The organism is Bacillus sp. FSL R5-0709 (assembly GCF_038004785.1).
GTDB lineage: Bacteria > Bacillota > Bacilli > Bacillales > Bacillaceae_G > Bacillus_A > Bacillus_A mycoides.
Genome location: NZ_JBBORT010000001.1, coordinates 3,019,657 through 3,134,999, shown reverse-complemented (window position 1 = coordinate 3,134,999; position 115,343 = coordinate 3,019,657). Strand labels below are relative to the sequence as shown.

The following is a 115,343-nucleotide window of genomic DNA, read 5'->3' as shown; positions in this document are numbered from 1 at the left end:
CAAGCATGCCCGTGGATATGTCCAACCAGACGGAGTAAGTGAGCTAAAAGACGTTACTTATTATAACCCAAGTGCAGGTAGCTCAGCTGGAGATATGATTTCTACTGCTGACGACTTAAATAAATTCTTCTCTTACTTGCTCGGGGGTAAATTACTGAAAGAACAGCAACTAAAACAAATGCTTACTACAGTTCCTACAGGAAAAGAAGGAATCGATGGATATGGTCTTGGAATCTATGAAACTAAGCTTCCAAACGATGTCTCGATATGGGGACACACAGGTGGCATTCTAGGGTTTACTACTCTTGTTGGAGGTAAACTTGGAGGCAAGCATACGTTGGTCGTCAATTGGAATAGTTTGGGTAGAGCTGACAGTCCTAATCCTTTTAAAAATATTTTACTTGCTGAATTTGGTAAGTAGGTAAAAAGGAAAAACGGATAAATTTTGTCATATTTTTTATAGTTAAACAAATAAGTGATGAATTCGATTACTTATCTAAGGAGGCAATTCTCTCATGAAAAATAAACTATCTGGGGTGTTAGCCGCTACATTAGCGCTAACGATGATCCTACCAACAGGGGCGATAGCATCTTCAAGCAGTAAGACTCCGGTTGTAGCTAACCAAGAAGTTGCTAACCAAGAACTGGAGAAGATTGCGGCAGAGAAGGCTGCGCTACTCACGAAGTCCTATGGGACGACTAGCGTGCAGTATGCGCTAATTGATAATGGTAAACTTATTTTGTCGGGTCAGACAGGCAAGAACGATATGGAAGGAAAACAGCGGCTGAACAAAGATACTCTATATGGGATTGGTTCAGTCAGTAAAATGTATGCAACAGCGGCTGTAATGAAATTGGTCGACGAAGGAAAAGTCGATTTGGATGCTCCTGTTGTCCACTATGTTCCTGATTTCAAGATGAAAGACGAGCGGTACAAACGCATTACGCCACGTATGCTGTTAAACCACTCCTCCGGCTTGCAAGGTTCCACGTTAAGTAATGCATTTTTATTTAACGATAATGATACCTATGCCCATGATGTCTTGATGCGGCAATTGTCCAACCAAAGCTTGAAGGCGGATCCTGGCGCGTTCTCGGTATACTGCAACGACGGCTTTACGCTGGCCGAGATTTTGGTGGAAAGAGTCAGCGGTATGAGCTTTACCGAATTTATACATCAACGGTTTACAGAACCCTTACAGCTGAATCATACGAAAACGCCGCAGGACAAATGGGAAGACGATAAGCGGGCTGGACTCTATTTTCCGGCGTACCAAGGGAAGCTTCCCATTGAATCGGTGAATGTGATTGGTTCGGGAGGGATCTCTTCCACGGCAGAAGATATGGTACGATTCTCACAATTATTTATGGGACAGGGAAAAGGGATCCTCTCTGATAAGGCAGTCAAGGCGATGGAGCAAGAGGAATATAAAAAAGGAATGTGGCCGGGGGATGGAGGTAATATTTTCAACTATGGTCTTGGCTGGGATAGTGTGAAACTATACCCATTCAGTGAATATGGGATAAAAAGCATGGCTAAGGGCGGCGATACAACACTGCAACATGCTATACTGGTCGTGCTTCCGGAACAGAAGATGGCAGTGGCTGTGTTGTCATCCGGCGGCCAAAGCTCTACAAATCAACTACTGGCAACTGAATTACTGCTCGCCGCGCTTAAAGAGAAGGGCACAATTAAGGACATCAAGCCAAACAAATCCTTTGGCAAGCCGGTCAAGGCCAAGATGCCTCAAGACGTGACGAAGAAAGCGGGCTTTTACGGCAATAGCGAAAGTCATTTCAAAATAGAAATTACGAAGAATGGAGAACTGTTCTTACCATCTAATCGAGAAGAAAAATATGTATATACTGCGAATGGAAGCTTTATTAATGAGAAGGGTACTTCCAAGCTCAACTTCGTCACTGAGAAGAATGGAAGCACTTATTTGAAGGTGAGCACATATAAATCGACGCCAGGCTTAGGGCAAAATGTGATGACTCACTATTTAGCCGAGAAACTAGAAGACAACGTGCTATCGAAGAAAACCGCTGCCGCATGGGCGAAGCGGGAAGGCGTCAAGTTCTATCTCGTGAACGAGAAATTTAGTTCTATTGAATATCTCGTTCAACCGAAACTTATTACCACACAAATTACTCGCAAGGAAGGCCTGGAGGGCTATTGGGACGGCAGAAAAATTACAGGTCCGAACACCGCGGCGCATCAGCTCCAGATCCCCGTGATGAATGGCCGTGATACGACGGAAACTCATTTCTATACAGAAGGCGGCAGTGAATATATGGAGATGGCCGGATTGTTATATGTAAGTGGATCCAACGTAAAACCGCTTGATGCAGGCCAATCATCCAAAGTTACGCTACAAGCAAATGGGCATGCGAAATGGTTTACGATCCCACAAGCGACAGCAGGGAAAACGATGAGCGTGACGTTGTCATCGAAGAGTTCATTCGCGGTGTATGATGAGAAGGGAGTATGCGTCAATTTTACCGTTGTGAGCGGCAATAACAAAGTAAAATTGCCGAAAAACGGATCGGTTGTATTTGCTGGCGCGCCGAACTCGGAATTTGCAATCACGTTGAACTAGCTACGATTCAAGATGGACTTCAACAAAACCAGTAAGACACAGAAAAGGTGTTTTGCTGGTTTTGTTTGTATTTACGCATTATCTTTACCGAAGAGGCTTTCCACGAATAATATCACGCTCAAACTCTGCAAGAACAGCTATCATACCAACTTTTTAGCTGTTAAGAAACTTTGCAACAGAACCAGACATGTACTCCTTCATCACTAAAAACAGCCAGTTTTGATTTTAAATTTTTTTATTTATTGACTATGAAGTAACCACATAGTTTATAGTATGAACATTATTCCTTATAGGAGGCAATATAATTAGATGGATAGCTATAAGTTAACTAAAAGTGATGTAATTAAGATTTTTAATACTACGAAAGAAATACTTCGATTCTATGAAGAAAAAGGATTAGTTCAGCCAAAGGTAGGTAAAAATAACTATAGATTGTATGGAAATGAAGACCTACAAAGAATTAGCCAAATCTTCTTTTGTAAAGATATGGGTTTTTCAATTGAAGAAATTGATTTAGTAATAAATAAGAGAAATATAATAAACAATATGAATACCAGGATTTAGTACTTTTGCTGGAGGTATACTTGGAGGTAAGCATACGTTGGCCGTCAGTTTGAACAGTTTGGGTAGAGCTGACAGTCCTAATCCTTTTAAAAATATTTTACTTGCTGAATTTGGTAAGTAGGTAAAAAGGAAAAACGGATAAATTTTGAGGTTTTTGGAACTTTGACGGTAATCCAGCGCTATTAAGCTAATAAAATAAAATCCTCCCTAAAATAAAAAAATACGCTATTCTTTCTGTAGAATCATAGGAAAGGATGGCGTGTTTTCATTTTGAGCAAGATTTTGCTTTTCCAGCCTGAGAGAAATGTGGTGGGAACATATACAGAATGAATTTAAAATATAATGGGGAGGGAATTTATGAATATAATAAAAGATTGTAATTTTTATCTGGTTAAAGTTATCTCAAATGAAGAAATAGGACCCAATCATGAGTCCTATTTCTTCATTTGCAGGTATTGGTGGTTATATACTATGATTCTGTGTCTCTGTATTTATCAATAAACTTTTAGACATAACAGTTCTGCAATGTCACCTTATCCTTAAAAACCTTCAATTAATCCTTTTTTAATCCCTTTTACGACTGCTCCAACTCTTGAATCTACACCCAGTTTTCTAATAATTGAAGAAATGTGATATTCTACAGTTCTTTTACTGATTGAAAGGTCCGTACTAATCTCATAATTTGTTTTATCTTTTGAGATTAAGAGTAATATTCTTTGTTCAGCAGAAGTTAGTGCTTCAATATTATTTCCCATAATCTGATTCTTAGAAAATAGTATATATCCCATGTGACTTTGACGAATTGCGTTAGCTAGGTCAAATGCTGATCTTTCTTTCGTAATGTATGCACTTGCTCCAGCTTCAAAGGCCGCATTATAATATTCTTCATGATCATATCCTGATAGAATTACAACCTTTACATCCGGAAATTTTGACAATAAATCTTTTGTAAGTTCAATACCATTATACTGCTTCATCCTGATGTCTGTAACAATTACATCAGGACGGGTATCTTCCACAGTTTTAATTAATATGGAAGGATCGTGAACGGTATTAATCACCTCAATATCTTCCTCAGATTCTAGTAGTCTTTGGATGCCTAGCATAACCAACAAATGGTCATCCACTAGTAGTGTATGTATACTCATTATTTTCCTCCCAATTTACTGGTATGGTAAATGTGACTAATGTTCCATGTTCTTTTTCAGAAGATATTCTCAAATTTCCGTTCAACTCGGAAATTTGACGCTGGATGGTCATTAGACCAAGGTGGTTGCTTGTACTAAATTCAGAAAAACTGTTCGGAACACAAAAGCCTATGCCGTCATCTTCTACAGTACAAACATAGCAGCCTCTTTCTTCTATGATATGTATTTGAACATTATTCCCCTTGGAGTGCTTAATAGCATTATTCAGTAGCTCTTTTATAATACGATAAATCTGTATTTCGAGATTTTTCGAGAGAATTTTTAATTTGCAATTAAATTGTATATGAATGAGAATGCGATAATTTAATTCGAACTCGCGTTTTAGTGTGTGTAAACTTGCTTCTAAACCTAAATCTTCTACGATAATAGGGTGAAGATTATGACACATTTTTCTAATGCTATAGATAATATCTTCAAGTTGCTCATCCATTGAATTTAATATGTCTATAGAAAAGTTTCTTTTGGTCTGAAGCATTCTTATTTCGTTTAATTGCAAAATAAGAATTTGAAGAATTTCATCATGTAAGAAAATCGAAAGCCTTTTCCTTTCATTCTCTAGAGATTGAATAATCTGATAGTTAAATTGTTTCCAGTTTTGAGCTTTTACCTTTGCTTTTCGAATTTCTTTTTTATTACTATTGAGGGTATTAACACTTAATAGTAAATTTGCCGAGTTTATTACAACCTCTTCAAGTTCATTAATTTCTTGAGGTTTAAATAATGTATAATCATTTTTTTCACCAATAATAATAGCTCCCTGCATGCCTTGGTAAATGAGTATTGGAAAACAAATTAAGTGGTATTTTTCAAACTGAATATGAATAGGAGTAGTACCTTCCTTTAGTAAGTAATTCTGTTCAAGTTGATTCAATTGGTTAAACAGCTCAAATTTATCCATATCCTGAAAAATACCTGTCTCATATAATGAATGATAAATACTATTTGAATTCCATATTATGGAAACGCCGTTAATGTTAAACATCTGGTTAATAAGCTGTCCGACTAATTTTGCAAGTTCTTTAGCATGTTTTTCCTTCGAGAGTGTTTGAAAAAGCTCAATCTTATGTAAACCTAATTGTGCATCCTTTTTTATGTTTAAATACCTAAATAATGAGAGAATAAGTTTATATATATATACAGAGAGTACAACAGATAATACACTTAAGCCGCATAGTATAAATATTTCTTTTTGTGACAAATCTATGAATTGCTCAACCGAAAAATTTAAAAATAAGAAATTGAGCAAGTAAAAGAGTAAGTTTGTTAGCCATTTAGAAATTCTAATCTCAAATTCGATAACTTCTTGCTTTATTAATAAATAAGAAATAGTTAAAGGAAATATAATAATACTAGGTAAACAATATGTAAATGGAATTTTAGATTCCCCAAAAAGTAGACCGGGAATCAGATTAAGTAGAACAATAGGTAAAAAACTAAGAATAATACCAAAAATCAGAATATATAATTGACTTTTCACCTTAAGGTTATTTTCTCGTAAATGTAATGAAACAAGAAAAACACAGATGCTAATACTCAGAAATAGGTTAGTAATTAGTAAAACTTTAAATAAAAAGCTAAAATTATTGTTAGACATATATCCAAAACAACAAAAAATTATATAAATAATTGTCAATCCTGTTGAAATTACAAATGATACAAGGTTGAATATTTTTACATATTTTGGTTTGGTAGATACAGGGAAATTAGAGAAAAAACTTATTAAGAGATAAGAAAGTATAAAAATACTACTCACCTCTATAGCTTTAAAAATATTTATATCATAGCTAGATAATAAGGATGTTAAAATAGCTATCCCAAAGACTGATGTTAGAGAAAAGAATTTTTTTGCTACAATAGATTGTCTTTTTTTTAAAAAGCTAATTAATCCTATAGTAAAAAAAATAAGACTAATAACGCTGATCATATAAAAATGACTAATTAATAAAGAGTTAACGCTTTCTTTAAAATTACTAGAGTGAAAATAGTAAGTATTTATTAAAAGTATTAATAAATATAAAATGCTTAAAGGTATACAGAACCAAATATTACGCATAGGAGTGACCTCTGCCCATAACCATCATTTGAAAATAAGTCATTTCGTCTTTAGAAAGAACAAAATGCATTTCTAAGAGTGCAAATGCTTTTCTATAATATAGTTGAGATAGGATACGACAATAGTGAAGTGCTCCAGATTGTTCTATGTAATCCCGGACTAATGCCCGAACTTCAGGTGACGAAGATATTTGTTCATCCGTTAAATTTTCAAAAAAATTATCCTGTGTTTTGCAACTATATTCATAAGCTTTTAAAAAAGGAAGATAAGCCTTTAAGTCCTGAAGGTCATTTTTATTATCTGTCATGGCATCATTAGCATCATTTCTTAGCTGACCAGCTATCCCTATATAAGATGTAATTTCTTTTAAAATTCTATTTTCAGGATTAATAGTTCGAAAGATAATTTCTGTGAGTAGACCGGATTTCTTTTCAATAAGTTTCATATATTCTTCTTCACTTAAAATTATTTTTTTATCTATTGAAAAACAAAATTGGATATCTTTCCATTCTCCACAACACGAATGTATCAATTGTTGGAGAAGATCTCGTGTTGCAGTATCTTTTGTCTTATAAGTTAAGTATATCAGTCCTTGCATAAGTAAATATTGAGAAACTAACAAAAAACGAGGATATTCGTTTTTAAAATATAATGGATCTAATACGTCTCCATCACACAAATCATCTATTATATCCGCTGATAAAAAGATAAATTCAACCCCCATTGCCTTATCTAATTCTCTTTTTGTTATTGGTTGTCGTTTGGTCAAAAAAGAAAGAGCTAGATATAGCTCTCCCCACGAGAAGCCAGAATATTCAGGATTTAAAACCTTTCCTTTATGAGAAAGACATTTCTGAATAAGTAGAAGTATTTCAGATTCATCACTTTGATTACGGTAGGAGATATGGTAATCAATATGATTGATTAAACAATCTTTAAACCCACTGATTTCCACCATCAATTTTCACCCGGAAATCCTTTGCATACTCATCTAATACAATTCGCTCTTCAACTGATAGTGTCTCCAATGAAGGACATAATTCATAAGTTTCAAAGGTAAGTTTGTTTTTTTTCATCTCCATTAAAAATTCCCATATTGCTTTATTCATAAAAATAACCCTCTTTCCAAATATTCTGTATTTTAGTTCTATATAAAAAAAATACAATAAAAATGGGATATTTTCAATATAGTCCTTAAATTTTTAATACTTAATTTACATATATTTTTTTTATTATGCGTGAATTTACAATATAAACTTGCGGAATATACGGATTCTACTAGGATATTTATCTGATAAATTAGACACATAAGACATAACGTCTTAATAAAAATTTTAGGGGGAAAAGAAAATGATTAACGAAAAAAACCTTTTTGATTTGGATGTTCAAGTAACAACAGCTTCAGGTGATGTAGATCCACAAATTACAAGTATTTCAGCTTGTACGCCTGGTTGTGGTAACACAGGTTCATTCAATAGCTTCTGTTGCTAATTGCTACATAAGACATAACGTCTTAATAAAAATTTTAGGGGGAAAAGAAAATGATTAACGAAAAAACCTTTTTGATTTGGATGTTCAAGTAACAACAGCTTCAGGTGATGTAGATCCACAAATTACAAGTATTTCAGCTTGTACGCCTGGTTGTGGAAACACAGGTTCATTCAATAGCTTCTGTTGCTAATTGCTACATAAGACATATTGTCTTAAAAAAACTTTAGGGGGAAAAGAAAATGATTAACGAAAAAAACCTTTTTGATTTGGATGTTCAAGTAACAACAGCTTCAGGTGATGTAGATCCACAAATTACAAGTATTTCAGCTTGTACGCCTGGTTGTGGAAACACAGGTTCATTCAATAGCTTCTGTTGCTAATTGCTACATAAGACATATTGTCTTAAAAAAACTTTAGGGGGAAAAGAAAATGATTAACGAAAAAAACCTTTTTGATTTGGATGTTCAAGTAACAACAGCTTCAGGTGATGTAGATCCACAAATTACAAGTATTTCAGCTTGTACGCCTGGCTGTGGAAACACAGGTTCATTCAATAGCTTCTGTTGCTAATTGAATGCCAAAAAAGAGGGAACACAGATGTGTCCCTCTTTTTCTCCTATTATAATATTTGATTAGAACAGAAGGGAAGATTCCAAATGATTACAGAAAAAAGGAAGACTATTCATACATCAAATAAAACCGCATGTAATAATATATTTGAACCTCTACCATTTTTTATGATTAGATCCCCGTTTTTACCATTTAACGCACTATATCAAATTAAGGATCAAGAATTATTGATTGAAAAATTAAGGGAATATGCAGAAATGGATTACATTAAGGAAGCCATTGCCATTGCAAGTCCTTCATTGCTTGAATCTCTTAAATATATACATGGTGATTTAAGTAATAGGAAAACACAACAAGTAATATCTTCTGTATTACGATATATGTTAAGAATGACAACACGCCCAACACCTTTTGGAGCTTTTTCCGGGGTAGCATCCGGAGAGTTTAAAGAAAAATCTTTACTTGAAATGAGCCATTTTGAACAATTTAAGAAAAGAACTCGGCCTGATATGGAATGGTTATTGGGAGTGGTTTCATCACTTGAAAAAAATCCTTGTATTCTCCAATTTTTAATGGTTAGTAAAAATCATGCTACTTATCGTGTCGGAAACCGCCTATATTTACCTTTTTCAACTGAATGTGGACAACTTCGTAAGAAAGATATGGAGAAAAAAGAAAATATTTCAATTACATATAGTGAAGTTGTTAAGAAAGTTTTAGATTTAGCTGAAACACATATTACAGTGAAAGAGCTTCTCCAAAAGTTGAATAATGACTATCCAGGCACAGATATAAAGGTAATGGAAAACTTTATTCTCCAGTTGGTAGAGCAAGAATACCTTATAACTGAGCTAAGACCGCCACTTACATATGACTCCCCATTTGATTATGTGATTGACAAGTTAAAAGTAAGAGTTGGTGAAGATCAAATATGGGAAGATTTACTGAAGGTAAAAGATTTAATACTTGTTTATGACCAATTACAGCTTGGAAAGGGGCTTTCTATATACAACGATCTTATCCTATTAATGAAGGGGATTTATGAAGTTTCAACGCCTCTTCAAGTAGATTTCGCTTTAAATATGCATGATTTAGCTATAGGAAAAAACGTAGCAAATGATGTTAGTAAAGCAGCTCAAGTGTTATGGAGCATAGCCGATAGCGGAGTTGGATTTCCTCATCTCCAAAAATATCATATTGAATTTTTAGAAAAATACGGAACAACTAGGGAAGTTCCATTGGTAGAACTTTTAAGTGAGGAATTAGGGCTTGGAGCACCCGCGACATATAAAAATCCAAAAGGAAATAGGGATGGAGAAAATTTTACGCCGCCTTTAGATGAAGAACGTAATGTCCAATTATCATATATGCTTATTGAAGCTATTCATAATCAGCAAAAAGAAATTGAAATTACTGATGAAATAATTAGCAGAATTGGAATAGAAAAAGATACTCGATACGCTCCAGATTCATTTGAAGTATATGGAGAATTGTATGCTACTTCGCAAGAGGAATTAGACAATGGAAAGTATAATTTATGCCTAAGCCCAAATCCAGGATCTCATGCAGCAGGAAGCACATTTGGTCGATTTTTAGATATCTTAGATCCAAATGTTAGACGTGAAATTCAGCAACAAGAAGCGGAGATTGACCATCAATTTAATAATGATATCGTTATGGTAGAGGGAAGTTTTCTTCCGGCAACTGGCCGTTCAGCGAATGTGGCAATTGGAAAAACTACAAGAGAAGTAACTGTAACTCTTGGAACAAATGGAGATGAAGATACTTTGCAAATTCCAATTGATGATATTGTCGTTGGAGCATCATTAGAAAACTTTTATCTGAAATCTAAAAAATTTGGGAAAAGAATTAAAGTGGTAGCTGGTAATGTACTAAATTACCAAAGTGGCCCTAATATTTATCGCTTTATGAGAGAAGTTTCCCTAAATGATTTAGACCACTGGAGAACATTCAATTGGGGTAATATGACATCTTCACCTTATTATCCAAGGATTCGTTACAAAAATATCATTCTGTCTCCTGCAATTTGGAAGTTAAATAGAGAAACTATTGGTATGAAAAATAAACCTAAAAGTGATGATGAATTTTTAATCCTATTTGAAAAATGGAGAGTGAAATGGGCTGTTCCACGCTATGTATTTATGACGTATAGTGACAATAGGATTTTAATTGATCTTGAAAATATTCTTCATCTTCGAGAATTAAAGAATGAACTTTTTAAGCAGGGTAGATTACAGTTGAGAGAATCATTACATGACATCAATAAAAATTGCCTTAGCAGCCCGCTGGGTAGTCATGCAATGGAAGTTGTATTTCCGTTGAAAAAAATGAACGATGTCGCTAAAAGGAAGAGTTTAGGAGCTATTGAAGACGGAAAAAAAGAGATGGTTAGTGAGAAAATGATTTATCGTTTGCCCGGAAGTGAATGGCTATATGTTAAGCTCTATGTTCCACAAGCAAGAGAGAATGAATTTATTTCAAAATATATGACATCATTTGCTAATAATATTGTACAAAATGGTTTGGCTCAATCATGGTTCTTCATGCGATATCGTGATCCAGATGCTCATATTCGTTTGCGATTTTATGGAGATCCCAAGAAGTTGAATGCATCTGTTCTTACTCATTTAAGGGATTGGGCAAATAATTTAATGAACTCTGGATTTATTCATAAAATGACGATTGATACGTATGAACGAGAAATAGAGCGATATGGTGGTCCGTATCTGATAGAATTGGCCGAGAATTTCTTCCATTACGATAGTAGGTCAGTAACAATGCTTCTTAATGTGATCGGACAACAAGCTGAACTGCCAGTACATGCACTGGCATCCTTAAACATAATTGAGATTATGGAGAATTTTGGTTTAACTTATGAACAACAATTGGAAACTATTGAAAGAAATACAGATAAATATGAATTCATGGATGAATTTAGACCAATGAGAAAATTATTAAATAACATTGGAAATCCTGAAGGTGATTGGAATAATTTACGTAATTACAATTCATCAATTGGACTAGAGATTTATAAAAGTCTATTAGTTCGGAGAGAATCATTAAAAGAATATTTTTCCAGTATTCAACAATATAAAAATGAAGACAAGCTCTGGAATAAACAACAAACAATTATGGGAGCAATTATTCATATGCATTGTAATCGACTATTGGGAGCTAATCGGGAACTAGAAAAAAAAGCACTTGCCTTTACGCGGCATATCTTATCAAGCCAGCGATATTGGAGGAATCAGAATGAAACAGATACTCAATCACACACCTGAAGATGAGAAACTATCATTTTCAAATATTTTAAAGTCTTTTCATTATTGGCCTGGTTTATTTAAACTTTTATGGGAAACGCACAGAGGATATTTCTTCTGTGTGCTTACCTTAAATTTTGTAAATGGATTATTACCTGCAGCATTGATTTTGACAATCCAATACCTTGTTAATACAGTACAAAACATCTACCAGAATGGGTACAAGGATGATTATTTTACTCATGTTTTACCGTTTTTTATAGCCTTTGCACTAGTTACAATTTTAACGGGTGTTACAGGATCAGTTTTGGAAACATATAAACAGCTTTACCGAAATCTTCTTTCTAATAAAATCAATGTAAAATTAATAGAAAAAGCAAAAAGATTACCTTATTCCAGTTTCGAGAACCCAGAAATTTACAACAAACTTCAAAGGGCGCGCCAAGATTCCACATATAAACCATTTGCTATTTTTGAAGAACTTATGGGGATTATAAAAAGTGGAATAACTGTGATTTCTATTTCTGGTATCTTAATGATTTGGAACTGGCAGTTTACCCTAATTTTAATTCTATTACCACTAATCTCTTCCTGGTCAATCATGAAAATTGGAAAAGAAATTTTTTTAATTAGTCATAAGCGTGCCGAAGAAACAAGAAAACAATTTTACTACTACTATTTGCTAACGACAGACATCACAGTAAAAGAAGTGAAATTATTTGGATTGGGCAATTTACTTCTAAAAAATTATTCAAATATGTTCAATCGATTTTATCTGCAAGATAGACGTCTGCTTTTAAAAAAGATGAGGATTGACCTGTTTTTTCAATTAATCAGCGTGGCTTTTGTAATGTTTGTGCAGTTTATGGTGGTTATGGATGCTGTAACAGGGATTATTGCTATTGGAAGTCTTATCGCTTATTTTCAAGCTGTAAATACTACACAAAAAACATCTAATGAATTAATGTATATGATTTTTAATATGCACCAAAACAATCTTTATATGACTCAACTATTCTCATTTTTGGACGTTCCTGAAGAAAGGGATGTTTCAAATAATGGAGACAATACTTATTTAGATAGCATCTCTTTTGAGGAAAAAGGTATTCGATTTATAAATGTCTCTTTTAAGTATCCTGGTCAAAAAGAGTATACATTAAAAAAAGTGAATTTTCACATAAAACCAGGTGAAACATTGGCTCTTGTCGGATCTAATGGTTCGGGTAAATCTACGATTGTAAAGTTAATTACAAAACTTTATACGGACTTTGAAGGGATTATTCTATTAGATGGAAAACCCATTCATCAATACAGTACAAACGAATGGCAGGATAAGATTAGTGCTATTTTCCAAGACTTTGTTAGATATGAACTAGATGTTAAAGATAATATTGGCTATGGTGACTATAAAAAAGCCGATCAAGTAATGGCTATACAAGCTGCTGCTAAAAAATCTGGAGCATTAAAGATGATTAATAGTTTGCCTAACCAAATGGATACACAACTTGGGAAAACTTTTGCGAACGGAATTCAGTTATCTGGAGGGCAATGGCAAAGAATCGCCATTTCAAGAGCATACATGAGGGATGCGAGCCTATATATTCTAGATGAACCTACTGCCGCATTAGATCCAGAAGCAGAAGAAGAGGTTTTTAGAGATTTTAAAGAAATTACAAAGAATTGTATGGGGCTCTTTATATCCCATCGGTATTCAACTGTAAGGCATGCTACAAAAATTATGGTCCTCGATAAAGGTAGAGTCGTGGAACTAGGTACTCATAATGAACTATTAAAGATAAAAGGAATATACGCAAGACTATTTGAGTTACAAGCTAAAAATTTTATAGATTATTCCAAAATTCAAGTGAATGTTTAATTAGAGAGGAGAAAAATATGCAATTAACTACAGAAAAAAAGTCATTTTGGTTACAGGGAATTAGTATTGAAAAAAGAAATAAAGCATTAAAGTTAGTTCGTGATATAGCAGAGCAATTAAAGGATCCGATGTATGTAGAAAAAATTGTTATGGAGCCTGATAATATACCAAATGGAGGAACACTTCATCCATGGGACCCCATTACTTTATCCCATGGTTATCCAGGTACTATAATGTTATTTGCAGAATTAGATCGACAGTTTCCAAAAGAGGGATGGGATCTTATTGCACATAGTCACTTGGTAGAAATACAAAAGGCAATAGAAAAACAAGGTGTGAATAGTATTTCTATGTTTGGCGGTGTTTCTGGTATTGCGTATGCGACATCGTATGCTTCGCGTAACTATGAAAGATATCATATATTTTTACAAAAGTTAAATGAATTTGTACTTTCGCAGTTACATCTTGTATTGAACTACGGGAAAGAAGAATGTGGTGTTCATCCATTTATGTACGATACAATCCAAGGTGCTACTGGAGTAGGGCGTTATTTACTGCAAAATATTCAACTTGAATCAAATTTGGAAGCACTCAAACAAATTCTCAATTGTTTTATTAATATGTCTAATGACATTGAGGTGAATGGAGAAGTTCTACCTGGTTGGTACGTACCGTACACCAATCAGTTTTTGGAAACAGATAAGATACTATTTCCGGATGGGAATTTCAATTGCGGCCATGCTCATGGAATGCCTGGCCCACTTTCCTTGATGGCGTTGGCTATCGAACAAGGAATTGAAGTTCCTGGACAAAAGCAAGCGATTCGTAAAATGATAGATTGGCTAATAAAATGGCAAGATGAAGGTTCGTGGCCTGCGAGGCTTAGTTTTAAAGAAGTGGTCAATGACCAATCATACCACGTGTATCCGAAGCGAAAAGGCTGGTGCTATGGAAATCCAGGAGTAGCAAGAGCTCTCTATCTGGCTGGGAGATCCTTGAAGGATCAGAAGGCCATGAAAATTGCATTAAGTTCTTATCAAGATACACTTTTGCAAAGTGAGGAAGAATGGGATTTATCTTCTCCAACATTTTGTCATGGAAGAGCGGGATTATTACAAATGTCTATTAGGATGGCAAAAGATGAAGATGGGGAAATATCGATGCAATCCATTACAAAATTAATAGATTATGTAATGGATGCATATGATCCTCAAGCACCATTTGGCTTTAAAGACTTACAATCCAATGAGCAGACTTCAAACGAGCTAAACAAGGTAGGACTATTGGAAGGTGTAAGTGGTGTACTTTTAACATTATTAAGTCTAAGCGCAGTAGAGGAACCATGGTGGGACGGAGTATTTCTAATTTCCTAATCAAGAATTGAGAGGATGTTACAGTATGAACCAAATGAATCAATTGCTTAATTCTAAGAAAATATTAGTAGGAGTAAGCGGCTCTATTGCAGTAGCTGGAATTTTTCAATATTTAGCTATATTGAAAGCGAATTTTAGTGAAGTAAAGGTTATCATGACAAAAAGTGCAATAAAACTTATCCCTGCAGAAACCGTGAAATTATATTGTAATGAGGTATTTATCGATGAGGAACTTACCCTAAGTGGTAAACCAGGTCATGTGGAATTGGCTAGATGGGCAGACTTACTAATGGTATTACCAGCTACAGGAAATACTATTTCAAAAGTAGCTCATGGTTTAGCTGATGATTTATTAAGTACAGTCATTCTTGCTCATGATAAACCAGTTCTCTTTTTTCCTAATATGAACAAATTAATGTGGGAGAAAAAAGTAGTTCAGAATAATGTTAAACTTTTAAAAGAATATGATCATATAGTGATTCCGCCTTTGAAAACAACAGCTTTTGAAATTGCGACTATGTCTTTGAAACCGAACTATGTTTTACCTAATAATCAAGAAGTATTGCATATACTCTTTAAGGAATTCGAGAAAAGAAAGTCAGTAACTGTACATGAAACGGTTGAAATGCACTAAAACTCACATTTTTGTGAGTTTTTTTCTTTTCTTTATTCTTTTCTTTATTTTTTTTCTTTTCTTTATTTTTTTTTAATATTTGTCTTCTATATTAGTCCATAAGGAGGGATTTTATATGAATAATGAAATAGTTTTAGAAGCAAATCACTTAACAAAAACTGTAGGTGGCAAGACAATAGTAAATGATTTTTCAACTAAAATATATAAAGGAGATATTTGTGGTTTTCTGGGGCCGAATGGGGCAGGAAAAACAACTGTTATGCGTATGTTTACAGGATTAATTCGCCCGACAAAAGGAGTCATAAAAATAAGTGGTCAAGATGTAAATCAAAATAGACAACAGGCTTTGATGAATATGGGCGCAATTATCGAATCACCAATATTCTTCCCGTATATGACGGGTAGAAAAATGCTACAAAATTTAGCGAGATTATACCCTGCTCTTTCTCGAAAAGAACAATTGGAACAAGTAGAAGCAATACTATCTATTGTAAGGTTAACTGACGATGCAGATGTGAAAATTAAAAATTATTCATTAGGAATGAGACAGCGACTCGGGATTGCACAAGCTCTTCTAGGTGATCCAGATGTTATTTTATTAGATGAGCCAGCCAATGGTCTGGATCCTATGGGCATGAGAGAGCTAAGGGAATTAATTCTTGAACTTCGTGAAAAGAAAAATTTAACCTTTTTTATTTCAAGCCATTTACTAGATGAAATTCAGCAAATGTGTGACCGCCTTGTCATAATTAGAAATGGAAAGCTTATCACCCAAGGAAGGAAAGAAGAGTTAATTACAGATCCAACAAAAAGGTTGGAAGATGTGTTTGTGGAGATGATGACATCATGAGGGGGCTTTTTATTTCTGAATTTGAAAGGCTTTGGACGCAAAAAATAACTTGGATAATCTTGTTTTTCTTACCTTTAATGGTAGTTGCGTCAGTTAAATATTATCTAAACTGGAATCAACATACTTCTCCTGGAAGACCAGATTACGTTACTGCTTTAAATTTTCCTATAATAAGTATTTCTGAGCATCTTGTGGTTTCGTTTAATATTATCGCTATAATACTGATTTCTACTGTTATAGCGCATGAAGTAGAAAATGGACAATTAAGAATGATTTTGATTCGTCCATTTTCTACCTCACAACTTTTTGTAGCTAAGCTTGCTACTATATTAACTACCATGTTCCTATATTTAACTTTGTTTTGGATTTTTAATTCCATAGCAGGCTATTTATTCTTTCCAAAAGTAGATACATTAATAACATTTATAGATGAAACCAAGGTTTCTATTGCAGGGGCGATACTATATAACTTAAAGTATTTCTTTGCATGTTTCATTACTATGATTTGTATTGTTTCTGTATTTACATTAATAGGGGCGTTAAGTAGAAGTACGATGATCACTCTTGGATCAGGGGTGGCCTTTATTTTCTTTGCTATTGCAATTCCACAGATTTTAGAATTCTCTAGCCAAACGATAATTAGCGCTAATACTGTACTACATCTTATGTACATGTCAATCGTTAAAATTCAGCATACAGGTATAGCATTTCTACTTTCATCAAGTAATAGTATAAACATTTACATTGTTATAGTGGAAGCGATTTATATTTTCTTATTTGGAATGTTCGCATACTTGTCATTTGTGAAAAGAGATTATTTTATTTGAAAACTAGGAGGGAGTTCAATTGAAAGCATTAGTTATAAGTGAATGGGAACGACTATGGAATCAGAAAAAAAGTAAATGGATGTTGGGGATTTTTACTGTTATTGTTTTTCTTCAAGCTTGGTTTTTGAAGTACTATGGGGTTGGGATTTATAATGATGGGCAACAAGTGCCACTAAATTCTTGGAATTTTTCATGGTTTTTATTAAAGGAATCTTCTTTCTTAATTACTTTGATTTTCATGCCTGTATGTTTCTTGAATAGCTTAAATGTAGAATACAATTCAGGAGCATATCGTCTATTTTTAATTAGGCCTTTTCAACGATTAACCTTTCTTATGTCAAAATGGTTTTCTCTTTCTGTAATGGTATTACTCTACTTATTTGTTGTTCTTTTTATTGGCATAGTACTTGGGTTGGTGTTTTTTAAAGCAGATGATGCTTTTACTTTCTACGGTCAACAAAAGACCTCTATAGAAGCAATATTCTATACGGTACAAGTATATGGATTGTTTTTTATTATTCAAATGTGTGGTTTAGCTATTGCTAGTTTAATAAGTATCATAATTTCAAATGCAGTTATTAGCTTTTTCCTTCTGATTGGAATTTACATCGGCTGCTTGTACATAAGTCAGTTATCGTTCTTTTTATTATCCGTTCAAAGTATCTTCCATGCTCTCAGCACAGGAAGTAACAGTTTATACGTCCTGATTCTAGGTATCATGATTATTAGTGTTAGCGTTTGTATAAGCATTTGGAATAAAAAAGAATTTACATGTTAATAAAAGGATAGAAGGGAGGTTTACCATGATTATGTTAGAAGCTAAAGGAATTGAGAAAGTTTATAAAACTAATTTCCAAGAATATCCAGTTTTAAATAATGTCAACTTAACTGTTCATGAAGGAGATTTTGTAGGGATTATGGGACCTTCAGGGAGTGGAAAGTCTACACTTTTAAATGTGCTTTCCTCTCTTGATTTTCCTTCAAATGGAGAAATTACAATTAAGGGACAGAATTTAACTAATATGAATAGTGATCAATTAAGCAATTATCGTCGCGAAAATATTGGTTTTATTTTTCAAAATTACAATTTGTTAGATCACTTAACAATTGAAGAAAATATTCTTCTACCCGCAGCTTTAAGAATGGGGAGCAAAAAGGGTGTTAGGGATAAACTCGAAACATTAGTGAATGAACTAAATATTGAACCGCTTTTGCCAAAGTATCCCTATGAAATCTCTGGGGGACAACAGCAAAGAGCTGCTATTATTCGTTCGTTAATTAACGATCCTTATCTGTTATTTGCTGATGAACCGACGGGAAATCTAGATTCAAAATCTGCTTATGATGTATTGAATATACTAAAAACATTGAATGAAACACATAAATCAACAATCTTAATGGTAACTCACGACTCTGTAGCTGCTAGTTTTTGCAACAGGGTCATATTTTTGAAAGATGGCAAGATTGTTCATGAGATGCAACGTTCCCATGAAGAAAAGCAATTCAGTTTCAATCAACGTATACTACTCTATATCTCTAAGGAAGTGGGGGAGAATGATGTCAATATTTTCACTCGCACTTAAAAATATAACTCGCAATCTTTCACTGTATATAGTGTATCTTGTAAGTTGTATTCTATCAGTTACAATTTTTTATATGTACGCAGCATTTCTTTCATATCCAAAAGTTTCTGGAATAGAGCAACTGTTAATTGCGTGTGAATTCATCATCTTGCTATTTTCATGCTTTTTCATTTCATATTCTTATGACCATTTTCTTACTGAACGGAAAAAGGAAATTGGTATTTGGAAAACATTCGGAGCTTCAAAAAAACAATTATTTATTATCATAGTTTTAGAAAATTCGATAATTGGAGCAATTTCTATCTTAATTGGGATTATGATTGGTATAGTACTATCCAAAAGCTTTTTTGATTTCATCGGGAAATCTCTCTTCTTAAGCGAGTCATTTTCCTATTTCTTCTCTCCAATTGCTACCTTTTTTACAGTTATTTTGTTTGGAGTTCTGTTCTTTTTTGTTTCATTGCGTAGTTATTATAAAATCGGACGCATTTCTGTTTTGGAATTATTTCAAGAGACAAGAAAACCAAAGGATTTACCTAGGTTTTCAAAGAAGAAATTCATTATTTCCCTGTTAATTTTGGTTATTTCTTATGTTTTTATCCTTAATGCATCTTTACCCGTACTATTATTCTCTTTTCTACCTGTAGCTGCTCTTTTATTATTAGGAACGTACCTTTTTTGTTCGCACGGATTAGTAGGAACTGTATCCTATTTAATCAATAAAGAAAAAAAGCATTTAAATGGCATTCGAATGCTAATATTTATAAGTCTAAGAAAAAAACTTTATTATAATGCTAAAATTATCTTCCTTGTTTCAATACTCTTATCAATGATAATGATATTAATCAGCTCCATATATTTATATTCAGAGTTGAATGATCAAAGAATGCGAAATAGCCACCCACAGCCAGCTATATTTATTGTTGATAAAAAACAAGAGAATACACTAGAATCTGCTTTAGAGAAAAACTTCAAAGGAGAGGTTGAGGGATTTCATAAGAAAAAATGGGAAGGTATATTACTGAATTCATCAAAGGGAGAAGGTAAAACCTTTATACTACAAACAGATTCATTCTTTATAAAGGACTGGACAGAAACAAAAAAAGATAACCTGTTATTTAGTAAAAAAAATGAGAATATCGATAAGTTGCATATCCAAACAAATAACGGTAATACAGAATTGATAGTAAAAAATATGGTCGAAAAACAGGCGATTAACTCGGTATCTCGGATAGATAATGTAGCTTTTGTACCAGCAGATACTTTTAATGAATTAGAGAAGGGATCATTACCTACTCAACATGTTTCATTTTACACATTAGATTTCAAGGAAAATAATAAGGGTTATAGTGCACTAAAAAAATTATTTGAGACACTCCCTTTAGAGATAAAGGAACAGTCCAGTGTTCGTCTTCTACATTATGAAAATACAGTTCAATTAACTTCAGTTTTATGGATAATAGCATTATTTATCGGTTTTATCTTGTTAATTGCTTTATCCAGTCTTCTTTGGTTTAAGTTATATGAAGATATATCTAATGATAGAAAAATATTTCACTCTTTAAGAAAAATCGGTTTGAATTTCAATGAAATAAAAAAAACATTAAGGGTTCAAATTGCTATAATTTTCTTTGTACCAATTATTCTGGGGGGGATAAATCTATTTATAGCAATCTACGCCTTGCAAAATATATTGGGAGGAATTAAAATTTACTCAATAATATTAATATTTTTTATTTTCTTAGTCTTCCAATTAATATTTTTCTTCATTTCAAACCACTATTACTATAAAAAAGTTGTTCATGAAAAGAATATTAATTAACAAGAAAATATATTTTACAAAATAATAAGATTTTTAATCTAAACTAGAAAGGAGTGTTTTTTTATGAATGGAACGATTCTTGTTGTAGATGATGAGTCAGAAATTGTAGATGTACTCTCTGATATATTCTCTGATCGTGATTATAAAGTTCTCAAGGCCTACAATGGAGAACAAGCGCTAGATCATTTAAAAACACAAGTTGATTTAGTCATTTTAGATATTATGATGCCTAAAATGGACGGTTTTGAATTTTGTAAGGTCGTTCGTGAACAAATAAAATGCCCGATTCTATTTTTGAGTGCTAAACATTCAGAAATAGATAAAGTAAAAGGCTTTACTTTAGGTGGAGATGACTATATTACAAAACCATTCCAAGTTAAGGAGCTAATTGCACGTGTTGAGGCCCACTTGAGGCGTGAGAAAAGAGAACGTGTAAACTTGCAAAATCAACGTTTCTTAGGAAACTTGACCATTAACTATTCACAGCATGATGTTTTCATTGATGGAGTAAAAATAGATGTAACGAGTAAAGAGTTTAAAATATTAGAGCTTTTAACGGTAAATCTAGGACAAATCTTTTCTAAGGAACAAATTTATGAAAAAATTTGGGGGCTGGATGCAGTTGGGGATCTCAATACAATAATAGTACATATTAATAACTTAAGAGCTAAGTTAAGTTTAGGTATGTCAACTTACCATATTAAAACCGTATGGGGAGTTGGCTATAAGTTGGAGAAATGTTAATGTTAAAAAAATTATCGTTGAAAAACCAATTTATTCTAACATTTGCAGCTGTAATATTTTTAAGTATTGTCAGTACGGTTTGTACGTTAATTTTAATATACTCTTTTCTTTTTATTTATAATGAAAAATCTGTTTTACCTGCCAACCATTATGAAAAACAAGTGCCCAGCATTGAAAAATTTGTAGAAATGAATGGGGATAAAATAGTAGATTTATCCTATCAAAAAAAACTAGAGAAAGTGATTCCAATGCAAGGAATTACTTATCAAGTTATGAATACGAATGGAAATAGATTATATGGTACATTGAGCGATGAATTATTGAAAAATGATAAAGAAGTGTATCATAAAATAAATACATCTACTCAAAATGGTAAACTAATTACAAAATACATTCCAATTATAAGTAATGGTAAACTAGTTGGTGTGCTTGCTGTACGATACATATTAGCTGCATCTATTGATTATTACATAGAATATGTATTTATTATTGCTTTTCTTGTTCCTTTTATATTTTTAACGCTTTATTCTTATTTATTAGCTAAGCGTTTAGGAAAACAGTTGAATAAACCTATCAAAGAGGTAATAATGGCCTCACAAAAAATTAAAAACAAGGATTTAGACTTTGAAATAAAATATGAAAGTGAAAATGAAATAGGTATATTAATTGATTCTTTCAATAGTATGAAGGAAGAATTAAAAAATTCATTGTATGTTCAATGGAAATTAGAACAGGAACGTCGGGATATGGTTGCTTCCATTGCACATGATTTGCGAACACCGTTAACTATTATTTTGTCTCATGTAGAAGTATTAATGGAACCCATGCCAAATAATCAAAAACGGATTCATCACTACTTGCAAACAATTAAGAATAATACAGAAAGAGTATTGCATTTAACAGAAGAAATGAGGAGAGTCTCTGAAGTGGACAACCCTGATTTCACTCTTATGATTTGCAATATAGCTCCAGCTGAAATGATTCCAGAAATGCTTGAAGAGTTTAAGGAATTGGCAGAAAATGAAGATATACAATTAACCTATACTTTACTTATTAAATCAGAAGAAAAAAATCTTAAGTTTGCACTTGATCCGAATCGTTTGCATCAAATTCTTACGAATATTATTTCTAATAGCATTCGTTTTACTCCAAAAAAAGGAAGAATTGATGTGCAAGTGGAGGTGAAAAAAGACGTTATGTCTTTTTCTATCTCGGATTCTGGAGTTGGATTTAATACAAAAGATATTCCGTTTTTATTTAGTAAATTCTACCAAGGTGACCTTTCAAGGTCAAATCAACTACATCATGGACTTGGTTTGTATATCGTGGAAAAATTGGTTAAAAAACACGGTGGAGAAATTCATGCTGAAAATAATGAGATTCAAGGGGCATGCATTTCATTCACGATACATTCTCTTTTTAGTAACGAAAAAAGGAACTATGAATTGTCATAGTTCCTTTTCATTATTTAATAGCATTATATACGTCCAGCTGTCCGTTCCCCCAAGAGGCTTTATCAGGTGCTATATCTTTCTTTATTCCGTTTTTGTAAAGGTGTGAAATTGATCTTTTCGGTTGATTTTTAAAATTATAGTGATTGATAATTAGAGCTAGTGTAGCGGATACTTTCGGAACTGCCATTGATGTACCAGCGGCAAATAAGTATCTTCCAGTATTAAAAGTTGTCAGTACTTCCTCTTGTCGGAAAAGACCAGTATTCCACCATACCTCTTCGCCATATTGTTGCCATAAACGATAATCTCCTCCTGGAGCAGATATGTCAATGACCCCTTCTCCGTAATTAGAGAATACAGAACGTTGTCCGGTTGGACCGGTTGATGATACTGTTACTACACCTGGTAATTCCCCAGGTGCTTCTATTCCTACACCAGTAAATATTTTCCCCTCTTTTTCATATTTTTGTTTAAGAAAGTTATTTAGCTCCTGTTTATTAGCCACGTTTACAGAATCATTTCCTGCAGAAGCTACTACTACACTACCATGCTGATTGGCATATTCTATAGCACGTTTGTAACCTTCTACTTCTGCCCATCCATTGTCTACAAGTTTTCCATTTTCATAGACTTTTCCATTTACATAATAGGAACCAAGACTAAGGTTGATAACATCTACATCATCCTTAGCTGCTTCGATGATGGCATTAATGACCCAGGCTGCATCAGCTGATTTATTTCCAAATACACGATATGCTCTGATTCCCGTATCAGGAGCAACGCCTTTTAATTCCCCATTTGCAGCAATAGATCCTGAAACGAGAGTTCCATGGCCATTGATATCATTTATATTATTAATATCACCTGTCTCTTCAGGTTCAGTACCTCTCAATCCTCCCTTTGGAACGAAGTTTTTAGATCCAGGAATAAGATTTTTTACTAAGTCAGGATGATCCACATCGACTCCCGAATCAATAATTCCAACAACCACATTATGAGAGCCAGTTTCTTTTTTATAACTTTCTCCATTATGAGTAATTTCCTTCATGTCCCATTGCATATCCCATAAGGGAGGTAGGTTTGTATCTAATGTTTTTGTTGAAAGAGTTGATAAATTAGGCATTTTTATGGAATGAGGAACCTCTGGTTTTTCGACTTGCAAAGAAGGATTAACTGATTCAAATAAGGGAGATTGATTTTTAGAAATTTGTGTATCTCCTTTGAATTGAATGAGTCCTATCTCCGGGACAGTATAAGTAATTTCTCCATTCTCCTTTTTTATCTCAGTGATGCCTTGCTCAAATTTTGATGGGTCTTTTAATAAAACGGTGTAATATTGCTTAGGTTTTTCCTGAGCATGTCCTACATTAGAAAGTAAAAAACACGTTAACGCGGTTGAAATGACAGTGATTGCTTGTTTTTTCATAATTATCCCCTTACTTTTATAAATTGGAGGTAGAATTTGAAGATGAACCGCAGAACAAGGCCCTATTGCCCACTTTATAATTCCACTTAGATCCTATAAATAAGGTAACAAATCATTCGGAATTTTAAATCTGTATATACCGTACATATAAGTGGTATTTAGCGCAATATTACTTTCTTTGGAGTTACTTTAAAAACAGAAGCATAATTCTTTTGGTGGAGAAGCCATCAATTTTTTGTTCTAATGAGTGAATGAAATTAAAAAAGTATCCTAAAGTAAATAGGGGGTATCTGTATTTAGGTCTTTATTCAGTAGGGAACTTATTGTTTTTGTATTTGAAGGTTATAAATATGTATAGCAATAGCAATAAAAATGAAATGTGAATTTAAATATTTAGGAGAGTGTATGATGGGATATTTAAGAGTTTTCACCTTAAGGGATGGTCGTGAAAAAGCAATAATAGTAGAGCCATGGCGTTTATTTAAAGAAGAAATGAATGTTTTAGGAATCAAAGATTCGGATGCGTTCTAAATTCATCTAATCGAGTATAAAAAAGAAAAGCAATTTACTAGACAGAATATGAGACAGAAATGAATCGTGTTATGTATAAATATCATAATTACGCACATGTTATATACGAATAAAATGGAGGTGTAATTATGAATATTCAAAGACACGAAAACAATAATAATGAAATTCATATTTCCGCTGCTGCAAGTGCAATCGAGCAGATGAAATGTGAATTTGCTCGTGAACTAGGGATTACACTTGGTCCAGAAACATCTGCGCGTGCTAATGGTTCTGTTGGTGGAGAAATTACTAAGCAAATTGTTCAAATGGGTGAGGAACAATTAATGGGACAATATAGATTGCATCAACATACCATATAAGCAATTAAAAAATATCCTTTCTTTAAACGAAAGGTATTTTTCCTATATTTTTACATTGATTTCAAAAATATAGAATCTATACAAAAAAATGAAGGGTCATATTAGTTTATAACGCATTATAGGTATCTAAATGTCTTGAATTCGTTTTGAGGTAAAATGAATGGTTTGAAAGGTTTTAAAACATGAATTGTCTTTCCCTGTAGTTAAAGTGTATGCTTTCACTTATTTTGAACAAATTCCCCCTTTAATTATTTGCATGTTATTCTTTATATAGACAACCTAATGTTTGTATAATATATTTCTACTTATCTGTTAATTGTTACATCTTTTCATTATATATGGGGTGAGGAGGGAAGGGGTACACATGCATATGAAGCTCTAGACACATTCGTAATTTCGCAAAGTTGATTTACAGTCATATTTCCTTCTTTATATAGCTTTACTGCATAATTCATTCCTGCGTGATTTTCATGATACTTCTTTAAACGACCTTTAAACTTTCCTTCTTTTTTTGCAAACTCAATCCCTTCACGTTGTCGCATACGAATAAGATCTCGCTCTAATTGGTTAACACCAGCCATTACAGTAATTAAGAACTGGCTGTATCGATTATCTTCTGATAAATCTAGCTATGTATCCTTTAGTGATTTTAAGCTCGCTTTTTTACCTCGTATAAACTCAATTAATTTAAACAAATCCTGTGTGTTACGAGTGATCCGAGTTAAGTTTGTAACATAAATAATGTCACCTTCCTGTAAATCCTCAAACATTTTTTGAAGTTGCTCGCGATCCTTTGTTGCTCCAGAAACTTTTTCTTCAAAAATAATATCCATTCCAATTTCGTTCAGTTGCTGAAATTGCCTTGAAGGGTTCTGGCTAGTCGAACTGACATGTATATAACCGATTTTCCGCAAAACATCACCCCCTTTTTTGAGATTAAGTCTTATGAGACGCTCTTAACTAAGATTTTATAAGTCTACTATAATTGTATCAATAGAGTACACTCTATTGGGATGGATTTAAAATATATACGATTCAAAGACCAGTTTAAATATGGAGTGCTTCTAATTTGAAAAAGTAAAAAAACAACTTGGATTCGCTAATAGATTAGGATTTGCCATACAAATTGCTTACTTACGTTTTCCAGGAAGACCATTATCTGAGAATGGAAAATATGATTAATGCTACTCTTATTAACAATGCAAAGGGAACCTGCTACATTCTCATATGCAATATTACATATAAGAATGTATTGATAATAATGTAAGCGCTTACTATAATAAAAACATAAAGATAAATCACATCTTAGCAACAACAAAAGAGGAGGAAATAATATGGAAATCGCAATGGCAGTTTTGAAATTTTTAGGTGGAGTAATTCCATTAGTTCAAGAACTTTTAAAAGTATTTATGTAAGTTTATTATTCGGCAATTATTTATAAATAATTATCATACCTTAATACGAAAAACAGAAGGGGATATTTTTTGAAAATTAAGAAAAACAACAAAGGAATAAAATTTCTAACATGTTTATTAGTTAGTTTATGCACTATTAATTATTCATCTATTTCTTTCGCGGAAACACAAACAGGTAATGCAAATGATGCAACAAAAAATGCTAGTGGCATTGATACTGGCATAGCAAGTTTAAAGTATGATAGTAGAGATATTTTAGCAGTAAATGGTGATAGAGTAGAGAGTTTTGTTCCGAAAGAAAGTATCAATTCAAATGGTAAATTTGTAGTAGTTGAACGTGAGAAAAAATCACTTACAACTTCACCAGTCGATATTTCGATTATTGATTCTGTGGCTAATCGTACTTATCCAGGAGCCGTACAACTTGCAAATAAAGCTTTTGCAGATAATCAACTTAGTTTATTAGTGGCTAAGAGAAAACCTTTGAATATTAGTATAGACTTACCTGGCATGAGAAAAGAAAATACAATAACTGTTCCAAATCCAACATATGGTAATGTGTCTGGAGCGGTAGATGATTTAGTATCTACTTGGAATGAAAAGTATTCTAAAACACATACGTTACCTGCAAGAATGCAGTATACAGAATCTATGGTTTATAGTAAATCACAAATCGCAAGTGCCCTTAACGTTAACGCTAAATATCTTGATAACAGTCTAAACATTGATTTTAATGCGGTTGCAAATGGAGAGAAAAAAGTGATGGTAGCGGCATATAAGCAAATATTTTATACCGTAAGTGCTGAACTACCTAACAATCCATCCGATCTTTTTGATAATAGTGTTACTTTTGGTGAGTTAACTCGTAAAGGTGTAAGTAATTCGGCCCCACCTGTTATGGTCTCAAATGTAGCTTATGGTAGAACTGTTTATGTAAAATTAGAAACAACATCTAAGAGCAAAGATGTACAAGCTGCTTTTAAAGCCTTACTTAAGAATAACAGCGTCGAAACGAATGGACAGTACAAAGATATTTTTGAAGAAAGTACTTTTACTGCTGTAGTATTAGGCGGAGATGCGAAAGAGCATAACAAGGTTGTTACTAAAGATTTCAATGAAATCCGAAATATCATTAAAGATAATGCTGAATTAAGTCTTAAAAATCCAGCATACCCAATTTCATATACAAGCACTTTCTTAAAAGATAATTCAACTGCGGCTGTTCATAACAATACAGATTATATTGAGACTACAACTACAGAATATTCAAGTGCTAAAATGACGCTTGATCATTACGGTGCATATGTTGCTCAATTTGATGTATCTTGGGATGAATTCTCATATGATCAAAATGGGAAAGAAGTACTAACACATAAAACTTGGGAAGGAAGCGGTAGAGACAAAACTGCTCATTTCTCTACAGTCATACCACTTCCACCGAATTCAAAAAATGTAAAAGTCGTAGCGAGAGAATGTACAGGTCTTGCATGGGAATGGTGGAGAACAATTATTAATGAACAAAATGTTCCGTTAACAAATGAAATAAAGGTTTCAATTGGAGGAACAACATTATACCCAACTGCTAATATTAATCATAATTAAAGGCAACGTATACGTTCGAAGCACCCTGTTTACAGGGCGCTTTTTTACTTAGTTGAAAGTATATCGGCGTTTTTCAAATATATCATAATCAATTCGCAAATCTTATAATCATATTTTTTGATGGCTGCATGAATGTTTTCAATGATTTCATTCCTTATTATTAAATCCCTATAAATTTAAATTAGCCTATCTTTATTAATTCATTATGTATCAGCATTTGGATTTTTTATAAAGAAAAGGCACTATCCTCAAAGTACCTCTTCCTACTTAATCCACAATGGGATAGCAACACATCGCCATCCTTTCTGTATATTTCTACAAAAAGAATAACGTTCTCTATGAATTATAGATATAAATTTATCTTAGGTTGATAGTGATTTATGATGCCTCCATATACATAAATACATTTTGTCGAAATTATTAAAAAGGGGAATTTTTCTATTTGAAGAACTAATAATTGATTGTCAATATGTATTAGAAATCTCAATCTAAACTAAAGGAGAACAAAATGGGACAAAACAATAAAGGCTTTTCTGAAACAGGATTGCGCAAAATGCGCAATGTACTGGCGCAGCATGTCGATTCTGGAAAGATTCCTGGGCTCGTCGCCTTAGTCAGCCGAAACGGGGAGACGCACGTCGAAGCGCTTGGAACAATGAGGCATGATGGTGGCGCACCAATGCGTCGGGACACGATCTTTCGATTGGCGTCCACTAGCAAGCCGATCGCAGTTTCACCAGTAATGGTTCTGCTCGACGAGTGCAAACTGCATTTAGACGACCCAGTAGACAAATGGCTGCCCGAACTCGCTGACCGGCAGGTGTTGAAACAGCCCGATGGTCCACTGGAAGAGACCGTCCCAGCACGGCGTCCTATCACTGTACGAGACCTGTTGACCTCCACATTCGGTCTCGGAGTGGATCTCACGTTGATGGGTTCTCCGATCATGAACGCGTTCTTCGAGAGTGGGATATTCGACACGCCAGGGCAGGATATGCCCGATCCAGATGAGTTTATGTGTCGCCTAGGTGCACTTCCGCTAAGCTACCAGCCCGGAGAGCGGTGGCAGTATCATATCAGTATTGAAGTGCTCGGCATTCTTGTTGCCAGGGTCACGGGTCAGACATTCGAATCGTTCCTGCGCGAACGCATATTCGATCCACTGGGAATGAAGGACACTGGTTTCTACGTGCCTGAGCTCAAGATTGACCGGCTTCCACCTGCCTTCAACCCCGATCCGCAGACAGGTGAGTTCATCGTGTGGGATGAGGGTGCAGGCGGACGTTACAGCAAACCTCCAGCATTTCAAGCAGGCGGTGGTGGGCTGCTCGCAACCATCGACGATTATCACGCGTATTTGCAGATGCTGTTGAACAAAGGGATGCACGGAACCAAACGGATTCTGTCTAGGCCCGCAGTCCAGCTGATGACCACCAACCGTCTTACTCCTGAACAACAAGTATACCGAGACGATTTGGCCAAAAACAACGTCCATTTGTCGTTTGGACAAGGGATACAAGGTGGCTGGGGCTTTGGGATGGGGGTGCGTACCTATCTTGGAGACTACGCGTCTATCGGTCAATTCGGCTGGGATGGCGGAACTGGCACTACAGCTTACGCTGATCCAGACAAACAGTTTATTGGAATTCTGTTCACCCAGGTTGGGATGTCAACTCCGGCCCCATCGCATCTTATCCAAGACTTCTGGACCACGGTCTACCAAGCAATCGAAGACTGAAACCGAACTTAGGTATTGTTTAAAGGAAAACTCCAAGACAAATTATACGCATGATGGCCACCATCAACACCATGGTTAAAAGCTATGGCAGGACGGGAAGTGTTGGAAGTACTACGAGAACAGTTTGGCATTATTAATAAGAGCCCAATAAAAAATCCTCTTGGATGCAAGAGGATTTTTTATTGGGAATAGTAAGGATGAGGGGAGGTGCATTACATATGGGAAAAGGTAGAAGTAATAATGCTGGTAAAAAGCAACCGAATTTCGATGATTCATCTAATTTCGCTAAACAAAGCCAACCGACAGAAAAGAAGAAATAAGAAAAGGATCTCTCTTTATCAAGAGAGATCCTTTTTTAAATATATTGACGTTTCAGCACAACATATCGATTGCTTAACCAAATAGTCATAAATACAAGGCTTAAACTCCTGCGAATGGAAGCCAATTTAATATTATTGTCCTGCTTTTTCTAATGGGTGGAATGATTGCTCAAATTGTAGCCTTGAGGAACCCTCAGCGAGTTCTAAGTATAACTTTGATTGCATCAAGTATTTTTGGCTCTGAAGACAACAAACGGAATTTGCCTCCGATCGATGAGAAGATACTTACTTACCATGCTAATGGGGCCAAACTAAATTGGTCGGATGAAGAATCTGTTGCAAATTACTTGGTTACAGGATCAGTGTTACTCTGTGGTTCAAAGCATAAGTTCGATGAGAAGAGGGCTTATAAGCAGGTAGAAAAAGAAATAAAACGAGCAAATAACCTACTCAGTATGTTTAATCACTCACTTCTTAAAGGCGATGATTCTTATGAGGGGAAGTTAAAAGAAATTAATATACCTACTTTGGTTATCCACGGTACAGAAGATACGCCGTTGAATCTAAAATACGAATACGCTTGAAAACAGAAGTGTATGGAGAAGAAATTGGCAAAGATGTGGCCAATTTTTTGCTTAGTAGTTCGGCGTAATTGGAGGAATAGCTTCTGTGATAATTGGCGAATCAGATTTATCTGTATATTTATTTGCTGGCTGTCTTTCAAGTTGTATTGGAGCTGCTATTGCTTTAGGATTTGGAACAAAATATCAAAATATAGAATTACGGATAAAAAAGACTAGTTAAAAATCAGAATTTAGTGTTGATAATGGTTGGAAGCGGAACATGGTTATTTATTAGGGGGCACTATACATGCCCATCATGCTAAGGTCTTGAAGTACCCCCTAAACGGAATTTTTACTTTTCTACAGTTATTTATGTGAATTCAACTCGTTTTTTTCGTTTTGGGGGTGATTGATTTCTTAGGTTGATAGCGGTGTGGCGGTACCTCATTTAGAAGACTAGTATATACTGCTAGTCTTTTTTTTGAAGTAAAAAGGCCACCTATTCCCTAGGAGGCCCTTTTATTTTATATAACTACAAGAACTTGCAACGATGGTGTTTTACAATAATGTCGCTAAGATTGCAAGTAAGCATGATCCAGATCTTGCTACATTATTACGCTGTCTTGCCAAAGATGAGACCCTTCATTATGCTTTTTATCGAGACGTCATTTGAACACATTTGGAATTGGAACTTAACTATTGCTATCATATTGCCAATATAATTAGAAATTTTAAAATGCCAGGTGCTGTCATGCCTGATTTTGAAAATAGAATGGCTGTGATTGCAAAAGAAGCGAATTATGGACCATTACATCCAGTACTTGATGTAGTGGTTGATTATTGGGGTTTAAAAGACTTACGACCAATTGCACCTCTAACTGAAAAAGCAAGAATTGAGATTATGGAGTACCACACAAGATTGAAAAAAATACGGGAGCGATTTGGTCGTTTTCAAGGGAAAACTGATCTATGTTAATGAGTAGAGATTTCAGAATATAAGTGGGGAAATTCCCCTTCCCTTTATGGGGAATCTGACACACTCCCTATTGTTTTGGGGGTGTTTTTTACTTAATTTAATTTTTACCAAAAAAGTAGTTGACTACAAAAATGATTTTATGATATTATAAAATATTTGATAAAAAACAACATATATGTTAAGGTTAAGAAGGTTACCATATATGGAGGTGGATTATATGTTTCAAATTGGCGATAACATTGTTTATCCAATGCACGGAGCAGGTATAATTGAAGCCATAGAAGAAAAAGAATTCTCAGGAAAAAAGCAACAGTATTATGTTATAAAAATGTCAATCAGTAATATGCAAGTCATGATTCCTATGGGGAAAATATTAAGTTCGAGTATACGCCCAGTTACTGATATACTTGCATTAAAACACATTATACACATTTTTCAGCATGGAGAATCAGATAGATTATTACCGTGGAAACAAAGGTATAAAGTGAACACGGACAAAATAAAAACGGGTGAAATACAAGAAGGTGCCGAAGTTGTACGTGATTTAATACGTATGAAGAAAGAAAAAGCACTGAATACAAGCGAAAAAAAAATGTTGGATAACGCACATGAATTTTTGATTAGTGAACTAGGATTAATTAAAGGGATCACTGAAAATCAAATAAAAAGTTTCTGTTAAGATTCATTATAGATAATGTATTACATACCCCGAAAATATCCTGAATTTTTCGGGAATATGATTATTATTAAAAGTAAATCATTTCAAAGACATTCAACTTCTTCAACTCACTTTTTGAGTAGAAACCTCTTTTGTTATTACTTCAATCTAATCCATTTTTATTTTTAAATTTCTTTTACGAGCGTTCGAAGTTTCATCAAATAACGCGATCAAATAGTCACTTGATTTTTGAAATCCTGATTCATACTGGCACGGACAAGGATCCGTAAGGATGAAAGAGAGGTAGGGCTTTCATTGTTTTAGGTAATATATTATCTAAGTCATTATTTCTAGAAGAAAAAACAATCGATCTCACCGCTATCTCTTTAAGAGTTCCTTACATCTACTGAGACAGTGAATAGGTAATTGTTTATCTCTTCTTTACGTAAAATTGATAAACGAACTGGTAACACCATATGGTCAACTACAAAAAATGGTTTCCAGACCAGGAAACCATTTTTAATTTCATTTACATAACAATAATAAATTAAGCAGTAAGAAGGAGTGCACACATGAAAAAAATGTTAACAAAAGAATTAAGTAATGAATTAAAGAAGCGGGAAGGGGTCATTTCTATTACAGTTGAGCCTTATGAAAAAATCGAAGTTGGTGGAATTCGTGTAGATGGACCAGCTGTTATTCTAATTAATCAAGAATAGTTGAATGCATGAAGAAAAGGATCAGCCTTTAAAAGAAGGGAGGATCCTTTTTGTTTGCTACTTTTATCTGATGTGTTGGAGTTAAAACGGAAGGAGAGGGTCGGGATTATCATGGTGGAAAGCTTAATATTGGTAGGATTTCTTTTTACGTTATATAAATTAGTTGATAAAAAAACAAGCTAATTATTTAAAAAGATATATTGTTTCCCTTTTAAGGGCGAGATTTATTTGATAGTGAAATGGATAATGTAAAGGAGGAATTTAGATGGATGCAAGGAAAGAACGCATAAAATACGAGAAGATGTCAAAGAACTATGAACATATTTATTTAGTTTCGTTGCTCCTACTAATTGTACTTGTTTGTAGTAGTGTGGTTATCATAGGAGCTACAGGGGGAACATATGGAGTGTTTTTGTTGTTAGCAATTTTACTTAACGCACGTATTACGAAAGAATCACAAAAAAAGTATGAGCACTATTCTAATAAAGGGCGTATTTAAAATGATACATAGCCTGAAAGGAACAACCTAGATGTACATGCAAAGTATCCCTATATCATTACCTATTAACTAGTAAAAAAGAATCGTATATAAATAATTTTTTAGTAATTTAGGAATAGAAAACGTAACTTATTAAAATGTTATTTTCGTTCATATAATGAATTATCCTTCTAGCATATTTATAGGATTTATATCATATAGTGAGAGAAAGAATGTAAGTTAGAAAGGAGTCTTATAGAATGAGTTGTTTGGAGGGAAATGACTTTAGTGAACAAAATATGGTAAGTGTACCTAATCCCTTAATTTGATTTATAATAGATTGGCGTCATAGACGACCAAATAAAAACACAGGGTTTTATCTCTGTGTTTCTTCAAATTTTCGTTTTTGAATATATGCTTGCGCATGAATAATTTCTTCCTGAAGCTCTTTTAATTCTTTCATAGATTCTGATTCAATAACCATGTAAGTAGTAACTAAACTGATCATCATATCCATCTTCTCTACTATATTTTGAATGACCTGTTCAGATTGCTCTTTTTTAGGGTGTTGTATTGCCTTTAATACATTTTCCATATAATTGTTTTTTCTTTGCTGGATATCATAAATAAACTGTTTTGTGTTTGAGTTCATTTGTTGTTCCTCCGTTTTGGATATACTTCTATTCTATCATATTTGAATAGAAAATATTGGATTCCCCTAAATTCACACCTGTCTCGTACATCTCCTCAAACAAACTTAGCTTGATGGCCATGGGGTACCGCCACATCGCTATCAAGCTAAGATTATACAACGTCAATTATAGTAGAGGTTGTTTCTTTTTTCTAAAGGCTACGTGTAGGGAACTTAAAGATTTGCATACGAAATAAACCCTAACGGGTTTCATTTTTTTGAATTAAGCCGCTTGATTATCAGACATGGCACAATTGTAAACGACACCTAATATATCAAAGACTGTATTCTTCTCATATCGATGAGATTTTCGCCCGTTTTTCTGTAGGAGGATAAACAGGAAAAGCAGGATCACTTGAGTTGGAAGCTTTTGATACAATCCGATATAGGCTTCGTGAATTTCATGGGTTTGCCCTGGTTGTAGCTGGAATGGATTTGGAAATTGTTACAGAACAAAGACCCGCCATTCTTACAAATCTGGAAAATCGAAAATGGCTGTTTATGAAACTTTCTATATTTATACTTAAAGTTGGTGCTACTTCTTTATTGCATTAGATAGTAATGTAATTTATAATACGTTTAAATGATTAAATTCTTAAACGGAAGGTAATGTTAGCGAAATGAACTGTAATGATAAAGTAATGCATATTTTAGAAAATTTAAGACCATGTTTTCAAGGGTTGGGAGATCCAACTCGTCAGCAAATTGTATCACTTTTAATTGATAAAGATAGCTTGAATGTGACGCAAATTGCGGAGAATATTCCCATGTCAAGACCTACTGTATCTCATCATTTGAAAATATTGAAACAATCAGGGTTACTTCAAGTTCAGAAAAAAGGCACTGAAATGTATTATTGTCTTGAATTTAATGAAACAATAAATCTTTTAAAAGAACTTGTTTCTTTAGTTGAAGATGAATGTAAGAACTAGGTACTCATTTATAGTTTAGGGACACCTTTTGTCCCTTTTTTTAGCGATAATATGTTAAAAGGTTTAAGCTTTTAATCATTTAAACTTATAATCTCATACTAATTAAAATGGAGGTTTCAGATGAATAAAAAAACAGTATTAATTGTTGGTGGGTATGGAGTTGTTGGTGGTCAAATTGCTCGAATTTTACATGATCGACATCCTGATTTGGAAATTAGATTAGGAGGAAGAACCTTAGGGAAAGCGTTACCTTTTGAATCAGAGAGAGTAAAAATAGTCAAGGTAGACAACACAACAGATGATCCCTTAAGAAATTTGGATGATAATTTCACATTAGTTGTTAATGCGGTTAATGATCCTCAAGATAGACTACTCCTATCTGCAGTTCGAAAAAAAATTCCATTGGTTGACATTACTCGTTGGACTGAACGTTTTAAGAGTTCTATTGATCGATTAAAAAATGTTGAGGTGCAATCCCCTGTTGTATTAGCTTCAGGGTGGATGGGGGGGACAGCAGCCCTTTTTTCTAAAATTTATTCAAAAGATCTTCAAGAGGTTACGGTTGATATCAACGCACTATATTCTCTTCAAGACAAAGCAGGACCAAATTCAACAGCGTATATGGACCGGTTAACTATTCCGTTTGAAGTCAAAGCTCGAGAGGGAATGCGACAGGCTTATCCAATGACTAATCCAATCAAAGTCCGCTTTCCCAACGGTTATATAACCAAATGTTATCGTTTGGATACTCCCGATCACGTAACCCTGCCAGAATCAATTCATGCTGTTTCGACTAACTTTCGTATTGCTTTTGATAGTAAAATCTCTACATATGGACTGGTTTCTCTGGTGAATACAGGGATTTGGAAAATGATTAGCGGAGAAAAATTTACCAATTTACGGAAAAATATTCTCTATAAACCCGGAAGGGGAAGTGCACATAACATAGTTATTCACCTTAAAGGTTATGATGCTACTGGTGTATTGCATAGACGATGTGTGAACATATCAGATCCGTTAGGACAGACACATCTTACTGCTTTAGGAGCAGCTGTCCAAGCAGAGAATATTCTACAAACATCTGATATTGTGGTTCTGGATTCTAAAATTTACTTTCCAGAAAATCTATTAGATTTGGGTGTGAATGCATGTGCAATTTTAGACTTTTATAGAGAATATGGAGTTAATATTACGACAGAAAATATATAAAAGGTACCGTTCTATTCGTGGTAGTAGGGGTCACATATGGCTATCAAGCTAAGAAATACAAATATATCCAAAAAGAGAGAATATGCATCTTCATGAGAAAATGTACATTCTCTCTTTTTGCGGTGTCATAAAATTCTTAAGTTGATGGACATGGGGTAGCACCACATATCCATCAAGTTAAAAAACTAATTATCCCCCAAAACGAAAAAAACGAGCTGAATTCACATAAATAATTGTAGAGAGATAAAATTCCGTTTTGGGGGTACTTTAAGATTTTAAGTTGATGGACATGGGGTAGCACCACATCGCCATCAAGCTATTATTTTATAGTACCCCTAGAACGATAAAAATGAATCTTATTGCTATAAAAGACAATAAGTTTTCGTTCTGGGGACATCATAAATATTAATTTTATAACAGTGGTCTGGTTTAAAATGGCATCAAAAACCTAATTGAAATTAAATAAGGAATGTCATGTATAGTGATAATAAAGTTATTGAATTTTGATTAAAAAAGATAAGAGCCTTACTACATTCTATATGCAGCAAGGCTCTTTAAAGTTGTTTCAAATTATATCCATCTGCTTATGTAATGCTTAAAAAATGAATAATAAAGTTGTTTACTTCTTATTAAACTAACGCCCCCGTTAGTTTAAGTGTAACTCTTCACAATTATTTGATATTATATAGATAAATAGAAATATAAATCAGAATTTAGTTTATAGTTATAAAAATAAGTTATTTATACCCTTATAATTCTTCAGAAAGGAGAGTGTATGAAAAAGACTATTGTTTTTGTATTAACGATATTTATATTATTCTCAGGATTCGCAACACAAAGTTATGCGTTGTCAGATTCGAAATCTGTGGCAATACAAGCATTGCTAGATGATGCCTGTCGTACGTCAGGTGTGCCTGGAATGTCACTCTCAATACTTGCTGATGGTGAAGTGTTCTACTTTTCTTCTGGGTATGCAGATCTTGAAAAGGGACTGTCTGCAAGTGAAAATACACTCTATGAGTTGGCCTCGGTGAGTAAAGCTTTTACTGGTATGGGGATTTTGCTATTGGAAGAGCAAGGGCTGCTATCAATGACTGACCCTATCCAAAAATATTTACCTTGGTTTACGTTAAAGTATCAAGGTAAACCTGTTGATATGCAAAACCTTACACTAAATAACTTTCTTCACCATACCAGCGGCCTAACAAATATTAGACATCTTCAAAATATTCCACAAGGTAATACGCCTGATATGTTGCAAAAGACTGTGGAAACGCTGGTAGATGCAGAATTGGCGTTCTCTCCTGGTGAACAATATAACTATGGAACCGTTAATTATGACGTATTGGGTTTGGTTATTGAGATTGTATCACGACAAAGCTATGAAGACTTTATGAAGGAGCAGGTATTTCTACCCTTAGGTCTTCACCAGACGTATGTTTATAAAGAAGATGCTCAAGCCACTGGACAGTTAGCACAGGGTTACCGTTCTTCCTTTTTTATAACAACTCCATTTAACGCTCCGGATTATACTGGGAATAAACCTGCCGGCTATATCATTTCTAATACAAAAGATATGGCGCGTTGGATGGGCATACAGATGGGTATCGTGCAGGACATACCCGAAATATTTCACAGGGCCATCGAAAAATCACATAGGGGTGATATGTCTGTTTCGGCTGTCAATGATATGTATTATGCGGCAGGTTGGTCGGTAAACGCCGAACAAACGTTTATAGAACACACTGGGGGTAATCCAAATTTTAGTACCAAAGTAGCCATACTGCCAAATGAAAGAACAGCCATCTGCTTACTGAGCAACGGCGCAAATACCAATATAAACCTGGTACTACAAGTTAAAAATATATTAAACGGCAATCTAACTCAGTCATATGAGATAAGTGGCACACAGCTTTTGGACATCATTTTGTCGTCTACCACAATTATTCTTTGCCTATTAGCCGTTCTGTTATTTTTCTTAGGATTAAGAAAAAGGAAAACGAATGAGCAGCAGCCAATGACAAAAAAGAGAACAATCGTAACAATTATTTTCCTAATCGCTACGATTGCCCAGTGTATAATGTTTTTTGCCTTCGATTGGTCAACGATACTTATTTGGCAAACATATAGTGTTCTTACAGCTTTAATTTCGTCAACATTATTAACAGCAAGCATTACTTGGTTTGTATATACTCACCGATTAGATGCCTCGGTCCGAAAATAAGTACAATGTTAAGTAAATAAATCTTAATTTATCGATATCCTTAATTTAAAAAACAGAAGACACCTCGGTGTCTTCTGTAATGTCATCGACACTTCTCCTAGTTAAACCCACTTGCTATTTCTTCCACTAACCTGCCTCGTTAGTAGAAGAAGGATTTTTAAACTACTATATTATTTTTTAAATGACTTTATTGTAAATTAAACAACTTTATTATCTCTGTACATGTCATTTTATCTTTTTATTTTAACCGAGTTTAACCTGCTAATTTGTATGTGACTTACTTTCTATTTCATAACAATCCGCCAATATATCTTTTAAATATTCCTTATATTTGGAGCGTAGGATTTCTGGAGAAATGATTTTAATTTCTTTACCGAAAGACAAAAAATACTGAACCAGAAAATCTATCTCCTTTTCTCCAAAAGTCCCAATAATGTATTTGCTTTGTTCTTCTTCTTGAAGAGACATGTTATCGTAAATGCGTTTATAGAACTGTTCAACCCCTTTCTCACTAACTTTAACTTTAAAAGAAAAAGGTCGTTGTTTATTGAATTGTTTTCTATATAACGAACTAATTATCTCTTTAGTAAAAGGAATGCTTTCTTTATCTATATACTTTACAGATTGAATATAGTCACAACGAAAATTCCGAAATTCTTTTTTGCCTAAATCCCAACTAAAGCAATACCAATTTCCATCTGTGATTAATAATCTTAAGGGTTGAATGACTCTTTGATTGTTGCCATAGCGACAATAACTGATTTCTATTACCTTTTTATTGAGTATTACAGAGAAGAGTTCTCCTAAAAAGGGAGACTCTTTTTTTTGATTTGTCCCTAAAAATTGGATAACTTGATCCGCCTTATGAACCATCTCTTTTTGCTTCTTTGGCAGTACAGCTAATAGTTTCTCTTTAATCTCTTTGTAGTCTTTATCAAATGGAGTTTTTAGCAATGTTTTTAATAGTTGTAGCGAAAAGAATATAGAATGGAGTTCATTATTACTAAAATAAATTGGTGGTAGAAGTTGATTTTCTAACACGTGATATCCACCATGACTTCCCTTTTCAGAATAAAGAGGAACACCTAATTCTTCTAAGGAAGAAATGTCTCGTAAGGCGGTACTTCTGGAAATATCGAATTCTTCAATTAAGTCGTTAAGATTAAAATTCTTTTTTGAATTGATATAGATCATTTCTTGAATGAGTCGCTCGTCTTTTTTCATAAAAGCTCCTAATAGTATCATGTTTTGATACCATTCTATCATATACTGAAGGTATCAAAAATAAAGGTGTGAAAGAATTATGAAACAGTACTCTAACGCTGAAGAATTAATTGAATCAATAGATGAAGCCTATAAGAAATTTATTGAAGAATTTAAGGTGGTTCCTGAAGAGTTGAGAGGTAAACATATCCCTGAAGTGGATAAATCTCCTTCTGAAATACTTTCTTACCAACTGGGGTGGATTAACTTGTTGTTGTCATGGGAAAAAGACGAACAATGTGGACTTGACGTACAAACGCCCACTCCAGACTACAAATGGAATAACTTAGGTGGACTATATCAATCTTTTTATGAGCAATACGGTATTTTAACCTTAAAACAGCAGGAGGAAGAATTGACAAAGTTAGTTCAAATGTTAGTCGATTGGATAAATGAACTTTCTGAAGCAGAATTATTCCAACCAGAACAAAGAAAATGGGCCACAACAAAAGCAATGTGGCCTGTTTGGAAATGGGTGCATATCAATACAGTTGCTCCATTTACGAATTTCAGAACTAAAATACGAAAATGGAAAAAAATAGTTTTATAAGTGATTGAAGAAAAGTAAGTATCCAGACAGTTAGATAAAAGACAATAAAGTCTATTTCTTATACATTAAAAGAAATAGACTTTATTTATTTGAATTTTCTTAGTGTGCAACATTCCCGCTTTGTTGAAAGAACCTTATAGCTATCAAGCTAAGATAATTTTTTATCTATATAATGAAAAGAACACTGTTCTTTTCTAGAGGAAGGATGGCGTTTTTGTATGTCTATTTCTGTATCCGATGAATTAGAACTATTTGCTCAAGAGATTCAAAGCTTTTTATCCCCAAATATCTTACGAGATCTTGCTAGAAATGTTGGTTTTGTGCAACGAACTAGTAAGTACCAAGCAAAAGAGTTAGTCGCTTTATGTGTATGGATGAGTCAAAATATCGCTACGACTTCTTTAACTCAATTATCTAGCTGTTTGGAAGCATCAACAGAAGTGCTCATCAGTCCGGAGGGATTGAATCAACGATTTAATCAAGCAGCCGTCCGATTTTTACAACGCCTATTAGCTGAACTACTAAACCAAAAATTGACCTCATCTATGCCGATTTCTTCCCCATATACTTCTATTTTTAAGCGTATTCGTATTTTAGATTCAACTGCATTTCAACTCCCGGATTCCTTTTCATTCTTTTATCCGGGTGCAGGAGGATGTAGCCATACAGCGGGGGTAAAGATCCAACTTGAGTATGATCTATTAAATGGACAGTTCCTACATATTCATACAGGTCCAGGTAAACAACATGATCGAACCTACGGTTCTCTGTGTGTCCCAACTGTGACAGCGAATGATTTATGTATCCGAGATTTAGGGTATTTTCATTTGAAAGATCTTCAACATATACAAGATCAAAAGGCTTACTATATCTCTCGTATCAAGTCGAATACACGTATTTATCAAAAAAATCCCAATCCTGATTATTTTCGAGATGGAAGAATCAAAAAGGGTACGGAGTATATACAGATAGATATGGAGGTCTTAATGAACTCACTTCAGCCAGGGCATACATGTGAAATACCCGAGGCTTATGTAGGAATGACTGATAAAGTACCAACTCGTGTGATTATTCATCGACTAACAAAAGAACAACAACAAAAACGATTACACGATCAAACTGTGAGAGAAAAAAAGAAAGGAATGAAGTATTCTCCTCGTAGTAAACGACTCAGTGGCATAAATGTATACATGACAAACACTCCTATAGATATGATCCCGATGGGACAGGTGCATGACTGGTATTCTTTACGTTGGCAAATAGAAATTTTGTTTAAAACATGGAAATCATTTTTTCAGATTCATCATTGTAAAAAGGTGAAGCGTGAGCGATTAGAGTGTCATTTGTATGGCCAATTAATTGCCATCTTACTTTGTTCTTCTACGATGTTTCAAATGCGAGAGTTGCTTCTGCGAAAGAAGAAAAAAGAACTGAGTGAATACAAAGCCATATACATGATAAAAGATTACCTGCCTCTCCTGCACGAAGCGATACAAAAAGATATCGAAGACATCGCAAACATTTTCTTTCGCTTGTTTTCTCTTCTCGAAAGAAATGGGAGGAAATCTCATCGATACGAGAAGAAAACAATTTTTGATATACTTGGTATCGTGTATGAACAGAACAAGGTCAAACAAAAGTTGCATAACATGTAAAAAACATCCAAAATTCGGATGTTTCTTTGGCATACTCATTTTTAAATATAAGAGTGAATAATACAAGAAAAAGACAGAAGTTGAACGTAAGTTCATCGGACTTTAGTTTTCTATTTCTGTTAGCTTGATAGCGATGGGGTAGCACCAACCAAACACAAATTTCGTACGCTACGACAGCGTAACGATTTTATGCTACCAGTAAAAAACTGATTAGTGAGAGCTCATAATCTGCGGGGGAGGGACACCCCCGCGAATTTAAGTTTCACTTTATAAAAAAGTAAGGGCCGGTACTGCTTGTTATTTGACTATTACTTTTCCATCCATTCCTTTCAAGTAGTGGAACCGACATATTAGTTCATATGTACCGGGAGTTTCAGGTTTTACGGTAATTGTTATTTCTTTTCCTGACGGGACTTCGGCGTCAATTCCGAGTTTTTTCACCGTAAAGGTATGTTCTCTATTTCCTTTGTTTTTCAATAGCAACGTCGTCGTTTTCCCAGCCGGAACAGTGATGATACTCGGATTAAAGTAATCATCATTCAATTCAACCTCAATAGGCTGTCTCACAACGTCGGATTCGGCAAATACATGGAGCGAGCCTAAAGTAGTCATAACTACAATCATCGCAAGTGAAATGATTAATCCAGTTAATAGCTTTTTCACAGACATTCACAATCCCTCCTTTCCTAAGCACTAGTGTTTTCAAATTACTAAAATATTATCAATATAAATGGGGTTTAGGCGTGGCTTAAATAGTAATTCTTTCGGCAACTCCTACTAACCAAGTACTAACTGGAATAGGATTTGGGTAAATAAAAAAAGCCTCCACTACTGTGGAAGCTTCTCCAAATGATGTGCAATATCAATATACATATCGGAATAAACCGAATGGATTTCATTACTAGGCGCAGCGTTAGAAGAGAAGTGGACGATTACCATACTTGCTTTCGGATCAATGTAAAGAGTTTGTCCGTAACTGCCTAACACTTCGAAAGCACCTTGTTCATTGTGCGGAATCCACCATTGATTATGATAAGAAATGGAAGCACCATGACCAATTGCGAGCTCACCTTCTTGTACATTTTTCACACTTTCTGTAATAGAAGAAGGGACGATTTGTTTTCCGTCATATTGACCATTATTTAATAGTAATTGTCCGAACCTCGCCATATCTCTAGCAGTTGCATTTAAACCAGCGCTTGCTTGTTCTACTTTTGTTTCATCTGTAACGTAATACGCGTTTTCTTCCATACCAATTTGAGACCAAATTCGTTCGCTTACATTTTCAGCTAACGATTTCCCTGTAATCGTTCGGATAATCCAAGCGAGTGTTTCAGTTGATCCGTTATTGTAAGAAAAAGCTGAACCAGGTGGTGCAGTTTCTTCTGCTTCTAGTAACATATCATAAATTTTCATAGGCCCCTCGTAATTTTTACCTCGGGGTAAAATATTACTAGCTAAATATAGTTGTGCATCTTGATTTTCTAGTCCTAGCTGCATATATCCGTGAGTAGGGTATTCAGCGGAAACTTGCATGTCCATTAATTGCTGAAGTGTTGCTTTTCCAAACGGTGTATTTTTTAATTCTTTTATGTAAGTGTCAGCTGTTTTCTCTACATCAATAAGATTTTCTTCAGCGAGAGATTGTATGATTGCACCAGTAAACACCTTTGCTAATGATGCCATTCCATGAGGTTCACTCTCGTTATATCCATTGAAATATCGTTCATAAACAAGTTGACCATTATGTACAACGACAAAAGCATCTGTTTTGTTTTCGTCTAAAAGTTTTTTTAGAGGAGTCGTATTTCCAAATCTACGCTCCACAGCAAAATCGTCTAAGTTTTGTAACGCGGTAGGGAAGGGAGTAACTTGGTCAGGGATGTTTTTTACTTCATTTATTAAAGTGAATTCTTTCATATGTGTATACGACCAGCGTAAGTAAGGATCGTCCAACCAGTTTTCTTTTGTGACATTTGCTTTAGTGGGGGGCGTTTTATTATTTTTAAAAAAAGTAAACCCAAGCCCTGTAACTACGAATAGTAATACTAGTAACAGTAATAGCAGGGGAGATTTCTTTACATTCATATAGGTACCTCCTTTAGTTTCTATTATAAGTATACGCTCGTCTTAAAATAAATACAAAATAAGGAAAGTAAACGGGTAAGTTTACTTTCCTTATGAACGTTAAGCAGATATTTGTCCGTCTGTACTTTGTTTCTTGAATTTTTGTTTTCGTCCGTGTAATCCATAATATAGAAGTAAAGTGAACGCAACGATAATAGCTGCGATAAAATACATATTATGATAACTTGATTTGGCAGCCACTATACCTAAAATGAAAGAACCGAAGCCAATGCCACTATCAAAGAACGAGTAGTAAGTAGCTGTCGCAGAACCACGTCGATGGTTTGGAGCGGCAGAAATTGCAATCGTTTGGAAACTTGGAATTAATGTTCCGTATCCTAAACCGATTAACATACCTGCGCCAAGGAACCAAAATGAAGTTTGCGCTTGGCTTAAAATGAACATCCCAATTGTGAAAATAATAATAGCGGGATAAATAAGTACATTTTCACCGAAACGATCAAATATTTTCCCTGTAAATGGACGAGAAATGACCACAACAAGTGCGTATAAAATAAAGAAGTAACTTGCAATTTCGCTTAAACCGAGTTCTTTCGCATAAATAGGAATAAAGGATAAAATGCCACTATAAGAAAAGGCTAAAACAAATCCTGTTAGAGCGATTGGAATAGAAGATGGTTCAATTAAGTCTTTCCATTTCATTTTTTCTCGTTTTTGTTTGTTTACTGGTGCTTCATGCGGAATATTGACTAGTAATCCTAATAAAAATGCGAGTAATGAAAATACTGAACAAACGATAAATAGTACAGTAAATGAAAAATGAGAAATAATTGTTAAACCTAAAAAAGGACCAATTACCATCGGTAGACTCATAAATACGCCGTAATAAGCAAGTGCTTCGCCGCGTCTATGAGCTGGTGCTACATCAGTTACAATTGTTCCAGTTGCTGTTGTTGCCATTCCGAATCCAATACCATGTAAGAAGCGAAGGGCAAGTAATAAAAATAAACTTTGCGTACCGAAATACATAACAGTAGCGGCTAAAAATAGTGAAAGTGAAATAAATAATATTTTCTTTCTTCCTAAATCATCGAGCCATTTTCCTGTGAATGGTCTACATAAAACAGATGAAATAAGAAAAACAGTTGCAACTAAACCAATTTCCTCAGGTTTTCCTTTTAGGCTGTCTATAACATAGACAGGCAGAGTAGTCATAAGCATGTAAAATGTTAAAAAGAGAAACAGACTACTAAAACAAGTTCCGAGGAAATCCTTCGTCCAAAGTTTTTCACTTTGCATCGTCATCCCTCCATATTAATGATCTAAATTTTTGATAATTTGTTGTAACAATTGAAAAGCTTCATGTAAGTCTTCTTCTTTAATACCTTCTAGCGTCTTTTCTTCAAAGGAATCAACTTCTTCTTGCCATAGTGGAATCATTTTTAGTGCAGTATCAGATAATGAAATCAACTTTTCACGGCGATCTTTTCCTTCAGTACGAATAATCCAGCCCATCGTTTCCATACGTGTTAACGTACGAGTCATCGTTGGTGATTCAACATTTAAATACTGACATAATTCTGTTTGGGTACAAGATCCAGTTTGATTAATGCGGAAAATAACAGCCCATTGCGCACTAAATAATCCTGTTGGAGATACACGTTCATTAAATTTCTTCGTAAACTTACGAGAAGTTTGACTGACAATGTGGAAAAAATGTTGTTTTTCGTCCATGTATTTTGATCCTTTCAAATTAGTTACCTAGCTAACTATATACCTTTTTATTTTACTTGTCTAGTAATAGACATGTTGTTTTATGTGGAAATTTCGTATAGATTTTGTATTGAGAACGTACATTCTACATGTTATTCTTTAATTAAGTAAAGAATTTTCTTTCTATTAAAAGAATGGGGGAACTTGTGATGATTAAGCCTGCAACAATGGAGTTTGTTTCACTATCGAACGGAGAAACGATTGCGTATCAGGAAGTTGGAAGGCAAAATACAGAAATTCTTGTACTCATTCACGGGAACATGACATCGTCACAACACTGGGATTTAGTTATTGAAAAGTTGCAAGATCAATACCATATTTACGCTCTTGATTTAAGAGGATTTGGCCAATCAACATATAATCAATCGATAGATTCTTTACAAGACTTTGCAAGAGATGTAAAACTATTTATCGATCAATTAAAACTAGAAAAATTTTCATTAATGGGCTGGTCAATGGGCGGTGGTGTTGCGATGCAATTTACAGCGAATCATCCAACATTTGTCGAAAAGTTGATTTTAGTAGAATCAGTGGGAATGAAGGGATATCCAATTTTTAAAAAAGATATTAACGGGCAACCGATCGTATCAAGTTTAGTAAAGACGAAAGAAGAAATCGCGCAAGATCCCGTACAAATTGCTCCAGTGCTAGATGCGATAAAAAATATGAATAAATTATATTACCGTACAGTATGGAATCTATTAATATATACACATAATCAACCTGAACCGGATCGTTATGAAAAGTATTTAGATGATATGTTAACGCAACGTAATTTCGTAGATGTGAATTATGCGCTCATTACATTTAATATTTCGGATGAACATAACGGGGTTGTAGAGGGGAATAAGCAAATTCATCATATTAAAGCTCCAACACTCGTCATACAAGGTGACAGAGATTACGTCGTACCGCAAGTAGTCGGTGAGGAATTAGCAAAACATTTGCCAAATGCAGAGTTGAAGATATTAGAAGATTGCGGACACTCACCGTTTATAGATTGTTTAGATGTGTTTATAAAACATGTAGAGGATTGGTTAGACAATAAATAATTCCCGAAATATAAAACTTGCATATACTATAGCATTTGTATGTATAAGGGGAGAGAGTCAATGCATAATCCATTTTTAATATATCATTCTCCATATAATGATCATCAATATATAAAAATGATTATAAATCCGATGTATATGGAAGTTTCATCAGCTGTAGTTCCTTTGCAAGTGCAGCAATCAATGGTCCATACACATCCGATTTTATTTGGGCCTTCATTTTATGAAAATCCATATTTTAAGCATTTTCATTACAATGTGAAAGCGCAAGTATGGGAAGGATAAGAAGCTAAAAGGTTCATTCTTTTAGTTTCTTTTTTATTATGAATATTCGTACACGCATTTGAAGAAACAGTTTATAATGAAAAGTGGAAAGCGTGAAAAGGAGAGGGAAAGGGATGTCGATGCGTTTTACTTTTTGGATTATGGTTGGAATTGTAGCAATCTCAGGTTTGTCACAAGGGATGCTTTTACCTGCCATTGCAATGATTTTTGAACAAGAAGGGGTTAGTTCAAGTATTAACGGTATTCATGCGACGGCATTATATATTGGGATATTAGTTATTTCACCGTTTCTTGAAAAACCGATGCAAAAGTTTGGAATGAAGCCAATTATCGTTATTGGTGGGTTTCTCGTTATTATTTCATTATTCTTTTTTACACAAACTTTTTCATTTTGGGTATGGTTCGTTCTTAGATTTCTAGTTGGAGTCGGAGATCATATGCTTCATGTCGGAACACAAACATGGATTACGACAACATCAGACCCGAGTAAAATAGGTAGACAAGTATCGATATACGGTGTATTCTTCGGAATTGGTTTCGCAGTTGGCCCGTATTTAGCAAGCACTGTTCAGTACGGTCTTGCAACACCATTTATCGTATCTACTATACTTTGCTTAATAGGATGGCTTTTACTACTACCAACGAAAAATGCATTTCCAGCACAAGATGAGGCAAAAACTGAAAGTGAATCATCCTTTTCTCGTTATAAACAAGTCGTTGGATTAGCTTGGATTGCGCTAATTGGTCCGCTCGCATACGGCGTACTTGAAGCGATGTTAAATAGTAACTTACCAGTATACGCGCTTCGTAAAGGATGGTCTGTATCGGAAGTTTCCTTCTTATTACCAGCATTCGCAGTTGGAGGTATTATTACACAAATCCCGCTCGGTATATTAAGTGATAAATACGGAAGAGACCGTATTTTAACGTGGACGTTCAGTGTAAGTACGGGCATTTTCCTACTTGCAGCAGTATTTGATCAATATTACTGGATTGTCTTTGCATGTATGCTTATAGCAGGTATGGTCATTGGCTCGTGCTTCTCACTAGGGCTTGGATTTATGACAGATTTATTACCGAGACACTTACTACCAGCGGGTAATATATTATCCGGAATCGCCTTTAGTATAGGAAGTATTATGGGACCTGTATTAGGAGGCGTATTTATAGAAAAAATACAGTATACAAGCTTTTTTATTGCGGTTATGATTATAATGGGAATTCTCGCAATGGTATATATGGTCTACATGAAGAATCAATTCGCATCAAGAAAAATAGAAAGTAGGTTAGGGCATGACAAAACAACCTAATAAAAAGAAATTTGAAGTACTCGAAAACGAAACAATTACAGACTGCTTAGCGCGTATGGAACAAGAAGGATATGCACCGTCTCGTCGCATGGAAGAACCAATCTTTCATGAAGTGAAGAAAAACGGCAAAACAGAAGTTGAACCATGCGGTAGAAAAATTGTTTTTGAGGGGAAATTGAAGTAATCTCATAACAAATAGCCATCCAATTCATTTGAGTTGGATGGCTTGTTTTTTTACTGAACAATGAAAGGCTTAGCTAGAGATCTTTGTTAGTGAAGGTAGTATAGAGAGAAACTAACTACATGAAAATGTAAATTTAAGGATGATTAATGTATTGAATTTTAGGATTGGGACATCAGTTATAGAGCTGGATACCTATACATTTGAAGGAAAGAACAATTATACAAAAGTAGGATGTTTAAAAATATATTAATTTGTATGATAAAAACAAAACATATTTTAAAAAAATTAGAAAGGAGGGAGAAATATATAATGATACAAAGCATATATGAAACTCATTTACATGTCAGAAATTTAGAAAAGGCAATAGATTTCTATCAAAATAAGTTAGGTTTAGCATTAGCAAAAAGACTATCGAAAAGACGAGTTGCGTTCTTTTGGGTAGGAGAAAATAAAAAACAAATGCTCGGATTATGGGAAGTACATATAAATGAAGAATTTGAGACGAAACACTTCGCTTTTCGTGTAGATTTAGAGTTTTTAAATGCTTCAAAATTATGGTTAGAGAAGCGTGGAATAGAGGTAGTAGGGAGTCAAGGGAAAGGAAATCGAGAACCAATTGTCCAAAGGTGGATGCCAGCTGCAAGCGTATATTTTCTAGATTGTGATGGAAATAAATTAGAGTTTATTTCTATGTTATATGATGATCCAGATGAACTAGAATATGCAACGTATTTAAGTGAATGGAATGCGGAGCACTAAGAAAAATAAAGTGGAACTTTAATCAGTAGTAGTTTTACAGCTTTGTATTATGTTAAATAGATAGAAACAAAATAAAATCCCTCAAGAAAAGGCACGTTCTTGAAGGATTTTTTTATGCTTTATATATTTTATATTGCTTGTAACGTATTAATGATGTTCACTTTTAGATATTTCAGCGCGTTGAATATAACCATCAGAGAAGCTGAAATAAAGAGAATAGCTTCCTCGATTATATATAAAGCCTTCACTAGTCATATCCTCTCCAATTCCATCTGGCTCACCAAACCACTCTTTTAATTCATCGATAGTGATATCCATTTTTACCCATATATATCTAGCGTCCGAAGGGTACATATCAATATTATAATCTCCATATACCGCTGTAGTAGGTGCATCACATTCTGTACATGGTGCTTGCTTCCAAACATCAGGCACTCCAAATTCTTTTTTTACCTCAGATATATCTTTACCCAGTACATCTAATTTAAATGGACCAAACGTCCCATCCTGTAAAGCTGTTGCTAACATTTGTTTCAGTTCTTCTTTTGTATTGATGTTGAAATTATAAGATCTGTTCTTTGCTATTGCATTATAGAAAAATTGTGCATACTGCTCACGTTTCACAAGCATGTTGCCATTAAAATTACCAGACTCGTCACCTTGGGATATCCGGTTACTACGTAGCGTATTTACAGATTCATAGGCCCAATGACCTTTTGGTACATCTTTAAAGTTCTCTTGTCCTTTTGAGTTTAATTGAAATGCCTTTTGCAATACTACTGCCATCTCATACCGATTTAATGCGTCATCTGGACGAAATGCACCTGTTCCATCACCTGTCATAATTCCAGCTTGCGCAATGGCTTTGATATCCTTTTCAAACATATGATTTGTAATATCACTAAACATATTTCCCTGTTTATCATCTGCTATTAAACCTAAATGTCGATTGACTAAAGAAGCAACCTGTCCTCTAGTAATGTTGTCCCCAAAACCAAATTTTCCATTTCCATATCCCTTATAAATCCCTGCTGCTGCTAAGTAATCAATAGCAGTTTTTGACCAGTGGTCCTTTGGTACATCTGTAAATACAGTGTTCGCATTGCCAGCTACTTTATAGTTATTCGTAGTTGTTTGTGCGTTTGCTGTGCCTACCATCATTGTAGTTGCTAGTGCTGTGGTGATTACGAATCCCAAAATTTTTTTAGCTTTGCTTGTTTTCTTGCCCATTTGAGAAAGCCTCCCCAGTTTAATTTAACTTTATTAAATATACGTATTACACATATACATCTAATACAGCTAATACAGCTAAATGTACACATCGTAATTATAACATGTAAATGATGATCATTTGTAATTAATTCACTTAATGTGGATAAAATTCCAATAATCTATATAAAACTATAATTTTTAGATAATAAATATTCATTGCTATTTAATTGAAGAAAAATGCGAAACCTTTTTATAAAATATGGAAATGTTAAAACCCCTTTGATAGAATAGCAATATGCAAAAATAATTATTTATAAATTCTCAATGTAATGAATATTCATGTTTAAATATACGAATTTAACTACATAGTTATTGTAATAAAGGGGGAGAAAGATGTTAGATGAATTATATAATGCTTTTTTAAATGCATCGGGTTTTACAGAAAGCGCGAGGAAACGAGATCAGTATGATAAATTACATGATTATTTAAAAGATCAAGAAAGAGAGTTAAAACGATTCATTCAAGATGCTGAATCAGCGAGGAGAGATTATGAGAGTAAAAGTAATGGCTTAGAAGCTAATAAAATTCCGGCAGTTGAATTTGAACAAAAACGTCATGAAAAGGATGAAGAATTAAATACAGTACTATCCTATTTTAAAAGTGCATTAAGCGATGTTGGATCTGCGATAGGTACAGCTTATGCAAAGTATTTGGAATATAAAGCGAAAGCAGAAGCGGAGAAAGCGTCCGCATACAATGCAGCGACCAAGGCTTTTGAAGAAAAGAAAAAGGAAATTGAAAATCTTATCCATTAAACATATAAAGAATGGGGGAACCCACATGAGTGGTAAAGAGGTTGAAATTATAGGAAGTAACACTGCAAGTGCCATTTCTTACGCGCAAAATATTGAAAATGGTATGAAGGATTCTTTAAACGAAGCGAAAAACTTAAAAGCATACGTTACATGTGCGAACTGGAATGGAAAAACGAGAGATGCCTTTTTAAGTTATCTAGATTTAATCATTCAATATAACTCAGAAATGGTAGAGGCATTTGAAGGACATACGAAAGCTTTGAAAGAGTTAGATAAAAGTATTCAGACGTACGGAGATAGACCGGAAGTAAGGGCGATAAAACAGTTGTGATGGAGAAATGAGGGATAAAAGAATGGGAAAAGAAATGAATTTTGCACCTGCTGAATTATATGTTCTCGCAGGTGCAGCTGGGGTTACGGATATATTTGGATTGCCAAACCGTGACGTAATTATTTTACTTGATGAAGAATGTGTCACAAAAGCAACTACGAGTTTAAAAGAAAAAGGCTTACTTACAAGCGAAAATGGAATTACCCCTGCAGCTTTTCAAATTATTGAGCTATTAAAGGAATATGAAAATTGTCATGAATACACGAGAATTAATAATGTATTAATTGGTTTTTTGAAACATGATAAAGATCGAGTGGCTGTATTAACAGAAGTAGAGCTAAATAAAAAATACGAGATCGACTACATACCAAAGCCAGACGTATATTTTTCATTATTAACACGCATCCCTTTCTTGTTGAGAGAACCGAGGGAAATAGAAGATACATTTTTCTCAAAGAGAATGACAGAAACAGAACAACAAACATTTGAGGAAAAAGATTTATCAAATAAAGACGTTATAGCGATGGAAACGTATACGAGGCCTCGGAGTAATAGAGGAGGAAAATGGGAATGTTTCTTATATTTCACTGAAGGAGAAGATTTCGTTCAAATAGATGTAGATCGTAATCGATATGACTGGGTGAGCCTCTATGCGGTTAATAAGAAATTGTATGACGTGTTAAAAATGCCGTATAAAAAATTAATTGACCCGAGACAATTCTCGTTAGGAGGTATTGAATAATGCAAGTATCAATGGGAGATGGCGGTTCTAGTGGTGGAGAAGAAGTATTAGTTAATTTTCAAGAACTACTTGATATAGTAATGAAGTTAGAAAACATATATACAATCCATGTAGACGTCATTGGAACGAATATTGAGAGTTTACTAAGCTGTGATTTTTATCAAAAAGGTGAAGCGATGAGAGTAATTGAAAAATATCCTGATATATTACATAAAACACTTGAATTGGCTGAACACTATTCTAGATCGGCGAAAGTTGTAGGAAATGTATGCGTGGAAATGCTTGAAAAGGACGAACAATTACGTGAAAGATTAAGTAAGTTGTAGAAATCACCATACGGCTGGGGGATGAAAACGAAATGGATGTGAAATATAGACCTGAACCATGGCAAGACATGGGAGATGGTATGAATCGAATTACAAAAGATGCTCTCATGAAATTACGGGACGCAAATGAATTATTAAAAAGAATTGATGGAAGAATACGAGATTCAGATTCGGATGGTAGTATACATTTTAACCCAAAAGATCAATCGCAAAAAATCGGAGAATTACTTGATAGCTATTCGACATTACAAAAATATTGCGGAGAAGCAGGGCGAGTAGTCTCTGAACATATAGATAAACCTTTTTTAGTAGAAATGGATAAATTCGCTCAAAAAATGAGAGATACATCTATTCTCAGTTTCGAAACAAATAACCGAATTGGCTCTACAACAACGACAGTATTACCAGATGCGCACGCAGGGTACGGAAGTATACCACAAACAATACAGACGAAAAAAGATAAAATAACAGTAGAAGATATTTTTAAAGATTCACCTGCATTTGATAACGTACTGAGAGGGGAATACAAAGAACTAAAAAAACAAAATCCAGATGCAAAGCTAGATTATGAAGAATACAAGAAAGTAGTCCCATCCACACGAGGATTTGAATACAAATCGATAGAAGATGAACAGAAAAAACTAGAAATGATACGTGACATAGCAATAGGCGGAGGAATCATCATCGCAACAATCCTTTGCCCACCACTCGGGGCCGCTGCCGCAGTAGTATACGGCGCTGTACAAATAAAAAGCGGTATTGACGGAGAAGACTGGGGAACACACAGGAAATTGAGCCAAGAAGAGCGGGTAGGAAACATCATTTTTGGCGGATTAGATGCAATCCCAGTTGTTGGAGCGGTAGGAAAAGGAGTAAAAGCATTCAAAGGCACGAATGAATTAGCTGATTTAGCGAAATTATTAAAATTCAAAGAAGGAATCCCTGGTTTCAATCCAAATTTGGGTAAAAATGTGGTACAATCATTGCGTGATAATAAAGCTATTATGCTTGACCGTTTGAAACTAACGAGCCTTAAAATGGAAAAATCCGGAAATGAAAAGATGTATCAACTTGGCGAAAAAATAGCCAAAAGCATAGATGATAGGACAGCCAAATCGGCAAGTTTTGAAGTTGACGGAAATGGCTTACTAATATCTAAACAAGGTGGTGCAGATTTCCAAAGCTGGGTGAATAAGCATCATACAGAAAGTAATAAGATTATAGATGATAAGATTAAGGGTGTAGAGGCTTCTCTTGCTAGTAAGGATACGGGTAAAATTGATTATGATGAATTGAAAGTACGGCTTAAAGAACGTTATAAAAGATTTGTGGATGATAAGAGACAAAATATACCACAAACAAGTACTGAATTGCTTCCAAATGAGTTGAATCACGGAAAGTTTGGAAGATTGCCGAATGTAAAAGGAGACGATATAACAGGTCACCATATGCCGTCTAATAAATATATGCAAGAAGAGTTTGAGATTAAAACTAAAGATAGTTATGCGATGTTCTTAGAGCATCCTCATCCAGGACAAGGTGGAAGGCATAGGAGAACTTTTACATATGGATTGAGTCAAAGAACAAGGTCAGAGGATTTTGATTTATATATGTCTTTGAAGCCACGTGATTCTCTAGCGTTTGATATTAATGATTTAAGGCGAATTATGAAAGAAGATGGATTATATAACAAAGAAAATAAAGAGAAGCTTAAAGAATATATTGATTACTATAAAAAATATGAGCATAATGATTTGAAGATATTTGACAAGCCAAAGTAACAGTCGATAGAAAGGAAGGAGAGCACAATGGAATTTAAAGAGGATATTTCTATTTTATACAAAATGCGTTTTCTAGAGAATGAAGGAGATAATATTGAGGAGTTTGAAAATATTCTCAACGAATTATCACATAGAGGAACAAATAATATAATCCCTTATCTTTGTACGATTTTTGAGGATGATATTGCTGAGCCATCAGCTGGTGATTACCTTATTGAAACGATATTTTATATTGTTGAACATTCCGGAGTGGAGGAAGGACTATACAAATTAGCTATTAGTATTCCTAAAATGTTACCTCATGCAGAATTCTGGGCGGAAAGAATTCATCGGACACTTTTAAATTCCAAAGGTTTAGTAGTATCTTATATTAATGCATTAGAAAATATAAATAGCTCAACAAAACAAATAATTAAGGGAATTCTTCTTGAGATAAAAGAGGATGATCCAGATTTATATTTAAAAAAAGTTAATTCAATCTTAGAGAAATTAAACTAAAATAAAAAAGAGTTTGAAGAGATAATAGATATTTAAAATAATAATTGAGATAATAGGTGATATTATGGTGGAATTACCAAAGATTATTTTGGGAGTACCTGGATTTTGGGGAAATAGGAATGAATTTAAAGAGGCTATGGCTAGAAATGGTAATGGTTATATATATATGGGAAACCATATTGGAAACCTTGAAAATCCAGAAGAATTTTTTGAAGTAGACATGAGTAATTACAATCATTATGTGGCTGAAGCTTTTGAAATAGCAGGAAATGGATCATTTAGTAAAGAAGATATAAACAATCTGAAAAAACATAAAAGTATTGTTTATATTATTGGTGAAGGCGGTTCTTTAGATAAGGCGATAAAAATCATGGAGGTTGCTAGTGCCGTATTACATGCAGGTGGAACTGCGGTAAATGTTGAATCTTCTGGAAGAGCTCGTACAAAGAATGATTGGTTGGACATAACAAGTAGTAAAGAAATTACAAGAGTATTTACTGCGTTTATCCAAATGTCTCGTGAAAATAATACTTTTTACACTACTGGGATGAAAAGTTTTGGTTATCCTGATGTTATAACAACATCTGAAGGTCTAACTGGGACTGAAGTTGAGAAATTGTTTAAAGTATTTTGTTTATATAATCTTATAGAAAAACCAAACATTAATGATGGAGAAACATTTAGTTTAGACCCAAAATCTCCTGTCTATTCATTAAAACAAGAAAACTGTACAATGTTTGAGGGCGATGATCCATTTTATAATCCATATGGGGTGTGGAACTTAGTTCGTCATCATCGACCTGAAAATGAATGATGTTATTTTATTGAAGAGTTTACTGAGGGGCTAATATTTTTATCTTAATCAGTTCCCAAATCCTCAAGAATTTTAATGACTTTAAATACTTTTAATGTGCTTATGATAGTAAGCAGTACATTTAGATTGGATGCAGTGAACAAAGTTACTATTATTCAGTTTATGTTTACAAAAGAGAATACCTAAACTCGTATTTTGGACAGAACTCAAAAAGTTAAACAGATATTTGAAGAAGTTAATGAGGAATGACCCTTGTATTGTGTGGGGGTCATTCCTTTTAATTTTATCTTCGGTTATTTGGAACTTACAAAATTAATGCTACTTAAAAATAGATGAAACTTAAAGCGCTTGATTGTCGACTAAAGGCAACGAGTACTTTTTATTTTGAGATTACAACATAGGGTACGGGTGAAACTACAGTAAAAAGACAAACTCCAAATCAAAGAAAATCGGAGGTTATTCAAAATAATTTTGTTAAAATTACATCTCGTACTAATATTTATAACCCAAAAGATATTCCTAGTGTAAGAGACGGTGAGTTTATTAGGTGGTTTGACAATATAACTTTAGATGAATTAGAGATAGCGTGGGCTAATCCTGAAGTTAAAAAAGTAATTTCTTCAAGATTGAGATCGCCTGGGAAATTACATGAATGGTTAATGATTGCAAGAGCACCTACTTTTAAAAGATGGGGGATAAGTGCTAAACAAATCCAAGAATTGAGAACACCAACAAAAGATGTTGAGTTTATTAATCCACCAGGGAAACATCATCGTGCGCCGGGTTCTAAGCGAGCGCATAATGAAATATTAGAGATAATAGACACATCACTTGACTATGATACATTTGTAAGAAGGTTACAGATGTGGTCTCATTATAGATACAAGGGTGGAGTAGAAGGATTACCAGGTACTCTAAAAAAATGAGGAGTGATAATATGGAATATAGTGGAATGGCTTCAGTGTGGTTTGGAGTTTCTAAATCGTTTGAAAATCTTGAGGAGTATGTGGATATAGAATATACGGAAGATGGAGATTCAATAGACTCAAAGTTTGGAACAAACTTTGAATTTGGTTATTATGATGAAGATAACATTGAAATTTGTTTTTATGAAAATCCTAAAAATAATGTAGACGATATTTTAAATGATTTTTCTTATAGCGAACTAATTATCCCAAAAATAAAAGAGTTAATAAATGGCGATAAATTAGCATACAGTATTAATTCTGTTATTGTACTCTATGATTTTCAATACAATGAAGCGAAAAGTGGAGATGAATCCGAAAATATAGAAATTAAATTTATTGGTACTGTACCATACAAATAGCTCGTACAAGTTCGTTAGTTTAAACGTACTATTTGTCATGAAATACAAAAGATTTCATATTCTGAGTATCAAAATTGTACATACAAACTTAAAGTGACTAGTGACTTAAAAACTTAGAAAACATGTGAACTTAAAGCACTTGATTGTCAACTAAAGGAAACAAGTGCTTTTTATTTTAAGGTAGACAAGAAAAGAGAATGAAAACGAATTTGTTTTTGATGTGGATAGAAAAAATATATGGTGTTTGAAAGTAAGTACTCCACGATGGTTGTACCATCATGGAGTACTGTGTGCAATGAGAGAATAGAAAACGAAGTACGAGCTTAGGCGATATGACATTTTACTAGGCGATGAATATAATCACATGGAATGTATATTAAACTAAGAACTCGTACAAGCTCGTCAATTTTAACTTAGTAGTTGTCATGGCATGTAAAAGGTGTCGTACTGTTAATACAAAACTTACAGATCTTATAAATCTTACAAATTTATGCTACTTAAAAACATATGAACTGAAAGCACTTGATTGTCGACTAAAGGCAACAAGTGTTTTTTAATAGATAGGTATGCTTTGAGTGTATAAAAATTATTTTTATGAATTAGGGCTAACAGAAATTACTAGTATTATATAATTGAAAATACATTAGTAAAAGGTTTAAATAATAGCTTTCTCCTTCATTAGAGGTGAAGAAGTATTACTTGATGGAAGCGTACGTAGATACGGTGGAACGAACTTCAGTGAAAGCGTAAAAGAAGCTCATGATGCCTCAAAGGCGAGTATTCAGAGTAGGATCTCGAATTTGGAGAGTGGTGGGGTTAAGGGTACGGGTGAAAATCCAGAAATAGTGAAATTTACAGAGGAACAATTATCTACTAAACCCTTATATTCTAGAGATCCTGAAAAATGGCAGAAAAAAGGTGGGAAAATCGAAATTAGTGAGGAAGGAATATGGACTTATATTGATTGGGAGATTCCTCCAAATCGAGTTTCTTATCCTGGAGGTTTTCCCGACTTTAAATCTGCTGGGTTGGTAAGACAAGAAGTTCCGATAGGTGAATTTAATAGATATGACATTGATTTTGCTAAGGCTGATGAATTAGTTCCAAATGGACCAAAATTAGATGAAAACACATGGCACCATCATCAAGATTTAGCAACAATGCAAGAAGTTAGTAAAGAGATGCACAGAAGATTTCGACATATGGGTGGAATGTCATTAGCTAAGAAGTTAAAAGATTAAATAGGAGTGAAATAAATGAATTTAAATGCTTTTGGTAAAGCAACTGAAGAATCAATTGAAGAATTAGAAGAGTTTTTAGGATTTTTACTTCCGGAAGATTATAAAAATTTTTTAAGTGAATACAACGGAGGGACTTCGAAAGTTAGGTATAGTAAATTTTTTGTTAAAGAATTAAATCAGGAAATCCCTTTAGATGTTTTGTATGGTATAGGTGTAAAAAAAACTTTTGATTTAAGTGAATGCTATGAAGAGTTTGAAGAAGATATGTTACCGACCAGTTTAATCATAGGAGATGATCCGAGTTCAGGGTTAATTGTACTTATTACAGATACTGAAAACCATGGTGTATATTATTGGGATCACTCTTTTTATTTTCCACAGTCTAGTGAAGAAGAAAATACGTATAAAATAGCTGATAGCTTTAAGGATTTTATTAATGGATTGAAGAATCCTTAATTACCAACTTTTATATGTTGTAATTAATAATTTAAGATATTAAGCAAATATACGAAATGGATTACAGTAACTTTATAAATGCTAAAACTATACTTTATACATGAGAATGCTAAAAAATGTGGTGCTTGGTTAAAGATAACAATCATATATGTAGATGAATAGAAAAGAAAGTGTATTTGCAGTGGAAAAAAAAGAGTAGGCTATTAAAAAGTGCATACTTCAAAACACATGGAATGCATATTAAACTAACGAACTGATAGAAACTCGTAAGTTTTAACGTAGTAGTTGTCATGACATATAAAAGGTGTCCTACTGTTATTATAAAACTGACAAATTTAATGTTACTTAAAAACAGATAAACTTAAAGCCACTTGATTGTCAACTAAAAGCAACAAGTGCTTTTTTACGTTTTAGCGTAGAAATTTAATAGGAAACTATAATTTTATTATGTAAACTTTTTCTGTTTTTTTTACATAGTGTATACAACTAACGGGGAGATAAATGTTCACTATTACCTTCATACCTGTTATAAAAAATTCTACAATAGAAGACAGAACGTATATTTGGTATAATCAAAACATACTATATGAAATGATGTACATGAGTTTGAAATTCATGTAATAAGGTAAGTACTACATAACAATAACTAATATTTAAAGTTCTCGTACCTATAGGATTCAGTTCATGTTATACAAATCAGTTGTTAGAAAGGAAAAGATGTAATGAATCAAATTTCATTTGAAGATTTATTTGAAGAAGAAAAAGAGAAAGTGGAGGTAGCTGAGATCCCAGCACCTTTATCGCCCTTGCAAAAAGATATTTTGGGATTATTTAATTCTGAAGAAATAAGTGCACTTGAGCTATGCGAACAATTAATACGATCTGGTAAAATATCAGATGAAAGATTTACAACGAATAAGCCTAAAGCCTTTGGACAAGTATGCTTAATATTAGAAGGGTTTGTTACAGAAGGAAAGCTTACTTTTATCAAAAATGATGAGAAAAGAGATAGGGTATATAAATTGAATGAAGAAATTTTTAACATATAAGCTGTCCAGAATTAAATGAATGTTTTCTACGGAGCTAGTTCAGTAACCAAAGTAAAAAGGGGTATCAATCAAGAAAGATTGATACCCCTTTTTGTTTTTTTACATCTTACATATTTACGTTTGAAACCGAGTCTTTCTCTATCAAGTTCTAAATGCATATTTTCGTAAGCATTTAGAAAACTGCTTTTTTCTTGTTACGTTTTACTTCAACTATACCAACTTCTTTTGCAGTCTCGACTGCCTTTTCATGTAGTGGCGCATATGAAATCCGCACAGTGTTTAGAAGATTATTCATAGCGGATTTTGTTCGTTCTGGAGAATCCTGAATCGTATTTTTCACAATTTTATAGTTTTGTAAAAAAAGTATATTAAAAAATGCACTAATAAATTATTCTCCTTTTATTTAGGCTGTTTTCGTATAGATTGTTGCTCTCTATCAACGAGTAAAAAAAGGGATATTCCACATACAACACGTTAATAACTTTCATCGCCGCTTGAAAAGATGGATGGAACGATTTCAAGGCGTTTGTACGTATTATTTGGATAGTCACCTCTACTGATATCGTTGGCTTGAGTTACATAAAAACTTAGCATTTGAAAATTGGATAGAGCAAATACTTATTTCAGCTTGCCAAAAATCTAAATATTTCACAGTTGAAGCATTAAGAAAAGATAAAAAGCATCATTAATCAGATGCTTTTTAGGTAGATTCAGTGGTTTATTGTTATTTAACTAATGGAGTAGTTTAGTTGAATAAGAAAAAAAGAGTAATGCGTATTTGACTTAAAATGCGATACAAAAATGAACTGTACAAGGATGACAATTCATTTAATAGGTAGGTATTATTTCACATTCTTTAGAGGGGAAATTACCTTGTTATAAAAAAATCTTTCCCATTTAGCTAACAAACCGTTCCCATTTTCACTACGTTGAATTTCAATTTCGTGTTTTTTATGAAATTCTGCTATTTGTTTATTATGCTCTTTGTGCAATTGATGGAGAGCTACTTGTTTCATTATTATCCCTCCTTTCGATTAACCATAATTATATATCCTGGGTTGATTATAGCAAAGTATTCTACACGTTTTGTAGATTAAATCTGCCTTTTAGTTTTAGCAGTAACAATCTTTGAGAAAACAGCCTTTATTTATGATGATCGTCGTAAGGTCATTGCCCAGAATAAAAGAGCGCAAGCACTAACGGATGCACCTAATATACAAACTCCGTTCCATCCGTAGCTTGCATAAATGTTTGTGGAAAGAATTGCACCTGTTGCACTGCCGATAGAATAAAAAATCATGTAACTGGCAGTGAGGCGACTTCTCGCTTCTGGACGCACTGTGAAAAGTATACTTTGATTGGTGACATGTACAGCTTGCACAGCTAAATCTAAAAGGATAACACCGATAACTAGTAGGAATAGAGAATGGTTCATTAATTTAATTAGGAGCCATGAAAGTAATAATAAGGATAAGGCTATGCCAGTAGTTCTCTCTCCGAATCCGCGATCAGCAAGTTGTCCGGCTTTAGTGACAGCTAATGCACCAGCAACTCCAGCAAGACCAAATGCTCCGATAGCTGTATGTGATAGATTATATGGTGCAACACTTAGAGGTAAAACTAATGAAGTCCATAAAATACTGAATGAAGTAAAAATAAGCAATGCTAATATTCCGCGAATACGTAAGATCCTTTCTTCTACAAATAATAAGAGAACAGAACGTAATAATTTACGATAGGTCATAGCTGTTTTTTTATGTTCAAGACTAGGTAAATTACGATATAACAAACCAATTACGAAGAGCATAAGTACAGCAGAGGTAAGATAAACGGAACGCCATCCCGCTAGATCTGTTAATGTTCCGGCAAATGTACGTGCAAGTAGAATTCCTATTACGACACCACTCGTGACGAAACCTACTATTCGCCCACGGTCTTTTGGGTTAGCTAAAATGGATGCGTATGCGACGAGTGTCTGCGTAACAGTCGCAAGAATTCCGACTAAGGCCATACCTATAAAAAGTACGGTACTTGAAGGAGCGACTCCGACCACAATTAAAGCGAAAACGGATAAAAGCATTTGAACAATGATAAGTCTTTTTTGGTTTAACAAATCACCAAGTGGAACTAATAAAAGTAATCCGAGTGCATAACAAACTTGAGTAATCGTAATAACGACACCAATAGTTGAATGGTTGATCTTAAACGCATTTGATAAAGAATCAAGTAGAGGATGAGCGAAGTATATATTCGCCACAGCCATCCCGCAAGCTATTGAAAATAATAGAGTTATATAGCGGGGCATGATTGTATTGATAGGTGATTGGAACTGATCATTATTCTGTGTAAGAGCAGCTGTCATTTTTTCTTTAGTATCCATAATATCATCTCCTTTTGTTATTAAAATAATGTACCGAACGGTATGTTATTTCGTAAGTCAAATATAATCAGGGATAAGTTGCTATGTCAAGTGAATTGTAAATTAAATTCAGTTTCTTTTGACATATCATTTATAATTTAATACGATATATAATATACTGATTAGTACATAAAAACGTGATTTATAATTTAGAAAACAGGTGAAAAAAGAGGAGGGGTTAAATGGCTCGACTACGTGAATTTGATAAAGAAAAAGCTTTGGATGCTGCTATGCAACTTTTTTGGGAGAAAGGATACGCTGCTACTTCATTAAGTGATCTAACTGCTAAAATGGAAATACAAAGACCGAGTTTATATGCGGCATTTGGTGATAAAGAAGGGCTATTTGAAGCTGCATTACGGAGATACACGAATTTACACGCAGCTAGCATTCGAACAAAACTTCAAAAAGAAAGATCTGTCAAAGAGGCTATTCGTACATTTTTTGAAAATATGGTGGAAGAGGAATATAAAAAAGAATCAAATAAAGGCTGTTTTTGTATTAACACAATGGTTGAGATTGCCCCTCATAATGAAAAATTTGAAGTGCTGACTAGAGAACATCAAATGTATCTTTCAGTTATATTTCAAGAATTAATCGCCAAAGGTATTCAGTCTGGAGAACTGCAAAGTGATGTAAATGCTAAAGCATTGGCACAAACGCTAGTCACTTCATTAATTGGATTAACGGTGTTAATGAAATCTCGCCCAGAACGTTCAGTTGTAGATAATTCGGTATGTATCATATTATCGTTACTAAAATAAATGTAACAGAATCGTATTTCAATCAACTATGTCGAGTATAGACACTTTTATTTATAAACTTTTAACTTTAAGCACTGAATTGTCTACGAAGGCAACAAGTGCTTTTTATTTTCGTGTAAATATGAGCAGGTGAATCATAATGGTTGTCTGCAATATATGAAGATTGTTGGAGACATTTGTAATTAGACATCAGATAAGAGGGGAATGAAAACACTATATAAGCCCCTTCGAAGTCCCTTATAAGCACCTACCAAGTAATAAATCACTAAGAAAAAACAAAACAAAAACAACTACAAGAACAAAACAAGCGCGAAAAAATAAAACCGGCGTAGTAGTAGTAAAAAAATTTGGAACTCGAATGCCAAAACCGTTACCTCATTCCTATATTTATATTGAAGGATTGGAATTTTCCTTTTTACTAGTAAAGGGCGGGAGGAAAACTGATGGCGGTGTACCGTAATGTGCAGGTGAACTTTTGGCAAGATGAATTCATATTAGATTTAACGCCAGAAGAGCGTTATTTTTACATATATTTGTTAACTGGTACGAAAACGAAGCAATGTGGTATTTACATATTACCGAAGCGTTTGGCAGAGCTTGAAACTGGTTACAGTATGGAGACTGTTGAGAAGTTATTGAACCGGTTTGTGGAATACGGGAAGATTTTATATGATGCGGAAACGAAAGAGTTATTCATTATAAATTGGTTACACTATAATCCTATTTTTAATACGAACATAGAGAAATGTGTATTTCGTGAGCTGAAAATGGTGAAAAGTAAAGAGTTCCTACATAAGTTTTTACGTAAATGTCTTGAAGAAGAATGCAAGATTCCATTATTACTTCAGTATTTTGGTATGCCGGAGGAAGAGGTTAGTAGTAATTCACAACAAGCAATTATTCAAGAGAAGGAAGAGAAGGAAGAGGTAGAAAGAGTAGAGGATGCCACTCCGCATAGTGAAGTTTATAAATTTTACGAACAAAACATTAGTAGTCTATCTCCATATATCGCGAAGGAATTAAAGGAATGGATGCAAAGAGTTTCAGGAGATAAAGTACTAGAGGCACTTAAAATTGCGTTTGAAAATAATAAGGGGACACTTGCTTATGTGAAGGGGATTTTGAGGAATTGGTGTAAGAAAGGACGAGTAAGCTTTAATAAAGGAAAGGAAATAGTGCGTAAGAGAGAAGTATTCAGTTTGTATGATCCATAGCATGAGCAAGTAATGATTTCTTCTTTTCTAAAAGGTTCTTTCACAATAGAAGCGAATAGATTGAGAGAGGAGGGATTGTATGGAAGTCGTCATAAAAAAGAAACGAAATAGGGGAAAAAGAATTTTTATTTGGTCTAGTAGTATCGTTCTTTTTTTGTTTATTTGCGCTATGATTTTTTTGAACATATATACGCTGAGATCTATGCCAAAGATAGATGGAACGATAAAGCTAGAGGATATACAACATGCTGTTACGGTGAAGCGGGATGGTAAAGGTGTACCGCATATTAAAGCAGAAAATGCGCATGATTTATATTTCTCGCAAGGGTATGTACAAGCGCAAGATCGTTTGTTCCAAATGGATTTAAGTAGAAGGCAAGCTTCTGGAATGTTAAGTGAAGTTGTTGGAGAAGCAGCTGTTGATCGAGATAAGTTGTTTCGAACGCTCGGTTTACGGCGAGCAGCAAAAGCGTCTGTTAGTCAATATGACGGAGAAGCGAAATATGCCCTGCAGTCATTTGCTGATGGAGTGAATGCTTTTATACGTGAGGCAAAAGAGGAAAAGAGATTGCCGGTTGAGTTTACTTTATTAGGCTATGAGCCTGCTGAATGGTCAATCGTGGATTCTTTGACGATTGGAAAGTATATGGCGTTTGATTTAGGAGGACATTGGCACGGACAGGCGTTTCGATATTGGGCGCTGAAAAATCTTTCGAAAGAGCAAGCAAATGAGTTATTTCCTACATATCCGAAAGATGCACCTAGATTGCTAGCTGAATTGAAAAATACAAATGTGGACGTAGCACAAAGTTTTTCAAAGACAGTTATTCCACCAGAGTTTAACGGTAGTAATAACTGGGTTGTGAGTGGTGAAAAGAGTGTATCTGGTAAGCCGATTTTAGCGGATGATCCTCATTTATCTCTTGCGACACCTTCCATATGGTATCAATCGAAACTTGAAATGAAAGACTTACATGTGAGTGGCGTTATTTTCGCGGGAGTGCCAGGTGTTATATTAGGCCACAATGACAAAATAGCATGGGGCGTTACGAATACAGGTCCTGATGTGCAAGATTTATATATTGAAAAGAGAAATCCTACTAATGAAAATGAATTTCTGTATAACGATAAATGGGAAAAAGCTACAGTTGTTGATGAATCTATTAAAGTAAAAGGCGGGAAAACAATTCCGTATAACGTGACGGTTACGAGGCATGGTCCAGTCATTTCAGAGTTTGCAGATAAAGGGAAAGAGAAAACGAAAACAGTATTCGCTTTGAAATGGACTGCTTTAGAGCCATCAGCTGAATTAAAGGCTGTATTAAATATGAATAAAGCGAAAGACTGGAATGAGTTTGAAACTGCTCTTCAAGATTTTCATACACCAACTCAAAACTTTGTGTTTGCATCAAATGACGGAACCATTGCTTACAAAGCGAATGGAAATATACCAATACGTAAAAAAGGTGATGGTAGTTTGCCAGTGCCAGGATGGACAGATGAATATGAATGGGAAGGGTATATTCCGTTTGATCAGCTACCGAAAGTAATAAATCCAAAACAAGGGTTTATTTCAACTGCAAATAATAAAATTGTTGATGATAATTATCCGTACCATATTAGTAATACGTGGGCGCAACCGTACAGGCAAATGCGTATTCAAGAGTTTTTGCAAGAGAAGGAAAAGTATACGGTGAAAGATTTAGAAGAGTTACAGATGGATCAAAAAAATTTATATGGGAAAGAATTTGCTCCTATATTTTTAAAAGAGTTAAATAAAGCATCTTTAAATGAAGTAGAGAAAGAAGGCGTAAAACAATTAACAAAGTGGAATTTTTACGATAGTAAAGATGAAGCGGCACCATTAATATTCCATTTGTTAATGAAAGAGATTTCGAATACTTTATTTTCAAAAGAAATACCGAAAGATGTGATGGAGTTATTTGAAGGGAAGTCACAAGTTGTTGATGAATTGATTCGAAAAGAAGTAGCAGGAGAAAATAGCGCTTGGTTTACGAAGTACGGAGGGTTCACGAAAGTTGTGCATACATCGTACGAGAATGTAATGAAAAAATTACAGAAGGAATATGGGCCCGATGTTGCGGAGTGGAAGTGGGGCGATTACCATCAACTTGCTTTTACACATCCAATTTCGAGATCATCTAGTATGTTAGCATTACTTGCATTTAATCGTGAGAAACCAGTTCCAATTGGTGGAAGCCAAGTTACCGTTCAAGCTGCGAGTTATGGAGATAACGGTATTGTAAATCACGGAGCTTCTTGGCGATTCGTGATTGATACTAAAGATATGTCAAACGGTTATCATATCGTAGGGCCAGGACAATCAGGAAACTTTAGAAGCGATTGGTATCATGATCAAATAGATGATTGGGTAAATGGTGAGTATCATACGACTACACTTAATACAGATGGGATAGAAGGGAAAGTGTTAACTTTACAGCCGCGATAATGTTAGAAGAGACTCTTACTTTAAGTAGGGGTCTCTTTTTTTATTTACCTTACTATTTTTAGGGGGATTATATGGATACCACTTTTATTAATGGAAATGTATTTAATTTTTTCTGGAATATATGTGAAATATTGTATAAAATAATCAAGAAAGCCAAAAATTATGGGGGAAAGTTATGAAAAAAAATAAGAGTTTAATAAGTTTTTTAGGAGTGTGTATCATGTTGTTTTCTTTTTGTTTCCAGGGAAATATACAGGCGGATGTAAATACTGTTCAATCTGGAAAAATAAAATCAGGAAACGTAACGGTATGGGAAGTAGGCAATGTAGCGAAAGTGTTAGCAGATGTAGAGCGCTTGAATTTAAATACGGTGAATGTACCTATTCAAGTAGATATTCCGGATGTGAATTCGGCTAATATGGTAATTAATCAGGCGCAAAAGAAACAAGCTATTATTTTAATTCAAGAATTATTAAAGCGTAATATACAAGTTATATTGGAGCCGTTTCCGTTTATTCAGCAAGGAAATATTGGAGAAACAGAGTGGAACCCTAGTAATATTAACGATTTCTTCTGGAATTGGAAAACGGTTGTTTTACAAGATATTTTTAATTCCATTACAAGTAAGTACAATATTTATGGGCTGAAAATCGCTTCTAATTTCGTTAATATGGAATATGCAGAAGGATATTGGAATGATACGATTAATTTTGTTCGCCAGCAGTATAAAGGAAATGTTTTGTATCAAATGAACTGGTGGTTAACTGCAAGTTGGGATCCTTCTTTTGAGGCGAAATTTAAAGAGAAAATAAATCGCCCGTATTTAAAAAAGGTGGACATCGTAAGTATTGATAGTTGGTTTGAAGTTTCAGGAAAAAGAAATCCATCATACGAAGAAGTAAAACAAAGCTTATTTGCGACGACAGTATACAATCGGGGCCAAAATGTTGTTCAGCAACTTGAGACATTACATAAAACAACTGGAAAGCCAGTTTATTTTGGTGGATTTAATGTGCCAGCACGTGAACTTGGACTACAAAGCCCGTGGAACCCAGATATTACGAATGTGTTTTCAAAAGATGTACAACTTAACGGGTGGCGTGCTTACCGAGATGTATTAGAAGCGAAGCCATATTTTAAAGGTTTTTCAATTTGGTTTATCGGATCTAATGATAGTAATCATTCATATCAAATACATAGTAAAGAAGCAGAGACAGTTATTAATGGCTGGTATCGAAAATAAATTTTATAAAATAGGTAAGTTTTAGAATCCATTACATATATTTTAGTGAAAGGCCTTTCACCATCTTATCACCTAGGGGGCAATCATAATGAAATTTTTGTCATACCTTACAGTAATTTTGGTGATTCTTGGCGGTTTGAATTGGTTGTTTGTGGCGTTAGATTATAATGTAGTTGAGAAATGGTTTGGTTCTATGCCGGCGCTTGTGGATACTATTTATTGGCTCTTTGGTCTTTCAGCTATTTATCAAATTTTCGATCGGTTCTTTACGAGTAAGTAGCTATTATACTTAATTACTAGAGTGTTAAGTACGATTATGTACTTAACACTTTTTTGTGTGTTTATAAAAAGCAGGGTGCACATGCAAGCGATTCCATTGCGTCTTGCACCGTAATAACGGAAAACAAATTGACCGTGTATTGTATATAGGTTATAATTCAGAAAGTTTAAAAAATAATAAAAATGAGAAATAGGGAGGTTATCTGGGTGATGGAGAGAGTGTATAATTTTTCAGCAGGACCATCTATACTCCCTTTGCCAGTTTTAGAGAAAGTGCAAAAGGAGCTTGTAAATTATAACGGGACAGGCATGTCTGTTATGGAAATGAGCCATAGATCTTCTTATTTCCAAAGTATTATTGATGAAGCAAGTAGCTTACTTCGTGAATTAATGAACATTCCTGATGAGTATGAAGTTTTATTTTTACAGGGCGGTGCGTCATTACAATTTTCTATGATACCGTTAAATTTAATGAGTACGTATAAAAAAGCTGGGTACGTACTGACAGGTTCATGGTCTAAAAAGGCGCTGCAAGAAGCCGGAAAAGTAGGAGAAGTACAAGTGATTGCTTCTTCTGAAAAAGAGAAGTTTACTACGATTCCTAAAATGGATGATTTACCAAATGATGAAGAACTAGATTATGTACATATTACAACGAACAATACAATTGAGGGGACAAAATATGTGGATATTCCACATTTAGAAAGAGTGCCGCTCGTTGCGGATATGTCCTCAAATATTTTATCAGAACAATATGATGTTACGAAGTTTGGTCTCATATATGCGGGTGCGCAAAAGAATTTAGGGCCAGCGGGTTTAACGATTGTAATTATAAAAAGAGATTTAATTGGCAGTGCAAATAGTGCTTGTCCTACGATGTTAAACTATGAAACTTACAGTAAAAATAACTCCCTATATAATACACCGCCATCCTTTAGTATTTATGTAGCAAAACTTGTACTAGAGTGGTTGAAAGAACAAGGCGGGGTATCTGCGATTGAAGAACAAAATAGAATGAAATCTTCACTTCTTTACAATTTTTTAGATGAATCTAAATTGTTTACTTCACCAGTTGGTCCCACGTATCGGTCACTTATGAATATTCCGTTTACAACACCGTCAGAAGAGCTTAACAATCAGTTTTTACAAAAATCGAAAGAGCGCGGTTTCGTTACGCTAAAGGGACATCGTTCAGTCGGCGGTATGCGCGCTAGTGTTTACAATGCGATGCCAACCCAAGGTGTACAAGAATTAGTAGACTATATGAAGGAATTTGAGCTTGAAAATAGATAGGGAGATGGGGATATGTTTCGTGTTCAGACGTTAAATCAAATTGCAGAAAAAGGTTTGCAAATTTTTGATGGGAATCGCTATGAGATTGGAGACAAAGTAGGTCATCCAGATGGTATTTTACTTCGCAGCTATTCTTTACATCAAGAAGAGTTTTCAGAAGATTTAAAGGCAATTGCAAGAGCTGGTGCCGGTGTAAATAATATTCCTGTTGAGCGTTGTACGGAAAAAGGGATTGTAGTATTTAATACGCCAGGGGCTAATGCGAATGCAGTGAAGGAACTTATTATCGCAAGCCTTATTATGTCTTCCCGTAATATTATAAACGGAGTGAGCTGGACGAAAGAGTTGGATGGAGAAGAAGTACCACAGCTTGTTGAAGCAGGGAAGAAGCAATTCGTTGGATCAGAAATTGCAGGGAAACGTTTAGGGGTTATCGGTCTTGGCGCAATCGGTGCTTTAGTTGCAAATGATGCGTTATCTTTAGGTATGGACGTTGTTGGATATGATCCGTATATATCAGTTGAAACGGCATGGCGTCTTTCTACACAAGTACAAAGAGCGTTTAGCCTAGATGAAATTTTTGCAACGTGTGATTATATTACACTTCATATTCCTCTTACGAACCAAACGAAGGGGATTATTGGTGAACACGCTATAGAGACGATGAAAAAAGGAATGCGTCTATTCAATTTCTCTAGGGGAGAACTTGTAGATGAAACAGCTCTTCAAAAAGCGTTAGAAGAAGATATTATTACACATTACGTAACGGATTTCCCGAATGAAAATGTGATAAAGATGAAAAATGTAACAGCAACGCCTCACCTCGGTGCATCTACGTCTGAATCTGAAGAAAATTGTGCAGTAATGGCTGCACGTCAATTACGTGAATATTTAGAGACAGGTAATATTCGTAATTCAGTAAACTATCCAAACGTAGAACTTCCGTACATTGGAAAAAAACGAATTACAATTATGCATCAAAACGTTCCGAACATGGTAGGACAAATTACAGGATGCTTAGCAGAACATCATATTAATATTGCGGATATGATTAATCGTAGTAAACATTCTTGGGCATACACAATGATTGATATTGATAACGGAATTGATGATATAATAAAAGAGAATATTGTGGAAAATATAAGCAAAATTACAGGTGTTGTAGCTGTTCGAATGATTGTGTAAAGGAGAGAGAAACTTGGCAAAAATCCGACCGTTTCGTGCTATTCGTCCAGTAGAAGGTAAAGCAGCACAAGTAGCAGCTTTACCGTATGACGTATTAAATAGTGAAGAGGCAAGAGAAGTTGTAAAAGGGAATCCATATTCTTTCTTACACGTTGATAAAGCAGAAATTGATTTAGACCCGGCACTTTCACCGTACGATGATCGCGTATATGAAAAAGCGGGTGAAAATTTAAAGCAATTTATACAAGAAGAAGTGTTCGTTCAAGATGAGGAGCCAGCGCTTTACATTTATGAACTGACGATGCAAGGAAGAACGCAGTCAGGCCTTGTCGTTTGTACATCGATTGACGAGTATGAAGATGATACAATTAAAAAACATGAAAGAACGCGTCATGAAAAAGAACTTGATCGTATTCGCCACGTAGATGTGTGTGACGCAAATACGGGGCCAATTTTTTTAACGTATCGTACAAAAGAAGAAGTGAAACGTTTCATTGCAAGCTGGAAAGAAGAACATGCGCCAATCTTTACATTTACAGCAGAAGATGGCGTTAGGCATGTTGCGTGGAAAATTGCAGATGAAGAAATAATTGCCACTTTAGTAAATGCATTTGAAGATATTCCTAACTTGTACATTGCAGATGGACATCACCGCTCTGCATCAGCTGCAAAAGTAGGGCTAATGCGAAGAGAGCAATATCCGAATTACACAGGAGAAGAGGAATTCAATTTCTTCCTATCTGTTTTATTCCCTCATGATGAATTATCAATTTGGGACTATAACCGGGTTGTGAAAGATTTAAATGGTTTATCAGTCGAGCAGTTTTTAAAGCAAATTACGCAGTACTTTTATGTAGAAGAAGCAAATGGTTCTCCGTATAAACCAAATGAACCAAAATCATTTGGCATGTATGTAAACGAAAAGTGGTATAAGCTCACTGTGAAAGAGGAAACGTTTGATGCGAATGATCTCGTTAAAGGTTTAGATGTATCTATTCTGCAAGATCATTTATTAAGCCAAGTACTTGAAATACATGATCCACGATCTGATTCACGCATTGATTTTGTCGGAGGAATCCGCGGATTAGAAGAATTAGAACGCCTTGTAAATAGCGGTGAATATAAAGCAGCGTTTTCATTATATCCGACATCAATGGAAGCTTTATTATCAATCGCAGACGCAGGGGAAGTTATGCCGCCAAAATCAACGTGGTTTGAACCGAAACTGCGCAGTGGGTTGTTTGTTCATTCGTTAAAATAAATATAGACTTCTTTAGATTGAAAAACCGAAATGATTATAGTTTCGGTTTTTCTTATGTTAAAAGTGTTTTTGAGGAGGGGTATCGATGAAATTGCAAGTAGGCGAAAAAATCACCTTTGAACGAACGTTTACAAAAGAAGATGTTGTTTTATTTACAGAAGTATCTAAAGATGAAGGTGTTCATCATGTTACACCAGATGAGCAGGGGAGATTTGTTGTACAAGGGCTGTTAACATCAACGCTGCCTACAAAAATTGGCGGTGACTATAACGTACTAGCTCGCAAGATGGATTTTGAATTTTTACGTCCTGTTTTTAGCGGTGATACAATTCGTTGTGACGTAACTATTGAACAATTTGAACCCGATGAAAAACATCGCACAAAAATTATTGCGATGTTTATATGTAGAAATCAACTTGAAAAAGAAGTTATGAAGGGGAGTTTTTCGGGGATTATTCTTTAGTTAGTAGGAAAAGTAATGAATAGGTGGGGGGCACATGCCTCTCGGGCTTAGATTTTTAATTCCATCATAACGAAAATTTTATGCATTGCTGAATCCTGATAATAAGACGTTATGTAATATACTCTTTTCTTTTCTTAACTAATAGAAGAATAGTTGAATAAGCTCGTCAACAAAAAGGACATTCCTAGTATTACAAGAAATGTCCTTTCCACTATATTATAGGGTATTTTGCTAAAATTCAAACTCTAAAATCAGTTTACTAGTTTGACCTGTAAACTGATAATTATAGGACCCTCTCAGATTTTCTAAGTTACCGGTAGCTTTAATAATTGTTCCTGGGGAATCTAGATTTCCTTTATCAAATATTCCTTGCTCTACAGCTGTAAATGTCCCTTGTTGCCCCTTATAAATTCCTTCAAAGTGTAAAAATCCAGAAATTTTAGCAGTAGCCAAGTGACCATCAGTTATATTTGAGTCTAAATAATATAATAAGTATTCAACAAAAGCTTTTCCTTTTAATTCACCATCAATATCATATTCAACATGGGCAATATTAATAGGAAAATCTTTTCTAGTATCATCAATTAGTTTTTCATCCCATTTACTTACTGTAAATGTTACTTCCATACACGTAATCCCCCTTTATCATTAGATAAGTAATCTCCATATCATTTAAAAAGTACCGATTCACAGTCATATCTCATAAGAGTGTTTTTATTTATTTGAGTCCTGCCATATCGCTATCAAGCTAATAAAATACTCCCTAAAATGAAAAATACGCTATTCTTTCTGTAGGATCAGGAAAACATAATTATAAAACTTATGGCCCTAATTATTTGAATTTTCACTCCACGCCACTTTCCAAAATAGAGAAAAATACATTTTCACAATTAATTTCTGCCATCGCACCGTAAGGCAAAATAAACTTCGGTTCGGTATGGCCAAAATTTAAATTATAAAGAATCGGCAAATCTTCTAAGTTATGTTCTTTCATAACTTTCAGTATTTCGTGTTTATATTCTTCATAATACTTTTCGTCTTTCGGTTTACCAAAAATGATGCCTTTTGCTTTTTGTAGAATGCCTTGCGCTGCATAATTTCGTAACCAATACTTTATATAACTTGGTTCTGGATGGTCTTCAGAAGTTTCAAAGAAAAGGATACTATTCTCCCAATGTTTTTTCTTAGGCCAAAGTTCAGTTCCTTTTGTAAATTCCAGTACTTCCATACAACCACCAATTAAACGCCCTTGTACAGTAGTAGAGCCTTGAAGTAGCTCATATCCATTGTTTTGCTGCATCGTACGCCGTTGATCCTTATTCGCCTCTATCCATTCTAAACGCTCACTCGTCCATTCATGAGCTGGTTGAATCTCGCCAATATTCTCATTTGAAAAGAGAGTTCGATTCACCATTTCAATTGTATATGGATCCATCTCCACATTTTCGGCAAAATCAGTTAAGAGTGCTGGACCGTAAAAAGAGGGAATTCCTGCTTTATGACAAAACAAATGTGAAACGGTATCGTCAGAGTAGCCCATAAAGATTTTCGGATTTTCGCGTATAACATTAAAATCTATATAAGGAAGTAAACGGATGCTATCTTCACCGCCAATATTCGTAATAATTCCTTTAATACGAGTATCTTTAAATGCTGTCATTAAATCTTCCGCACGAGCTTGTGGGTTGTTGTAAAGGTATTCGCTACCTTTTAAACTATTTGGCATTGGGACAACCTTAAGACCGAAGACGTCTTCTAATCTTTTTACTCCTTGCTCATATCGCCATCTTAGCTTAGAATCACCAGCACCTCCCCATGAAGAACTTACTGTCGCCACAATATCTCCTGGCTGTAATCTTTTTGGTTTCATTAACATATTAATTCCGCTCCTACATAATGTAATTAACTACGACTATACAAACCGTAGCATTGAAAAAATATGATGCATCACATTAATTTCTTCGTTATCAATCCGTTTACCTGCTGGTATTCAAGAATTTAGCACTCGTGTTGAATATAGGAATAATCGATTTATATTTAAAAATTACAGTATGCAACATTGCATAAGAAAGATGGTTGCTATTTTCTATAATCTGTAACTATAATAGTTACAGATTGGTCGTATCCAATCAAAAAATATAATCATCATGAATGGAGAGGTTACATATGGGTATGAAAAAAATAATTTTAGCAGGTGCTTTAGGGATCGCAGCATTATCAGGAACGAATTTACCAGGATTAGAACTGTCAAAAGCGAGTGCTGCTTCTATTGAATCGAATCTCTCGACGTTAGAAGGGCGAGTAGTAGAAGTAGATAACGGTGTAATTGTCGTAAAATCTAAGCAATATGAGGAACCTGTTAGTGTGTATATAGATTCCCTTTCAAATGTGAAAGTAGGGGATGAGGTTAAAGCTACTGGATCTATGATGCGTAATTTTACGGAATATATGATTGCAAATACAGTTGAAAATACGTCAAATAAATTAGGTATGCACATGAAAGAAGACGGTTCTCCTGATTATGTGATTGGGGAAGTATCAAAAGTAGGAACGATGAACGATGAGGGAGACGATTCCACTAAATATGTCATTGTTCAGTATCCATCAGTAAATGGAAAGAAAGCTATTATTGATGTTTTCTTAACGAAGGGACAAGTATTTAATATGGGTGAGAAAGTGAAAATTGATATGAAGTATGTAGGTTGGGGCGGAATTTCTATTAACTACAACACAACGGATCATATCGAAAAAATTCATGAGGTAAAGAGCAACGTTGAAAATAATGATGATGTTTGGATTTGGTCTTAATTAGACGCTTGTAAATAACAAATGTATCATGCAGTACCCATCGAATCATCATATGTATGATAATTCGATGGGTACTTTTTTGTTTTATGTTTTTTTGAGAATAATGGATTTCCGATTAGAATATGATGTTAACACTGGAGCGAAGGTGAAAAAATACAATATTGAAAGAGGTGTTTAAGGGTGGAGCGAGATGAGGTTTATTTACGAGCTAAAAAAAGAATGGAGAATTTAAAAGCATTTTATATTCATTTAACGGTTTATATACTAGTGAACTTAATGCTTTTTATTATAAATATAAGTTCTGATTCAAGTAAATTATGGTTTTTATATCCACTTGCAGGTTGGGGGATTGGTATCGTTATACACGGATTGACAACTTTTCCATTTGGGATATTCGGAAAAGAGTGGGAAGAACGAAAGATTAAAGAATATATGGAGAAAGATAAGTAAATTTATTTCTGGAATGTATAAATATAAATCTCTGTGGTCAAATGTTTGATGCGAAGTCTATTATATAGCTTCGCCTATTTGCTTTGTATTCGAAGTTTGTGCGAGTGAGTATTCATATTCATTTTTTTAGCAACAATTGCATGTGAAATCAAAACTTTATTTGTAGTACATAGTCAACTACCCCCACTGAGATGAAGCGTTTCAGTGGGGGCTTGAGTTAGAACGCTAGGTCTTGTCGTCTATCGCTAGACAGTTGACGCTCTAACATTCATGCCACCTTACGGTAACACCCCAAGTAAGTTTTTGGTTGGTACTAGAAACGAACAATTGTTTCCCCACTTGCACCACCCTTTTGAAAAAGAGCAGTTCTTCCTTATGGAAGAAGCCACCACTCAGATGACTCCGGCGTGTGCTACAAGCCCCGACAAGTCGAGTACACATGGATGGTTGACGCACCCACTAAGCTATGCGCGAAGCAACAGCCTTACGTTTTTGCACTTCTAATAGAATCGGCGTTTTCACTTTGAGGTTGTCATCCAATTCTACAACTCTTGATTTTTCCAATGTATTCAACGCACCATTAATATCAGCATGGATACATGTTCCTGCTTTACTTTGGTACAGGCCACGAGTGATTCGTCTGCCACTAAAGCGATAATGCGCCCTATCATCCTTAGACCAAACTGGAATCGGATCTTTATCCAGAAAACTAGCTTTTGAAGTATAGCTTTCTTCTTGTTTCAAAAAACGGATGCCTTCTTTTATACATTTATTCTCAATCGCTGCAATCAGTTTATGAAATGGAATTTGAACAAACTTTTGATTATTCTTTTTTCCCATATCAGATTTTTGTTTCCAACCCGTGTTATACCCTACGACAATAGTATCTATATCGAATGCTTTCACTTTTTTGAACAACAAGCCTACAGTTTGTGAAATATAACCGTTTACTTGTCTTTCTCGTTTATGCCAAAGTGCGGCCATTCTATTCGTTACAACGCGTTTTGAAATTCCATTTTCTATATTTTTCTGCTGCAAATTACGTATCTTTTTGTTGAAGTATTGGTTAATGGATTTTAATTTTTTTCCATCAATTAAGAATGTATCACCTGTATTTGTTACGCAACTTAATAATCTATCTACACCTAAATCGCAACTCAAAGCGTTACTAGTAGTCGTGGATTGTTGTTTCATTTGAGAAACGTGCATTTCATATGTGTAATGCACCTCAAAGAACCGACCTTTTTGCTTCGGTACAATCTCAATGTAGGAGATTTTTTTATTTCTTAAGTTCTTTGGCATACGTATTTTAATGGAACCGAATTTTTTCCTGAATGCAACATTCATCGGGATCATCCAATACCCGTTATCATCCACTTTTGGAACTTGATAGATTTCAATAATTCGTTTGTCCGTTGAACGAGAATAATTTGGAAACTTAGGACGACCTGTGAAGGTTTCAGGATTTTTCTTCCACTGTTCCCATGCTTTAAAAAAGCTCTTCACTTCTGTAAATAAGGCTCTACGAATCGCTTGAACAGAGTTTGATTGAATGCCCCAGTAGTTCATATCAGCCTGCATGGCATTGTCCACTTCTTTTACAGTAGCCATTTTATTATGGTTCAAATAACTTTGTTTAATCGTGTACAATCCAACATTTCGCAATGCTTTTGAACTATGTGACATGCGTTGCAGTAAACGAAATTCTTTAGCTGTGAGGCAAGCCCGTCCGATATTCTGTTTCTGCGTGAATCGTTGTATGTTTTCTCTTTTCTTTTGTTTACGTAATACTTTCACTGCTTTCTTTTTAACCATCGTTTTCACCACCTTTCTTAGAGAGTTCATTAAAAATATTTTTGACAAATCAATATTTGGAACGAAACGGAACAAAATATGAACATGTTCTTCAGCGTAATTCCATTCTTCTACAGTAATTCCTTTTGGCTCAAGTGACCGAATGATTATTATTATCCAATTTCGTTGTCTTACGATATATTCCCTCTTTATCTACGACATATCGTAAGACAAAAAGAAACAAATATTCGTCCGCGAAAAATTGTTATGAAGGAAACAAAAGAGTTCAGTCTACCTTCTGACGGCAATTCATCACCACCTGAATTGTTGGGTTTCACCCCTAGCACAATTCAGGTGGAGTCTTCTTGCCGAAAAGGATAAATAAAGTTGTTACCCTTTTTAAATTACATGTGGATATAGGATGAAGTTGATTTATTACCCTATATTAAAATAAAAATAAACCACTGTTCGATTTGAATATTCCACGATATAATGGTGAGAGTTTATGACAGAATAAATATTTACATAAGAAGTGAGGTACTGTATGAAAAAAAGAACGACAGACATTATTTTTATTATTATTGGTGCATTTCTTTTTGCGTTAGGTGTCAATTTGTTTGTTATTCCGAACGAGTTTGGAGAAGGCGGAGTAACTGGTATCACGATTATTACGTACTATTTATTTGAATGGTCACCAGGCTTAGTTAACTTAATTTTAAATGCGATTTTGTTAATAGCCGGTTATAAATTTTTAAATAAGATTACAACAATTTATACGATTATCGCTGTAGTTACGAACTCGCTATTTCTTCATTTGACAGAAGGCTGGACGATTGCTTCGGATGAAATGCTTGTAAATGCCATTTTCGGAGGAATATTTATTGGGTGCGGGATTGGTCTTATTATTCGCGTTGGCGGAACAACAGCAGGTACTACCATCTTAGCAAGGATGACGCATAAATATTTAGGATGGAGCATTAGCTATGGTTTACTGTTCTTCGATTTAATTGTTGCGTTTTCATCTTATTTCATCATTGGTGCAGAAAAACTGATGATAACAATTATTATGCTATATGTAGCAACGAAAGTGATGGAGTTTGTAATTGAAGGTTTAAATCCGAAGAAAGCCATTACGATTATTTCTGATAACCCGAATGAAATTGCCGGGAAGGTAACTACCTTAATGGGCAGAGGGGTTACCGTGTATTCAGGTCATGGCTATTACACGAAAACGCCGAAGGAAATTCTTTATATTGTTATTAATAAGCAAGAAGTAGTGAAGCTAAAACGGATTGTTCAAACTACGGATCCGGCTGCGTTCATCGCTATACATGATGTTCGTGATGTGTTCGGAGAAGGATTTGTTGATATTTCTAAAGCTTAGTAAGAGTAGAAATTGTTTTTATTAAAATAATCTTAATACTAAAACGAAAGAATCTATTTTGAATAATTTTTTTCAAAATAGATTCTTTTTATTTATCTTAAAATGTTGGCTTGTAGCGTATTATGTATCAACTCTTATTCAAAAAAACTAATAGCAGTTTGTTTTTCTTTTTCTTGCAAAAAGTACAATTGTTTCTTAATGTAAGAATGTAGAAGGATGAACAAGAGAGGGTTTAATGAAGATGATACATATTTTATTAGCTGATGATGATAAACATATTAGAGAGTTATTGCATTACCATTTACAAAAAGAGGGCTTTAAAGTTTTTGAAGCGGAAGATGGAAAGGTAGCGCAAGGCGTTTTAGAGAAAGAAAATATTCATCTTGCGATAGTAGACATTATGATGCCGTTTGTTGATGGCTATACGTTATGCGAAGAAATCCGGAAGTATCATGATATACCTGTTATTTTATTAACTGCAAAAGATCAGCTAGTCGATAAAGAAAAAGGATTCATTTCTGGCACGGACGATTATATTGTAAAGCCATTTGAACCAGCTGAAGTAATTTTCCGCATGAAAGCATTATTGCGTCGTTATCAAATGCTTAGTGCTGATATTATTAAACTCCACGGAACGACAATTGACCGAAAAGGGTTTGAGGTGAAGTGTAACGGTCAAACGATTTTACTACCGCTGAAGGAATTTGAGTTATTATCACAACTTGCTAGTTATCCTGGAAGAACATTCTCGAGAGAAGAATTAATTGAATTAGTATGGGGAATGGATTTTGAAGGGGACGAACGAACAGTTGATGTTCATGTAAAACGTCTTAGAGATCGTTTCTCAAAACGAACAGATGATTTTCAAATTACGACAGTGCGCGGGCTCGGTTATAAGTTGGAGTTGAAATAAGATGAAATCATTGTATTCTAGATTTGTTTTTATGACGGTGGGGATTATGCTACTTAGTAGTGTAATTGGCTTTTTATTAACAAATGTATATTATCAAGTAAAGTTAAAACCGTACAATAGTGAAAAGATTTTAATGTATGCTAAAGAAGTAAAATCATTATATGAAAAGCAAAGTGAAGAAAATAAAGAGGCATACTTACAGTCTATTGCGAAGTTAGGGTATGAAATTTATATTGTAGATGACGAAAATCATGGAAAGCGTATTGGGAATGCGTTTCGTAAGATAACAATTAGTGATGATACCGTTCATAAAGTATTGCAAGGTGAAACGTTTAATGGCGTTTCCACATATCCAACCCGCTTGTTTATTACAGGATTTTTCGATAATGAATTAATTAATAGTGTCGGTGTACCGCTAAAACACGATGATAAACAGTACGCTTTATTCATTCGCCCTGATATTCAGCAACAATTTGGTGAAATGAGAATTTTTCTAGCGGTATTACTTGGTTTCATCGTTGTATTAAGTATCATTTTTATAGCGATTGCAGCAGGTTACATCGTTCGTCCTATTCGAACATTTACGAAAGCGACTCAAAAGATTGCAAGTGGTGAATATGATATCGAATTAGATGAAAATCGAAAAGATGAAATTGGTACACTAGCGACTAATTTTCAAAAGATGACAAAGAGCATTAAAGAGTTAGACCAAATGAGACAAGAGTTCGTTTCTAACGTTTCTCATGAATTCCAATCTCCACTTTCTTCGATACAAGGTTTTTCGAAAACATTACAATCGGAGAATATGAGTGAAGAGGAAAGAAAACGTTACTTGAAAATTATTGAGGGTGAAAGTAAGCGGATGTCTAGTTTATGTAAACAGTTACTTACGCTTGCTTCTTTAGATAAAGAAGAGAAGGTTTTACAGATAAAAGAATTCAATCTGCAGAAGCAAATTAAAGACGTCATTTTTATGCTCGAATGGAAATGGCGTGAAAAAGATATAGCTGTTGAATTTGATGTACCGGACATATCTATAGAAGGTGATGAAAACCTACTACATCAAGTATGGAGTAATATTTTTACGAATAGCATTAAGTTTTCAAACGATGGCGGGACGATTGAATTTGTTGTAGAAGAATTAGAATCCGGTATTGTCATTTCTATATCAGATAACGGAATCGGTATGGAAAAAGAAGAAATGGATCGTATATTTGATCGTTTTTACAAAGTAGATACGGCAAGGGCAAGAAACATAGAAGGTAGTGGTTTAGGATTATCGATTGTACAGAAAATTGTTGAACTTCATAATGGAAACGTTTCGGTATATAGCACGAAAGGGGAAGGGACTACTGTTCAGGTGGAGCTTCCTAAATAGATGGAAAGGAAGAGGCTGTTTTTAGAACAGCCTCTTCTTATTTTTGTCAATTGGTCAATATATTATCACTTACGTGTAAAGTGATAAAAAGTTGTTTGAAAAAATGCGAGTCATTCTATTTCACAATTGGGTCAGTTTGTGGAATAAGATTAGCAGGAAGTTTATTTAAAAATGTAGAATCTCTACAGAGTTATAAGGATTTTATTGAAACTTTAACTATTTAGGGAGGCGATTACTTTGAAACGAATTGACTTGTTTTTAAACGGACTAGATTCCACATTCGATAAAGAGAGTTGGTATGCACCGTTTAAACATGCTATAGAAGGACTTACAGCCGAACAGGCTATCTGGAAAACATATGGAGAGGCAACTAAAACCATTTGGGAGAACGTTAATCATCTCATTTATTACAAAGAGAGACTTGCTGCAAACTTGGAAGACCGTGAATGGATACATAATCTCGACGGTGATGAAACCTTTTATCTTACCAATCAATCTAATGATGATAAGGAATGGAAGAAAGTCGTTGAACGTTGTGAAAATGCCCAACGTAATTTAAGACAGGCATTGAGTGCAATTTCCGAAAAAGAGCTTGAGCAAAATTCACTTGAGGGGAAATTACTGGACATTATGCTTCATGATGCTTATCATACAGGTCAAATTATTCAATTAAGGAAAATGCAGGGGTCTTGGCCATCAAATCGATAATTGAACGTTTTAGTTGGTGCTATTGTTATATTTTTAGTGAAGTATTTTTCATTCAAAATTAAATAATTATAATTATAACCCCGTCCCAAATTTAGAACGGGGTTAAATTTGTTCCTGCTATAAAGCCGTACCTTTCCCGCGCTCTACTTTAAACCGAACTTCAAAAGTATCCGCTGTAATTTCATCAGCTTTCGGCAAAGCCCTTAATTTCGGATGAAGTAGCCATACGAGAGAAATAAATAAAATACCGATGCTAGCGAGCGCGAAAATGAGTTGGCTACTAAATACATTTGCGGTGTATCCACCAATTAAAGAACCGAACGGCATAGCAATTTTCCCCATACTTCCTATGACTGTATTGATGCGTCCGATATATTGATTTGGAATTACAATTTGACTAATTGTCGCGAATAATATGTTGGTCGCACCAATTGGAATCCAAGCTAGGCCGAATAAGATAATAGAGAGCCATTGAAACGGTACAATCGTAGAGAGAAACCAAAAGATAGCGCCAGTCGCAAAGCCAATAATAGAGACACGGCCAACGTTACGTTTGCCAACCCATGAACTGAATAATGCACCGATGAGACTACCTGCTGATATAGCAGCTAAGAAGAAGCCATATGATTTCACGCCTCCTAAAGAATCAGCGAAAGAAGGGAGTATTGCCATTGTCATACCAATTGAAAAATTAGCGACTACTGAACCGATTAAGAATACGCCCATTAATGAACGAAAGACGATGGAAAAACCTTCTTTTAAATCAGAGAAATATTGTTTAGTTGAAAGTGATGTATTGGTTTCTGCTTGCTGTGGCATTTTCAATGAAAAGAACAAAAGGGCAGTAATCGCGAATGTAAAAGAGTCGATTACGTATAAAGTGATTGCGCCAAGTAGTGCTACTAATATGCCAGAAAGAGTCGTACAAATTAAGTCAATGCCTTGATAAGCAAATGAAAAGAGAGAGTTTCCTTTTAATAATTGTGTTTTATGCAGTAGAAGTGGTAAAGCTTTCGATTGTGCGGGATAGGCAAATTGTTCGATAAAGGCTACGATGGGCATGATGATGAGTAGTAGTTGGACTGTTAGTAGGTCGAAGTAGTGTGTAATGGGAATGATTAAAATAAGAATGCATTGCAAAATTTGTGTAATGACGAGGGTGTTTTTGATTGACCATCTATCAACGAATGGACCGGTAAGAAATTGAAGTGTAGAAGGTAATAACGTAAGAAAACCAGCCAATCCAGAATAAAAAGGATTACCACTCAGCTTGTATACGAGCCACATCGCGGCTACATAATACAAGCTATCTCCTATGTTTGTAAAAATTCTCCCTAAAAACATTAAGAGGAAATTCCGGTTTTTCAATATGTCCATTTAATCTACTCCTTTATAATAAATTTATTCGGTAAAATAAATTTGACCGTTTATCCCGCATTAACGGGCAGTAAGACCCTAGGTGGGGGGGATCAACTGCCCGTAAAAGCCCGATTGGTTCAACTAATAATCAGTGGGGGATGAACAAAACCCCCCCACTGATTAAAGTTTCACTTTATGTAAAAAAAATCGTATTATGATTTTTCTTCTTTTTTAACAAAGCGCTGCATTGCTCGCTCGTCGATTTGAAGTGCAGTAGTAGAAATGTAATAAGATTTACTATTTGGATCTTTATCCGCGTCTTTTGTGATTTCGTTTAATTCAGCCATTAATTCATGAAACTTTTTCACCCACACTTGAAATTGTTCTGGCGTAGCATCAAATTCCCAGCAGGATGAAACGTAATTCCAATCAGCTGGGTCTTCGCTTACTTTTCGTAATGTAAAAGCTTCTTCTGGCGCAGCGAGAATATGGCTTTTCGTCATTTCCGTCATTTGTAAAAAGATTTGGCGACTTGATTCGCTTAATATTTCTAAATGAGGTAATAGGTTCGCGGCAGGGGTGAAGCCTTTAGCGACAGATTGATAAAACTTTTGAACGATGCCATTCTTTTCTTCTGTATACACAATTTCTATAAAACCATTCTTTTCTAATTCTTTTAAATGATAATGAATTTTCGCCCTTGGAATGCCGAATTTCTCAGATAGTAGTTGTCCTGTATAAGGACGTTCACATAGACGCATCATCATTTCGACACGTAGTGGATCGCTTATTGCTTTTAGTTGGCTATAAGTAGTTAGTGTTAACATGGGCTTCAAATGATCAACTCCTCAAATTAAATTACTCGGTCAAGATTATTTGACTGAATTGTATCAAGGATTTTAATTGTTTTCAATACTTTCTGAAAATTTAATTTTCATTCTGTAATCTTCCGTTCATATTCCGTTCATATTTCTTTTTTATGATAAGTGCATAGAAAGTAATAGGAAGGAGCGAGCGAAATGTTTTTAGCTCTGCGTGAATTAAAACAATCAAAATTAAGATACGGATTAATCGGACTTATTATGGTGTTATTATCATTTTTAGTCCTTGTAATTTCAGGATTAGCAAATGGATTATCATATGATAATGCTTCATCGATTCAAAATATGGAGGCAAATAAGTTTGTATTAGCAGATGATGCAGAAAATAAATTACTTCGTTCACAAATTAAGAAAGATGATGTAGATAACGTAGTAAATCAAGTAGGCGAGAAAGAGGCCGTTCCGTTTCGTGTGAAAGTTTCAACGTATGAAAAGAAAGATAGTTCGAAAAAAGTGGATGTCGCTATTTTCTCAAGTGAACGTGATTCATTTTTAGAACCGAAAATTGTAGAAGGCGAGAAATTAGGTACAGCAAATAACGAAATGGTTGCTGATGAATCAATTAAAGAAAAAGGAATCGATATTGGGGATACAATTATTGATCCTGTTTCAAAGAAAGAATTTAAAATCGTTGGATTTACGAAAGATCAAATGTTTAGCCATACACCAGTCGTTTATGTAAATGAAGACGTATGGGGCGCTATTTCACAACCAAACCAAAAAGATTATAGTGCAATTGCGCTTAATACAGATAAAGAAATTAAAAATGCACATGTTATCGACAAAAAAGAAGTATTACAAAGTATTCCAGGATTTAAAGAAGAGCAAGGAACATTAACGATGATCATTGCATTCTTACTTGTTATCGCTGCGTTACTAATCGGTGTATTCTTCTACGTCATTACACTGCAAAAAACACAGCAATTAGGTGTACTAAAAGCAATCGGTACGAAAAATTCTTATTTAGCAAATAGCTTAGTCGTACAGGCGTTATTCTTATCAGTCGTTGCGATGGTAATCAGTATTGTTCTTGTACAAGGATTAGAACAGATTTTACCAGCGGGTATGCCGTTCTTATTAACAACACCGATGATTGCACAATATGCAGCAATCTTTATCGTAATTAGTATTTTAGGAACACTTATTTCGTTATACCAAGTATTAAAAGTTGATGCATTAGAAGCAATTGGAGGCGGGATGTAATGACTTCATTATTAAAATTAGACAAAGTAAGTAAAGTGTACGGAGAAGGAAATACGGAAGTAACAGCCCTTCATCCGATGTCGCTTGATGTGAAAGCTGGAGAATTTATTGGAATCGTCGGTCCTTCTGGATCAGGGAAAAGTACGTTATTATCAATCGCGGGTGCTTTACTATCACCGTCAAAAGGGGATATTTACATTCGCGAGCAAAATATTACGAAGTTATCAGAAAAGGAAATGACAGACATTCGTTTGAAAAAAATCGGCTTCATTTTCCAGTTCGCAAATCTTGTTCCATATTTAAATGTAAAAGAACAATTGCTTTACATTGCAAAGTTAAAAAAAGACAGCAAACAAGAATCGGAAAAGCGTGCGGATCACTTGCTAGCAGCATTTGGATTATCTGAAAGAAAAACTCATTATCCAAATCAACTATCGGGCGGGGAAAAACAAAGGGTAGCAATCACTCGTGCTTTCATGAACAACCCAGATTTAATATTAGCGGATGAACCAACTGCAAGCTTAGACTCAAAACGTGCACGTGAAGTTGTGGAAATGATGAAACGTGAAGTGAAAGAGAGTCAAAAAGCAGCAATTATGATTACGCATGATGAAAGAATGCTTGATGTATGTGATCGTATATTGACACTTAGAGATGGACAGTTAATATAAAGAAAAAAGGCCAACCGTACATATATGTGCAGTTGGCCTTTGTATGATTATTTTAAAATAGATATAATGGCTTTATTTTGAGAATAACGTTTTAATTTTATTTCGTGTTACTAATAAAAGTCCACCTAAGACAGATAACATTCCTAAAGGCACGTTACTTGATTGCTCACTACCAGCGTTAGGAAGTTCTCTAGCACTGTTTTTCGCTGGAACAGTAGTATTGTTATTGTCTGTTTGCGTTTGTTTCGATTGTGATACTTCATTAATTTTGTTATCTACATTTTGCTTTGTTGTATGTAACTCAGCTAATTTGTCATCAATTTTTTTCTCAGTATGTTTAAAATCGTTTATTTTAATATCTAAGTCTTGTTTTTTCTTTGTTAAATCATCTGAAACAGTTTGTTTCGCTTGTTTCATTTCGTTTATTTTATTTAGTAAATCTTGTCTAGCTTCTTGTAATTCAGCTAGTTTGTTTTTTACATCTTGTTTAGCTAGTTCTAAGTTAGCGGAAAGACTATCTAAATTGCCTTTAATTTTCTTAAGCTCCTCTAACGTGTTCCCAGTATTCGGCTTATTTTCTTTTAGCTCAGCAAGTTTGTCCTCAGCAGTTTGTTTCGCTTTCTTTAACTCAGCTAATTTGTCATCTACCTGTTTTTTTACTTCCTTAAGTTCATTAACCTTCTGATCGATGTTCTCTTTATGTTGCTTAATTTCATTCACTTTTTCATCGACAGTTTGTTTATGTTCTTTAATCTCATTAACCTTTTCATCAACAGTTTGCTTATGCTCTTTAATTTCAGCAACTTTTTCATCTACTTGCTTTTTATGCTCTTTAATTTCAGCGATTTTATCTTCGGCGATTTGTTTGTCTTGCTGAAGTTTTGCATCTAACTCTTGTTTATGTTGTTTAATCTCGCCAATTTTTTCATCAGCAACTTGTTTACGTTCATGTAGTTCATTTACCTTTGTATCAACATTTTCCTTAACTTGGTTAAGTTCATTTAATGTTTGATCCACATTTTCTTTGTGCTGCTGCAATTTCGCATCTAACTCTTGTTTATGTTGCTTAATTTCAGCTAATCGATCTCCAGTACTTTGCTGGGGAGTAGCTTCATTTACTTCTGCATGAGTAGGGGTAGATCCCGCAATCATTGCTAAAGCTAGTGTAGAAGCAGCGATTGTTTGTTTTGTTTTCATATTTTTGTACCTCTTTCCTATGAGTGAACTCTATTGTGTAAAATTGAGCATATAGAAGTAGATTATTTTATCATTATATACCATGTTCGGCGCTTAGAGGAAGTATTTGCATAATAATCTATGATTATGTGATTCTTATAGTCTCTTATTTTGGGATAGGGGACAAATCTTCAGCAAGATGAACAATTTCTTCTATAGTAGATTTTACATCTTTACTATCGCGAATAACAAACAAATAATCAGCCTCATTTTCTACAGGATCTACCACATCTTCATGCAGTGATTCGGCCTGTTGGCGATTGAGTACCTCTTTGAAACTAGAATAGTTACCTCTAAATATATTTGTACTTCGCTTGCTACGAGTCACTCTTTCATAAAGAACATCATCTGGGATGTCAAAATGAACTAATATGCGTACATATTCCTCTTCCTTAAACAGCTCATTCAGCAAATACATTCGTCCGTTTCGGGTTCTATTTGAGTTGCAAATAATAAGGTGTAAAATCGTATGTTCTTTTGCATAATCAACAATGAATTTCGAAAGAACGTGCTTAAATGTATTAGGGCCTTCAGTTGGCTGTAATTTTTCATAATGCGTGTTAATAAATTCGGCTTGGTTATCTGGATCCATAATGAAAGAGTTGGGGAACTCTTTTTCTAGCGCTCTTGCAAATGTAGTTTTTCCGCTGTGCGTTTTTCCTACTGTAATAATGACTAGTCGTTTCATATTGGCCTCCATATGTATTGTTATAATCTGGAATATTCGATGTGGATCGAAATCTTCCTGCCAAGGAATACATAAATTGTTGGAGCGGTAATGGGTTGAAAACTTGACAAAAAAACTTATTTATGCTATAATTTACCAATATAAAAATAAAGTGTATAATAGGGTTCTCCTGGCCAGGGGAACCCTATTTTTGTTGTGAAAATGAAGGAGTGTATGTGCATGAAACAAGGTGAAGCAAGTGTAACGTCGTTAGTATCAGCTTTCGGAAGGGCGTATCATAGTGAATTTGATAGTTCTAAAATCTTTGATGATTATGTAGCTAGAGATCTTATTTCACAAAAAGAACGTAATGATATTGAAACGAACATGGTTCAAGGAATACATTTTTTCAATAAAGACATTGCACAGCAGTTTCAAGACAATCCGAAAGGAATTTTAAAATGGATTACACAAGTTCAATTATCACCAACACCTTTGGCACGCGCGGCATATTGTGAAAGAGTGCTATTACATGAAATTGCATTAGGTGCAAAGCAATACGTCATACTCGGTGCGGGCTTAGACACATTTAGTTTTAGACATAGAGAGTTAGAGAATAAAATAGAAATATTTGAAGTGGATCATCCTTCTACGCAGCGTTTTAAGGTGGAAAGAGTGAAAGAAGCAGGGCTTGAAATTCCAAGTAATCTTCATTTTGTTTCGATAGATTTTACAAAAGAATTTCCTTATGAAAAGTTACGTAATGAAGGATTTGAAAATACAAAAACTTTCTTTAGCCTTTTAGGTGTTACGTATTATTTAACGAAAGAGGAACTTTCCAGTTTAATAGAATATTTATTCGAGATAGTTCCAGCAGGAAGTTCTATCGTTTTCGATTATCCCGATGAAAACTTATTTACGGAAAAAGGATTATCCAATCGAGTTGAAAATATGATAAAGATGGCTGAGATAGGCGGAGAGCCGATGAAATCGTGTTTTTCTTATACCGAAATGGAAGCACTGTTAGAGAAGGTGGGCTTACTCATTTATGAGCACTTATCACCAGAGGATATTAATAAATTATATTTTGAGGGACGAAACGATTATTTAGAAGCTTTTGAGACGGTGCATTATGTACATGCGGTGAAGAAGTAGAGAATTAGTAGGCATGGGGAGAAATCTCTGTGTCTTTTTTTGGGGGAAAAAGGAAATAGGGGATAGTGGTAGGAAGTATAATAATATGTATTATATATGAATATCTGTTTTGTAGAAACTAAAGGAAAGGGGAAATAAAAGATGTTGAAATTACAAGGAAAATACAATGAAGCGAAAGTATTTACTACTAACGTAGAAGAAACAGCAGCAGGTCAAATTATTGATCTTTGTAACCAAGAATTCGTAAAGGATAGCAAGATTCGTATTATGCCAGATACACATGCGGGCGCAGGTTGTACTATTGGGACAACAATGACAATTCAGGATAAAATCGTTCCTAATCTAGTTGGGGTTAACTAATTCGGCTCCAACTTTAAAAAACTCGCTCAATTGCTGGAAACCCTAACGTAAAGGCGAGGGCAATCAGCAGCCAGAGGCTATAGTGATATAGTCAAATGGTTCAGAGACTTGCACATTGTTAGCAGACATTTGTGCAGAATTATTCCGTAATCTCTACCTTTAATTATATGGTTGATGTAGGAGGTGTTATTATAATTTTACACTATATATAGTCGAAGGAGTATAACGAAATGGCAAATAGAAAAGTTCATAATGATGGATTAACACCAAAGCAAAGATATTTCAAAAAGGTCTACGATGAAGATCCAATGATCGAGTGTGTATGTGGTTGTGGTGAAATGATTAAATCCAAAGATAAGTATGGCAGAGATAAAAAATATATTAATGGACATAACGGTCGTAAATATACTACTCCTAATCAATACAAACTCGAATGGAATTATCGTCATAGAGAACAAAGATATGCTTATAGGAAAAAGAGAGCGTATGAAATAAGAGTCAACTTCATTAACAAATTAGGTGGTAAATGCATTAAGTGCGGTTTGGAACATGATGGTATGAATACACCTGCCTTTGATTTTCATCATGTAGATCCAAACTCTAAAAATTTTAACGTAAATATGAATTCAATCAATCATTATAGCTTGTCAAAACTTGAAGAAGAAGTGAATAAGTGCGAATTAATTTGTGCTAATTGCCACCGAATCCATCATTGGCAAGAACAATTTGATTTTATGGAATAGTTAATACGGCGAGCCTATGGTAGAAGCTGCTTACTTCAATGACCGTAGAGAAGGTATAGTCCACTCTTTCAGGAAACTGGGAGATAAGTACGATATTGGTTGTGGCATGGAAGTTGTTATGATTAATAAGAAGAAAGAGGAAATCAACTTCGATCATTTAGACGAAACGATTCGTCAATTTGTCCCAAGTGGTTTTCGTATTCGAGATAAGGAACATAGATTTTCAAAAATGATTGATTTTGATAGTGTAAGAGCTCCATTCACATTACAACGTGCTCAAAAGAGTATTGGTACGCTTGGTGGGGGAAATCATTTTGTCGAACTGAATGAGGATGATAAGGGGAATATATTCATTGTCATTCATAGTGGTTCTCGTAATTTAGGTAAACAAATAGCAGAGTATTATCAAAACCTTGCTTATGAGCAACTTATCAACGTTAAATCTATTAAAGAGGAAATCATTGAACGTTTAACAAAAGAAGGCAGACAAAAAGAAATACATGAAGCTATACGCGGGATTAAGAAACCGACGATTCGCAAAGAGTTAGCTTATTTAGAAGGACAAGGATTTAAAGATTACATGAATGATATGAAAATCGCTCAAAAATATGCGGAGTTAAATCGTAAAGCAATGATGGATGAAATCGTCACTAGAATGGATTGGAAAGTAATAGATCAATTCACTACAATTCATAACTACATCGATATGGAAAATATGATTTTACGAAAAGGTGCTATTTCAGCTCAGAAAGATGAACGAGTAATCATTCCAATTAACATGAGAGACGGTTCAATCATTGCATTGGGTAAAGGAAATGCAGATTGGAACTTTTCTGGACCGCATGGAGCGGGGCGCATTATGAGCCGTAAGAAAGCTAAAGAATTACTTAACTTAGAGGATTTTCAAAATACAATGAAATCAGTTTGGACTACATCTGTTGCAGAAAGTACTTTAGATGAAGCTCCAATGGTATATAAGCCAATAGATGAAATTGTTGAGAATACAAAAGAAACAATTGATATCAAACATATTATTAAGCCGATTTACAATTTTAAGGCTAATTAAAAGATGAGTAACCTGTATTGTAATGAAATATAGTATTGGAAAGTGGTCAGTATATTACTATTGGGAGTAGAGTAGGAGGATTATGAAAAATAATGTAAATGTTTATATAGGGGTAGCAGCGCATGCCCATCAACTTAAAAAATATATACCCCCCAAAAAAGAAAAAAAGAGCTGAATTCTCAAAATAACTAACTATAGAGAAAGAAAATCTTCATTTAGGGGTTACTTTAAAACCTTAGATTGGTGGATACGGGATGGTACTCAGTATTGTAAAGAATGCTCTAATAAGTTATTATAGGTTTGTATAAATTGGTCGGTTGACCAAATAAAAAATAAGATGGTGAAATACAATGTCTAGTCCAAAAAAAACAGCTACTCGGGATCAAATACTAATGGCTACGTTTGAATGCTTAGCTGAAAAAGGTACAACCGCTATTACATTACGAGATATTGCTACAAAAGCGGGAATTACTTTAAGTTTAATTCACTATTATTTTCCAACAAAGGAGGGTTTATTAGTTAACGCTACCTCTTATGTCATGCAAAAACAAATTAAAGAAATTCAGAAGGAACTCTCAAACATACAAGATTTTTCAGAGAAATTGAAAAATCTTATATTTGTAGTACATCACCAATTCAAAAATTCTGAATGGAGAAAGGTGTATTTTACTTTATTAGCGGCAGCAGCTTGGTCACCGAAAATTATGGAAGAAATTCAAGTTCTACAGAACCAATTGATAGACATAATTCAAGAATATGTTCAAACTTCCAATGTAGAAATCATTGACTTAGCAGCATTTTCAAGGGCCTTATTGGCTTCAGTGAATGGATTAGCATTACAAGTTATGCATGGGGCTTCAGAGGAACAAATTGCTCCGGCATATGCGATTATAGAAAAAGCATTTATATCAGAATTTGCCCTCCAAAAGAAGCAATGAGTGATTACTAAACTCTATAATCCCGAGATAATTCATGTGCCAATCCATTATTCCATGAGACCAAATGGAATGTAGGATTGTAGAACATTATAAAGTGAGGTTACAGCATGACCGCATATGGATCATTTTATTTTTTCGCTATAGTGGGGATTTTATTGATACCTACTATCATAGCTGGATTAAGAGGTAAAATGTTGCGCAAATATAATGCTGTCTTAACGCTAATTATGCTTGCTATTATCTTCTCGGATAAACCAAATCAAGCAATGATGTTAGCAGTATTTATTATTTGGCAATATGTCCTTATTAAAGGCTATTTACTACTAAGAAAACAAAATAATAATACATTCATGTTTTACATGGCTGTTATTTTGTCGATTTTGCCACTGATTTTGGCAAAAATCGCACCATTTGTACCTGAATTAAAACTCATTGTTTTTACTGGTATATCTTATGTAACATTCAGGGCAGTACAAATGGTATTTGAAATTCGCGATGGCTTAATTAAAGAATGCTCATTTTTTAATTTCTGGGAATTCATTTTGTTCTTCCCTGCCATTTCGACCGGACCTATCGATCGGTATCGCAGGTTCCAAAAAGATATTCAAAAACCACCAAGTGCTGAAGAATATCAAAATCTACTATACATGGGTATTAACCGTATTTTTCAAGGTTTTCTGTATAAATTTATACTTGCTTACTTAATAAAAGAAAATATTATGGATGCAACAATAGCTCACCAAAACACAATTTTATCAAATATGATTTATATGTATAGCTATAGTTTATATCTATTTTTTGACTTCGCAGGTTATAGCTCATTCGTAATCGGTGTCAGTTATATGATGGGTATTAAAACACCAGAAAACTTTAATAAACCGTTTATCAGTCGTAATATTAAAGATTTCTGGAATCGTTGGCATATGAGCTTATCATTCTGGCTCCGTGATTTTATTTACATGCGCTTTGTCTTTTTTGCCACAAAGAAAAAGCTCATAAAAAATCGCTATATGATTTCATATATTGGCGTCTTTTTGAACTTTTTTATCATGGGAATTTGGCATATTACAGGTCATCATATTGCTCAATATATGATTTATGCTCTATATCATATTGCTCTGTTTATTTTATTTGATATTTTCGAACGAAAAAACAAGAAGTATAAATTTTGGCCCAACAATACGTTCATGCATGTCCTTGCAATTGTGATTACATTCCATTTCGTATGTTTCGGTTTCCTAATTTTCTCTGGTCACCTAAATAATTATTTTTAATAAGTAATTTCTTTTCTTGTAACTAAGAAGTTACTAATAATACATTTCAGATATAAAGGAGATTTTTTTAATGGTAGAATTCAAAAATCAAGTATTAGATATTTTAGAAGAAGTATGTGAAAATGATATTGTAAAAGAAAATCCTGATGTGCAATTATTTGAAGAAGGTATCCTTGATTCTTTTGCTACAGTATCTTTACTAGTAGAATTCCAAGAACGTCTAAATATTGAAGTGTCTATTTCTGATTTCGATCGTGATGAGTGGGCAACACCAAATATGATTATTAAGAAGTTGGAAGATATCCGATGAAAAAGCAACCTTGGGTCAGATGCTCCTAGCATTGGACCTTTTTGTGATCCTGGTATAAAAAATCTATAAAACTTGGACATTTTGATTCTCTCACAATCTTTGGGTTCATCCGTATGCCCATCAAGTTAAAAATATTCACTATGCCCAAGTATAAAAAAACGTTATTCTTTCTAAACAAGATTATTAGAAAGGATGACGTTTTTTATGAATTTTTCGATTCAAGGTGAACTACAATTATTTGTTGAAGAATTATATCAACATCTTACTCCTTCATTTTTAGAAAAACTTGCTAGAGAAATAGCTTTTGTACAACGAAAGCGTAAGTTTTCAGGTCATGATTTAGCTACTATTTGTGTCTGGATAAGTCAGCGGGTAGCGAGTGATTCTTTAGTACGACTGTGTAGTCAACTTCATGCTGTTACAGGAACTCTTATGAGTCCAGAAGGACTTAATAAGCGATTCAATAAAAAAGCTGTTTGCTTTTTAAAACATATTTTCTCTACATTATTAAAAAATAAAATTTGTGAAACATCAGTGATTCCAGGCTCTTCAATCTCTTATTTTCAACGAATTCGTATTTTAGATGCAACGGATTTTCCAAGTGCCAAAACACTTAGCTAGTGTGTATCCTGGATCAGGTGGTTGTGCACAAACAGCGGGTATAAAAATTCAGTTAGAATATGATTTACATAGTGGCCAATTTTTAAATTTCCAAGTGGAACCAGGGAAAAATAATGATAAAACTTTTGGAACAGAGTGCTTAGCTACATTACGTCCTGGAGATCTATGTATTCGGGATTTAGGCTATTATTCACTGGATGATTTAGATCAAATGGACCAACGTGGCGTGTATTATATATCACGGCTTAAATTAAACAATATGGTGTATATCAAAAATGGATTTCCTGAATATTTTCGAAATGGGACAGTAAAAAAACAGTCTCAGTACACCAAAGTTGATTTAGAACACATTATGAATACCTTAAAACCAGGGCAGGTCTATGAAATAAAAGATGCTTATATTGGAAAGGATAAAAAACTATTCACTCGGGTGATTATGTATCGATTAACAGAAAAACAACTGCGTGAGCGTATGAAAAAACAAGTGTATACGGAAAGTAAAAAAGGTATTACGTATTCAGAAAAAAGCAAACGATTAGCTGGCATGAACATATATTTTACCAATACACAATTTTTATTCTCTCCGTTGGCAAATTGAAATCATATTTAAAACTTGGAAATCACTTTTTCAAATTCATCATTGCCAAAATATCAAACAAGAGCGATTAGAATGCCATGTTTATGGAAAACTCATTGCCATTTTTCTATGTTCTTCTACTATGTTTAAAATGCGACAATTAATTTTACAAAAGAAACAAAAGGAATTAAGCGAATATAAAGCTATTGGAATGATTAAAGATCATTTATACATCTTGTATCAAGCTACGCAACTAAACACCCAAGAAATAACAAAGATTCTTATTCGGCTGTTCCACCTCCTACAGAAGAATGGACGGAAATCTCACAGATACGAAGAGAAAACAGTCTTTGATATTATGGGGGTTGTCTATGAGTATAATGAGGTGACCCGGCAAAAGAAAGATGCATAATTTTTGAAATTAGGCCGATTGAGGTTTATTTAGCATGCTCATTTTTAAGGATACACAGTATTTTAAGGGTTTTTCCGTTCATATGAACGAAAGTTCATTTTGTTTTGGTTCTTAAGTTGATGGGCATGGGGTAGCAGCGGCTATAAGCATTTTTATCCTTTCTATAATTTTCCTTTATTTTAATCCTTACAGTAATCAAATCACTGTGAATTTTCTGCGTGAAGTATAAAAAACAGCCATTCCTTAGTGAAACGGCTGTTTTCGTAATTCAATAAAAGCTCTCAGATTGCGGTAGATATTTTTAAATATTATTTTGTTTTTTTTGACTTGATTATAATAAAAGATGGACTTCGCGATTCGTTTATTAAATCTGGCATTATCTCTATCCCTGCCAAAGTTGATTGTGGCTCGATTATTTTATCCAGCGAAAGCCCGTGTTCAATCAAAGTATTTATTAATGTGGCAACAGTTCTATGATAAATAACCACACTATCGTCAACAAACCAGTTGTGTACTCTGATTCCTTCTTCTTGATAATTATCTAATGCCCAGTGTGATGTATTACCATCCTCAGTTTTTATCCAATGGTTGCTTCCTTTGCGAGCTGTTGCTATTGGATGTTCGGTTGAAAAGATAAATTCACCACTGCTTTTTAATAGTTCATTAATCTTTTGAATCATTGCCGAGTAATCTTCAATGTAATGTATAGAGAGGGAACTTATAATCAGGTCGAACTTTTGATTGGTTAGTCCCATATCCTCCATAGGAAGACACATAAATTCTATGTTATCATCCTGATTTAACTTTTTAGCACGTTCAATCATATTTTTGGATATGTCTACACCTATTACGTTTTTTGCACCATTTTCTATACAATACTTTGAAAAATGACCATCACCGCAACCCAAGTCTAATACCGATTTTCCTTTCAAACACAGAATTAATGATTTGATTGCTGGCTGTTCTATGAAGTCATTAGCGTTTATTCCACTTTCACGCAATGCTGTGTAGTTTTTGAAGAAATTCGGATTATCGTAAATATTTTGTTTCACTTACATCACTCCTCAGATAAGGTTTTCATAGATTAAGCTGACTTCTGTTTCCAAATTATCATACTAACCATAAAAATTTTGTCATCCTTTTATTATAGTAATGGTTTTTAGGAAGATATCTCGAACTCAATACTTTCACAATCCTGCCCGTTTGCTGAATAATCTGCTGTAAATACTATACCGTATTAAGAAAATTAACCTTTATTTTAATTATAAGCAACAATCTTTACGAAAAGAGCCTTTTATTTTTTATTAAGCTATTGAAACGATAGTGAAGGGACGAGAGCGTAATGAAGCGAGAACTATCGAAATTAGCGGATGTACTAGTCAATCATTCGACTAAAGTGCAGCCTGGTGATCATGTGTTAATTCAAAGTGTTACTGAAATAGATCCCGCAGTAGTTCGTGAAATTATTAAGTCTGTGGAAAAAGCAGGGGGATATGCGCATGTATCAATGCGTGATGTTTCTGTTACAAGGCAATTAATTCTATCAGGATCTGAAGAACAATTTAAGTTATTTGCAGATTGGGAATGTTATCGCTTAAGTAAGATGCAAGTATATATTAATCTCCGTAGCCCTAGAAATGCATATGAATTAGCAGATGTACCATCAGAAAAAATGAAATTATATCAAAAGATATTTGGAAAAGCTCATAGTGAAGCAGTGTATAAAACAAGATGGGTGACAACAAGAATCCCGAGTGCGGCGTCTGCGCAAGAAGCGAATATGAGCACTGAGGCCTATGAAAAATTTTATTATGATGTATGTACGTTAGATTACAATAAAATGTCGAAAGCAATGAATCCGTTAAAAGAATTAATGGAAAAGACAAAGCAAGTTAGGATTATTGGAGAAGGTACGGATTTGAAGTTTTCAATTGAAGGAATTGGCGTTTTAAAAGGAGATGGAACGGATAATATACCTGATGGTGAAGTGTATACAGCACCTGTCAAAGATTCAGTAAATGGAGTAATAACATTTAACACAGTATCCGTTCAACAAGGTTATGCGTTTCAAAATATAAAGTTACATATGAAACAGGGGAAAATAATAGATGCATATGCAAATGATACAGAGCGAATGAATCGAATTCTTGATACGGATGAGGGAGCAAGATATATTGGAGAATTTGCACTAGCGTTTAATCCTTATATATTACACCCGATGAATAATACGTTATTTGATGAAAAAATAAATGGTAGTTTTCATCTAGCAATTGGAGATTCGTTACAAGGTGCAGACAATGGGAATAAATCAGCGATACATTGGGATTTAGTAAACATTCAAAGACCGGAGTATGGCGGGGGTGAAGTTTGGTTCGATGATGTACTAATTAGAAAAGATGGGCGTTTTATTTTACAAGAGTTGTTCGGATTAAATGAAGAGAATTTAAAAAGGTAAAGTGCTTTATTGAAATTGTGTAAAGGAGATTAAAACCCGCCATAACAAACTAAAAAATTCATTGTATAAAGTTACATTTATTTAATGTAAATGATAGCTAGATTGGCGCGGCTCGGTAATTGTTGAGTGAAATAAGCCAAAATCTCTTGAAAAACACTTGATTTTTTACTACATCAATCTTTACAATCCCTCCATATAATGTGAATAGAACTAGCACTTATTTAGAAGCCTTTGAAACAGTGCATTATGTACATGCGGTGAAGAAGTAGAGGATTAGTAGGCATGGGGAGAAATCTCTGTGTATTTTTTTATGCGTATTTTTAATTTTAAAAACAATTTGTAAAAAATATTTTACAAATTGCAAGAAATAAATTACGATTATCTCAAGAGGTGTTACTATTGTTACATAATAAAATTGTAGTTTGTCGAGCAGAAAAAGGTTGGACTCAAGAAGAACTGGCAACAAGAGTGGGAGTTAGTCGTCAAACTATCGCTACTCTTGAAAAGAATAAATATAACCCTTCTCTAATTCTTGCCTTTAAAATCGCAAATGCATTTGAAAAGCCGTTAACCGATGTATTTGATTATCTAGAGGAGTGATACATATATTGTTGTTAAAAATTTTATTATTTGTTTTATTAGTGATAAGTAAGATGTATGTAATAAAATTTCAATCAAGTGATGAAGCAAATGACGAAAGAGGAAGAGAAATTCTATATAAAACAAATAATGTTTTGTATAATATTCTATATTTAGGTATCATTTCCATTATTGTTTTACAATTAATTGATATTATTCCTTTGAAATTTCTACCTGATTTGTTGTTATATTTTGCGCTTTCATTAAGTGTGTTAGGCAGTATTTTTATATTTATCAATAGAAACAGGAAAAATTACTAATATGTATTAAGTATTTTATCTTGTTCTGTTAGGAAATTGAACAACATGTTTCTTTAAAAAGTGAAATTTCTATTTTAAACATGAAGGAATATAGTTAAACTAATAGCTGTGTTTATTTAAGTAGGCTACATAAAATAATTAATCTTCTTCATAAAAAATTAAGGAATCCAAAATAAAACCCACACATTTTAATCAAAATGTGTGGGTTTCTTCTTTTTATAAAATAAATATTTGCAGCAATACTTTGGTCAAATTTTAATTAAAACTAAAATTCACCTTTTCTATTATAAATTTTTGTAGTGTGGAAATATAGCTATTAGATCACCAAACTAGTATTTTGGGGGCATTAACTTAAACAATAAATAACTTCATGTCTATCTTGTTGATGAAATTCATTGCCCTCGGATAAAGGATAGTAAAACCCCTGAATAATTAGTTTTATTGATTTTTATTACAATTTTGTAAGGTTAAGTAATAAAAATCGATAGAACGGGATATTAGAATGGGATACTCTGATTGATGGGTAGAATATTCTGAAAAAAGGGGTGGAGCAAATGAAGAATAGAAAAAAAGCATCGATAATATGCAAAAGTATTTTATGTTTAATGATTTGTATATTCATTACGAATGAAGCATGGTTTACAAATGTGGTGAGGGCAGAATCAGGCACGTTGACTGATAGGAGTATAGAGGATTTCAAAAAAAAGCTGGATGAACAGGTCCCAAAATGGCAGGAGAATTATGGGGTACCAGGGGTTGCAATAGGGATTGTACATGAGGGGCGTATTGCTTATACACTTAACTACGGTTATGTAGATAAAAAGACAAAAAAAGCGGTGAGTGATGATACTTTGTTTCAAGCTGGTTCCATATCTAAAAGCCTTACAGTGTGGGGAATCTTGCATCTTGTAGATGAAGGTCGTTTATCACTAGATAATCCCGTTGGAAAATATCTGCCCAAATGGAAATTACCTAATTCAGAGTTTAATAATAATGAAGTCACGATAAGAAGATTATTAAGTCATACAGCAGGACTGTCTGCACATAAAGGATACCTTGGGGTTGCACCAGGGAAAAATCTTAATTCTATTGAGGAGTCTCTGTCTGGAAAAGGTTGGCTTAATGAACAAGTGGAGGTTACCAATAAACCAGGTTCAGAAACAATTTACTCTGGTGGCGGATATACAATTTTACAACTTGTAATTGAAGAGGTTACCGGAATACCTTTTGATCGTTATATGGAAGAACAAATTATGAAACCTTTAGGAATGAAATCTAGTTCATTCTTACAACGCCCTGAAAATCATAACCTTTCGAAAGCTTATGGATATTTTGGAGAGGAGCTCCCTAGTTACCAATTTACCGAACAGGCTGCTGCAGGTCTCAAGACAAATGTTACGGATATGATGACATTGATACTTGCAAGTATGGATACAAATAATAAAGGAAATGGTGTCATCAAAAGTGAACGTGTTACGGAAATGCAAAAGCCAGTATTAGGGGAGAATGGTTTAGGTATATTTGAAAAAAAACTATCTAATCAATGGAAATTACTTTATCATTCTGGTGACAATCGAGGCTGGCATTCTTTTTATGGTTTCATTCCTAATACAAAGGATGGATTGGTAATCCTTACAAATGGTGAAGGTGGTATAGACTTACGACAGGATATTTACCACGCATGGATGGAATATGAAACTGGAAAATTACCTGAAAGTTACTTCTCTCTAGCTGAGCAGAGAAAAAACAACTCTATTACATCAATTGTTATTGGAGCCACACTTGGTTTATATTTGCTGCTATTTGTGATTAGATTGTACAAAGGGAGAAGAACTTTCATTTTTAAGCACGAGAAGAAACCTTACATAAGATTAGTGGTTAGGGTATTTTTACTTATTATTACTGCTATTCTCGTTTTTTGTGCTGCCTATTTGTGGAGAGTTTTTAGTTTGAATTCCGGTAATACAATAAATTTTATTCTAATAATGGCATGGATTATAACATTATTAATTAGTGGATTTTTCCCGAAAGTTAGAAGTAATAAAAAACAACGTATGAAACTAAAAGATTTAACATCAAAATTTACATTTATGTAATGTTAAAGGCTAGAAAGCTGGATTGGCGCGAATTTCGAATTGTGGAGTGCAATGAAAAGACAAAATCTCTTAAAAAACACTTAAATTTTTACTCCATCAATCTTTACAATCCCTCTTTATAATATGAATTGGACAAGCAACTAAGAGAACGCAAAACATGTCAGTTTATACATTCTATATTAGGGGGAGAAATTGTATGAAAAAGGCAGTTGCTTCATTGGCTGTTATGGCAGCTTTATTACCGACACTTTCGATGCATGCGGAAGGGAAAGAGCAAGTTCGAAAATCAGCTACAACTTTTAACGTTATTAGTGACATTCAAGGAGATTTAGGGGACTTTGATCACGTATTAAAAGATATGAACAAAGTGACGCCACTTTCCAGAGCGCTTATTATGAATGGGGATATAACGCAAACTGGGCAGCAGTCACAATATGATGATGTGAAGCGTGTGTTAAACAAGAATAAGCATCCGGAAAATGTATGGTCAACTGTTGGGAATCATGAATTTTACGCTGGTAAATGGACAGCTGATGGGAAACTCTCTCAAAATACATGGCCAAATGGTGTAACGGAAGAAACATTGTTTAATCGATATTTAAAATTTAGCGGACAAGATAAGGTATATCATAAAAAAGAATTAGACGGTTATCCGCTTTTATTTTTAGGAACTGAAAAATATATGAAATACCACGATTCGAAAATGTGGGATGAAGTATATATGAGTGATGAGCAATTAGGATGGCTAAAACAAAATTTAGAAGAGTATAGTCAAAAAGATAAAAATAAGCCAATTTTCATTTTCTCTCATCACGTTTTACCTGATTCTGTATCCGGATCAAGACAATCACCATATTTACAAGACTATTTAAACGTGGATAAATTGTACGATGTATTAAAAGACTACCCGCAAGTTGTTTTCTTTACGAGTCATACGCATTGGGATTTAAACTTGCCAGACTGGGCTGGTAAAAAGAAAATTACAGGCGGAGATGAAAAAGGATTTACGGTTGTAAATACGGGCGGAATTGAAACAGGCTGGATGTCAGCTGGACCAAATGGCGGAGAGAAGACTGCTCCGGATGGATCTTCTTTCAAACAAGGATTGCAAGTGAAAGCATACGGTAACGATGTTGTCGTAACGGCTTACGATTATAAACGGGATAAGGGCATAAAGAACTTATTAATTAGTGACGCAAAAATTGCACAAATGGCACCAGATGTAACAGCAGATGATAATAAAAATGTAATCGTTGGTGCTACTGAATATATGGAGTACTCTGTAGAAGGAACGAATGAGTGGCATACGTATTATACAGCAAACCCGCCAAAATTTGATGGGGACAAGATTGTATATGTACGCCATAAAGGAGAAATGAATTTAGAAGCAGGATTAACGCAACTTCTTCGTTTTTCGGCAAATAAGTGATTGGAGAGAGCCCACATTTAAATGTGTGGGTTCTTTTTTGATTGATGAGAAACGGGCCTCTATTTGTATATTTTTGTCGTTGAATCGATATATTAAGAAAACCATTCATATAATTTCATTTACCGTACTGGAGTTAAAAATCATTGATATAAATTGCATTTACCGAATTCTAATACATTTTTAATCCAGAAAGGTGACTTCATCATTTTTCCATGTAATAATAGTATGGTTACATTTACTGTGAAAGAGTATAAAAGGAGCGTTATTGATGAATTTAGCTAAATTTCCGAGAAAAAAATATACAGAATCATATACACCAATTGAAAAATTAAACAATTTTTCTGAAGTACTTGGTGGGCCGACTATTTATTTTAAACGAGATGATTTACTTGGTTTAACAGCTGGCGGTAATAAGACGAGAAAGTTAGAGTTTCTAGTTGCGGATGCACAGGAAAAGGGTGCAGATACGTTAATTACAGCTGGTGGTATTCAGTCAAACCATTGCCGTCTAACACTTGCAGCTGCGGTAAAAGAAAAAATGAAATGTATTCTTGTGCTAGAAGAAGGGCTTGAGCCAGAAGAAAAGCCAGACTTTAACGGAAACTATTTCTTATATCATTTATTAGGTGCTGAAAACGTAATTGTTGTGCCAAACGGAGCAGATCTTATGGAAGAGATGCATAAAGTAGCGAAAGAAGTTAGTGAAAAAGGTAATACACCATATGTAATACCAGTTGGTGGATCGAACCCTACTGGCGCAATGGGATACATTGCTTGTGCGCAAGAAATTATGGCGCAATCATTCGAGCAAGGAATTGATTTCAGTTCAGTTGTTTGTGTAAGTGGTAGCGCTGGTATGCATGCTGGTTTAATTACTGGTTTTTCCGGAACACAAAGTAAAATTCCTGTAATCGGAATTAACGTAAGTAGAGGAAAAGCGGAGCAAGAAGAGAAAGTAGCAAAACTTGTAGATGAAACTTCAGCTCACGTTGGTATCCCAAACTCTATTTCACGCGAGGCAGTTACATGCTTTGATGAATATGTAGGACCAGGATACGCGTTACCGACGCCAGAAATGGTAGAAGCAGTTCAATTACTTGCGAAAACAGAAGGTATTTTACTTGATCCAGTTTATACAGGTAAAGCAGTAGCAGGATTAATTGATTTAATTAGAAAAGGCAAATTTAATAAAGAGGACAACATTTTATTCGTACATTCAGGTGGCTCACCAGCTTTATATGCGAATACGTCTCTGTTTGCGTAAGTGTAAAAAGCATTGGGTATCCAATGCTTTTTGTTTTGAATTAATGTTGAAATTTGATACAATTTCGTGAATATGCGATGATTTTTCAACATTCAACGGTAAACAACGATATATAAAGGAGATTGATGTATGACAGAGTTTTGGGAAGCAAGTTTTATAGAAAATCAAATGATGTGGGGATTTGAAGCTGCAGATTCCGCAATTTTGACGAAGGATTTTTTCCTTGAAAAGAAAGTGAAGGATATATTGATTCCTGGTATTGGATATGGAAGAAATGCAAAGGTTTTTATTGATAACGGAATACATGTAACAGGTATTGAAATTTCAAAAACAGCGATCGAATTGGCGAGGGAAAATGAAATTAATGCTAATTTATTCCATGGTTCAGTTACGGATATGCCTTTTGATAACAAACTGTATGATGGCATATTTTCTTATGCACTTATTCATTTGTTGAATAAGGATGAGAGAGAGAAGTTTATTAAAGATTGTTATAGTCAGTTAAAACCAAACGGATATATGATTTTTACTACTATTTCTAAAGATGCCCCAATGTTTGGGAAGGGGAAACAACTTGGTAAAGACTACTTCGAGATAATGGAAGGGGTAAAAATGTATTTTTATGATGTTGACTCGGTACAACAAGACTTTGGAAAATATGGACTGATAGAAACTACGGAAATTTTGGAGCCACATAAAAATATGGAAAGTAAACCTCCATTTAAATTTATAATGATCAAATGTCAAAAAACACTATAATTACAATTGTGTAAAAAATAGTGAAAGGTTACTTAATAAGCTTGATGTGTAAGCTACTCACTAATTATTCTTTAAAGGCGAAGTAAGGGAAGTCAAATGGCATCCCTTACTTCGCTTAATTTAGTTTAAAACATGTTTTAAACTTCCAACGAATTATTTGTTATATAATGGAATTGTTGAAGCGTGAGAGGGGTGATTATATGAGTACAACATTAAGAGGGGTCATATACACAATACTCAGTATTTCTATAATATTAATAATTTTTTTAGGTTACGGATTATATTTGTATTTTAAGTGAAATGGTAACCAAACCAAAGGAAAAATAAAATAATTGCTGTATTAAATAGAGTAAAACACAAACTGCTAATATAATTGCTATAACAGCGGAAGTTAATATGAAGTACGCGAAAGGAACTACGTAATCTACTCCAACTCTTTCTAAAATAGGGAGAAAGAGATTAATATTTTGTTTGCTTCACTTTTTTTCGGCACTCTACAGCTAGATGGTATTACTGACACGTACAAGTTATCAACAATCTTTATGTTGAAAGAATCTTAGCGTACGAAATTCGCGTTTTGTTGGTGCGACCACATCTCTATTAAGCTAACAGATGCAATCACCTTCAACTATCCCTTATCAGATACAAGGTAACAGATGTTTTTATAATTTGAAAGACGAGGAAACGAACTTGGAGGGAGTATTGGAAGCATACAATAAATACATTGAGGGGGCATGTTTGAGAAGATTAAATCAATGGAAAAGGAAATGATTTTTAAGTCTGGGCTATGGACCTATCCTCCCGTTCTAATTAACTAAAAGAAGAACTTCCCCATACCGATTAGACTACTAAGCATTCCTATTCCATTCATGGTGCCTTTTCCTACTGTAAGTAAGTTTCCAAGCATTCCTGCCTGACCGTTACCTCCGTTATTCCCCCATCCCATTGGGGGCCATGAACCACCCCATCCCATGGGATTTACCTGTCCTCCCCATCCTGGAGGGTTTCCAAAAACACCCGAGTTATTGGTACTAAAGTTAAAAGCCTTGGCTGGCGGCGATAGTAAAGCGGCAAGATGCCCTTGTGCGAACATCCCTGTATGATTGAATGGTTGAGCCCAAGGGAAGGGGGGTTTTTGAAAATTGAAACCTGCATGGCCTGATAATGGAGCCGAATTAGCAGGATGTCCTTGGGGCATCATCCCCGCATAATTGTTTGGCTGGCCCCAAGAGAAGGGGGAGGGCTGGGGATTGAAACCCGTATAATCGGCTGATGAATCCCAACCAACTGGATAGACTCGATAACTCCAATTCCCAGGAATCTTCAAACCATTCATTCCCTCAGCTTTAGTTATTTGGAGCTGTGAATATAATGATGCCATTGAAATTTGGTTATTATATTGTTCCCCGTTTCCCTTTGAATTCAAATACCAATATTGGTGCATACGCTTATTCCCCTCACTTTAAAAATGTAATGTTAGACTTAGCCTATGTAATATTCCTTTTTATGGATAGTTACATAACTAGATCTACAAGCCCGTATTTAAAGGAATGGGTGCGTGGTCTTGTTGATTTATCCCGCTATTTGTGGGCAGTAAGACCCCCGCCTCAAAATTCAGCGAAAGCAAAGAAGTTTTGGGGGGACTGCCTGTAAAAGTCCCACTGATTAAAGTTTCACTTTATTTTAGAAGAGGATTTTCAGTTGCTCCTTTTGTTTATTTCAGCCTAATTTAATTTCGGTTAAAAAACGTGTTTAAATATTCATTCAAAATCTTATTTAAATGTTTATAAAGGTTTAATCAATAAAAAAGATTTTAAAATGTTATGTTGAGCAAGTAGAATTGCTAAAAAGAGAATATCCATTCGAAGAGTTTGGCAAAATACTGCAAGGATAATGTATTCTTGTGCAGATATGCAAACGATTTAAACTAATCAATGAAATTTATAATGAAGGGGCAAATAAATATATGAGTGAAACATTACATAAAAGAAAACCACCATATTTAATGCTTGTAATCCTTTTTATTGGGGCATTTGTTTCATTTCTAAACAACTCGCTTTTAAATGTAGCCTTGCCATCAATAATGAAGGATTTAGACATTAAAGATTATTCAACGATCCAGTGGCTTTCTACAGGGTATATGCTTGTAAGTGGTATATTAATTCCGGCATCAGCATTTTTAATAACCCGCTTCTCCAATAGGAGCTTATTTATTACATCTATGGTGATTTTTATTCTTGGTACGGCCTTAGCGGCTTTAGCACCGAACTTTGGTTTATTACTTACTGGCCGGATGGTTCAAGCAGCAGGTTCTTCAGTCATGGGGCCTTTGTTAATGAATATTATGCTAGTAAGCTTCCCAAGAGAAAAACGGGGAACAGCAATGGGGATTTTTGGATTGGTTATGATTACAGCTCCAGCAATTGGACCGACACTATCAGGTTATATTGTAGAGTATTATGACTGGCGTTTGCTTTTTGAAATGATTTTACCGTTAGCAATCATTAGTTTACTGTTAGGGATTTGGAAATCTGAGAATGTCATGAAACAAAACAAAAATGCAAAACTTGATTATCTCTCATTATTATTATCTTCTGTCGGTTTTGGCGGTTTGTTATATGGATTCAGTGCTGCAAGCTCCGATGGTTGGACGAATAAAGTTGTCTTAACAACCTTAATCATAGGCGCTATTGCCCTAATTACTTTCATTATCCGTCAATTAAAAATGAATGAGCCGTTATTGGATTTACGTGTTTACAAGTACCCAATGTTTGCACTTGCGTCTGTAATTGCAATTGTCAACGCGGTGGCCATGTTTTCGGGTATGATTTTAACACCAGCTTATGTACAAAACGTCCGTGGCATTTCGCCGCTGAACTCTGGGCTGATGATGCTTCCAGGTGCGGTAATAATGGGGGTTATGTCACCAATTACAGGTAAACTATTTGATAAATATGGCCCTCGGATTCTTGGCATAGTAGGACTTTCCATTACAGCTGTTTCAACTTATATGTTGGCAAACCTGCAAATTGACTCTAGTCACACACATATTATTCTTATTTACACACTGCGGATGTTTGGGATGGCAATGGTGATGATGCCACTTATGACAAATGGCCTTAATCAATTGCCAACTCGCTTAAATCCGCACGGTACGGCTGTTAATAATACAGCTCAACAAGTGTCCGGTTCGATTGGTACTGCTATTCTTGTTACGATTATGAATTCTGTAACAACAACAAAAGCTGAAAGTCTAATGTCGGATGTAGATCCAACAACCTTCACAGAAGCTACGAAGGTAGTATTAACTCAGAAGGCTTTATTATCGGGAATTCAATATTCATTCTATGTAGCGCTTGGCATGAATGTTGTTGCACTGCTATTAGTTTTTTTCGTTAAACGTGTAGATACAAGCGCGGAAGCTGTCGAGAGGTTAAATCGATAGAGAAAAATAAAACTCTAGATAATGATTCCTACAAGTTTTTTTGCTGATTAGTTAGACAAGGAAGCTTTTATCTGGTAGTTATCAAATCAAAGAAACTTCCAGTGAAATTTGCATTGGAAAATATTGAAAATAGGAGTGAGTGAAAAACGTAGGGGATTCCTCTACGTTTTTTTATGTGAACATTAATAAGGTGTTCAACACTAGCCAGGATAATGATCTTTTCACCTTATTACGGGTAGTGGCAGCTTCGCTGGTACTACCCGTAATATTGAATTTGAAAATAAAAAGTGAAACAAACTATCTCATAACTTGAATCGGAGCAAACACTCTAACCACGGGTTGCTTTTATTATATACCAAACCTTAACATATGCCCTTTAGATATTTGGAAATTATGTGAATTTTAAAAAAGAGAACAAATAACTGTTTTAAGTCCCTAAAAATTCCAATTGAACATTTTGAACAAAATATTTTAAATCAATATATATTTCATAATAAATTATAAAAAATGTAGATATAGGTAAATAGAGAAGAATGTCCTTTATTGGTAAATCAAAGAGGGAATTTTTATAATCCAAAAACGTTATCAAATCAAGTAACAGACATGATAAAAAAGACAAATCTAGATTTTCTACAGTATCGTGAAAATCCTGTAACGGCACATACATTCCGTCATGCATTTGCAATCATGGCAGTTGAACAAGGAAATGCGGATCTATATCATTTAATGCAAACGCTGGGCCACGAAAATATCCAAACAACAAAAATCTATTTAGAGAAGCATATGAAACGGGAGAATAATGTAGGTACTTCATGCGGATGCGATGCCGCGGATATGTTGAGGTGAATTTGAAACACTCCAAACCTTATTTAATTATGTATTTTTTATATAATTAAATAAGGTTTTATTCATGCGGAAATATAAATGGATAATTATTGGTAAAGAAATAAAATTATAATTTCACCTGTTATTGGGTAGATAAGTATAGAGACAGCTAGTGAATTAGGAGACATTTGGGTTAGAGGGATTCTCACATGTAAATAGTTCTGTAGGTGGAGAAATTACGAGATATTTATTTTGAATTAGAAAGGAATAATTATCAGATGAAAAGACTTGAAACTGTCTTCTGTATAGTGATAATAAAGACGTGTAATTCCAATATAGACAACAATAGCGTTATTACATATTGAATGTAATAACGCTATTTAAAGTTTATTAAAACAGAATTTATCTTTCTAAAATTATCTATCAAAAATGATATTCAATAAAATTCGTAGTTTTATCCTTTACGGTATCTTGTAACTACAGCTTACTTAGCTCTAAAGAAACAACAAACATTTTTCTTATTCAATAACTCCAATTTCTAGAGCCTTCTGGACAGCTTCTTCCTTGTTACGCACCCCTAACTTTGTGTAAGCCGAGGAAGCATAGTTCCTGACTGTACCACTCGACAAATATAACCTTGAAGCTATTGTAGTGTATCGGAGTCCTTTTGCTACTAGCTGCAATATTTCTATCTCTCTGGTTGTTAGCTCATAAGCAGTAGCTTTTGATTGTGGTGTCTCGATTTGCTCATCAAACTTCTCAAATATTTTGTGAGACATTCCCTGATCAATTAGTGTCCCACCTCTGTGAATAAGTCGGATCGTATTAGCTAGCTCCAATGTTTCAATAGATTTAAGTAAAAAACCATCCGCACCGTTACGAAGTGAGTCCAGCGCCTGTTCCGTATCCTGAAACGTTGTAAAAATCAATACGCGGATATGTGGCCATTGTTGCTTTATCTTTTTGGTTGCTTCGACTCCATCCATGTGCTGCATATCTAAATCCATAAGTACAACGTGGGGTTGAAGGCGCCCACACAAATCGATGGCTTGATTGCCATCCTCAGCCAAACCGACTACATTTAAATCTTCATATCTATCGAGTAGTGTCCTCAAACTTTCCCGAACAAATGGCTGGTCGTCTACAATTAACAAACGAATAAGTCCATCTCTTATTTCAGTTTGTCGCGGTATGGTACATGTAACAAGCATTCCTTCCTCTGGCTTTGTATATACAGACAATTGACCTTGTAAATTCATTGCCCGCTCTTTCATAGCATTCATACCGAAGCCTTCCTGCCATTCTACATTTCCCTTTCCATTATCTTGAACTTCCAGCCTCGTATATTGTTGTTCAAACTGCAATGAAACTATAATTTCAGTCCCCTGACCATGACGTACTGCATTCGTAAGGGACTCTTGTAAGCAACGAATAAACGCTATCTTCGCTTGCCGAGACAGTTGGTATTCTTCTCCGAATGCTCGAAAGCTTACATTCACCCGAGCGTGCTCCTGAAATTCGGCTCCAAGATTTTGTAGAGATTGAATCAAGGAAGGCGATTGACACGGAGACTCCATTTGATGTAGGTAACCTCTCACGTCCTCGATGCTTTTACGTCCCATTTCAAGCAGAGAATCTAGCCTTTGAATACCCATTTCGGTAGCAAGCTCGGTGCGCAACGTTTCCATCCCCATAATAATAGAAGTATAAGCGTGACCAACTGTATCATGAAGCTCGCTCGACAGCCTGTTTCGTTCCTCTGCCAGTGTAATGCGTTCGATTTGAGACATATATTGCTCAAGTACCGCGTTTTGTTTACGAATCGCTTCATTTTGTTTATGATTGACGATTAATAAATGAAAAGCAAACCCCATTACATAAGAGAGTCCGTAGTAGGTGACCATAATCCAATAGTTATTACTTGGCGCAACTGCATAAAAAATTCCAGTTGTTATAAAAACTGTTGTTGGAGCTGTCCAATAATAGGACGAATGCTTACTATTCGCAGCGATAAGAAATACCGATATAAGAAATGTGTTGTAAGCTTCCGGAAATAAAGAGGTTAAATATATAGACAGTCCACCATATAGCAGTATTTCTGTGAACAAGTAATATTTATAATTGAACAGTAAGGCTACCCATGGAATAGAGAAGGCAACAACCTCCCAAAGAATAATAATCCAAAGTGGCAATGTTAAACCATCCTGAAAATTTAATGTAGCTAGGATGATAGACACACTAGCAATTAGACGGACCCCTAACATAATCCAATCATACCAAAACCAATACTTAACCATATCTAACAAGTTATTTACCCCCTAAGTAGCCTACCTTTTTACTTCTTATATTATAAATTAATCTTTTATGCATTGTTATACTTTTTAATTTTACACTGCGATCCTCTCACAGACTGCCAACTTCTATCGATTTAGTTGCCGAATCATACTACGTGTATAACCACCAAATTTCTTTGTCAAACCATCTACTATTCTAATACTTATGGCGATAGACACTATACCCATAGACATGACAAAGAGTGACTTGGAAAAAGTATCTATCTGTATGAAAATAATATTCATATCGATGTATCGATACAGTAGTGGTGCCAACAGGAACATAAGTGGCATTATATAAAAAATGATTACACTAATGAGACTGAAAATGCCAATCACAAATTTCTGCATTAACCAAAAGACAGCAGACCAGGTGCGACGATCCGTAAGTCCTAATTTCACCTGAGCCCAGTTTGATGTATCCGTTGTTATACTTCTATCGTAAGAGTCAGTCGAAATATCGGTATAAATTTTCGTCTGTATACGCTCGAATTGGATAAAAGGTGTGGTAGTCTGTAGTACTCGTATAACTAATGGAATCCCAACTACCGTAAATGAAAGGGTGAAACTGAATAGCAAAGCTATTAGGTAAAAACAAAAATAAAACAATCCTGTAACGAAAGTTAGCAATAAAAAATAACCATTCTGGATGAATCTTGATTTCATAAAGTTCATCGCTCCTCTCTGTGTAATAACCGCATCATACTGCTTTTTTTGTCAAATTCACCAGTGTAAAAATGTCATATGACATTTTTAAATGATGCTAAAAAGGGGAGAGTAACCTACTTCTGGTTAAAAAAGATGCTTATATTAATCTCCATAAAACAATCCCGTTCTTGCAGATGCAAGAACGGGATTGTTTTGTACTTTTATTTAATATGAGATGGACTTGTTTTTCGAATGTGAAAAATAATATCAAATTGCTCACGCAATGAAGTATCAAAGTATAACGAACCGTTCGGGAGGAGTTGTCCCCCAATACTCAGTAATGGCCTTTTTTCTCTAACCCATTTATCTGCTTGCCCTTTAAGGTGACGGTTATCTAACAAAAACATTTGATACGGGACTTTTCCAAGGGTATAATTGAAACTATTTACATCTTGTGGAATAGTATCCGTTGCAATCTTACCTCCGGTGGAAGGATTATATTCGCTGTATAATGTGAATTTCCCCTCCGTAGTTGTACTACCAATTGTGACATAATTATTCTCTAAACGTTCCTTCAAAAACTGCCCCGCAGCATAAGGATATAATTTCTCATCGATAATTCCTTTAGCTATATGAATATTGTGTCCCCATACCATAGTTTTACCACCCAATGTCTCTTGTGCCCACATTGCTTGATCGGCCATGTATTGCTCATGTAGCTTTATCATACTTGGATAGTCATTAGGAAGCAGCATTGTGGTGAATTTCTCTATTGCATTCGCTGTTGCTTTTACCCAGATGTACTCGGATGAAACTATTTCTGTGTTTGCCTGCCCATTATCATCTTTAAGTAATTGGGCTACTTTCTCAGCGTTTGCCTTGAACTTTTTTTTCATTTCAGGAGCAAGCGTCATGTATTCCTGTACACTTCCAGTGAAAGATGACAGTTCTTTATAATTTTCTTCTACTTCTGCTAGCAAATCTGGTCGATGCAGCTTTACATAATCAATTACTTTATTAAAGACACTTTGGTCCAGCGTCTTTAAGTCTAGTCCAATAAATTGGATCTTTTTTTTATTGGAAGGATTAGCATTATAATCCTTCATCCATTCAATCATGGCAATAATTTCATCAGTAGGATATAACAAGTTTAAAAATTCCCTAGGGTTTCCTTTTCCTGTTTGGATATATTCATTTAGTTTTAAGCCGTTTCCCCAATCTTCTTCCATTCCAAAATTCGTAAAACCCATCTCAGTAACCAAATATTTCACAAGGCGAAATTTCATGGTGAAAATTTCAGAGCTTCCATGAGTATTCTCTCCTAATCCTACATATTGTGCACTCCCAATCATTTTCTTAAGTGGTTTTAAATCCTCAAATGATTTTGACGGTTCTATCGTTTTTAATGGGTAAGCCTGTGATTGTATTGATTTAACTATATTTTTTTGGATTGATTGACCTGAATTTTCGACTGCTACTGTTTGAGCGTTTCCTACTTCTCCACATCCTGTGACTAATAAAGCTGTACTAACCATTGCAATTATTCTTTTCTTATTCATTTTTTTCCACCTCAATTGAATTGTTTTTAAAAGCGAGATTGATTCATGTACTTGCACGAATCAATTGCCTTAATTCAATTGTTATCTATCCCATATCATATTTTCTAGTTACATATTGTCATAAGGTTAATTGACACAGGTCATAGACTAATCATTACACTTTTGTACTATCGGCTATGACAACTTATAAATAATAATTACATTGATGAGTCGCAAGTAAGACTAGATTATAAATTTGGGAGGGATTTTAAAGATGAATTAATCTATATGCCAAAATATTTTCATTCTAAGTTGAATTTGTTGAAATGACAGGAAGTCGGTTCGATAAACAAATTAATAAAAGGGGAAGGGCGGATTACAATGATATTACATGCAGAATCATGCCGCAATAAAGATAAAGTCCAACGTGCAAAAAGAGGACTTCGACTCTTTTTAACTATCTTGTTCATTACTTCTATTATTCTAAATTTAGTAGTAATGATTACTAAAAGTATGCCGCTTATTGTGGTATATATGTTTACCCCAGCATTTTCTTCTATTTTGACTCGCATAATACTGAAAGAAGGGTTTAAAGATGTATCTTTTAGTCTCGGTAACTTAAAGATATGGAAGGGAATTGGTCTTGCTCTGCTAATACCTATGATTATTTGTGGAATTACTTATTCTATCGCCTGGTTGAGCGGAATTGCGAAGTTTCAGCATCCCGAAGGTGGTATGTTAGAACCAATCTACAATATACTTGGACTTCAGTATCTATCGGCACCATTCAGTTTCATTTATCTAGTAATATTGAGCGGCATTTTAGGAAGTTTGCTTAACTTAATCCCAGTTTTGGGAGAAGAAATGGGCTGGCGAGGTTATATGCTCACAAGGCTAGTCGATGCAGAGTTTTCAAGGCCCATCCTTATTAGTGGATTGATTTGGGCAACGTGGCATGTTCCAATTGTTATTGCTGGTCTATATGTAGAGGGACCATCTGTCTTTCTTTCAGTACTTGGCATCTATTTTTGTATTGTACCATTCAGTTATATTACAGCTTATTTACGACTTATCACAGGTAGCATTTGGCCTTCGGTTATCATCCATACTACTTGGAATGCCATTATTCAAGGACCTTTCGCACGTGCAAGTACAGGATATCAAACTGAGATTTGGATTGGAGAATCTGGATTGATAACCGCCCTTATTATCTTGATTACGGCAATAATTGTGTCTCGGATAATAAGATTTACTAAATATTGATTTTTCACATAAATTTCAAAAAAATGATTGTGAATCAGAAAAACGGACTCTCAGATTGCTTTTTAAGGGTTTTTAGTGGTCATGTGAACGTCATACGTATCGATAAGGATTAAATTCCACACGATTAAAAACAGGGTGTTTAAACGATGTTTTGTTTTTATTCGTAATTTTAAATCTGAAATACTGAAGCCAATGTAATACAATTTCATTGGCTTCAGTATTTTGATTCTTAACTAAAAATAGAGTGGGAAATTAAGGGTGTCATATATATTAATTAAAAGTAGCATACAAAGAATGCTTAAGTGACATTTCTTTTGTTATAGAATAAACAAATCCTGATATTGCAGTAACTATTATTTTGAGGTCAATTTACAGTGAAATAAGTGTCTAATGTCTACTATTACTTTGGATTTATGTTACTGCACCTCTTAATTAGAGGTGTTGTTTTTGTTAATTAATAGCCATTGTACTTAGAAAATAAATAATATGTTTATGTGATGGAGTAATAAAGCTAGGTAGCATAAAGACTGATACTACAAAGATTAACAACATATAAAAAAATTATTTATATGTTGTGTCACCGCTGCTATTCCTAATAATTTTGGAA

Annotated in this window: 106 protein-coding genes and 12 pseudogenes (1 of these 118 running past the window's edge); 90 read left to right on the top strand and 28 right to left on the bottom strand. The window is 34.4% G+C overall.

Annotated elements, in window-relative coordinates:
* From MKX37_RS15965 to MKX37_RS27485, 4 genes and pseudogenes are all read left to right on the top strand, one after another.
* On the top strand, nucleotides 1–421 hold the 3' portion of the coding sequence (locus MKX37_RS15965) for a serine hydrolase domain-containing protein (RefSeq protein ID WP_078422362.1). Its footprint begins 749 nt before the window's first position; only the last 421 of its 1,170 coding nucleotides appear in the window; its start codon lies off the left edge, out of view; its stop codon occupies nucleotides 419–421.
* A gap of 94 nt (nucleotides 422–515) precedes the next feature.
* The gene (locus MKX37_RS15960) at nucleotides 516–2,600 is read left to right on the top strand and encodes a serine hydrolase domain-containing protein (RefSeq protein WP_002167987.1); all 2,085 of its coding nucleotides are present in this window, start codon (nucleotides 516–518) and stop codon (nucleotides 2,598–2,600) included.
* Nucleotides 2,601–2,909: 309 nt separating this feature from the next.
* Entirely contained in the window at nucleotides 2,910–3,164 is a 255-nt protein-coding gene (locus tag MKX37_RS15955) for a MerR family transcriptional regulator (protein WP_242476675.1), read from the top strand.
* A pseudogene (locus MKX37_RS27485) lies at nucleotides 3,151–3,285 on the top strand (serine hydrolase domain-containing protein); the annotation flags it as partial. The gene MKX37_RS15955 and the pseudogene MKX37_RS27485, both read left to right, overlap by 14 nt.
* A gap of 418 nt (nucleotides 3,286–3,703) precedes the next feature.
* Here the strand turns inward: MKX37_RS27485 and MKX37_RS15950 are convergent.
* Genes MKX37_RS15950 through MKX37_RS15935 form a run of 4 tightly spaced genes read right to left on the bottom strand, consistent with a single transcriptional unit; the run spans nucleotide 3,704 to nucleotide 7,534 of the window.
* Nucleotides 3,704–4,312 carry a response regulator transcription factor gene (locus MKX37_RS15950; protein ID WP_002128205.1) on the bottom strand — a complete coding sequence of 203 codons (609 nt, stop codon included), beginning with the start codon at nucleotides 4,310–4,312 and terminating at the stop codon, nucleotides 3,704–3,706.
* Nucleotides 4,284–6,425 (bottom strand): sensor histidine kinase, encoded by a 2,142-nt coding sequence (locus MKX37_RS15945; protein ID WP_078422361.1) that lies wholly within the window; start codon nucleotides 6,423–6,425, stop codon nucleotides 4,284–4,286. The genes MKX37_RS15950 and MKX37_RS15945 overlap by 29 nt, the downstream gene beginning before the upstream one ends.
* The gene (locus tag MKX37_RS15940; protein WP_002128202.1) at nucleotides 6,418–7,386 is read right to left on the bottom strand and encodes a polyprenyl synthetase family protein; all 969 of its coding nucleotides are present in this window, start codon (nucleotides 7,384–7,386) and stop codon (nucleotides 6,418–6,420) included. The genes MKX37_RS15945 and MKX37_RS15940 overlap by 8 nt, the downstream gene beginning before the upstream one ends.
* Entirely contained in the window at nucleotides 7,361–7,534 is a 174-nt protein-coding gene (locus tag MKX37_RS15935) for a hypothetical protein (RefSeq protein ID WP_001030236.1), read from the bottom strand. Before MKX37_RS15935 ends, MKX37_RS15940 begins: the two co-directional genes overlap by 26 nt.
* 241 nt (nucleotides 7,535–7,775) lie before the next feature.
* Between MKX37_RS15935 and MKX37_RS15930 the strand changes: the two genes are divergently transcribed.
* The 15 genes and pseudogenes from MKX37_RS15930 (at nucleotide 7,776) to MKX37_RS15860 (ending at nucleotide 22,930) form a co-directional block, all read left to right on the top strand.
* Entirely contained in the window at nucleotides 7,776–7,916 is a 141-nt protein-coding gene (locus MKX37_RS15930; RefSeq protein WP_000606628.1) for a gallidermin/nisin family lantibiotic, read from the top strand.
* Between the two features lie 73 nt (nucleotides 7,917–7,989).
* Nucleotides 7,990–8,106: pseudogene (locus MKX37_RS15925) on the top strand (gallidermin/nisin family lantibiotic); the annotation flags it as partial.
* A gap of 49 nt (nucleotides 8,107–8,155) precedes the next feature.
* Nucleotides 8,156–8,296 (top strand): gallidermin/nisin family lantibiotic, encoded by a 141-nt coding sequence (locus MKX37_RS15920; RefSeq protein ID WP_000606628.1) that lies wholly within the window; start codon nucleotides 8,156–8,158, stop codon nucleotides 8,294–8,296.
* 49 nt (nucleotides 8,297–8,345) lie between these two features.
* Nucleotides 8,346–8,486 (top strand): gallidermin/nisin family lantibiotic, encoded by a 141-nt coding sequence (locus MKX37_RS15915; protein ID WP_000606628.1) that lies wholly within the window; start codon nucleotides 8,346–8,348, stop codon nucleotides 8,484–8,486.
* A gap of 86 nt (nucleotides 8,487–8,572) precedes the next feature.
* The gene (locus MKX37_RS15910; RefSeq protein ID WP_078207028.1) at nucleotides 8,573–11,788 is read left to right on the top strand and encodes a lantibiotic dehydratase; all 3,216 of its coding nucleotides are present in this window, start codon (nucleotides 8,573–8,575) and stop codon (nucleotides 11,786–11,788) included.
* Nucleotides 11,760–13,643: an ABC transporter ATP-binding protein gene (locus MKX37_RS15905; protein WP_002128199.1), complete on the top strand. Its 1,884-nt coding sequence runs from the start codon at nucleotides 11,760–11,762 to the stop codon at nucleotides 13,641–13,643. Before MKX37_RS15910 ends, MKX37_RS15905 begins: the two co-directional genes overlap by 29 nt.
* 17 nt (nucleotides 13,644–13,660) lie before the next feature.
* A complete protein-coding gene (locus tag MKX37_RS15900; RefSeq protein WP_002167992.1) occupies nucleotides 13,661–15,016 on the top strand; it encodes a lanthionine synthetase C family protein in 1,356 nt (451 codons plus the stop codon).
* Nucleotides 15,017–15,041: 25 nt separating this feature from the next.
* A complete protein-coding gene (locus tag MKX37_RS15895) occupies nucleotides 15,042–15,650 on the top strand; it encodes a flavoprotein (RefSeq protein WP_002128197.1) in 609 nt (202 codons plus the stop codon).
* Nucleotides 15,651–15,765: 115 nt separating this feature from the next.
* Complete coding sequence (locus tag MKX37_RS15890; RefSeq protein ID WP_001058380.1) at nucleotides 15,766–16,500, top strand: ABC transporter ATP-binding protein; 735 nt, start codon at nucleotides 15,766–15,768, stop codon at nucleotides 16,498–16,500.
* Nucleotides 16,497–17,327, top strand: coding sequence for an ABC transporter permease (locus MKX37_RS15885; protein ID WP_002128195.1), 831 nt, complete (start codon nucleotides 16,497–16,499; stop codon nucleotides 17,325–17,327). The genes MKX37_RS15890 and MKX37_RS15885 overlap by 4 nt, the downstream gene beginning before the upstream one ends.
* Before the next feature lie 19 nt (nucleotides 17,328–17,346).
* Nucleotides 17,347–18,105: an ABC transporter permease gene (locus MKX37_RS15880; RefSeq protein ID WP_002128193.1), complete on the top strand. Its 759-nt coding sequence runs from the start codon at nucleotides 17,347–17,349 to the stop codon at nucleotides 18,103–18,105.
* A 25-nt stretch (nucleotides 18,106–18,130) separates the two neighbouring features.
* Entirely contained in the window at nucleotides 18,131–18,910 is a 780-nt protein-coding gene (locus MKX37_RS15875; RefSeq protein ID WP_002128192.1) for an ABC transporter ATP-binding protein, read from the top strand.
* A complete protein-coding gene (locus tag MKX37_RS15870; protein ID WP_002128190.1) occupies nucleotides 18,885–20,732 on the top strand; it encodes an FtsX-like permease family protein in 1,848 nt (615 codons plus the stop codon). Before MKX37_RS15875 ends, MKX37_RS15870 begins: the two co-directional genes overlap by 26 nt.
* A 63-nt stretch (nucleotides 20,733–20,795) precedes the next feature.
* Nucleotides 20,796–21,476, top strand: a complete 681-nt coding sequence (locus MKX37_RS15865; protein ID WP_001014563.1) for a response regulator transcription factor — start codon at nucleotides 20,796–20,798, stop codon at nucleotides 21,474–21,476.
* Entirely contained in the window at nucleotides 21,476–22,930 is a 1,455-nt protein-coding gene (locus MKX37_RS15860) for a sensor histidine kinase (RefSeq protein ID WP_002128187.1), read from the top strand. Before MKX37_RS15865 ends, MKX37_RS15860 begins: the two co-directional genes overlap by 1 nt.
* 10 nt (nucleotides 22,931–22,940) lie before the next feature.
* On the opposite strand, the gene MKX37_RS15855 is transcribed toward MKX37_RS15860, so the two are convergent.
* The gene (locus MKX37_RS15855; protein ID WP_000743643.1) at nucleotides 22,941–24,356 is read right to left on the bottom strand and encodes a S8 family peptidase; all 1,416 of its coding nucleotides are present in this window, start codon (nucleotides 24,354–24,356) and stop codon (nucleotides 22,941–22,943) included.
* Between the two features lie 408 nt (nucleotides 24,357–24,764).
* On the opposite strand from MKX37_RS15855, the gene MKX37_RS15850 reads away from it, so the two are divergent.
* Both MKX37_RS15850 and MKX37_RS15845 read left to right on the top strand, forming a co-directional pair.
* Nucleotides 24,765–24,887 carry a hypothetical protein gene (locus MKX37_RS15850; RefSeq protein WP_000541014.1) on the top strand — a complete coding sequence of 41 codons (123 nt, stop codon included), beginning with the start codon at nucleotides 24,765–24,767 and terminating at the stop codon, nucleotides 24,885–24,887.
* A gap of 128 nt (nucleotides 24,888–25,015) precedes the next feature.
* The gene (locus MKX37_RS15845; protein ID WP_002128181.1) at nucleotides 25,016–25,246 is read left to right on the top strand and encodes an alpha/beta-type small acid-soluble spore protein; all 231 of its coding nucleotides are present in this window, start codon (nucleotides 25,016–25,018) and stop codon (nucleotides 25,244–25,246) included.
* 332 nt (nucleotides 25,247–25,578) lie between these two features.
* Here MKX37_RS15845 and MKX37_RS15840 read toward each other — a convergent pair.
* Nucleotides 25,579–26,160 (bottom strand): annotated as a pseudogene (locus tag MKX37_RS15840) (recombinase family protein).
* A gap of 163 nt (nucleotides 26,161–26,323) precedes the next feature.
* Between MKX37_RS15840 and MKX37_RS27480 the strand changes: the two are divergent.
* The 9 genes and pseudogenes from MKX37_RS27480 to MKX37_RS15800 form a co-directional block, all read left to right on the top strand.
* A pseudogene (locus MKX37_RS27480) lies at nucleotides 26,324–26,419 on the top strand (DUF4158 domain-containing protein); the annotation flags it as partial.
* Nucleotides 26,420–26,730: 311 nt separating this feature from the next.
* Nucleotides 26,731–28,263: a thiol-activated cytolysin family protein gene (locus tag MKX37_RS15835; protein WP_341089003.1), complete on the top strand. Its 1,533-nt coding sequence runs from the start codon at nucleotides 26,731–26,733 to the stop codon at nucleotides 28,261–28,263.
* A 508-nt stretch (nucleotides 28,264–28,771) separates the two neighbouring features.
* Entirely contained in the window at nucleotides 28,772–30,001 is a 1,230-nt protein-coding gene (locus tag MKX37_RS15830; RefSeq protein WP_002128176.1) for a serine hydrolase domain-containing protein, read from the top strand.
* Between the two features lie 472 nt (nucleotides 30,002–30,473).
* Nucleotides 30,474–30,902, top strand: a pseudogene (locus MKX37_RS15825) (alpha/beta fold hydrolase); the annotation flags it as partial.
* Nucleotides 30,903–30,963: 61 nt separating this feature from the next.
* Nucleotides 30,964–31,125 (top strand): annotated as a pseudogene (locus MKX37_RS15820) (DMT family transporter); the annotation flags it as partial.
* A gap of 291 nt (nucleotides 31,126–31,416) precedes the next feature.
* Nucleotides 31,417–31,860: pseudogene (locus MKX37_RS15815) on the top strand (acyl-ACP desaturase); the annotation flags it as partial.
* Nucleotides 31,861–32,077: 217 nt separating this feature from the next.
* Complete coding sequence (locus tag MKX37_RS15810; protein ID WP_002131165.1) at nucleotides 32,078–32,539, top strand: CarD family transcriptional regulator; 462 nt, start codon at nucleotides 32,078–32,080, stop codon at nucleotides 32,537–32,539.
* A 551-nt stretch (nucleotides 32,540–33,090) separates the two neighbouring features.
* On the top strand, nucleotides 33,091–33,237 hold the full coding sequence (locus MKX37_RS15805; RefSeq protein ID WP_000738549.1) for a BC1881 family protein: 147 nt from the start codon (nucleotides 33,091–33,093) through the stop codon (nucleotides 33,235–33,237).
* Nucleotides 33,238–33,502: 265 nt separating this feature from the next.
* Nucleotides 33,503–33,736, top strand: coding sequence for a hypothetical protein (locus tag MKX37_RS15800; RefSeq protein WP_002131164.1), 234 nt, complete (start codon nucleotides 33,503–33,505; stop codon nucleotides 33,734–33,736).
* A 355-nt stretch (nucleotides 33,737–34,091) separates the two neighbouring features.
* On the opposite strand, the gene MKX37_RS15795 is transcribed toward MKX37_RS15800, so the two are convergent.
* Nucleotides 34,092–34,367, bottom strand: coding sequence for a hypothetical protein (locus MKX37_RS15795; RefSeq protein ID WP_002165394.1), 276 nt, complete (start codon nucleotides 34,365–34,367; stop codon nucleotides 34,092–34,094).
* A gap of 399 nt (nucleotides 34,368–34,766) precedes the next feature.
* Here MKX37_RS15795 and MKX37_RS15790 point away from each other — a divergent pair, with 399 nt between their 5' ends.
* From MKX37_RS15790 to MKX37_RS15775, 4 genes are all read left to right on the top strand, one after another.
* Nucleotides 34,767–34,961 (top strand): hypothetical protein, encoded by a 195-nt coding sequence (locus MKX37_RS15790; RefSeq protein ID WP_033730819.1) that lies wholly within the window; start codon nucleotides 34,767–34,769, stop codon nucleotides 34,959–34,961.
* 65 nt (nucleotides 34,962–35,026) lie between these two features.
* Nucleotides 35,027–35,338: an ArsR/SmtB family transcription factor gene (locus MKX37_RS15785; RefSeq protein WP_002013825.1), complete on the top strand. Its 312-nt coding sequence runs from the start codon at nucleotides 35,027–35,029 to the stop codon at nucleotides 35,336–35,338.
* Between the two features lie 120 nt (nucleotides 35,339–35,458).
* Nucleotides 35,459–36,547, top strand: a complete 1,089-nt coding sequence (locus tag MKX37_RS15780) for a saccharopine dehydrogenase NADP-binding domain-containing protein (protein WP_002013823.1) — start codon at nucleotides 35,459–35,461, stop codon at nucleotides 36,545–36,547.
* A gap of 775 nt (nucleotides 36,548–37,322) precedes the next feature.
* Nucleotides 37,323–38,771 (top strand): serine hydrolase domain-containing protein, encoded by a 1,449-nt coding sequence (locus MKX37_RS15775; protein ID WP_078422374.1) that lies wholly within the window; start codon nucleotides 37,323–37,325, stop codon nucleotides 38,769–38,771.
* 261 nt (nucleotides 38,772–39,032) lie between these two features.
* Here MKX37_RS15775 and MKX37_RS15770 read toward each other — a convergent pair whose 3' ends face one another.
* A complete protein-coding gene (locus MKX37_RS15770; RefSeq protein ID WP_078422373.1) occupies nucleotides 39,033–39,995 on the bottom strand; it encodes a helix-turn-helix transcriptional regulator in 963 nt (320 codons plus the stop codon).
* Nucleotides 39,996–40,074: 79 nt separating this feature from the next.
* Here MKX37_RS15770 and MKX37_RS15765 point away from each other — a divergent pair, with 79 nt between their 5' ends.
* Both MKX37_RS15765 and MKX37_RS15760 read left to right on the top strand, forming a co-directional pair.
* Complete coding sequence (locus MKX37_RS15765) at nucleotides 40,075–40,584, top strand: ClbS/DfsB family four-helix bundle protein (protein ID WP_078422372.1); 510 nt, start codon at nucleotides 40,075–40,077, stop codon at nucleotides 40,582–40,584.
* Nucleotides 40,585–40,802: 218 nt separating this feature from the next.
* A complete protein-coding gene (locus tag MKX37_RS15760; RefSeq protein ID WP_016093938.1) occupies nucleotides 40,803–42,239 on the top strand; it encodes an IS4 family transposase in 1,437 nt (478 codons plus the stop codon).
* 297 nt (nucleotides 42,240–42,536) lie between these two features.
* Here the strand turns inward: MKX37_RS15760 and MKX37_RS15755 are convergent, their stop codons facing one another.
* The 4 genes from MKX37_RS15755 to MKX37_RS15740 all read right to left on the bottom strand — a co-directional run bounded on the left by MKX37_RS15755 (nucleotide 42,537) and on the right by MKX37_RS15740 (nucleotide 46,061).
* A complete protein-coding gene (locus MKX37_RS15755) occupies nucleotides 42,537–42,908 on the bottom strand; it encodes a cupredoxin domain-containing protein (protein ID WP_002185405.1) in 372 nt (123 codons plus the stop codon).
* Between the two features lie 159 nt (nucleotides 42,909–43,067).
* Nucleotides 43,068–44,327, bottom strand: a complete 1,260-nt coding sequence (locus MKX37_RS15750; RefSeq protein WP_063225842.1) for a serine hydrolase domain-containing protein — start codon at nucleotides 44,325–44,327, stop codon at nucleotides 43,068–43,070.
* Nucleotides 44,328–44,426: 99 nt separating this feature from the next.
* Nucleotides 44,427–45,626 carry an MFS transporter gene (locus tag MKX37_RS15745; RefSeq protein ID WP_002128166.1) on the bottom strand — a complete coding sequence of 400 codons (1,200 nt, stop codon included), beginning with the start codon at nucleotides 45,624–45,626 and terminating at the stop codon, nucleotides 44,427–44,429.
* Between the two features lie 15 nt (nucleotides 45,627–45,641).
* A complete protein-coding gene (locus MKX37_RS15740) occupies nucleotides 45,642–46,061 on the bottom strand; it encodes a MarR family winged helix-turn-helix transcriptional regulator (protein ID WP_002128165.1) in 420 nt (139 codons plus the stop codon).
* A gap of 173 nt (nucleotides 46,062–46,234) precedes the next feature.
* Between MKX37_RS15740 and phaZ the strand changes: the two genes are divergently transcribed.
* The 5 genes from phaZ to MKX37_RS15715 all read left to right on the top strand — a co-directional run bounded on the left by phaZ (nucleotide 46,235) and on the right by MKX37_RS15715 (nucleotide 49,690).
* Nucleotides 46,235–47,152: an intracellular short-chain-length polyhydroxyalkanoate depolymerase gene (phaZ, locus tag MKX37_RS15735; protein WP_002013809.1), complete on the top strand. Its 918-nt coding sequence runs from the start codon at nucleotides 46,235–46,237 to the stop codon at nucleotides 47,150–47,152.
* A gap of 60 nt (nucleotides 47,153–47,212) precedes the next feature.
* Nucleotides 47,213–47,437 carry a hypothetical protein gene (locus MKX37_RS15730; RefSeq protein WP_002128163.1) on the top strand — a complete coding sequence of 75 codons (225 nt, stop codon included), beginning with the start codon at nucleotides 47,213–47,215 and terminating at the stop codon, nucleotides 47,435–47,437.
* A gap of 113 nt (nucleotides 47,438–47,550) precedes the next feature.
* On the top strand, nucleotides 47,551–48,747 hold the full coding sequence (locus MKX37_RS15725) for an MFS transporter (protein WP_002128162.1): 1,197 nt from the start codon (nucleotides 47,551–47,553) through the stop codon (nucleotides 48,745–48,747).
* Nucleotides 48,731–48,931, top strand: a complete 201-nt coding sequence (locus tag MKX37_RS15720) for an NETI motif-containing protein (protein ID WP_000166305.1) — start codon at nucleotides 48,731–48,733, stop codon at nucleotides 48,929–48,931. Before MKX37_RS15725 ends, MKX37_RS15720 begins: the two co-directional genes overlap by 17 nt.
* Nucleotides 48,932–49,240: 309 nt before the next feature.
* Nucleotides 49,241–49,690, top strand: a complete 450-nt coding sequence (locus MKX37_RS15715) for a VOC family protein (RefSeq protein ID WP_002185408.1) — start codon at nucleotides 49,241–49,243, stop codon at nucleotides 49,688–49,690.
* Nucleotides 49,691–49,837: 147 nt separating this feature from the next.
* Here MKX37_RS15715 and MKX37_RS15710 read toward each other — a convergent pair whose 3' ends face one another.
* Nucleotides 49,838–50,920, bottom strand: a complete 1,083-nt coding sequence (locus tag MKX37_RS15710) for an S-layer homology domain-containing protein (protein ID WP_033730817.1) — start codon at nucleotides 50,918–50,920, stop codon at nucleotides 49,838–49,840.
* 375 nt (nucleotides 50,921–51,295) lie between these two features.
* Here MKX37_RS15710 and MKX37_RS15705 point away from each other — a divergent pair, with 375 nt between their 5' ends.
* The 13 genes and pseudogenes from MKX37_RS15705 (at nucleotide 51,296) to MKX37_RS15650 (ending at nucleotide 60,283) form a co-directional block, all read left to right on the top strand.
* A complete protein-coding gene (locus MKX37_RS15705; RefSeq protein WP_002137256.1) occupies nucleotides 51,296–51,718 on the top strand; it encodes a hypothetical protein in 423 nt (140 codons plus the stop codon).
* Nucleotides 51,719–51,743: 25 nt separating this feature from the next.
* On the top strand, nucleotides 51,744–52,049 hold the full coding sequence (locus tag MKX37_RS15700; RefSeq protein WP_016091772.1) for a WXG100 family type VII secretion target: 306 nt from the start codon (nucleotides 51,744–51,746) through the stop codon (nucleotides 52,047–52,049).
* A 22-nt stretch (nucleotides 52,050–52,071) separates the two neighbouring features.
* Complete coding sequence (locus tag MKX37_RS15695) at nucleotides 52,072–52,791, top strand: DUF5081 family protein (RefSeq protein WP_033730816.1); 720 nt, start codon at nucleotides 52,072–52,074, stop codon at nucleotides 52,789–52,791.
* Nucleotides 52,791–53,117 (top strand): hypothetical protein, encoded by a 327-nt coding sequence (locus tag MKX37_RS15690; RefSeq protein WP_002013799.1) that lies wholly within the window; start codon nucleotides 52,791–52,793, stop codon nucleotides 53,115–53,117. Before MKX37_RS15695 ends, MKX37_RS15690 begins: the two co-directional genes overlap by 1 nt.
* Before the next feature lie 32 nt (nucleotides 53,118–53,149).
* The gene (locus MKX37_RS15685; protein WP_241765086.1) at nucleotides 53,150–54,898 is read left to right on the top strand and encodes a hypothetical protein; all 1,749 of its coding nucleotides are present in this window, start codon (nucleotides 53,150–53,152) and stop codon (nucleotides 54,896–54,898) included.
* A 27-nt stretch (nucleotides 54,899–54,925) separates the two neighbouring features.
* Nucleotides 54,926–55,396: an Imm30 family immunity protein gene (locus MKX37_RS15680; protein ID WP_033730815.1), complete on the top strand. Its 471-nt coding sequence runs from the start codon at nucleotides 54,926–54,928 to the stop codon at nucleotides 55,394–55,396.
* 67 nt (nucleotides 55,397–55,463) lie between these two features.
* Nucleotides 55,464–56,210 carry a DUF4261 domain-containing protein gene (locus MKX37_RS15675; RefSeq protein WP_033730814.1) on the top strand — a complete coding sequence of 249 codons (747 nt, stop codon included), beginning with the start codon at nucleotides 55,464–55,466 and terminating at the stop codon, nucleotides 56,208–56,210.
* 659 nt (nucleotides 56,211–56,869) lie between these two features.
* The gene (locus tag MKX37_RS15670; RefSeq protein ID WP_098306338.1) at nucleotides 56,870–57,136 is read left to right on the top strand and encodes a hypothetical protein; all 267 of its coding nucleotides are present in this window, start codon (nucleotides 56,870–56,872) and stop codon (nucleotides 57,134–57,136) included.
* 11 nt (nucleotides 57,137–57,147) lie between these two features.
* Nucleotides 57,148–57,537, top strand: a complete 390-nt coding sequence (locus tag MKX37_RS15665) for an immunity 22 family protein (protein WP_033730812.1) — start codon at nucleotides 57,148–57,150, stop codon at nucleotides 57,535–57,537.
* Nucleotides 57,538–58,196: 659 nt separating this feature from the next.
* Nucleotides 58,197–58,310 (top strand): annotated as a pseudogene (locus MKX37_RS27475) (hypothetical protein); the annotation flags it as partial.
* A gap of 27 nt (nucleotides 58,311–58,337) precedes the next feature.
* Nucleotides 58,338–58,778, top strand: a complete 441-nt coding sequence (locus MKX37_RS15660; protein WP_241765085.1) for an HNH endonuclease — start codon at nucleotides 58,338–58,340, stop codon at nucleotides 58,776–58,778.
* A 15-nt stretch (nucleotides 58,779–58,793) separates the two neighbouring features.
* Nucleotides 58,794–59,234, top strand: a complete 441-nt coding sequence (locus MKX37_RS15655) for an SMI1/KNR4 family protein (RefSeq protein ID WP_033730810.1) — start codon at nucleotides 58,794–58,796, stop codon at nucleotides 59,232–59,234.
* A gap of 722 nt (nucleotides 59,235–59,956) precedes the next feature.
* The gene (locus MKX37_RS15650; protein ID WP_002013774.1) at nucleotides 59,957–60,283 is read left to right on the top strand and encodes a DUF3895 domain-containing protein; all 327 of its coding nucleotides are present in this window, start codon (nucleotides 59,957–59,959) and stop codon (nucleotides 60,281–60,283) included.
* A gap of 68 nt (nucleotides 60,284–60,351) precedes the next feature.
* On the opposite strand, the pseudogene MKX37_RS15645 reads toward MKX37_RS15650, so the two are convergent.
* Nucleotides 60,352–60,629: pseudogene (locus tag MKX37_RS15645) on the bottom strand (hypothetical protein); the annotation flags it as partial.
* Nucleotides 60,630–60,720: 91 nt separating this feature from the next.
* Between MKX37_RS15645 and MKX37_RS15640 the strand changes: the two are divergent.
* Nucleotides 60,721–60,972 (top strand): annotated as a pseudogene (locus tag MKX37_RS15640) (IS1595 family transposase); the annotation flags it as partial.
* A gap of 153 nt (nucleotides 60,973–61,125) precedes the next feature.
* Here the strand turns inward: MKX37_RS15640 and MKX37_RS15635 are convergent.
* Nucleotides 61,126–61,299: a hypothetical protein gene (locus tag MKX37_RS15635; protein ID WP_176126849.1), complete on the bottom strand. Its 174-nt coding sequence runs from the start codon at nucleotides 61,297–61,299 to the stop codon at nucleotides 61,126–61,128.
* A gap of 131 nt (nucleotides 61,300–61,430) precedes the next feature.
* Nucleotides 61,431–62,663 carry an MFS transporter gene (locus tag MKX37_RS15630; protein ID WP_078422370.1) on the bottom strand — a complete coding sequence of 411 codons (1,233 nt, stop codon included), beginning with the start codon at nucleotides 62,661–62,663 and terminating at the stop codon, nucleotides 61,431–61,433.
* A 221-nt stretch (nucleotides 62,664–62,884) separates the two neighbouring features.
* Between MKX37_RS15630 and MKX37_RS15625 the strand changes: the two genes are divergently transcribed.
* The 9 genes from MKX37_RS15625 (at nucleotide 62,885) to MKX37_RS15585 (ending at nucleotide 72,874) form a co-directional block, all read left to right on the top strand.
* Entirely contained in the window at nucleotides 62,885–63,466 is a 582-nt protein-coding gene (locus MKX37_RS15625) for a TetR/AcrR family transcriptional regulator (RefSeq protein ID WP_002128128.1), read from the top strand.
* Between the two features lie 443 nt (nucleotides 63,467–63,909).
* Nucleotides 63,910–64,680, top strand: a complete 771-nt coding sequence (locus MKX37_RS15620) for a DnaD domain-containing protein (protein WP_078422369.1) — start codon at nucleotides 63,910–63,912, stop codon at nucleotides 64,678–64,680.
* 79 nt (nucleotides 64,681–64,759) lie between these two features.
* Complete coding sequence (locus MKX37_RS15615) at nucleotides 64,760–67,150, top strand: penicillin acylase family protein (RefSeq protein WP_002185424.1); 2,391 nt, start codon at nucleotides 64,760–64,762, stop codon at nucleotides 67,148–67,150.
* 175 nt (nucleotides 67,151–67,325) lie between these two features.
* Complete coding sequence (locus tag MKX37_RS15610) at nucleotides 67,326–68,393, top strand: glycoside hydrolase family 113 (protein ID WP_002165418.1); 1,068 nt, start codon at nucleotides 67,326–67,328, stop codon at nucleotides 68,391–68,393.
* Nucleotides 68,394–68,481: 88 nt separating this feature from the next.
* Nucleotides 68,482–68,673 carry a DUF378 domain-containing protein gene (locus MKX37_RS15605; RefSeq protein ID WP_002084566.1) on the top strand — a complete coding sequence of 64 codons (192 nt, stop codon included), beginning with the start codon at nucleotides 68,482–68,484 and terminating at the stop codon, nucleotides 68,671–68,673.
* Between the two features lie 209 nt (nucleotides 68,674–68,882).
* Nucleotides 68,883–69,965: a 3-phosphoserine/phosphohydroxythreonine transaminase gene (serC, locus tag MKX37_RS15600; RefSeq protein WP_033730821.1), complete on the top strand. Its 1,083-nt coding sequence runs from the start codon at nucleotides 68,883–68,885 to the stop codon at nucleotides 69,963–69,965.
* A 12-nt stretch (nucleotides 69,966–69,977) separates the two neighbouring features.
* Nucleotides 69,978–71,150 (top strand): 3-phosphoglycerate dehydrogenase family protein, encoded by a 1,173-nt coding sequence (locus MKX37_RS15595; protein WP_002128119.1) that lies wholly within the window; start codon nucleotides 69,978–69,980, stop codon nucleotides 71,148–71,150.
* Between the two features lie 13 nt (nucleotides 71,151–71,163).
* A complete protein-coding gene (locus tag MKX37_RS15590; RefSeq protein ID WP_078178594.1) occupies nucleotides 71,164–72,411 on the top strand; it encodes a DUF1015 domain-containing protein in 1,248 nt (415 codons plus the stop codon).
* An 85-nt stretch (nucleotides 72,412–72,496) separates the two neighbouring features.
* Nucleotides 72,497–72,874: an enoyl-CoA hydratase gene (locus MKX37_RS15585; protein ID WP_002033079.1), complete on the top strand. Its 378-nt coding sequence runs from the start codon at nucleotides 72,497–72,499 to the stop codon at nucleotides 72,872–72,874.
* Between the two features lie 231 nt (nucleotides 72,875–73,105).
* Here MKX37_RS15585 and MKX37_RS15580 read toward each other — a convergent pair whose 3' ends face one another.
* Both MKX37_RS15580 and MKX37_RS15575 read right to left on the bottom strand, forming a co-directional pair.
* Nucleotides 73,106–73,501 carry a DUF3224 domain-containing protein gene (locus MKX37_RS15580; RefSeq protein WP_002128116.1) on the bottom strand — a complete coding sequence of 132 codons (396 nt, stop codon included), beginning with the start codon at nucleotides 73,499–73,501 and terminating at the stop codon, nucleotides 73,106–73,108.
* A gap of 217 nt (nucleotides 73,502–73,718) precedes the next feature.
* Nucleotides 73,719–74,750 carry a S66 family peptidase gene (locus MKX37_RS15575; protein WP_078422368.1) on the bottom strand — a complete coding sequence of 344 codons (1,032 nt, stop codon included), beginning with the start codon at nucleotides 74,748–74,750 and terminating at the stop codon, nucleotides 73,719–73,721.
* 290 nt (nucleotides 74,751–75,040) lie between these two features.
* Between MKX37_RS15575 and MKX37_RS15570 the strand changes: the two genes are divergently transcribed.
* Nucleotides 75,041–75,682: a F0F1 ATP synthase subunit alpha gene (locus MKX37_RS15570; RefSeq protein ID WP_002168020.1), complete on the top strand. Its 642-nt coding sequence runs from the start codon at nucleotides 75,041–75,043 to the stop codon at nucleotides 75,680–75,682.
* Between the two features lie 180 nt (nucleotides 75,683–75,862).
* Nucleotides 75,863–76,132, top strand: coding sequence for a 2TM domain-containing protein (locus MKX37_RS15565; protein ID WP_002110712.1), 270 nt, complete (start codon nucleotides 75,863–75,865; stop codon nucleotides 76,130–76,132).
* Between the two features lie 459 nt (nucleotides 76,133–76,591).
* Here MKX37_RS15565 and MKX37_RS15560 read toward each other — a convergent pair whose 3' ends face one another.
* Nucleotides 76,592–77,947 (bottom strand): RNA-guided endonuclease TnpB family protein, encoded by a 1,356-nt coding sequence (locus MKX37_RS15560; RefSeq protein WP_002110711.1) that lies wholly within the window; start codon nucleotides 77,945–77,947, stop codon nucleotides 76,592–76,594.
* A 523-nt stretch (nucleotides 77,948–78,470) separates the two neighbouring features.
* Here MKX37_RS15560 and MKX37_RS15555 point away from each other — a divergent pair.
* The 4 genes from MKX37_RS15555 to MKX37_RS15540 all read left to right on the top strand — a co-directional run bounded on the left by MKX37_RS15555 (nucleotide 78,471) and on the right by MKX37_RS15540 (nucleotide 82,309).
* Complete coding sequence (locus tag MKX37_RS15555) at nucleotides 78,471–79,310, top strand: YitT family protein (protein WP_000747487.1); 840 nt, start codon at nucleotides 78,471–78,473, stop codon at nucleotides 79,308–79,310.
* A gap of 235 nt (nucleotides 79,311–79,545) precedes the next feature.
* On the top strand, nucleotides 79,546–80,223 hold the full coding sequence (locus tag MKX37_RS15550; protein WP_097810231.1) for a response regulator transcription factor: 678 nt from the start codon (nucleotides 79,546–79,548) through the stop codon (nucleotides 80,221–80,223).
* Nucleotide 80,224: 1 nt separating this feature from the next.
* Entirely contained in the window at nucleotides 80,225–81,601 is a 1,377-nt protein-coding gene (locus MKX37_RS15545) for a sensor histidine kinase (protein ID WP_078422475.1), read from the top strand.
* Between the two features lie 237 nt (nucleotides 81,602–81,838).
* Nucleotides 81,839–82,309: a DinB family protein gene (locus tag MKX37_RS15540; protein ID WP_078206921.1), complete on the top strand. Its 471-nt coding sequence runs from the start codon at nucleotides 81,839–81,841 to the stop codon at nucleotides 82,307–82,309.
* 117 nt (nucleotides 82,310–82,426) lie between these two features.
* On the opposite strand, the gene MKX37_RS15535 is transcribed toward MKX37_RS15540, so the two are convergent.
* Nucleotides 82,427–83,686 (bottom strand): MFS transporter, encoded by a 1,260-nt coding sequence (locus tag MKX37_RS15535; protein ID WP_033734131.1) that lies wholly within the window; start codon nucleotides 83,684–83,686, stop codon nucleotides 82,427–82,429.
* A gap of 194 nt (nucleotides 83,687–83,880) precedes the next feature.
* Nucleotides 83,881–84,504 carry an ArsR/SmtB family transcription factor gene (locus MKX37_RS15530; protein WP_033734133.1) on the bottom strand — a complete coding sequence of 208 codons (624 nt, stop codon included), beginning with the start codon at nucleotides 84,502–84,504 and terminating at the stop codon, nucleotides 83,881–83,883.
* Between the two features lie 183 nt (nucleotides 84,505–84,687).
* Between MKX37_RS15530 and MKX37_RS15525 the strand changes: the two genes are divergently transcribed.
* A complete protein-coding gene (locus tag MKX37_RS15525; RefSeq protein ID WP_048516809.1) occupies nucleotides 84,688–85,752 on the top strand; it encodes an ABC transporter permease in 1,065 nt (354 codons plus the stop codon).
* The gene (locus MKX37_RS15520) at nucleotides 85,752–86,423 is read left to right on the top strand and encodes an ABC transporter ATP-binding protein (protein ID WP_002128101.1); all 672 of its coding nucleotides are present in this window, start codon (nucleotides 85,752–85,754) and stop codon (nucleotides 86,421–86,423) included. The genes MKX37_RS15525 and MKX37_RS15520 overlap by 1 nt, the downstream gene beginning before the upstream one ends.
* A 72-nt stretch (nucleotides 86,424–86,495) precedes the next feature.
* On the opposite strand, the gene MKX37_RS15515 is transcribed toward MKX37_RS15520, so the two are convergent.
* Together MKX37_RS15515 and MKX37_RS15510 are read right to left on the bottom strand one after the other, a co-directional pair.
* The gene (locus MKX37_RS15515; RefSeq protein WP_078422474.1) at nucleotides 86,496–87,620 is read right to left on the bottom strand and encodes an LPXTG cell wall anchor domain-containing protein; all 1,125 of its coding nucleotides are present in this window, start codon (nucleotides 87,618–87,620) and stop codon (nucleotides 86,496–86,498) included.
* Between the two features lie 145 nt (nucleotides 87,621–87,765).
* Nucleotides 87,766–88,347: an AAA family ATPase gene (locus MKX37_RS15510; protein WP_078422473.1), complete on the bottom strand. Its 582-nt coding sequence runs from the start codon at nucleotides 88,345–88,347 to the stop codon at nucleotides 87,766–87,768.
* Nucleotides 88,348–88,560: 213 nt separating this feature from the next.
* On the opposite strand from MKX37_RS15510, the gene MKX37_RS15505 reads away from it, so the two are divergent.
* The 8 genes and pseudogenes from MKX37_RS15505 to MKX37_RS15470 all read left to right on the top strand — a co-directional run bounded on the left by MKX37_RS15505 (nucleotide 88,561) and on the right by MKX37_RS15470 (nucleotide 95,782).
* Nucleotides 88,561–89,481, top strand: coding sequence for a class I SAM-dependent methyltransferase (locus MKX37_RS15505; RefSeq protein ID WP_078422476.1), 921 nt, complete (start codon nucleotides 88,561–88,563; stop codon nucleotides 89,479–89,481).
* 141 nt (nucleotides 89,482–89,622) lie between these two features.
* A complete protein-coding gene (locus tag MKX37_RS15500) occupies nucleotides 89,623–89,841 on the top strand; it encodes an RtcB family protein (RefSeq protein ID WP_002110694.1) in 219 nt (72 codons plus the stop codon).
* Nucleotides 89,842–90,071: 230 nt separating this feature from the next.
* On the top strand, nucleotides 90,072–90,584 hold the full coding sequence (locus MKX37_RS15495) for a hypothetical protein (protein WP_078422472.1): 513 nt from the start codon (nucleotides 90,072–90,074) through the stop codon (nucleotides 90,582–90,584).
* A gap of 106 nt (nucleotides 90,585–90,690) precedes the next feature.
* Nucleotides 90,691–91,650 carry an RtcB family protein gene (locus tag MKX37_RS15490; protein ID WP_078422471.1) on the top strand — a complete coding sequence of 320 codons (960 nt, stop codon included), beginning with the start codon at nucleotides 90,691–90,693 and terminating at the stop codon, nucleotides 91,648–91,650.
* Nucleotides 91,651–92,000: 350 nt separating this feature from the next.
* Entirely contained in the window at nucleotides 92,001–92,588 is a 588-nt protein-coding gene (locus MKX37_RS15485) for a TetR/AcrR family transcriptional regulator (RefSeq protein WP_002128093.1), read from the top strand.
* A gap of 107 nt (nucleotides 92,589–92,695) precedes the next feature.
* Nucleotides 92,696–93,862, top strand: a complete 1,167-nt coding sequence (gene dltB / locus MKX37_RS15480; protein ID WP_002128092.1) for a D-alanyl-lipoteichoic acid biosynthesis protein DltB — start codon at nucleotides 92,696–92,698, stop codon at nucleotides 93,860–93,862.
* A gap of 70 nt (nucleotides 93,863–93,932) precedes the next feature.
* Nucleotides 93,933–94,172, top strand: coding sequence for a D-alanine--poly(phosphoribitol) ligase subunit DltC (gene dltC / locus MKX37_RS15475; protein ID WP_002128090.1), 240 nt, complete (start codon nucleotides 93,933–93,935; stop codon nucleotides 94,170–94,172).
* A gap of 204 nt (nucleotides 94,173–94,376) precedes the next feature.
* Nucleotides 94,377–95,782: pseudogene (locus MKX37_RS15470) on the top strand (IS4 family transposase).
* 308 nt (nucleotides 95,783–96,090) lie between these two features.
* Here MKX37_RS15470 and MKX37_RS15465 read toward each other — a convergent pair.
* Nucleotides 96,091–96,834, bottom strand: a complete 744-nt coding sequence (locus tag MKX37_RS15465; protein ID WP_002128087.1) for a class I SAM-dependent methyltransferase — start codon at nucleotides 96,832–96,834, stop codon at nucleotides 96,091–96,093.
* A 290-nt stretch (nucleotides 96,835–97,124) separates the two neighbouring features.
* Here MKX37_RS15465 and MKX37_RS15460 point away from each other — a divergent pair, with 290 nt between their 5' ends.
* From MKX37_RS15460 to MKX37_RS15430, 7 genes are all read left to right on the top strand, one after another.
* Nucleotides 97,125–98,237 (top strand): aminopeptidase, encoded by a 1,113-nt coding sequence (locus MKX37_RS15460; protein WP_002128085.1) that lies wholly within the window; start codon nucleotides 97,125–97,127, stop codon nucleotides 98,235–98,237.
* Between the two features lie 399 nt (nucleotides 98,238–98,636).
* On the top strand, nucleotides 98,637–98,837 hold the full coding sequence (locus tag MKX37_RS15455; protein WP_000903048.1) for a helix-turn-helix transcriptional regulator: 201 nt from the start codon (nucleotides 98,637–98,639) through the stop codon (nucleotides 98,835–98,837).
* A gap of 5 nt (nucleotides 98,838–98,842) precedes the next feature.
* Nucleotides 98,843–99,136: a hypothetical protein gene (locus tag MKX37_RS15450; protein ID WP_033708202.1), complete on the top strand. Its 294-nt coding sequence runs from the start codon at nucleotides 98,843–98,845 to the stop codon at nucleotides 99,134–99,136.
* A 554-nt stretch (nucleotides 99,137–99,690) separates the two neighbouring features.
* A complete protein-coding gene (locus tag MKX37_RS15445; protein WP_078422543.1) occupies nucleotides 99,691–101,232 on the top strand; it encodes a serine hydrolase domain-containing protein in 1,542 nt (513 codons plus the stop codon).
* 196 nt (nucleotides 101,233–101,428) lie between these two features.
* A complete protein-coding gene (locus MKX37_RS15440) occupies nucleotides 101,429–102,661 on the top strand; it encodes a DUF4073 domain-containing protein (protein ID WP_078207008.1) in 1,233 nt (410 codons plus the stop codon).
* A 268-nt stretch (nucleotides 102,662–102,929) separates the two neighbouring features.
* Entirely contained in the window at nucleotides 102,930–103,925 is a 996-nt protein-coding gene (locus MKX37_RS15435) for a D-cysteine desulfhydrase (RefSeq protein ID WP_001046627.1), read from the top strand.
* Between the two features lie 129 nt (nucleotides 103,926–104,054).
* On the top strand, nucleotides 104,055–104,684 hold the full coding sequence (locus tag MKX37_RS15430; RefSeq protein ID WP_002128080.1) for a class I SAM-dependent methyltransferase: 630 nt from the start codon (nucleotides 104,055–104,057) through the stop codon (nucleotides 104,682–104,684).
* Between the two features lie 814 nt (nucleotides 104,685–105,498).
* Here the strand turns inward: MKX37_RS15430 and MKX37_RS15425 are convergent.
* Nucleotides 105,499–106,128: a hypothetical protein gene (locus tag MKX37_RS15425; protein ID WP_002013699.1), complete on the bottom strand. Its 630-nt coding sequence runs from the start codon at nucleotides 106,126–106,128 to the stop codon at nucleotides 105,499–105,501.
* A gap of 522 nt (nucleotides 106,129–106,650) precedes the next feature.
* Here MKX37_RS15425 and MKX37_RS15420 point away from each other — a divergent pair.
* Entirely contained in the window at nucleotides 106,651–108,129 is a 1,479-nt protein-coding gene (locus tag MKX37_RS15420) for an MDR family MFS transporter (RefSeq protein ID WP_033708067.1), read from the top strand.
* A 528-nt stretch (nucleotides 108,130–108,657) separates the two neighbouring features.
* Nucleotides 108,658–108,975 (top strand): annotated as a pseudogene (locus tag MKX37_RS15415) (tyrosine-type recombinase/integrase); the annotation flags it as partial.
* 497 nt (nucleotides 108,976–109,472) lie between these two features.
* Here the strand turns inward: MKX37_RS15415 and MKX37_RS15410 are convergent.
* From MKX37_RS15410 to MKX37_RS15400, 3 genes are all read right to left on the bottom strand, one after another.
* A complete protein-coding gene (locus MKX37_RS15410; RefSeq protein ID WP_002128076.1) occupies nucleotides 109,473–111,260 on the bottom strand; it encodes a helix-turn-helix transcriptional regulator in 1,788 nt (595 codons plus the stop codon).
* Nucleotides 111,261–111,374: 114 nt separating this feature from the next.
* A complete protein-coding gene (locus tag MKX37_RS15405; RefSeq protein WP_002168043.1) occupies nucleotides 111,375–111,953 on the bottom strand; it encodes a sensor domain-containing protein in 579 nt (192 codons plus the stop codon).
* A gap of 203 nt (nucleotides 111,954–112,156) precedes the next feature.
* Nucleotides 112,157–113,494 (bottom strand): erythromycin esterase family protein, encoded by a 1,338-nt coding sequence (locus MKX37_RS15400; RefSeq protein WP_002128074.1) that lies wholly within the window; start codon nucleotides 113,492–113,494, stop codon nucleotides 112,157–112,159.
* A gap of 360 nt (nucleotides 113,495–113,854) precedes the next feature.
* On the opposite strand from MKX37_RS15400, the gene MKX37_RS15395 reads away from it, so the two are divergent.
* Nucleotides 113,855–114,736: a CPBP family intramembrane glutamic endopeptidase gene (locus MKX37_RS15395; protein WP_002128073.1), complete on the top strand. Its 882-nt coding sequence runs from the start codon at nucleotides 113,855–113,857 to the stop codon at nucleotides 114,734–114,736.
* The last annotated feature ends 607 nt before the right edge of the window (nucleotides 114,737–115,343 follow it).

Bases quoted from the DNA above. Each gene is read 5' to 3' on its own strand.
- MKX37_RS15960 (WP_002167987.1), top strand. From the start codon at position 516: ATGAAAAATAAACTATCTGGGGTGTTAGCCGCTACATTAGCGCTAACG.
- MKX37_RS15955 (WP_242476675.1), top strand. From the start codon at position 2,910: ATGGATAGCTATAAGTTAACTAAAAGTGATGTAATTAAGATTTTTAAT.
- MKX37_RS15950 (WP_002128205.1), bottom strand. From the start codon at position 4,312: ATGAGTATACATACACTACTAGTGGATGACCATTTGTTGGTTATGCTA.
- MKX37_RS15945 (WP_078422361.1), bottom strand. From the start codon at position 6,425: ATGCGTAATATTTGGTTCTGTATACCTTTAAGCATTTTATATTTATTA.
- MKX37_RS15935 (WP_001030236.1), bottom strand. From the start codon at position 7,534: ATGAATAAAGCAATATGGGAATTTTTAATGGAGATGAAAAAAAACAAA.
- MKX37_RS15930 (WP_000606628.1), top strand. From the start codon at position 7,776: ATGATTAACGAAAAAAACCTTTTTGATTTGGATGTTCAAGTAACAACA.
- MKX37_RS15920 (WP_000606628.1), top strand. From the start codon at position 8,156: ATGATTAACGAAAAAAACCTTTTTGATTTGGATGTTCAAGTAACAACA.
- MKX37_RS15915 (WP_000606628.1), top strand. From the start codon at position 8,346: ATGATTAACGAAAAAAACCTTTTTGATTTGGATGTTCAAGTAACAACA.
- MKX37_RS15910 (WP_078207028.1), top strand. From the start codon at position 8,573: ATGATTACAGAAAAAAGGAAGACTATTCATACATCAAATAAAACCGCA.
- MKX37_RS15905 (WP_002128199.1), top strand. From the start codon at position 11,760: ATGAAACAGATACTCAATCACACACCTGAAGATGAGAAACTATCATTT.
- MKX37_RS15900 (WP_002167992.1), top strand. From the start codon at position 13,661: ATGCAATTAACTACAGAAAAAAAGTCATTTTGGTTACAGGGAATTAGT.
- MKX37_RS15895 (WP_002128197.1), top strand. From the start codon at position 15,042: ATGAACCAAATGAATCAATTGCTTAATTCTAAGAAAATATTAGTAGGA.
- MKX37_RS15890 (WP_001058380.1), top strand. From the start codon at position 15,766: ATGAATAATGAAATAGTTTTAGAAGCAAATCACTTAACAAAAACTGTA.
- MKX37_RS15885 (WP_002128195.1), top strand. From the start codon at position 16,497: ATGAGGGGGCTTTTTATTTCTGAATTTGAAAGGCTTTGGACGCAAAAA.
- MKX37_RS15875 (WP_002128192.1), top strand. From the start codon at position 18,131: ATGATTATGTTAGAAGCTAAAGGAATTGAGAAAGTTTATAAAACTAAT.
- MKX37_RS15870 (WP_002128190.1), top strand. From the start codon at position 18,885: ATGTCAATATTTTCACTCGCACTTAAAAATATAACTCGCAATCTTTCA.
- MKX37_RS15865 (WP_001014563.1), top strand. From the start codon at position 20,796: ATGAATGGAACGATTCTTGTTGTAGATGATGAGTCAGAAATTGTAGAT.
- MKX37_RS15860 (WP_002128187.1), top strand. From the start codon at position 21,476: ATGTTAAAAAAATTATCGTTGAAAAACCAATTTATTCTAACATTTGCA.
- MKX37_RS15855 (WP_000743643.1), bottom strand. From the start codon at position 24,356: ATGAAAAAACAAGCAATCACTGTCATTTCAACCGCGTTAACGTGTTTT.
- MKX37_RS15850 (WP_000541014.1), top strand. From the start codon at position 24,765: ATGGGATATTTAAGAGTTTTCACCTTAAGGGATGGTCGTGAAAAAGCA.
- MKX37_RS15845 (WP_002128181.1), top strand. From the start codon at position 25,016: ATGAATATTCAAAGACACGAAAACAATAATAATGAAATTCATATTTCC.
- MKX37_RS15830 (WP_002128176.1), top strand. From the start codon at position 28,772: ATGGGACAAAACAATAAAGGCTTTTCTGAAACAGGATTGCGCAAAATG.
- MKX37_RS15810 (WP_002131165.1), top strand. From the start codon at position 32,078: ATGTTTCAAATTGGCGATAACATTGTTTATCCAATGCACGGAGCAGGT.
- MKX37_RS15805 (WP_000738549.1), top strand. From the start codon at position 33,091: ATGAAAAAAATGTTAACAAAAGAATTAAGTAATGAATTAAAGAAGCGG.
- MKX37_RS15800 (WP_002131164.1), top strand. From the start codon at position 33,503: ATGGATGCAAGGAAAGAACGCATAAAATACGAGAAGATGTCAAAGAAC.
- MKX37_RS15795 (WP_002165394.1), bottom strand. From the start codon at position 34,367: ATGAACTCAAACACAAAACAGTTTATTTATGATATCCAGCAAAGAAAA.
- MKX37_RS15785 (WP_002013825.1), top strand. From the start codon at position 35,027: ATGAACTGTAATGATAAAGTAATGCATATTTTAGAAAATTTAAGACCA.
- MKX37_RS15780 (WP_002013823.1), top strand. From the start codon at position 35,459: ATGAATAAAAAAACAGTATTAATTGTTGGTGGGTATGGAGTTGTTGGT.
- MKX37_RS15775 (WP_078422374.1), top strand. From the start codon at position 37,323: ATGAAAAAGACTATTGTTTTTGTATTAACGATATTTATATTATTCTCA.
- MKX37_RS15770 (WP_078422373.1), bottom strand. From the start codon at position 39,995: ATGAAAAAAGACGAGCGACTCATTCAAGAAATGATCTATATCAATTCA.
- MKX37_RS15765 (WP_078422372.1), top strand. From the start codon at position 40,075: ATGAAACAGTACTCTAACGCTGAAGAATTAATTGAATCAATAGATGAA.
- MKX37_RS15760 (WP_016093938.1), top strand. From the start codon at position 40,803: ATGTCTATTTCTGTATCCGATGAATTAGAACTATTTGCTCAAGAGATT.
- MKX37_RS15755 (WP_002185405.1), bottom strand. From the start codon at position 42,908: ATGTCTGTGAAAAAGCTATTAACTGGATTAATCATTTCACTTGCGATG.
- MKX37_RS15750 (WP_063225842.1), bottom strand. From the start codon at position 44,327: ATGAATGTAAAGAAATCTCCCCTGCTATTACTGTTACTAGTATTACTA.
- MKX37_RS15745 (WP_002128166.1), bottom strand. From the start codon at position 45,626: ATGCAAAGTGAAAAACTTTGGACGAAGGATTTCCTCGGAACTTGTTTT.
- MKX37_RS15740 (WP_002128165.1), bottom strand. From the start codon at position 46,061: ATGGACGAAAAACAACATTTTTTCCACATTGTCAGTCAAACTTCTCGT.
- phaZ (WP_002013809.1), top strand. From the start codon at position 46,235: ATGGGGGAACTTGTGATGATTAAGCCTGCAACAATGGAGTTTGTTTCA.
- MKX37_RS15730 (WP_002128163.1), top strand. From the start codon at position 47,213: ATGCATAATCCATTTTTAATATATCATTCTCCATATAATGATCATCAA.
- MKX37_RS15725 (WP_002128162.1), top strand. From the start codon at position 47,551: ATGTCGATGCGTTTTACTTTTTGGATTATGGTTGGAATTGTAGCAATC.
- MKX37_RS15720 (WP_000166305.1), top strand. From the start codon at position 48,731: ATGACAAAACAACCTAATAAAAAGAAATTTGAAGTACTCGAAAACGAA.
- MKX37_RS15715 (WP_002185408.1), top strand. From the start codon at position 49,241: ATGATACAAAGCATATATGAAACTCATTTACATGTCAGAAATTTAGAA.
- MKX37_RS15710 (WP_033730817.1), bottom strand. From the start codon at position 50,920: ATGGGCAAGAAAACAAGCAAAGCTAAAAAAATTTTGGGATTCGTAATC.
- MKX37_RS15705 (WP_002137256.1), top strand. From the start codon at position 51,296: ATGTTAGATGAATTATATAATGCTTTTTTAAATGCATCGGGTTTTACA.
- MKX37_RS15700 (WP_016091772.1), top strand. From the start codon at position 51,744: ATGAGTGGTAAAGAGGTTGAAATTATAGGAAGTAACACTGCAAGTGCC.
- MKX37_RS15695 (WP_033730816.1), top strand. From the start codon at position 52,072: ATGGGAAAAGAAATGAATTTTGCACCTGCTGAATTATATGTTCTCGCA.
- MKX37_RS15690 (WP_002013799.1), top strand. From the start codon at position 52,791: ATGCAAGTATCAATGGGAGATGGCGGTTCTAGTGGTGGAGAAGAAGTA.
- MKX37_RS15685 (WP_241765086.1), top strand. From the start codon at position 53,150: ATGGATGTGAAATATAGACCTGAACCATGGCAAGACATGGGAGATGGT.
- MKX37_RS15680 (WP_033730815.1), top strand. From the start codon at position 54,926: ATGGAATTTAAAGAGGATATTTCTATTTTATACAAAATGCGTTTTCTA.
- MKX37_RS15670 (WP_098306338.1), top strand. From the start codon at position 56,870: ATGATTGCAAGAGCACCTACTTTTAAAAGATGGGGGATAAGTGCTAAA.
- MKX37_RS15665 (WP_033730812.1), top strand. From the start codon at position 57,148: ATGGAATATAGTGGAATGGCTTCAGTGTGGTTTGGAGTTTCTAAATCG.
- MKX37_RS15655 (WP_033730810.1), top strand. From the start codon at position 58,794: ATGAATTTAAATGCTTTTGGTAAAGCAACTGAAGAATCAATTGAAGAA.
- MKX37_RS15650 (WP_002013774.1), top strand. From the start codon at position 59,957: ATGAATCAAATTTCATTTGAAGATTTATTTGAAGAAGAAAAAGAGAAA.
- MKX37_RS15635 (WP_176126849.1), bottom strand. From the start codon at position 61,299: ATGAAACAAGTAGCTCTCCATCAATTGCACAAAGAGCATAATAAACAA.
- MKX37_RS15630 (WP_078422370.1), bottom strand. From the start codon at position 62,663: ATGGATACTAAAGAAAAAATGACAGCTGCTCTTACACAGAATAATGAT.
- MKX37_RS15625 (WP_002128128.1), top strand. From the start codon at position 62,885: ATGGCTCGACTACGTGAATTTGATAAAGAAAAAGCTTTGGATGCTGCT.
- MKX37_RS15620 (WP_078422369.1), top strand. From the start codon at position 63,910: ATGGCGGTGTACCGTAATGTGCAGGTGAACTTTTGGCAAGATGAATTC.
- MKX37_RS15615 (WP_002185424.1), top strand. From the start codon at position 64,760: ATGGAAGTCGTCATAAAAAAGAAACGAAATAGGGGAAAAAGAATTTTT.
- MKX37_RS15610 (WP_002165418.1), top strand. From the start codon at position 67,326: ATGAAAAAAAATAAGAGTTTAATAAGTTTTTTAGGAGTGTGTATCATG.
- MKX37_RS15605 (WP_002084566.1), top strand. From the start codon at position 68,482: ATGAAATTTTTGTCATACCTTACAGTAATTTTGGTGATTCTTGGCGGT.
- serC (WP_033730821.1), top strand. From the start codon at position 68,883: ATGGAGAGAGTGTATAATTTTTCAGCAGGACCATCTATACTCCCTTTG.
- MKX37_RS15595 (WP_002128119.1), top strand. From the start codon at position 69,978: ATGTTTCGTGTTCAGACGTTAAATCAAATTGCAGAAAAAGGTTTGCAA.
- MKX37_RS15585 (WP_002033079.1), top strand. From the start codon at position 72,497: ATGAAATTGCAAGTAGGCGAAAAAATCACCTTTGAACGAACGTTTACA.
- MKX37_RS15580 (WP_002128116.1), bottom strand. From the start codon at position 73,501: ATGGAAGTAACATTTACAGTAAGTAAATGGGATGAAAAACTAATTGAT.
- MKX37_RS15575 (WP_078422368.1), bottom strand. From the start codon at position 74,750: ATGTTAATGAAACCAAAAAGATTACAGCCAGGAGATATTGTGGCGACA.
- MKX37_RS15570 (WP_002168020.1), top strand. From the start codon at position 75,041: ATGGGTATGAAAAAAATAATTTTAGCAGGTGCTTTAGGGATCGCAGCA.
- MKX37_RS15560 (WP_002110711.1), bottom strand. From the start codon at position 77,947: ATGGTTAAAAAGAAAGCAGTGAAAGTATTACGTAAACAAAAGAAAAGA.
- MKX37_RS15555 (WP_000747487.1), top strand. From the start codon at position 78,471: ATGAAAAAAAGAACGACAGACATTATTTTTATTATTATTGGTGCATTT.
- MKX37_RS15550 (WP_097810231.1), top strand. From the start codon at position 79,546: ATGAAGATGATACATATTTTATTAGCTGATGATGATAAACATATTAGA.
- MKX37_RS15545 (WP_078422475.1), top strand. From the start codon at position 80,225: ATGAAATCATTGTATTCTAGATTTGTTTTTATGACGGTGGGGATTATG.
- MKX37_RS15535 (WP_033734131.1), bottom strand. From the start codon at position 83,686: ATGGACATATTGAAAAACCGGAATTTCCTCTTAATGTTTTTAGGGAGA.
- MKX37_RS15525 (WP_048516809.1), top strand. From the start codon at position 84,688: ATGTTTTTAGCTCTGCGTGAATTAAAACAATCAAAATTAAGATACGGA.
- MKX37_RS15520 (WP_002128101.1), top strand. From the start codon at position 85,752: ATGACTTCATTATTAAAATTAGACAAAGTAAGTAAAGTGTACGGAGAA.
- MKX37_RS15515 (WP_078422474.1), bottom strand. From the start codon at position 87,620: ATGAAAACAAAACAAACAATCGCTGCTTCTACACTAGCTTTAGCAATG.
- MKX37_RS15510 (WP_078422473.1), bottom strand. From the start codon at position 88,347: ATGAAACGACTAGTCATTATTACAGTAGGAAAAACGCACAGCGGAAAA.
- MKX37_RS15505 (WP_078422476.1), top strand. From the start codon at position 88,561: ATGTGCATGAAACAAGGTGAAGCAAGTGTAACGTCGTTAGTATCAGCT.
- MKX37_RS15500 (WP_002110694.1), top strand. From the start codon at position 89,623: ATGTTGAAATTACAAGGAAAATACAATGAAGCGAAAGTATTTACTACT.
- MKX37_RS15495 (WP_078422472.1), top strand. From the start codon at position 90,072: ATGGCAAATAGAAAAGTTCATAATGATGGATTAACACCAAAGCAAAGA.
- MKX37_RS15490 (WP_078422471.1), top strand. From the start codon at position 90,691: ATGGAAGTTGTTATGATTAATAAGAAGAAAGAGGAAATCAACTTCGAT.
- MKX37_RS15485 (WP_002128093.1), top strand. From the start codon at position 92,001: ATGTCTAGTCCAAAAAAAACAGCTACTCGGGATCAAATACTAATGGCT.
- dltB (WP_002128092.1), top strand. From the start codon at position 92,696: ATGACCGCATATGGATCATTTTATTTTTTCGCTATAGTGGGGATTTTA.
- dltC (WP_002128090.1), top strand. From the start codon at position 93,933: ATGGTAGAATTCAAAAATCAAGTATTAGATATTTTAGAAGAAGTATGT.
- MKX37_RS15460 (WP_002128085.1), top strand. From the start codon at position 97,125: ATGAAGCGAGAACTATCGAAATTAGCGGATGTACTAGTCAATCATTCG.
- MKX37_RS15445 (WP_078422543.1), top strand. From the start codon at position 99,691: ATGAAGAATAGAAAAAAAGCATCGATAATATGCAAAAGTATTTTATGT.
- MKX37_RS15440 (WP_078207008.1), top strand. From the start codon at position 101,429: ATGAAAAAGGCAGTTGCTTCATTGGCTGTTATGGCAGCTTTATTACCG.
- MKX37_RS15435 (WP_001046627.1), top strand. From the start codon at position 102,930: ATGAATTTAGCTAAATTTCCGAGAAAAAAATATACAGAATCATATACA.
- MKX37_RS15430 (WP_002128080.1), top strand. From the start codon at position 104,055: ATGACAGAGTTTTGGGAAGCAAGTTTTATAGAAAATCAAATGATGTGG.
- MKX37_RS15425 (WP_002013699.1), bottom strand. From the start codon at position 106,128: ATGCACCAATATTGGTATTTGAATTCAAAGGGAAACGGGGAACAATAT.
- MKX37_RS15420 (WP_033708067.1), top strand. From the start codon at position 106,651: ATGAGTGAAACATTACATAAAAGAAAACCACCATATTTAATGCTTGTA.
- MKX37_RS15405 (WP_002168043.1), bottom strand. From the start codon at position 111,953: ATGAAATCAAGATTCATCCAGAATGGTTATTTTTTATTGCTAACTTTC.
- MKX37_RS15400 (WP_002128074.1), bottom strand. From the start codon at position 113,494: ATGAATAAGAAAAGAATAATTGCAATGGTTAGTACAGCTTTATTAGTC.
- MKX37_RS15395 (WP_002128073.1), top strand. From the start codon at position 113,855: ATGATATTACATGCAGAATCATGCCGCAATAAAGATAAAGTCCAACGT.